This is a genomic window from Streptomyces sp. NPDC001858 (genome assembly GCF_053594615.1).
Map to the genome: position 1 here is coordinate 1 of NZ_JBSFEV010000041.1, position 83,725 is coordinate 83,725.

An 83,725-nucleotide genomic window follows, 5' to 3' on the forward strand; every position below is an offset into this window, starting at 1 on the left:
TGGGGCCTTTGTCCCGCGGGGGCTGCGTGGGGGGTGGTCGCGCTCCCCCCCCCCCCCCGCCGGGGGGGGGGGGGGGGGGGGGGCCGCCCCCCCCGGCCCCCGCGCTCGCTCATGCCTCGCGTCGCACCGACAGCAGGTCCTCCAACTGCTCCTCCCGTGCCTGGGCGGCCACGAAGAGGAGTTCGTCGCCCGGCTCCAGTGAGTCCTCGGCGGACGGGGTCAGGACCCGGTTGCCTCGGATGATGGTGACCAGCGAGGTGTCCTCCGGCCACTCCACGTCCCCGACCTGGGTGCCGGCCAGCGCCGACTCCTCGGGCAGGGTCAGTTCGACGAGGTTGGCGTCGCCGTGGCTGAAGCGGAGCAGCCGGACCAGGTCGCCCACGCTCACCGCCTCCTCGACCAGGGCCGACATCAGACGCGGGGTGGAGACGGCCACGTCCACGCCCCAGGACTCGTTGAAGAGCCACTCGTTCTTCGGGTTGTTCACGCGGGCGACGACGCGCGGGACGCCGTACTCCGTCTTGGCCAGCAGCGAGACGACCAGGTTGACCTTGTCGTCGCCGGTAGCGGCGATCACGACGTTGCAGCGCTGCAGGGCCGCCTCGTCCAGCGACGTGATCTCGCAGGCGTCGGCCAGCAGCCACTCCGCCTGCGGGACGCGCTCGACCGAGATGGCGGTCGGCGCCTTGTCGACGAGAAGGACCTCGTGGCCGTTCTCCAGCAGTTCGCCCGCGATCGAGCGGCCGACGGCGCCGGCTCCGGCAATGGCGACCCTCATCGGTGACCGTCCTCCTTCGGGCCCTCGGAGAACGAGGCCTCGACCTTCTCGACCTCGTCGCTGCGCAGCATCACATGGACCAGGTCGCCCTCCTGGAGGACCGTCTGCGAGGTGGGCAGCATGGCCTCGCCGAGGCGGGTCAGGAACGCCACGCGGACGCCCGTCTCCTCCTGCAGCTTGCTGATCTTGTGGCCGACCCAGGACGAGGCGGCGTGCACCTCGGCGAGCTGGACGCCCCCGGTGGGGTCGCGCCACAGCGGCTCCGCGCCCGAGGGCAGCAGCCGGCGCAGCATCTGGTCGGCCGTCCAGCGGACGGTGGCGACGGTGGGGATGCCCAGGCGCTGGTAGACCTCGGCGCGGCGGGGGTCGTAGATGCGGGCGGCGACGTTCTCGATGCCGAACATCTCACGGGCGACGCGGGCGGCGATGATGTTGGAGTTGTCGCCGCTGGAGACGGCCGCGAAGGCGCCGGCCTCCTCGATGCCCGCCTCGCGCAGGGTGTCCTGGTCGAAGCCGACTCCGGTCACACGACGGCCGCCGAATCCGGAGCCCAGTCGTCGGAAGGCGGTGGGGTCCTGGTCGATCACGGCGACCGTGTGCCCCTGTTGCTCCAGGGTCTGGGCGAGAGCGGAACCCACTCTGCCGCAGCCCATGATGACGATGTGCACGACCGTCCTTCCGAGGTCAAGAAAGTCAAGAGGCCAATGAAAATCTGGCTTGGCTTTGAACAGGGTCTCAGACAGTCGACCAAGCTACACACGCGCGGTCGGCGCAGGGCACCCCCGTGCTGCACCGTCTTGGAGATCAGCGCCGGCTGATGCTCCAGAGACTGAGGAAGGTAAGGATGCCGAGGCCGACGAGGGTGCCGATGGCGCCGATGAGTTCCGCGGTCGTGTGCAAGGGGACCCTCCGGGGGCGGCTGCGGGCGGGGATTGTCATATAGACATGGCGATCGGTGCGGTCGCGGAATCAGCGGCACGGGCCTGTCCGATTTCACTCGGGAGGCAGATGCGGAAATCGTCACCCGGCTGAGTCCGGGGGAGGGTGGGCGCTCCCGTGTTCGAAGGCTTACGATCCTCTGTTGTGTCCAAACTGACCGACGTGCCCAAACGCATTCTGATCGGGCGCGCACTGCGCAGTGATCGGCTCGGAGAAACGCTCCTGCCGAAGCGCATCGCCCTACCCGTGTTCGCTTCCGACCCGCTGTCCTCCGTGGCCTACGCGCCCGGGGAGGTGCTGCTGGTCCTGTCCATCGCGGGCGTGTCGGCCTACCACTTCAGCCCCTGGATCGCCCTCGCGGTCGTCGTGCTGATGTTCACGGTGGTCGCCTCCTACCGGCAGAACGTCCACGCCTACCCCAGCGGCGGCGGCGACTACGAGGTGGCCACCACCAACCTCGGCCCCAAGGCCGGTCTGACGGTCGCGAGCGCGCTGCTCGTCGACTACGTCCTCACCGTCGCCGTCTCCATCTCCTCCGGCATCGAGAACCTCGGCTCCGCGATCCCGTTCGTCGTCGAGCACAAGGTGGCCTGCGCGGTCGCCGTGATCGTGCTGCTGACGCTGATGAACCTGCGCGGCGTCAAGGAGTCCGGCAAGCTCTTCGCGATCCCGACGTACGTGTTCGTCGCGGGCGTCTTCATCATGATCGCGTGGGGCGCCTTCCGGGGTCTCGTGCTGGACGACCAGATGCGGGCGCCGACCGCCGAGTACACGATCAAGGCCGAGCACGAGGGCCTGGCCGGTTTCGCCCTGGTCTTCCTGCTGCTGCGCGCCTTCTCGTCCGGCTGCGCCGCGCTCACCGGCGTCGAGGCGATCTCCAACGGCGTCCCGGCGTTCCGCAAGCCCAAGTCGAAGAACGCGGCGTCCACGCTCGCGGCGATGGGGCTGCTGGCCGTCACCATGTTCTGCGGGATCATCGTCCTGGCCCTGGTGACCAAGGTCCGGATGGCCGAGAACCCGGCCGTCGATCTGCTGAAGGACGGTGCCGCCGTCGGCTCCGGATACGTCCAGAACCCGGTGATCACCCAGGTCGCCGAGGCCGTCTTCGGCAAGGGCAGCTTCTTCTTCCTGGTGCTCGCCGCCGCCACTGCGCTGGTGCTGTTCCTGGCGGCCAACACCGCCTACAACGGCTTCCCGGTGCTCGGCTCGATCCTCGCCCAGGACCGCTACCTCCCCCGCCAGCTGCACACCCGCGGCGACCGCCTCGCGTTCTCCAACGGCATCGTGCTGCTCGCGGGCGCGGCCATGCTGCTGGTGGTGATCTACGGCGCCGACTCCACCCGGCTGATCCAGCTGTACATCGTCGGCGTGTTCGTGTCCTTCACGCTCAGCCAGATCGGCATGGTCCGGCACTGGAACCGCCTCCTGGCCACCGAGACCGACCCGGCCAAGCGTCGGCACATGGTCCGCTCGCGCGCCATCAACACCTTCGGCGCCTTCTTCACCGGCCTGGTCCTGGTCGTCGTCCTCGTCACCAAGTTCACGCACGGCGCATGGGTCGCCCTGCTCGGCATGGTGATCTTCTACGGGACGATGACCGCGATCCGCCGCCACTACGACGGCGTCGCCGCGGAACTCGTCGCCCCCGAGGGCCCCAGCGACGACAGCGTGCGGCCCTCGCGCGTCCACTCGGTGCTGCTGATCTCCAAGATCCACCGCCCGACGCTGCGCGCCCTCGCCTACGCCAAGCTGATGCGCTCCGACACGCTGGAGGCGCTCACCGTCAACGTCGACCCGGCCGAGACGAAGGCGCTGCGCGAGGAGTGGGAACGGCGCGGGATCGACGTACCGCTGAAGGTGCTGGACTCGCCGTATCGCGAGGTCACGCGGCCGGTCATCGAATACGTCAAGAACCTGCGCCGGGAGTCGCCGCGCGACGCGGTGTCGGTGATCATCCCGGAGTACGTGGTCGGCCACTGGTACGAGCACCTGCTGCACAACCAGAGCGCGCTGCGCCTGAAGGGCCGGCTGCTGTTCACCCCCGGCGTCATGGTCACGTCCATCCCTTACCAGCTGCAGTCCTCCGAGGCGGCCAAGAAGCGGGCCGGCAAGCGCCAGGACTGGAACGCGCCGGGTGCGGTGCGGCGCGGGCCCGCGCAGGAGGGGCAGCCGAAGGAGCGGTCGGGCACGAACGCGAAGAGCTGACCTCGGGCTCCGGCTCGGCCTCGGGCTCGGGCTCCGGCTCGGCCGCTGTCTCCGGCTCCGGCTCGGGTTTGTGGTGAACGGCCGGACGACAGCCACGTAGACTGGTGGGCTGTTGTCCGGCCGTTCCTCGTTCGACGTTGTGGAGTCACCCCGCCATGCAGGCAGAACCGAAGAAATCGCAGGCGGAAGCGCAGGCGGTGTCACTGGTGGGCGAGGAGTACGAGGTCGAGATCGGACCCGTCGCCCACGGCGGCCACTGCATCGCCCGTACCGAGTCCGGCCAGGTGCTGTTCGTCCGGCACGCGCTGCCCGGCGAGCGCGTCGTGGCCCGGGTGACCGACGGCGCGGAGGGCGCCCGCTTCCTGCGCGCGGACGCGGTGCGCGTGCTGGACGCCTCCAAGGACCGGGTCGAGGCGCCCTGTCCGTACGCCGGCCCCGGCCGCTGCGGCGGCTGCGACTGGCAGCACGCGAAGCCCGGCGCCCAGCGTCGGCTCAAGGGCGAGGTGATCGCCGAGCAGCTGCTGCGGCTCGCGGGCCTCACGCCCGAGCAGGCCGGCTGGGACGGCACCGTGATGCCGGCCGAGGGCGACAAGCTGCCGCCGGGGCAGGTGCCGCAGTGGCGGACCCGTGTGCAGTACGCCGTCGACGCCGAGACCGGGCGGGCGGGCCTGCGCAGGCACCGCTCGCACGAGGTCGAGCCGATCGACCACTGCATGATCGCCGCGGGGGGCGTCAGCGAGCTCGGCATCGAGAAGCGGGACTGGAGCGGCATGGCCTCCGTCGACGCCATCGCGGCGACGGGCTCGCAGGACCGCCAGGTGATCCTGGAGCCGCTGCCGGGCGCGCGACTGCCGCTGGTGGAACTGGACCGGCCGGTCTCCGTGATGCGGGTCGAGGAGAAGGACGGCGGGATCCACCGCGTCCACGGCCGCGCCTTCGTGCGCGAGCGGGCCGACGGCCGCACCCACCGGGTCGGCAGCGGCGGCTTCTGGCAGGTCCACCCGAAGGCCGCGGATACGCTGGTGACGGCGGTCATGCAGGGCCTGCTGCCGCGCAAGGGCGACATGGCGCTGGACCTGTACTGCGGTGTGGGCCTGTTCGCGGGCGCCCTCGCCGACCGCCTCGGCGAGAAGGGCGCGGTCCTCGGCATCGAGTCCGGCAAGCGCGCGGTCGAGGACGCCCGGCACAACCTCGCGGCCTTCGACCGGGTCCGGATCGAACAGGGCAAGGTGGAGACGGTCCTCCCGCGCACCGGGATCACCGAGGTCGACCTGATCGTCCTGGATCCCCCGCGCGCGGGCGCCGGCAAGAAGACGGTCGAGCACATGGCATCGCTCGGAGCACGAAAGATCGCATACGTGGCCTGCGATCCGGCGGCACTGGCACGGGATCTGGGCTACTTCCGGGACGGCGGATATCGGGTGCGGTCGTTGCGGGCGTTCGATCTGTTCCCGATGACGCATCACGTGGAGTGCGTGGCGATTCTGGAACCGGCGGCGAAGGGCTCCTGACCTGCTGTTACTCCAACGACGATCCTTCGTTCGACCTCTTTCCGGACCTCCATGGGGTACAGGGCGCTGTGGTCCTGTACCTGCTGTACAACGCTGCTGACCTGCGGCTTTTCAAGCAACGCGGAGTACGGGTCTGTCGCCTCGGCGTTGCGCGAGCTGTCAGTTGCCGTTGCAGAGGACATTGGCCCGTTCAAGTCCTGCGATGTGATCTCGGGCTGATCTCGGCGCGCGGGTGTGTTCCATGTGAGTCACTGCCAACCATCGCAAAGTGACGAAAGTGCTTCCGGAATGTTCCGGGTCGGCATACTCTGCGGGAATTACCGCACCTCAGACCGCAGTGGCCTGAGGCGCGGCGGAGGTGTCATGGGTGGGGACCCGTACGTAGCAGCAACGGTTGACGAACGTGGGGGGCCGGAGGCGTCATCGAAGCCTTGCGACAGGGCCCAGGTGCCTGATCCGTACGGTGATCGGGCCCTGCTGACCTCTGCCATGACGAAAGGCTTTGACGCCGCACCCGACGAGGAACGGGATCGGTTGCGGCGCTATCTCGAAGCGGTTGTCGCCGCCCGCTTGGCGCCCGTGCACACCACCGTCGCTTTCAACGCCGTGTACTTCGGGTACGACCTGGGCGGCGACGGCTACGGCGGCAGCCCGCTCTGCCTCGACGACTTCCCTGTGATCACCTTCGGCGAGCGCGCCCCCGTGCTCCCGGTCGGTGCCATGGTGTGTGTCACGACCGGGTCAGACCCGTTGTACGCCGAGATCGTCTATCGGGAGGGTGCCCATCCAGAAGTGGGCGCCCTCGGTGACGTACCGGCCTGGGTATCGGGGGCGCCTGCAGGTGCCGAGGGCCCGGGGAGGCCGGGAGACGGCACCGCGCCACGGCGAAGGGAGTTGCTGGTCCCGGATCTCGATGCCTTCGGTCCGGCGCTGAGCCTGTCATCGGCCCAGCTCCACCGCTTACGTACGCGCCGGCGCCGGATCAACGAGGACGGGCATGTCGTCGTCGACGTAGGTTACCCGTCCCCTGAGGCTGCCAGGCGCGACGACCTGACGGCCTATGCGGACCATCTCCTGACGACGGCACGGGAGCAGCTGCTCAGCCCCTTCGTCCCCGTGTCCCTCGCCGCACTCGTGGGCGGCACGCACGACGACGACCTGCGGGCGGGCCTGCTCGGTCTTCTCGATACGGTGCGGGGTGTGCTCAACTCCAGTGCTGCCTTGCGCACATGGGGTGACTACACCATGACCCGGACCTCTCTCGCGGATTGCTGGCGGGACACCGGGCCGCTGGGCGGCGATGACCTCAAGTCCCTTGCCGCGGCGGTTGAACGCGCGGCCACCCCGGGGAAGCGGCGCTACGGCCTCACCACGCCGATCACTGTGTACACAGCGGTCGGACCGCGGCTTCGCGGGTTACCGGGGGCGACGGAACTGCTCAGGGGAGTGGGGTATGCCGCAGCGGTGTGCCGGGCGAACCTGGCGCTCGCCGACGTCGTCCAAGGGGAGAGCGACCAGGGCCTGTTCGAGAATGGCTCTTTGATCACGCTCGACGACGCCTTCGAGGGCGGAGGTGTGTGGCGGTCGTGTCATCCCGGTGATGCAGAAGCGCCCGGAGATCCCCTGGCCCCGGCCGGACGCGGCTGGACGTCCACACTGCCCACGCCGGCGGAGCCGGAGCCGGAAGCAGAGTTGGACCCCGTCGATCTGCCCCTGGCCGACGACGCCTCTCTCGGGACCGGCGAACTCCTGCGGAGTGATGCGCAGGAGATCGTCTGGAGGGCGCCCCTGAGGCTGGCTCAGCTCATCGACGGCTGGTTTCCCCTGCATCCGTACCTCGTCGAGGAACTCCGCCGTTCTTACGGGGCGGGCACCACAGTTCGGCTCGAACTCGACCACGCCGGCGAGCTATTGGGCGAGAAGGAGGCGGTGCAGGACGTCACCGCCGAACTCCGCGACGACTCGGGCCGGTTGACCGGGATCGCCTGGCCCCGAGACTTCTTCCCCGGCCTGATGCTTGAATTGCGCCGCCTCCGCGGCGGCTCGGTGATCCGCCTGGCAACGACTCGGTTCAAGGAACGCGTGCAGGTCGGCGACCGTGAGACCGGGCACTGCTACGACCCTCGTGTGCTCACCAGGGAGGACGCCCCGGGAAGCGACCGCCACGGTGACAGCGCGGTGGGGCTCGGCCCCCGGCAGCTGGTGATACGCACCGTGCGCCGTTGCGGGCTGCTCACCCTGGACGGCCATGCCCTGATGGACCGGTCAGTCCTGCCGAGCGCGGTCTATGGGTGTCGGCCGGCCCGGTCACAGGCTGCCGCCCTGGAATCGGCTGTCGCGGAACTGCTCGCGGAACGGCTCCTGGAACCGGCCCTCGGCAGCCGAGATGTCTGGGGCCAGCCGCATTTCCCGCCGCGCGACGAACAACGGACCATCCCCCTCATCGGTCACCGCCCTGCCCGGCCGCGGGTGATACGTCCCTGGGGAGGTGCCCAACCGAGTGGTGAGGGGTCGCGGGACATCCAGTTCGTACCCGGTCACCTTCGCCGGCTGCGACCGGGTTGCTCGCCCAGTGACGCTCAGCGCGTGGCGTTTCGGGAGCACTGCCGCAGGCTCGGCAAAGCGGACGGCTGGGAACTGCCGTACGGGTACACGTTCGTCACCGAGCACACACGCGGCCGCTGATCCGACACGGGTTTTGAGTGTTCATGTGTCCGGCCCGCCCTCTCGCTTCTTCTTGGTGCCCACAGAAACGGAGTACGCGTACATGCAGGACCGCTACCGCGTCGTCACAGGGCCGCCGTGGTCCCCGTCGAGCGTCTCGGCCCAGGATCTCGAAAGCCTGGCCGCCGCGCTCAACGCCTTGGAGCACCCGGCCGTCGCCGCCCTGAACGACCTCACGGTCGACATGGTGGAACTGGCCTTCAACTCCCTGCGGCCAAGGGACCGGCAGGAGTTGCTCGGCAGCCTGGGCATCCGCATGGCGGCCCCTCGACGGGTGAGCAGTGCGCTGTGCAGGGATGTTCTCGCGAGGCTGCAACGTGAGGCGCGGCAGCACACCTGCACATGCGGGATGAAGAGACTCACGGTCAGCGTGATGAACCAGGTCGAGAGGTTTGTCTTTGCGCAGGACGGCGAGACGGTTTCCGACCCCGTTGCTCGGTGGGGCGCGACGCTCGTCCGGGCCACGGTGTTCGCGTGGTCCAACGCCTCCGTCACCGACGCCCACGTCCTTTCCTGGGCGGCGGACCAGGACTGGTTCGTAGTGACGGCCGACGACAAGGAGACGACTCAGCTCGCCGCTGTCGGTGCCGCGGCGCGGTCCATCGTGGAGGCGAACCCGGACTTCGCTCCAGGAGCGGTGGAAGACGACAAGTCTGCGCTCGCGGGCGGCGGAAAGCCGGTGCCTGCTGCCGTCGCTGACCGGCCGGGCACGAATGCCTTTGCCCCCGAGATCGTGGTACCCGACCCCGACACCTCTCAAGAGATGACTGCTACGGCTTCCGACAGTGCCCGAACCGACGAGGGGACGGGTCCGGAGGTGGCCTGCCGGGAGCTGGAGTCGGCCCTTGCGCAAGCCCGGCAAGCCGCGGAGAAGGTGACCAGCGCGGTCGCGGAGGGCTGCCCTCCACAGGACGAGGACCTGGCTCCGCTGGGTGCGCTGGGTGCCGTCTTCGACAGCGTCGATGCGGTGTTCCGCGCGGCGGGGATCGAGGGGGTACCCAGCCGCCTGGAGGACTTGACGCGCGCCGCACGTGCGCACCGTGCGGCGCAAGAACGTGAGCACCAGGCACGGGAGCCGCTGCGGGAACTGATGGATGTCGCCTCCCGTCCGGACAGCTCCGCCCCTGCCACCGTTGCCGTCGAGGCCGTGCGCGGGGCGGCCCGCCGCCTGCTGGACACACCTGTATGGGAGGAGCGGCAACGAGAGGAAAGCGCCGCGCTGGCCGCCTTGGCCCGGCTCATCAGGCTAGGGCGGCAGGCGGATGCCGCGACGGAGATCCTGGCTCTGCAGGCGCAGGTCGTGCGGGTACTGCCCACGTGTGCCATGGCCGTGGTCATGGCCCCTGAACTGACGTTGGCTCAACCGGAGGATGCCAGCCGAGAACCCGCTGGGGCCGGGGCGGACGGCATCGCCGAGCCTGCCGTTGCCGAGGCGACCGCGGAGTCCGGGGCGTTACGACCAGCCGACGGGACGGAGGAGACCGCCGGTCATTCCACCGAGGAGGCAGAGCTCCACCCCGCCTCCGAACCGGCAGCCGTCGCGTCCGTCCAGACGACGGCCCTCGAGCCGGTCCGCGCCACCCCCGCACAGCCTGCGCCCTCTGCCGATGGCGACCCGGCACCCCGCACGGGCGCGGACACGACTGCCCCGGTGCATGCCGCACCCACGATCCGTGCCACCGAGGACGCACCCGTCCGAGAAGCAGCCACGTCCGAGGGTGACGACACCGACGAGGCCGCAACCGAGCGGGCCTTGGCGCAGCTGGTCGCAGACCGGCGCTTCGGACTCGCCCACCACCTGGCTAGAGCCGCCGGCCACCCCGAGCCCCAGGTGGCGGCGCTCCGCCTGGCAGGCGCTGCCGCGCTGCTCACCTCCGGTGACAGCCAAGTCACCCGGCTGACGGCGGACCTGCTCCAGGAGTACGGCGGATACGCGGGCCGGGACACCGAGGGCAGCGAACTCCTCCTGTTGCCCGCCCTGCTGCGCACCGCACTGATCACCGGCGACCACTCGGCAGGCGCTCAGCTCAAGGCTCTGGTGCCCCGGCTCCCGGACCGGCTCGGGGAGGCGGCGACCGCCGTCGCCGACCGGGCCCTCAGCGGTGCCCTGATGATCGCTTCCCCACTGGTTGCAGACGCCTCCGAAAGCGAGGTCCGGCTGCGGGAGTTGCGCGAGCAGAGCAGTGCCTTGCTCGCGCCGCAGAGGCTGCGGTTCGCGCGGGCGACGGCGATCGCCAAGCGCTGGCTGGCCCCCGACGAAGGGATGCTCGGATCGCTGCTCATGACCGTCGTCGGCGACAACCGGGACGCCATGGAACAGGTGCGCGAGCAGGTCGAGCGGCTGTCGAAACTGGCTGAGGTCAACAGCGAGATCGACCGCATGGACCGCACGCATCGCTCGTCCAGCGGCAAGCCGCTGCAAGGCTCCGGACGGCAGGATCTGGTGCATCTCGTGGAGCGATCCGTCGGCCTCGTCAAGGAGTGGTGCCTGGCGGTCGACGGCGCTCGCCGCGGGGACCGCTCCGACGGCAACCGAGCGGCCCAGGAGATTTCCTCCCTGCGCCAGTCTCTACTGGACGGCAGGGAGGCGGCGCTGGGCGATCTGGAGCAACTGGCGCGGAGTTCGGATGCCGTCTCGGCCGCGACGGCCTGGGCGGCACACGCCTCGATGGAGGACCTGTTCGCTCTGCTGGCCGGTGACGCCGTGACCACGCGTCCCGGCGGTCCGGTCGACCCGGAACTCGCGCTGGACGCGGAACTGCTGAAGGTGTGCGACACCCCTGACGAGCGGGCGTCGCTCGACGAGCTTCTCACCGCGGTCGACCGGAGTTGGCAGGACGCCCTCGACGAGCGGCTCTCCCGCGACGCCTTCACCGCGGCCCGTACCCTCGTCCAGCTCGCCGCAGGCGGGCTGCTTCCCGCTGCCCGGGCAGGGGAGTTCGTCCCGCTCACGGACACCGAGATCGACGACCGCGAGGCCGCCCGGCGCACGCAGCTACGCAAGGTACACGACGAACTCGTCGCCGAGGTGCACCGCGCGCAGGCGGACGGCGCCGTGACCGAGGACCAGGACTTGGGCCTTCAGGAGCTGCTGGCCGACGCCCATAACCGCCTCGAAGGCGTCGCCGGGTACCACCTGCTGGACGTGCGTCGGGCACTCGACACGGTACGGAGCGATCTACCCGCCTTCCGGCAGCAGGCGGCCGACAGGATCCGCGCCCGGCTCGATGCCCTGGACCCTACCGCGGAGGAGCGGGCTCAGGTCTTGCGGCGCCTGGAGACGAACGACCTGGCGACCGCCGCCGACCTCGTCTATTTCCTGGAGATCGGCGAACCCGTCCCGGAGATCGAGGGAGGCGAGTCCCACCTGCCAGACTTCTTTCCCGCCGTGCCCCACGGACTGCCGGGAGGCATCGACCGCGACCTCGTCGACCTCGTCCGGTCCGGCGGCAAGCATCCGGCGCTTCCTGTCCTGGACTACGGAGGCCTCTCCACCGACGAGGCTGCACTTGCGGCCGACGCCCTCGACGAGTGGCGCGCGCTGGCCGCTGCCGAGCCGAAGGACCGGCTCCAAGTGGCTCCGACGAAACAGGTGCCGCCGCTCCTCAAGCTCCTCGGCTACGACGCCAAGAGTGCCAGGCTGCTCGACGACCGGTCCCAGCACCGGCGGGAATACCGTCTCTTCGAAGCAACCGGGGTGGAGATCAATGGCAGGGCGAAGGCGCCCGCGTTCGGCTCGCAGATCAGGGAGCAGGGAGGCAACCTTCGGGTGATGATGGTCTGGGGCAGACCGCCTGCCAAGGTCGTCATGAGCTGGGCAGCGCGCGACACCAGCGATGCGAGCCTCCTCGTCGTCTACTTCGGCACGCTGAGCCGTGAGGCCCGCGTCGAACTCGCTGTCGGCTCCGGCCGGTTGCAGCCGCTGCTGGTCGTGGACGATGCTGCCCTCGCTTACCTCGCCGCCCGCGGCAACCGCCAGGTCAGCACCGCCACGCAGACATTGCTGCCCTTCTCCGGCGTCAACCCGTACATCAGGGAGAAGCGTGGCCGGATCGGCGGCGAGATGTTCTACGGGCGGGACGCCGAACGCAAGAGCATCCTCGACCCGCGCGGCACCCAGGTCATCTACGGCGGCCGTGGACTCGGCAAGTCGGCACTGCTTGCCGATGCCGGAGAACGGTTCACGGAGCAACGCCCCGGTTACCACCAGGCGGTGTACCTCAACCTCGACCAAGAGAACATCGGCAAGGGCAGCTCGTTTGGACCGGAGACGTTGTGGAGCGTCCTGGAGCGGGAGCTGACCGAGGCGCAAGTACTCGACGACCGGCCGCAGGGGCGCAGGAAACGGCAGGAGGTCTCCGAGCGGGTGGAGATCTCCGAGCGCGTGCGCGCCGGCATCCGGACCTGGCTGGACGGGGACTCGCGCCGCCGTCTGCTGATCCTGCTCGACGAGTGCGACCAGTTCTTCGAGGCGGACGCCCCGCGCTTCGACCAGACCAAGAAGCTCAAGGGCCTGGGGTCCGACACCAAGGACCGCGCCAAGGTCGTCTTTGCCGGACTGCACTCCGTGCAGCGCTTCTCCAAGCTCGCGAGCAACGGGCCGTTCGGCCACCTTGCGCAGACCCCGAAGGTGATCGGCCCATTGGCTCCCCAGTCCGCTGCCGAACTGCTGGTCGAGCCGATGCGGGCGCTCGGGTTCGAGTTCAAGGATCTGGATCTCGTCAACCGGGTGCTCGGTTATTGCTCCTACCAGCCCTTCCTGCTCCAGATGTTCGGGCACCGGCTGGTCGAGCTGATGCACCGCAAGCGGGCCCGGCGCGGTGCCGAGGGACCTCCTTACGAGGTGGAGGTGACCGACATCGAGGTCGTGAAGTCGGACGCCGCGCTCAGAGACGGCATCTCGGCGGCCTTCAAGGACACGCTGAGCCTCGACCACCGCTACGACGTGATCGCCAACGTGCTGGCCTACCACGCTCGCCATCACGGCCTGGAGGTGCGGCTGAGCGACACCGAGCTGCGCGAGGAGTGCGAGACGTACTGGCGCAAGGGGTTCGAACAACTCGACACCGAGGGGTTTCGCGCCTACCTCTCCGAGATGGTCGGCCTGGGTATCCTCGCGCCCAACCACGACGGCCTGGGCTGGCATCTGCGCGGCCCCAATGCGCTGCGCATGATCGGTACTTCCCACGAGGTGGAGGCCCGTCTCCTCAGGGCCGAACGGGACTGCGAACTCCAGGAGAGCATCGTGCAGGAGGGCCGCCCCGAGATGCCCGACGGCCAGCCGGCGCCGCTGACCAACACCCAGCTCGACGACCTTCTGGGTGAGCGGTCCAGCCGGACCAGGGTCGTCCTCGGTACATCCGCCACCGGAGTCACCGACGTCGCCCGGACCTTGCGTACGATCGCCGGACCGATTGATGGCTGGACGCTGCCGCCCGTCGGCAGGCCCAGCGTCTACAAGCAAGAGCTCACCGGCGGGCGCCCTCGCGAACGACGTGTGGTCATCAGTGACTTCGTCAACTACCGGGACCCGGTCCGGCCTGAGACCTGCCGGGAGGCCGTCGACCTGGCGGAGACCCTGCTGCCCGCCACCCCTGGGGTCACCCGCGCGGTCGTCCTCGTCACTGATACCACCCAGCTGGCCCTGTGGCGCACCCTGCTGACGGGAACCGAACCCACCTCGGCCGCCCCGGTGGTGCTGCGCCGCCACGACCGCCGTAGCCTGCACGGCTGGGCTCAGCGTGTCAACGTGTTCCACACGGAGGACCGTTTGGACCGTCTCCACGAGCTGACCGGCGGCTGGCCGCTCCTGGTCGGCCGAGCACATCGCCTGCACCGCGAACTGGGCGATCCCGACGAGGTGTTGCGCCGCCTGGCAGGCCTCCGCACGGACGGGGCCGAAGCCCGCGCCTTCGCCGAGGCGACCGGCGTGTACGCGGACCCGCTGTTTGCCGCTGGGTACCGGGCCCTCGACGACGAGTTCAAGGACGGCCTGTTCGATCTGGAGGGTGCTGTGACCGCTGTGGCGCTCAAGATCGAGGACGAGGACGAGGCGCGGTGGATCGTCAACTGCCTCGAAGCTCTTCAGGTATTCGAGCGGGAGGGCATCCAATTGCGCTTGGAACCGCTGTTGCGCCAGTGCGTGGCGCTTCGCGTATGACAGCGGATGCACCGGCCCGGCCGCCCGCACGCCCGGCGGCCGGTCGCCCTTCACGGTCACCTTGCCCGTAGTCGACCAGGCGCGGCGTACGTTTCCGACGGCGCGCCGCCATGTTCACGTCGACTTCCCTACGGCCGAGGCGCTGAAGGCAAGCTCATAGGGACGCACGAGGGATGACCCCAGCTGATCATATTCTTGGCTCTTGCTCTTCCCATACGGTGCGCACAGTGCGGCCGACGAGGGTGCGCAGCACCGGCCACAGCTGGAGAAAGAGAACCTGGTTGAGGTAGCCGAGCAGGTTGCCGAGATCCCTGGGGCCGGGCGGTGCAGCTTGTCCGCGATTCTGGAGCCTGCCGCGAAGGGGGGCCTAGATTCGACAAGTGGCCCGTACGGCAACGGAAGTTCACGCTCCTGCTCGATGCCGGCGTTACCTGATCAGGCCGGCCGATCCGCGGATTGGACGGGGCTCGCGTGCCGGAATGAAGGCGCGCTCCTGGTCCGGTCTTCAACGAGGTTCTTCCGTGTCCCAGCCCGTCGGTCGCGGGCCGCAGCGACGCGGCGCGCGGTCCGACCGGGGGATCAACCTCGACATCACCCCGGACGCGGTCGCCGGGGACGCCGTCGAGGTGCTCAAGTCGGCGAGGTGTCGTAGCGGCCGCCCGGGTGTCGCTTAGGCGCGATCCGTTCTTGGGTGGAGGGGCCGGAACGGCGTTCCGGCCCCTTCTTCCTTCCCCGGGCTGGGAGTTCAGGCTGCGGGTACCTTCTCGGTCTGTTGTGACGGTTCTGCCGTCTTCTTGGTGTCGGGCTTGGCTGTGGTCTTGTGGTTGGGGAGGACCGCGATGACGATCAGGGTTCCGGTGGCCATGATGATCGCGCCGATCAGGCTGGTGTGGGCGATGGCGTGGGCGAAGGACTCCTGGACGGCGTCGACCAGGGACTGGGCCTGCTGGGGGCCGCCGTTCGGGTTCTTCGCGACCTGTTCGGCGACCGCCATGCCGCCGCCCACCGAGTCCTTCGCGGTGTTCAGCGCGGCGGCCGGGAGGTGGCCGCCGACCAGGTCGGTCAGCTTGTCCTTGTAGGACGTGGCGAGCAGCGAGCCGAGGATCGCGATGCCGAGGGAGGCGCCGAGTTCCAGCGCCGTGTCGTTGGCGCCGCCGCCCACGCCCAGCTCGGACTCGGGGAAGGAGCCCATGATGGTGTCGGTGGCCGGGGCCAGGCTCAGGCCGATCGCGAAGCCCAGCATCAGCAACGGCGCCAGGAAGTCGGTGTACGTCGAGCCGGACTCGATCTGCGTGAGCAGGAAGACGCCCGCCGTGCCGATGGCCATGCCGGTGCCGACGACCGCCTTCACGCCCAGCTTCGGGGCCAGCCTGCCGGTGACCGCGGCGCCGGCGAAGACGGCTCCGGCCAGCGGCAGCAGGCGGATGCCGGTCTCCAGAGCGTCGTAGCCGAGGACGAACTGCAGGAACTGCGTGGAGTAGTAGATCGAGCCGAACGTGCCGAAGAAGAAGAACAGCACCGCGAGCATCGAGCCGCTGAAGGGGCGCTCGGCGAACTTGCGCACGTTCAGCATCGGGTTCGGGTGGCGCAGCTCCCAGGCCACGAACCCCAGCAGGCCGACGCCGGCGACCACGGCCGCGGCGATCGGGCCGACGCCCCAGCCGAAGTGCGGGCCCTCGATGGTCGCGTAGACCAGGGAGCCGACCGAGACGATCGACAGCAGACCGCCGACGTAGTCGATGCGGCCCATGCCCTCGGCCTTGGACGGCGGTACCAGCAGCAGCGCGCCGAGCACGCCGAGGACCGCTACCGGGACGTTCATCAGGAAGGTCGAGCCCCAGGCGTGTTCCGCCAGCAGCCACCCGGCGGCCAGCGGGCCGACGGCTATCGCGAGGCCGGAGGTGGCGCTCCAGGCGGTGATGGCCTTGGCCCGCTCGCCCTTCGGGAACATCGCCACCAGCAGCGACAAGGTGGCCGGCATGACCACCGCCGCGCCCACGCCCATGAGCGCGCGGGCCGTGATCACCAGGGAAGTCTCGTCGACCAGGCCGCCCATCACCGAGCCGCCCGCGAAGATCAGCAGCCCCACGACGAGTGCGCCGCGGCGGCTGTACTTGTCGCCGATCGAGCCCAGCACCAGCATCAGCGCGGCATACGGGACGGTGTAGCCGTCGATGACCCACTGCAGGTCGCTGCTGGACAGGTCCAGATCCCGGGTCATGTCCGGGGCCGCCACGATCAGCGACGTGTTCGCCATCACGACGATCAGCAGGCTCAGGCAGAGCACCAGCAGCGCCCACCACCGCCGTGGGTACGGCTCCGTCATCTTCTCGGCGGGTGTGTTCACAACGAGCGGCATCGCAGGACTCCTCGGGCCACGGCACTGCGGGCAGTTATTTGCCCACTGATGTGCAGGCTAGTTTATTGCCCGTACGTGTGCAACTATCCAGTGGTCCTCTCGCCCCGTCGCTCGGAGGCCCCGCACATGACCAGCGCATACGTCGAACAGACCCCCGGACGCAGCCGGACCCTCCGCACGCGCGCCCGCATCCTCGAGGCGGCCAGGCGGCAACTCGGCCGCGACCCCGACAGCAGCCTCACCGACATCGCCGCAGCCGCCGGTGTGGTGCGCCGTACCGTCTACGGCCACTTCAACGGCAGGGCCGCCCTCGTGGACGGGCTGGTGGAGGACGCCGCGCGAGCACTGCGGCAGGCGCTCGCAACCCGAGTCGATCCCGTCCCCGATCTCGGGCCCGACCCCGTGTCGGACGCCGTCGTGGAGCTGGCGCGTTTCGTTCTCGCCGTGTGGCCCGTCGGTGATCGCTACCGCATGCTGCTCCGGCTCGCCCCTCAGGATCTGGGGCCCGAGCGGGCCGCCGAGATCCTCGCCCCCGCGCGCGACACGGCGGCGGCGATCATCGCTGACGGGCAGCGGCAGGGCGTCTTCCAGACCGGCGTTCCCCCCGGCCCGCTCAGCCGCGCACTGGAGGGGCACCTGCTGGGGCTCCTGGAGTGCGTGAACGCCGGCACCTGGGCCGACGACGGCACGCGCAGCGCGACCGCCGCCCTGATCGCGATGGGTGTGGACGGCGACCTCGCCGTCACCTGTGTCCAAAAAGTGCGAAGAGTGCGAAGAGTTTGAAGGCCTGAAGAGTCGGCCTGCCTGAACCCTTTCCGAGCACCAGTCGGAGAGAGCCCCCATGTCCCGGTTCCAGTCCCGGTCCCAGTGCCCGTTCCGTGCCGTGTGGCTGAGTCCCTCAGGCCCCGGGCGGCGGTGTCGTCGTCGACCGGGTCGCCGCGGCCCGTGCGGAGAGTCGTACGGCTGAGGCGTTTCAGGAGGGCATGGGGACCGCTGAGCGGCCTTCGGTGCACGTCAGCGGCTTTCCCGTGCTGACCCAGCTGGCCGGCGGCACGCTGCGGCACATCGACCTCACCGCCCATGACATACCCGCCGACGACGCACCCGCCCGCCGCGTCGAGGCGACCGCGTTCCTTTCCTACGAGGGCGTGTCTGCCGCGCTCGGCGTGGCCGTGTCGCAGGGCGACGAGCCGGGGCGGATCAACGCGACGGCCACGCTGCCGCTCGTCGGCGATGTGACCGTGAGCGCGGCCGTCTCGGCGGCGAGCGGCAACCGCATCGCCTTCGCGGACCTCCGTGCCGTCCACGGAGAGCTCATCCCTCCGCTGAAGGCGTTGCTCGACAGGGCTCTGGACGAGCCGATCCCGCTGCGGAACCTGCCCGAGGGGCTGCGTCTGAAGTCCGTCGCGACATCGGGGACGGGGATCGACGCCGTCTTCGCCGGCCGCTCGGTCGCCTTCCGCCCGAGCTCGTCGGCCGCCGGGTAGGGCGTGCGTCGCCGCAGGGGCGGGCGGGATCGGACGAGGTCAGGCGAGGTCAGGCGAGGTCGGGCGGGGGCGGGCGGGGTCGGGCAGGCCGCGGTGGGACGCCCGTCTGGGGGTCGAACGCCGGGCCGGGGGATGGCGACCGCGCAGGTCACCCCCGTCGGACCGGCTCGGTTCGAGCGTGGGGAACTCACATGTGGACCACGGGCGCCGCGTCCGGGTCGGTGACCGGGACCCCGCGCCGGTACAGCAGCACGCTGACCACCAGGCCCGCGGTGAAGAAGACGGCCGACCACCAGTACGCGGTGGAGTAGGCCTCCAGCCCGGCCTGGGCGACCACGGCCGGGTCCTTGGGGTCGCGGCCGACGAGATAGTCGGCGGCGGCGCTGGTGGACAGGGTGTTGAGCAGGGCGGTGCCGAGGGAGCCGCCGACCTGCTGCATGGTGTTGACGGCGGCGGAGGCGACGCCGGCGTCCTCGGCGCCCACGCCCGCGGTGGCCAGGCTCATGGCCGGGGCCATCACCAGGCCGAGGCCGAGCCCGGTCACGATCAGCGGCAGCAGGATGTCCGTGGCGTACGAGCTGTTCAGGTCGAGGCCGGTCAGCCAGACCATGCCCGCGGCGGACAGGCCCATGCCCAGCGGCACCACCGGCTTCGGGCCGAGGCGGGGGATCAGCACGGTGGAGGCGAGGGTGGACGCCACCATCAGCCCGGCGACCATGGGCAGGAAGGCCAGCCCCGTCTTGACGGGCGTGTAGCCCAGGCCCTGCTGCAGGTAGTAGGTGAGGAAGAGGAAGACGCCGAACATGCCGGCGCCGATGATCAGGACGGAGACGAAGGACGCGCCGCGGTTGCGGTCGAGCAGGACCCGCAGGGGCAGCAGCGGGTGCGCGGAGCGGGTCTGCCACCAGGTGAACGCGGCGAGCAGGACGACTCCCGCGACCAGGAAGCCCCAGGTGGCGGGCGAACTCCAGGCGTGGCTCTCGGCGTTGGAGAAACCGTAGACCACGCTGAACAGACCGCCGCCGACGAGGAGGGCGCCGGGGACGTCGATCGTGGCGGACTTGTCGCGGGTGGTGTGCTGCAGCAGGAGGACGCCTCCGACGAAGGCGACCGCGGCGAAGACGAGGTTGACGTAGAGGGTCCACCGCCAGTCGAGATGCTCGGTCAGCAGTCCGCCGAGCAGCAGACCGATCGCGCCGCCGGCCCCGGCGATGGCGCCGTAGACGCCGAAGGCCTTGGCGCGTTCCTTGGCGTCGGTGAAGGTCGTGGTCAGCAGCGACATCGCCGCCGGGGCGAGCAGCGCGCCGAACACGCCCTGCGCGGCCCGCGCCACGATGAGCATCTCGAAGCTGCCCGCGGCGCCGCCGAGGGCGGAGGCGCCGGCGAAGCCCACCAGGCCGACGAGGAAGGTCGCCTTGCGGCCGAAGAGGTCGGCTATGCGGCCGCCGAGCAGCAGCAGGCTGCCGAAGGCGAGGGCGTACGCGGTGACCACCCATTGTCGGTCCCCGTCGGAGAAGCCCAGGTCCTGCTGGGCGGAGGGCAGGGCGATGTTCACGATCGTCCCGTCCAGGACCACCATCAGCTGGGCCACGCCGATGACGGCGAGGATCCACCAACGGTGGCGGGGTGGTGCGCCGGTGGACGGAAGGCTCGACACGGCGGGCGTGCCGGCCGTGCCGGGTGTGCCGGCCGTGCCGGGTGTGTCCGGTGTGTCCGTGGAGGTCTGGGGCATGACGGGAACTCCTCAAGGGATCGGGATCGACAACGGGATCGACAAGGGGGGTTCGGCGGAGGCGCGGCACTGCTGCCTCAACTGCCTGACGCCTGTCAGATTAGCGGTAATCTGACAGGCGTCAAGTAAGGTGTTCGCGAGTGCCGCACAGCAATGGCGACACAGATGGCGGCGGCAGCCGCGGCGATAGCGGTGGCGATAGCGGGTGGCGACGGCGACCGCGGTGGCGGCCGCGACAGCGATGGCGAGGGAGGCAGGGAACAGTGGTGGAGACAGACGCGGGAGCGGCCGAATCCGTCCGGCGGCCGGGACGGCCCGGCGTGGACACCCCGGCGGTGCCCGAGGAGGGGAACATCCTCCTGCGCGGGCTGGAGGCCTTCGCGGAGCTCGGGTACGAGCGGGCGTCGGCGCGCGAACTGGCCCGCCGCCTGGGCGTCAGCCACAACTTCATCAACGACCGGTACGGGTCGAAGGCCGCGTTCTGGCGCGCGGTGGTGGACACCGCGCTCGGCGCACAGCTCGCGCGACTGCCGCAGGTGGACCCCTCGCTGGACGACGCCGAGCGGCTGCGTCAGCTCATCGCCGGCTTCTACCGGACCGCGGCGGACGAGCCGCGGATCGGACGGATCTTCGTCGACGAACTCAGCCGGGACACCGAGCGGTTGGACTACCTGTACGAGAACTACATCGCCCCGGTCATGCGGACCATGACGGACGTCATCGACCGGCTCGTGGCCCGCGGCCGCATGGGGCCGGTCCCGATGGACGTCCTGTTCTTCGCCGTCGTCCCGCCCGTCTCCGGGGTGGTGGACCTGCCGCTGGCGCGCCGCCTGGGCCGGCCCGAGCCCCGCTCACCGCGGCAACTCACCGCCGTCGCCGAGTCGTTGGCGGCGCTCGTGGTCGACGGACTGCTGGCGACGGGTGCACGGCCCGCCTGACATCGGCCGGGGGACGGCTACTGCTTGGCCCTCACCAGCCCTGCGTCGTACGCCATGATCACGGCCTGGACGCGGTCGCGCGCCCCGATCTTGGCGAGGACCCGTCCGACGTGCTTCTTCACCGTGGACTCGGTCAGGACGAGCCGTTCGGCGATCTCGGTGTTCGTCCAGCCCTGGCCGACGGCCACCAGGACCTCGCGCTCGCGGTCGCTGAGGGCCCGCAGCCGGGGGTCCTCGGCGGCGGGGGCGTCGGCCGGCGCCAGTACCTGGTGGGCGTAGGCGTCCAGCAGGCGGCGGGTCAGCCGGGGGGCCACGACGGCGTCGCCGGTCGCGACCGCGTGGATGCCGGCCACGAGCTCCTCCGGGCGGGCGTCCTTGAGCAGGAAGCCGCTGGCTCCGGCGCGCAGTCCGTCATACGCGTACTCGTCGAGATCGAACGTGGTGACGATGAGCACGCGGGTGCGGCCGCCCGCGGCGATGATGCGGCGGGTGGCCTCGATGCCGTCCATGCCGGGCATCCGGATGTCCATCAGGACGACGTCGGGACGCAGCTGCGCGGCCAGCCGGACGGCCTCGGCGCCGTGCTCGGCCTCGCCCACCGCGTCCAGCCCCGGGGTGCCCTCGATGAGCATGCGGACGCCCATGCGCTGCAGGGGCTGGTCGTCGGCGATCAGCACGGTGGTCATGGCAGCTGTTCTCGCTGTTCTCCCGGCGGCGACGGGGAGGACGCCGTCGGGGCGGTGGGGGCGGAAGGTGCGGTGGGCGCGGAAGGTGCGGAAGGTGCGGAAGGAGTGGAGGGGGCGGAGGGTGCTGAGGGTGGGGACGGGGGTGCGTCGAGGGCGACGTCCACGAGCCAGCCGTGGCCGGTGTCGCGCGGCCCGACGACGACGGTGCCGCCGTACATCGCGGCCCGCTGGCGGATGCCGACCAGGCCGTGGCCGGGGTCGTCGTCGCGGTCGTCCGGCGTTCCCGGCCTCGCCCGCGCGGGCGCGCCCGGCGGTGCGCCGCTGTCGGCGACCCGGATCCGCACCTCCCCGGCCTCGACCGCGACGACGACCTCGGCGGTCGCGCCGGTCCCCGCGTGCTTGAGCGTGTTGGTCAGCGACTCCTGGACGATGCGGTACACGGTGAGCTGCACGCCGTCGCTCAACGCGTCCAGGTCGCCCACGGTCCGGTAGGTCACCGGCAGCCCCGCCGTCCGCACCCGCGCCACCAGGGGGTCCAGATCGCGGATGCCCGGCTGCGGGCTGAGCATCCGTTCGCCCTCCGGTTCCTCGCGCAGGACGCCCAGCACCCGGCGCAGTTCGCTCATGGCCTGGCGGCCGGTGTCGCCCAGGATGCGCAAGGCGTCGACGGACCGCTCGCCCCGGTGGGCGGCGAGGGTCGCGGCGCCGTCGGCGACGCTCACCATGACGGACAGGTTGTGGCCGACGATGTCGTGCATCTCGCGCGCGACCCGGGCCCGCTCGGCGGCGGCCGTGAGCCGGACCCGCTGCTCCTGCTCGACCTCCAGCCGCCTGGCCCGGTCCTCCAGCGCCCCCAGGTACATCCCGCGGATCCGCAGGGTCAGCCCGAGGGTGACGGCCGCCGTCGCCGTGCCCAGCATGAAGAAGCTGCCGAGCAGCGGACGCTCGATCGGGACCAGGACGAACACGGCGAGCAGCAGTTCGACGGCGGTCAGCGCGGCGGCCCAGCCCAGCACCCGCAGCGAACCCTTCCGGGCCAGCGTGTACAGGGCGATGAGCGCCGAGACGCCGGTCGGCAGCCAGATGCCCAGCGACCACTGGACGAGGGAGACGGACGCGATCACGAAGTACGTGACGGCCGGCGCCCTGCGCCGCCACCACAGCGGCACGACGAGTGCGACGACGAACGCGATCAGGACGCCGGCCGGCGCCTGGTCCCGGAGGTCCGCGTCCCCGAAGGGGGAGTCGCCGTCGCCCCAGATCATGTTGGGCACCGTGATGGCGACGACGAACAGCACCACGGCCGTGTCGAGCAGCCACGGATGCCGCCGGTCCAGCCGCTGCCGACGGCTCTGGTCGCGCAGCAGCCGCCCCAGCAGCGGGTGCGCCCACGCGGCGTCGAACCCGGGGGACGGGCGGTCGGCCGTCCCCCGGGCGGTGTCCGCCGGGGCTCCCGCACGGTGCGCAGTCATGGACGCCATTGTCCTCGCGCCCAGGTCAGGCGTCGGTCCGGACGAGCCGCAGGGCGGCCCCCGCGAGGGTCAGCGCCACCCAGCCGGCGAAGACCGCGAGTCCGGCCCCGGGGGAGAGGGCGTCCGAGGACTCGTGGAGGGCGTAGACGGCCGACCCCGCGTTGCTGGGGAAGTAGGGGCTGAGCGTGTCGTACCAAGAGTCGGGCAGCAGGGAGGCCAGGCCGGGAAGGATGAGCAGGATGCCTACGAGGGCCGCGATGGCTCCCGCGGAGGAGCGGATCAGCACGCCCAGGGCCACCCCGAACACCGCCACCAGACCGAGGTAGACGCCGGCGCCGGCCAGGCTGCGCAGCACGCCGTCGTCCCCCAGGGCGAGCGAGATCTTCTCGCCGTCCAGGCCCGGGGCGCCCAGCAGGAAGGCGGCCAGCGCGCCGACGGTGGTCAGGACCAGGGCGATCGGCCCGATCACCGCGGCCTTCGACCACAGGACCGGCAGCCGGCGCGGCACCGCGGCGAGCGTGGAGCGGATCATGCCGGTGGTGTACTCGCCCGCGGACAGCAGCACCCCGAGGACGCCGACGGCCAGCGACGCGAAGGTCACGCCGGTCAGCGCCAGACTGACGGCGTCGCTGTCGCCGCCGTTGCCCGGGCCGGGCGGGCCGTTCGTCCCGACGGCGTCGGGGCTGTAGGTGTAGCCGGCGACCGTCCCGAAGAGGATCAGCAGGACGACGGCGACGCCCAGCGTGATCCAACTGGAGCGCAGCGACCAGAACTTGGCCCACTCCGAGCGCAGCACCCGGACGCCGGTCACCTTGTAGCCGGTCGTGCGGGCGGGAGCGGAGCCGGGGGCAGGCTTGTGGGCGGGGTCAGGGGCAGGGGCAAGGCCGGTGACGGTCATCAGGCTGCCTTTCGCTCGGGGCTGTCGGCCGGAGCACTCTGGTACTCGACGGCGTCGCGGGTCAGTTCCATGAACGCCTCCTCCAGGGAGACGGACTGCGGGGTGAGCTCGTACAACGCCACCCCGTGCGCGGCGGCGATCAGGCCGATCTCACGGGCGTCCCGTCCGCTGACCAGCAGCTCCTCGGCGGAGGAGGAACTGATCGTGACGTCCGGGCCGGCCAGCAGCGCACGCAGCTTCACCGCCTCGGCGGTCGCGACCTTCACACCTCCGCCGCCGGCCTCCCGGGTGAAGTCGTCGACGGTGGTGTCCGCGAGCAGCCGACCGCGTCCGATGATCACCAGATGGTCGGCGATCAGCGCGGTCTCGCTCATCAGGTGCGAGGAGAGCATCACGGCCCGGCCCTCGTCGGCCAGCCCGCGCAGCAGGTTGCGCACCCACAACACGCCTTCCGGGTCGAGGCCGTTGACCGGTTCGTCGAGCATGACGATCGCCGGATCGGCGAGCAGCGCCGAGGCGATGCCGAGCCGCTGCCCCATGCCGAGCGAGAACGCGCCGACGCGCTTGCCGGCCACGCTGGTCAGCCCGGCCAGCTCGATGACCTCGTCCACCCGGCGCCGCGGAATGCCGTGCGTGTACGCGAGCCCCATCAGATGGCTGAACGCGCTGCGCCCGGGGTGCACGGACTTGGCCTCCAGCAGGGTGCCGATCTCGTGCAGCGGAGCGGAGTGCCTGGCGTAGGCGCGCCCGTTGACGGTGACCGAGCCCTTGGTGGGCGAGTCCAGCCCGACGATCATCCGCATGGTCGTGGACTTGCCCGCGCCGTTGGGCCCGAGGAAGCCGGTCACCTCACCGGGCTTGACGGTGAAGCTCAGCTTGTCGACGACCGTCTTGTCGCCGTACCGCTTCGTCAGCTCACGCGCTTCGATCATGGGAGGGCCTGGCCTTTCCTGCCGTGGACTCGGCCGCGGAGTGCGCCGCGGTGCCTGTCCTCGAACCTACGAGCGCGGCGGGCCGGGCCCCTGGGACCGGAGGGGAATCTTCCGCGCCCGAGTGGTACCGCGGTACCACTCGGGAGGGTCGCCGCGTAGTCCTCGGGTCGCACAGAGAGTGCTCGGGGAGCGCACAGAGATGGGGCGGAGGCGGGGCAGAGACGGGCAGAGATCGCACGTGGGGGTGTCCCCGGGTCGCCCTCGGGGCGAAGATCCGCCAGAATGGTCGCCCGTTCGTCCGTACCGAACCACCGAGGTTTTCCGTGACCCACTCCGTGGCCCGCGAGCCGCAGCGGCGCAATTCGCGGTCCAACCGGGCTCGCATCCTGGCCACGGCACGTCAGGAGCTCGGCCGGAACCCGGACGTCACCCTGGAGGAGATCGCGCGCGCCTCCGGCGTCGTACGGCGTACCCTCTTCGGTCACTTTCCCGGACGGGCGGCGCTGTTGGAGGCGCTCGCGGAGGAGGCGTCCGAGGCGCTGCGCGCCGCGCTGACGGTCGCGGCGCGTCCCGAGGACCCGGCCGAGCGGGCGCTCGCGCACTTCGTGCTCTCCATCTGGCCGGTGGGGGACCGCTACCGGCTGCTGCTCGCCCTCGCCCAGCGCGACCTGGGCATCGAGCGGGTGGCCGACATTCTCGCCCCCGCCCGCGACGAGGTCACGGCCATCCTGACGCGCGGCCAGCGCACCGGCGTCTTCCACACGCAGCTGCCGCCCGCCGTGCTGAGCGCCGGGCTGGAGGGCATGCACATCGCGCTGCTGGAGGAGGTCAACACCGGCGCGCTGGAGGACGACGGAACGCGGACGGCCGTCGCCACGCTGGTGGCGGCGGGTGTGCCGGAGGGACGGGCCCGGGCCGTGGTCGACGACGTCGCGTCGTCGTCGGCGGCGGGCACGGGGCGGGACTCCGGGGCCGGCACCGGTGCGGGCTCAGGCGCGGATGCGGACGCGGATGCGGATGCGGACGCCTGAGGCGACCTAGCCGACCGAGCCGACCGAGTGCGTCAGGGCGTCCGCGCCGCGCCTGTGATCAGCTGCGGTCGCCTGCCGCGTCGACGATCTTTGTGGAGACGCGGGTCGCCGTTTTGATCACCGTGCCCTTCGCGACGAACGGTCCGCCGGAGGCCTTGCCGCCCACGTAGTAGTCCAGGCCGGCCACCCACCGCACGCCCCGGTAGGCGTAGGTCTCCGGATCCAGCAGGACCTGGACGCCGTTGCGCTCGAAGGAGTAGTCGAGGAAGTTGCCGTCGATGCCGACGGCGATGACGGTCCGGCCCAGGCCGTCCTTCACCTCGACCGGCTTGGTCACCCCGTCCATGCCCATGATGATCCGGTAGATCGTGTGTGCCTTGTCGGGCGGCAGGACGGTGCTTCCGGAGAGGACCTCCAGGACCTCGGTGAAGTCACGCTGTGCCTGCGTCACGCGCCAGGCGTGGGCCCACCGGTCGGGGATGGACTTCTTCAGGATCATCCGCAGGGCGGCGTCGGGGTCGTCGGGGAGCGCGGCCACGAGCGCGTTCATGTCCTGGGGCGCGAGCATCTCATTGGAGGAGCCATCGGCCGTGATATTCACTTGGACGTCGTCGGGGTCGACCGGGTGCGTGCCGGAACGCGGCAACACGAACTCGCGGCCGTCGTAGCGGATCCACCGGTTGCTGTCGTCCAGACGCTTCGTCGGCGTGGGGGTGCAGGGCTGCCCGGGGCGCTGCGACAGCATCGCCACGCCGACTTCGCTGAACATCCCGGTGCTCCCGTCGACACCACACGACCAACCGTCCTCCTGGACGTGCTGATACACCCACTGGTCCGACCGGGTGGAGGGCGCGGGCGCGGGCTTCGCCGGCGTGGCGTGGTCCGGTGGCAGGACCAGCGTGGACAGGGTCGCCGCGGCCACCACCGCGGTGACCGCGCCCAGGATCTTGAGCCGCCGGCCGGTGCGGGGTCCGGTGCGCGGGCCGCTGAGGAAGCCGATGCGGGAGTGCCGCGGCTGGGCGATCTCGTCCAGCAGCCGCTGCCGGGCGGGGGTGAGCCGCGCGTGGTCGGGTACAGGGGCGTCGGCCCGCAGGGACCGGACCGCCGTCATCTCATCCATGGCCGATCATCTCCGCGACGTCGTGTACGAGGGTGGGGTCGACTCCGCCGAGGGCGTGGCGGACCTTCTTGCGGGCCCGGTTCAGGCGCGAGCGCACCGTGCCCACCGGGATGGACAGCGCCTCGGCGACCTCCTGGTAGCCGAGGTCCGCCCAGGCGATCAGCAGCAGGACGTCCCGGTCGCCCCGGGACAGTCCGGCGAGCGCCCCGGCCAGCGGGCCCTGGACCGCGTGCGCGGCGACCCGGCTGTCGCTTCGGTCGGTCCAGGAGGCCGCCACCGGGTCGATGCCGGTGCGGGCGAGCGCCCTGAGGGCCCGTACCTCGGCACGGCGCTGCTTGCCGATGAGGTTCGCGGCGATGCCGTACAGCCAGGGACGGGCGTCGGGCCGATCGAGGTCGTAGTGCTTGCGCATGCGGAACGCGCTCAGGAACGTGTCGGCGGTGATGTCCTGGGCCGCCTCATCGCCCAGTCGGCGGGCCGCGTACCGGTGGATCACCGCCGCGTGGCGCCGGTAGAGCTCGCCGAAGAGCTCGGGTCGGTCCAGGGAATCGGCGATGAGGCGGGCGTCGTCATCGGGTCTGGCGGGTGGGCTGGTCACACGGTCTCCGTGTCTGCCGTCGATGGGGTGTCACCCTGCAGACGGGGTGACACCCCTCATTACCCGCAGCCATCGAAAGGGTTCACGGGAGGGACGGGCGGGACGGGCGGGACGGGACGGGACACGGAGTCGGCCGGTCACGGGAGTTGGCCGGTCAAGGGAGTCGGTCGGTCAGTCGAAGGCGGCGGGCTGCGGCTGGTGCAGTGGCTGGGACCCCGGCTGCGGTTCGGGCTCCGCACCCGCATGGGGCTCCGTACCCGCATGGGGCTCCGCACCCGCATGGGGCTCCGCACCCGCATGGGGCTCCGCACCCGCATGGGGCTTCGGGCCCGGATCGGGCTCCGCACCCGCATCGGGTTCCGGGACCGCATCGGGTTCCGTCTTCGTGGTCGCGCCCGGCAGCAGACCGCTCAGGGCGGCGCACTGCTCGGGGCCCATGACGTGGGCCAGCGCCTCGGTGACCGTCTCGGCGAGCACGCCGGAGGCCTCCCGCAGCAGACGGCGGGCCTTGTCCGTGAGGGCGACCTCGACACCGCGCTTGTCGCCGCAGACCGACTTGCGGGTGACGAGACCAGCGTGCTGAAGGCAGGCGATCTGGTAGGTCAGACGGGTCTTGGGGCGGCCCAGCAACTCCGCGACGCGGGTCATGCGCAGGCCCTCCCGGGGCTGCTCCGCCAGCAGGCACAGGATGAGGAACTCGTCGTGCGAGACGTCGAGCCGCTCCTTGACCACCGCACGCAGCCGCTGCTCCACCGCCCCCGTGGCGGCCAGCAGCAGCATCCAGCCGCGCAGCTCCGGTGGCAGCAGGCCGGCGCCCGCACCCTGCGCGGACGGGCAAGGGGGCAGCTCGACGGGGGTGTCAGTGGGGTCTGCCATAGCTCCGAGTGTATGCGTAGTCCAAATTTGTATGACCTTGCGAGATCTGGTTGTCCAGATTTGGATTACCGGTTAGCGTGGCCCTTCAGCAGTGTCGTCCAAATTTGGACCATTGATCACGCCATCACCAAGGAGAACCGCCATGACCGTCGCCGTCGAAACCGGACTGTGGAAGCTCGACGCGGGCGCCTCGACCGTCGCCCTGAAGCACAAGACGATGTGGGGCCTGGTCACCGTCAAGGGCGTCTTCACCGGCGTCGGCGGCGCGGGCGAGGTGGGGGCCGACGGGGCCGCCACCGGCACCCTGACCCTGGACGCGGCCTCCCTCGACACGAAGAACGCCAAGCGGGACACGCATCTGCGCGGCGCGGAATTCTTCGACGTCGACAACCACCCCGAGATCACGTTTGCCGTGCGCGCCGCCGAACTCGGCGCCGACAAGGCCGTGAAGGTGTCCGGTCAGCTGACCGTGCGCGGCATCAGCCGACCGCAGTCCTTCACCGCGCGACTGAGCCAGGCGGACTCCGACGCGGTCACCCTGGACGCCGAATTCACCGTGGACCGCGACGAGTTCGGCCTCGGCTGGAACCAACTGGGCATGATCCGCGGCCTGACCACGGTCACGACCACACTCCGCTTCACACGCACCGCCCCGACCGCCTGACGTGCGGTCACGGCGAGCGCGTTGACCGCCCGTCGTTCACTTCGAACGGACGTCATGGTCCGTCGCCGACCGACACCCCCGGGGCCGGCTTTCGGTCGGTTGTGGCGGGGGTAGGAGGAGACTGCGCGATATCCGAAGCGGTGGCGGTCCGTGTCGCTGTTGGGCCGAACGGGTGACTTGGCGTAAGAATTGGCCGGTGCAGGCATTGAAGGCGAGTCAGTTCGGGGGGTGCCGGTGAACCGTTACGACGTCACCGATGAACAGTGGGAAGGGCTCGCTCAGGTAGTTCCGTTGCGCGGCCGGGACGCGTGGCCGTCGGCGGTGGACCACCGTTCGCTGCCCGACCACGAGACCGAGACCCGGCGCCGCTTCGTCGTGCTGCGGGTCAACGTCTTCGCGGACGCCCGCGAGGTCGCCGAGACGCTGATGGCGGGCATCCCGGTGCTGCTCGACCTGACAGGCGCGGAGACCGACACCGCCAAGCGGGTCCTGGACTTCTCCACCGGGGTCGTCTTCGGCCTGGCCAGCGGCATGCACCGGGTCGACCGCAACGTCTTCCTGCTGACCCCACCGGGCACCGAGGTGAGCGGGATCATGGAGGGGGCGGGGGCTCCGCGGGTCTGAGACGGCGGTGCGGCGAGCGAAGCGCCCCCCCCGGGGGCGGTGCGGCGGGTTGCAGGTTGATTGCGGTTGGCTGTGACGGGGTGACCGGTTTGCCGGGGCCGGGGGGATAGCGGGTCGGCTCGTGGTGGGCTGGCCCATCGTGGGTCGCCCCATTGCCGTCTGCTCGCCGTCGTCCGCTCGCTGTCGTCCCTGCGTCGTGGTCCGTACGCCGTCGTCCGTGCGTCGCGGACGGCTCTCGGTGATCCGTTGGCCAAGGGGCCGGCTCGTCCTGGTCGCCCGATCGTAGGAAGCTTGCCCGGGCGGAACGGTTCGGCTGGCGGCGGAGTCCTACGGTCCGGATATGCCCTCGCCGTTCGCCTCTTCCGCGCCCTTACCCCAACCCCCCGCCACGCCCGACGGCGCTCCGCCCGGGGACGCCTCGCCCACCGTGCCCGCGCAGGCGGCCTCCGTGGAGGAACAACGGACCTCACCCGCGGCCGACGGGCCCCGCGCGACGCCCGCGCAGGTGCGATACCTCCGCCCCTGCGTCACCGAACTACGCCTCTCCGCCTTCGCCGCGCACCTGCGGGCCCGGTTCCCCCTGGGCGCCGTCACACTGTTCGTCGGGGCCAGCGGGAGCGGCAAGAGCAGCGCGCTGCGGGCGTACGAGGCGTTGGCGCGGCTCGGGGGCGGGGCCACGCTCGGTGAGGTCTTCGCCGATCCGGTCGCATGCGTGCCCCAGAGCGCGCGGCCCGACGCCCAGCGCCGCCGCGGGTTCCGCATCGGGTGCACCGCGGACGGACCCGGCGGCCCGGTCCGGCTCGACGTCGCCGTACAGGCCGAACCCGAGCTGCGCATCGTCGGAGAGCGGCTCAGCGCCGGAGGCGTCGTGCTGCTGGAGACGGCCCTGCGCGATCCCGGGCGGCGCTCGGTGCAGGCCGCCTGGCACACGGGCGGCACCTCCCCGGTGACCCGCGCTCCGCTCCCCGACGACCGGCTCGGCACCGCGCTGCTGCCGCTGCGCGTGGCCGGCAAGACCGACGGACAGCGGCAGGTGCTCGCCGCCGCCGAGCAGATGGTCGTCGCCCTGCGGTCCGTGTTCAGCTGCGATCCGCAGCCCGACTGGATGGGCGCCCCCGTCCCCACCGGCTCCGGCCGACTGCTCGCCGGCTGCGACAACCTCGCCGACGTGCTCTGGCGCACCCGCGAGGAGTGCGGACGGCGGCACGCGCAACTGGTCGCCGCGCTGTCCGCCGGCTCCGGCGGATCCGCCCGGCCCGCCGGCCCGGTCGTGGACCTGCGTGCCGAGCCGCTGACCGACGGCACGGTCCGCGCGCTGCTCCACCGGGCCGACGGCTCCCGCACGGAACTCGCCCGGCTGGGATACGGCGAACTGCGCTACGTAGCCCTCGCGTTGGTGCTGCTCACCGGCCCGGGCGTCCTCGACGTGGACCCGGCCGGCGAGGTGCCCGCCGCGATGCAGACCCTCACCCTGCTCGCGGACGGCCTCGACCGGGGCCTGGACGCGACGCAGCACGCCGAACTGCTGCGCCTGGCGGTCCGGATGGCCGAGCGCGGCCACATCCGCTGCGTCGGCGCGGTCAGCGACGGCTCCTTCGCAGCCCGGACGGACGGAGTGACGGTGGTACACCTGGGGTCGTGACAGAACAACACCTCGATGTGGCGAAGCTGCAGCGCAGACTGGCCGAGTTCGCCGCCGCGCGGAACTGGCAGCCCTTCCACACGCCCAAGAACCTCGTCGCCGCGTTGAGCGTGGAGGCGTCCGAACTGGTCGAGATCTTCCAGTGGTTGACGCCGGAGGAGTCGGCCCGGGTCATGGACGACCCCGACACCGCGCACCGGGTGACGGACGAGGTCGCCGACGTGCTCGCGTATCTGCTGCAACTGTGCGAGGTGCTAGGGATCGATCCGCTGGCGGCGCTCGACGCGAAGATCGACCGCAACGAGCGCAGATTCCCGGCGCCATAGCGGCACGTCGTTCAGGGGCCGTCGTTCAGGGGTCGTCGTTCAGGAGCAATCGTTCAGGAGTAATCGTTCAGGAGTCGGACGATCCGTTTTCACTCTCCGGAGTCAATAGGCGGACCGAAATCGATTTGTTGTCCACAGATTTCGGTCTTCCTCTGGCTTTTCGCCCCACAGACCCTCACTCTGGGTAGTGAACAAGGGTGTTCGGGCGGACGTGCGAGCAGCACGTCGGGACAGACGGGGGCGGCGCATGGACGCGGTGCGGCTCATCCTGACGAGCAGGCGCGCGCTCGCGGGCAGCAGCCAGGCGACGGAGATACTCACGGAGGTGTGGCAGGCGCAGGCCCTGGCGCAGGCGATCGGCAGTCGCCTCGCCGTCTCGGGCCCGCCCGAACTGCGGGGCGAGGCACTGGGACTGACCGAACTGGCGGGCCGAGGCTGCGGTGTGCTGGGCGCGCCGGACCTCGACCCCACGGACCTCCTCGCCGCCCAGCTCACCGAGTTGGACGACGCCCGCCGCGCCCTCATCGACCTGGGCGGTCTGCTGGGCGAGGTGGGCATCGCCCTGGTCGGCCTGGCCAGCTCGGCGGACGACCAGAGCCGGTACTGGCAGTGCATGGAGGCCATCGACGCGGCCGACGAATCCAGAGACCGCGTCCTGGAAATGCTCCGCAAACTGACCGCAAGAGAGGAACGAGAACAGAGAGAGGCCGCTTTACCGGAGAGATAAGCCGAACTGACGCTCGGAGCGCGGCTGAAGCCCGGAGTGAGGCTGAAGCCCGGAGCGAGGCTGACGCTCGGAGCGAGGCTTAGGCACGGGCCGTGTGCCGCGTGCTGCGGGTCGGCGGGACTGAGGCGCGGGTCGGGAGGCAGGCGGCGGGGTCTCGGTGGCTGACGGGCTGAGCTCGCGGGGCCAGGGGGTGCGGGGCCCGGAGGCCGGGCGCCTCGGCCACCGGCGGCCTGAGGTCCGGGGGCGGCAGGCGGGCCTCGGGTCCGGGGCCGCACCCCGGGGCCCGGGCCGCTGTCCGAAGGGCGGGGCCGGTGGCCGACGGCGGGGAGCCGGTAGCCGGTAGCCGGTAGCCGGTAGCCGGTAGCCGGGAGCCGGGAGCCGGGAGCCGGGAGCCCGGCGCGGGGCCCAGGGGCCGGGAAGGGACCCGGGGCCGGGAAAGGGATCCGGGGGCTGAGCGCGGGGGGCGTCAGATGGCGTTGCCCTCTTTTCTTGGCGTTCGCTGAAGAACTCCGCTTCCGTTCGACTGGAAATCCGCATCCAGCGCCGACAGATCCGCGTTCAACGCCGCCATCAGCTCCTCCATCTGCTGCAACAACCCCTTCGGCTGGGCTGCGGTGGCCCCGCCCTGCTGCGGCACGGTCTCTTCGGACATGACGGCCTCCTCGGCCCTGGCCCCCCGTGCGGAGGGCCGATGCGGGTGACGTCCCGGCGCTGACCAGCCGGGCACGGGCGCCGGGCGGTCCGGCTCCGCCCCGGCCAACGATCACCGCGAGGGCGGGTCACTGGCCCGGGCAACCCCCCACGCACGGCCTACGCCTTTTTCACCCGACCGGGGAGGCGCGGGGGCCAGGGGACCGATGGGGTTGACGGGGCGCACGGCATGCAGGATGGAGACATGGATCTGCGTATCTTCACCGAGCCCCAGCAGGGGGCGACCTATGACACCCTCCTCACCGTGGCCAGGGCCACCGAGGACCTCGGGTTCGACGCCTTCTTCCGGTCTGACCACTATCTGAAGATGGGCGACGTCAGCGGCCTCCCGGGCCCCACCGACGCCTGGATCACGCTCGCCGGCCTCGCCCGCGAGACCAAGCGCATACGCCTCGGCACGCTGATGACGGCCGGCACCTTCCGGCTGCCCGGCGTCCTCGCCATCCAGGTCGCGCAGGTGGACCAGATGTCCGGCGGACGCGTCGAACTCGGCCTGGGCGCAGGCTGGTTCGAGGAGGAACACACGGCATACGGCATCCCCTTCCCGAAGGAGAAGATGGGCCGCCTGGAGGAGCAGCTGGAGATCGTCACGGGCCTGTGGGCCACGGAGCTCGGCAAGACCTTCGACTTCCACGGGTCGTACTACGACCTCACCGACTCGCCCGCGCTGCCCAAGCCCGCGCAGGCGAAGATCCCGGTGCTGATCGGCGGCAACGGCGCGACCCGCACACCGCGACTGGCCGCCCGGTTCGCCGACGAGTTCAACATGCCGTTCGGCTCGGTCGAGGACAGCGAACGCCAGTTCGGCCGGGTGCGGGCCGCAGCAGCGGAGATCGGCCGCGAAGCCGACGCGATCACCCTCTCCAACGCCCTCGTCGTCTGCGTCGGCAAGGACGACCAGGAGATCGCCCGGCGCGCCGCCACGATCGGCCGCGAGGTCGACGAGCTCAGGACCAACGGGCTGGCCGGTTCCCCCGCCGAGGTCGTCGACAAGATCGGCCGCTACGCCGAAATCGGCTCCGAGCGGATCTACCTCCAGCTCCTCGACCTGCACGACCTGGACCACCTGGAACTGATCTCGACCCAGGTACAGGCACAACTGTCCTGAGGCGAGTCCGGTGTCCCGGAGGCGAGGCCGTGCCGACGGAGCACCCCGGTTCTGTGACACGGCTGTGACCGGAGGTATGGCTTCCGTCACAGCCGGCCCGTCCGAGCCCTGATGAGCTGGCCGGATGCGCAGCTCCCATGGCCATGGTTTCGGCCCTGTCCGCACTGTCCGCCCTGCCCGCCCCGTCCTCCCAGCCGTCACTGCCGTCGCCGCCGTGCTGCTCCTCGCCTCGGTGGCGACGGCCTGCGGAACGGAACGCGCGGACACGACCGGTGGAGTCGGCGCGGCGTCCACCGAGTCAACGGCGTCCGCGGCGCGCCGAACCCTGGTCACCGACCCACCGGTGGACGGCGTACGGATCACCTCGATCACCATCCCCACCGCCTCCCCGACCCCCGCTTCCACCCCGTCCCGTTCCCCGGGCCTCGTCCACGCGGACCGCCTGCCCACGGGCTCGGGCGACTCCGGCATCTCCGCCGTCTACGAGATCACCAACGACGGCTCGGAGTCGCTGACCTACACCGTGCTCTTCACCTTCACGACCGGCAGCGGCGAGGTCATGAGCAGCGAGCGTGAGACCGTGCGAGCGGTCGGACCGGGCAGGACCGTGCGGGGAACCGTCGAGCTGGGCGGGCTCGCGCCGGGCGCCTCCCCGGTGACGACGGCCAAGGTCGCCGAGGTGACCAAGGTCCCCGCGGCCGAGGCGCCGGCCGACGCGGACGTCTGCCCGTCGTCCGGGATCCGCCTCACGGCCGACGACGGCGACGCGGCGATGGGCCTGCGGGTCGTCGGACTGCACCTGGAGAACTGCGGCAAGACGAACTACTCCCTCGACGGCTACCCACAACTGAGCCTCCTCGACGAGGACCAACGCCCGGTCGATGGCGTGCAGATCCTCCACGGCGGCGACAGCATTTCCACCGGAACCGGTTACGACGACCCGCCCAGCCCGCTCACCCTGAAACCCGGTGAAACCGCTGTCTCCGGCCTGATCTGGCGTAACACCACCGAAGCCGGTCTCGACACCGTTACCGTCCCGTACGTCCGCGTCCGCGCGAAGTCCGGCGCCGCACCCGTCATCGTCACTCCCCACCTCGACCTCGGCACCACCGGGAAGCTGGGCGTAGGCGCGTGGAAACGGGCGGATCAGTAGGTAACCGCCGTAGTGTTACGGCGGCCGCACGGGCAGTGGCACAACAGAGGCACGGGAGTCGGCACGGCAGTCGGCACGGCAGCCAGGAAAAAAATCCCGCGTCCCCGCGCACTGTTTCTCGGTACGTTGGAGAGGCGCGCGAGCGCACTACCAGCGCTTTCGCTCCTTCCGAACCTTTCGAGGCAACCACCGTGTTCCTGACGATCAGCACCACAGGCACCCCCGAACGCCCCGCGACCGACCTGGGCTTCCTGCTGCACAAGCATCCCGACAAATCGCAGGCGTTCTCCACCTCGTACGGCCGGGCGCACGTCGTCTACCCCGAGGCCGATGCCGAGCGCTGCACGGCGGCGCTGTTGCTGGAGGTGGATGCCGTGGCGCTGGTCCGGCGCGGCAAGGGCAAGGGCCGCGGCGGCGCTCCCGACGCCGCCCTCGCCCAGTACGTCAACGACCGCCCGTACGCGGCTTCCTCGCTGCTCGCGGTCGCGCTCAGCGGCGTCTTCTCCAGCGCGATGCGCGGAGTGTGCGCGGCGAAGCCCGAACTCCCCGCACAGGCAAGGCCGTTGCGCGTGGAAGTGCCCGCACTGCCCGCCCGCGGCGGACCCGACCTCGTACGCGCCCTCTTCGAGCCGCTCGGCTGGACGGTGAGCGCCGAACCGGTCGCCCTGGACACGGAGTTCCCCGAGTGGGGCGACTCGCGGTACGTGAGCCTGGTCCTGGAGTCGCAGACGCTCACTCTCGCCGAGGCCCTGCGCCACCTGTACGTCCTGCTGCCCGTCCTCGACGACGCCAAGCACTACTGGGTCTCCTCCGACGAGGTCGACAAGCTGCTGCGCGCCGGCGAGGGCTGGCTGCCCGACCACCCCCAGCAGAAACTGATCACAAGCCGTTACCTGTCCCGCCGCTGGTCGCTGACCCGGCAGGCCATGGAGCGGCTGGAGCTCGTCCGGCTCGCCGAGGCCGACGACAGCGAGGTCGAGGAGATCGACAACGCGGTCGCGGCGGAGGCCGAGACGGAGGAGCGCCCGACCCCGCTGGCCGTGCTGCGCCGTGAGGCGATCGTCACCGCGCTGACCGAGTCCGGAGCCGCCCGCGTCCTCGACCTCGGCTGCGGCCAGGGCCAGTTGGTGCAGGCGCTGCTGAAGGACCCGCGCTTCACCGAGATCGTCGGCGTCGACGTCTCGATGCGCGCGCTCACCATCGCCTCCCGCCGCCTGAAGCTGGACCGCATGGGGGAGCGGCAGGCCTCCCGCGTCCAGCTCTTCCAGGGCTCGCTGGCCTACACCGACACCCGTCTCAAGGGCTACGACGCCGCCGTCCTCAGCGAGGTCGTCGAACACGTCGACCTGCCGCGGCTGCCCGCCCTGGAGTACGCGGTGTTCGGCTCGGCCCGCCCGAGGACCGTCCTCGTGACGACCCCGAACGTCGAGTACAACGTGCGCTGGGAGACCCTCCCGGCGGGCCACGTCCGGCACGGCGACCACCGCTTCGAGTGGACCCGCGAGGAGTTCCGCGCCTGGGCGTCCAAGGTGGCCGAACGGCACGGCTACGACGTCGAGTTCGTCCCCGTGGGCCTCGACGACCCGGAGGTCGGCCCGCCCACCCAGATGGCCGTCTTCCGGATGCAGGCCACGGATTCCGCGAAGCCCACGAAGTCCGCGAACGAGAAGGAGGCGAAGGCAGCATGACCGAGAATCAGGTTTCCATGAAGCAGGGCCGAGTGCTGCCCGTCACCGACCTCTCCCTCGTCGTGCTCATCGGCGCGTCCGGGTCCGGCAAGTCCACCTTCGCTCGCCGGCACTTCAAGCCCACCGAGGTCATCTCCTCCGACTTCTGCCGAGGTCTGGTCTCCGACGACGAGAACGACCAGAGCGCGACCCGCGACGCCTTCGACGTCCTGCACTACATCGCGGGCAAGCGGCTCGCGGCCGGTCGGCGCACGGTGGTCGACGCCACCAGCGTGCAGCAGGACGCCCGCCGTCAACTCGTCGACCTGGCGAAGAGTCACGACGTGCTGCCCATCGCCATCGTGCTCGACGTGCCGGAGGAGGTGTGCGCCGAACGCAACGCCGGCCGCAGCGATCGCGCCGACATGCCCCGCCGGGTCATCCAGCGCCACACCCGCGAACTCCGCCGCTCCCTTCGCCACTTGGAGCGCGAGGGCTTCCGCAAGGTGCACGTCCTGCGGGGCGTCGAGGACGTCGAGAACGCCTCGATCGTCACCGAGAAGCGCTTCAACGACCTGACCCACCTCACCGGCCCCTTCGACATCATCGGCGACATCCACGGCTGCGCCATCGAACTGGAGTCCCTGCTCGGCAAGTTGGGCTATGCCGACGGCGTGCACCCGGAGGGCCGTCAGGCCGTCTTCGTCGGCGACCTGGTCGACCGGGGTCCGGACAGCCCGGGCGTCCTGCGCCGCGTGATGTCGATGGTCAGGTCCGGCAGCGCCCTCTGCGTCCCCGGCAACCACGAGAACAAATACGGCCGTCACCTCAAGGGCCGCAAGGTCCAGCACACGCACGGCCTTGCCGAGACCATCGAGCAGATGGAGACGGAGAGCGATGAGTTCCGCGCCGAGGTGCGGGAGTTCATCGACTCTCTGGTCAGCCACTACGTCCTCGACGGCGGCAAGCTGGTGGTCTGCCACGCCGGTCTGCCGGAGAAGTACCACGGCCGCACCTCCGGCCGGGTCCGCTCGCACGCGCTCTACGGCGACACCACGGGCGAGACCGACGAGTTCGGCCTGCCGGTGCGCTACCCGTGGGCGGAGGACTACCGGGGCCGGGCGGCCGTCGTCTACGGCCACACTCCGGTCCCCGAGGCCACCTGGCTGAACAACACCATCTGCCTCGACACCGGCGCCGTCTTCGGCGGCAAGCTGACCGCGCTGCGCTGGCCGGAGCGCGAGCTCGTCGACGTACCGGCGGAGCAGGTCTGGTACGAGCCGGCGCGGCCGCTGAAGGCGGAGGCGCCGGGCGGACACGACGGCCGTCCGCTGGACCTGGCGGACGTCAACGGCCGACGCATCGTCGAAACCCGTTACGAGGGACAGAACCGCGTCTCGATCCGCGAGGAGAACGCGGCCGCGGCCCTGGAGGTGATGAGCCGCTTCGCGGTGGACCCGCGCCTGCTGCCGTACCTCCCGCCGACGATGGCCCCCACGGCCACTTCGCACGTCGAGGGCTACCTGGAGCACCCGGCGGAGGCGTTCGCACAGTACGCCGCGGACGGTGTCGCACGGGTCGTGTGCGAGGAGAAGCACATGGGCTCGCGCGCGGTGGCCCTGGTCTGCCGCGACGCGGAAACAGCGCGTAAGCGGTTCGGCGTGGACGGTCCGACCGGCTCCCTCTACACCCGCACCGGCCGCCCGTTCTTCGACGACGAGTCGGTGACGGAGGAGATCCTCGGCCGAGTGCGCGCAGCGGTCGGCGAGGCCGGTCTCTGGGACGAACTCGACACGGACTGGCTGCTGTTGGACGCCGAGCTGATGCCGTGGTCGCTCAAGGCCGCCGGTCTGCTGCGCACGCAGTACGCGGCCGTCGGCGCCGCGTCCGGGGCGGTGTTCCCGGGCGCACTGGCCGCACTTCAGGGCGCGGCCGACCGTGGCGTCGACGTGACCGACCTGCTCGCGCGCCAGCGCGAACGGGCCGACGCGGCAACGGCGTTCACCGAGGCCTACCGGCGCTACTGCTGGACCACGGACGGCCTGGACGGCGTTCGCCTGGCCCCGTTCCAGATCCTCGCGGTCCAGGGCCGCAGCCTCGCGGACCTGCCCCACGACGGCCAACTGGCCCTGCTCGACAGGCTGGTGGAGCACGACCCGACCGGCCTGCTGCAGACCACCCGTCGGCTGTACGTCGACACGGCCGACCCCGAGTCGATCCAGGCCGGTGTCGACTGGTGGCTGGAGATGACCGGCCGGGGCGGCGAGGGCATGGTCGTCAAGCCGCTGGGCGCGCTGGTCCGCAGCGAGGAGGGCCGTCTGGTCCAGCCGGGCATCAAGTGCCGGGGCCGCGAGTACCTCCGGATCATCTACGGCCCGGAGTACACCCGCCCCGACAACCTCACCCGTCTGCGCGGCCGCTTCCTCAACCACAAGCGCTCGCTCGCGATCCGCGAGTACACGCTCGGTCTGGAGGCGCTGGCCCGGCTGGCGGAGGGCGAGCCGCTGTGGCGGGTCCACGAGGCGGTGTTCGGCGTGCTGGCCCTGGAGTCGGAACCGGTCGACCCCAGGTTGTAACCGGTACCAGTCCCGTTACCCGTTGTCCGTACCGGTCCCGTCAGGCGGGGACGGCGCTGCGGCTCAGCCGGCCAGCCGCAGTGCCGTCCCCGCCCTCCCCACCCGCACCGTCTGCCCCCAGGTCAGCTCCACCGCGTCGCTCTCGATTCCGTCCCCGAAGGCGATGAGCCGCTCCGACTCGACGGTGAGGGTCAGCCGCCCGCCGGCCGCCAGCTCGCCCGCGACCAGCGAGGTGCCGGTCGCGGGCGACGGCCACGCCTCCCGCACGAACCACACCAGCCGTTCCTCCGTCGGGCCCGGCAGCCGCAGCCCGCCGTCGCCCCCGGCGGCGCCGCCCCGCTCCTGCCACACCGACCGGATCCAGCCGGTCGCCCCCGTCCCCGTGCCCACCAGCACCCCGGAGGATGCCTGGGCCTCGACGGCACCCCTGTCGTCGTCGAGGCCCAGACGGTAGCGGGCGGTCTGGTGGCCGGGGGCGCCCAGATAGATCTCGTTGAGGGCCAGCAGCCGCTGCGTGTCGTCGGCGACCGCCTCGACCATGGTCAGCTCGGTCATGCCGGTGCCGGCCGCGAGCACGGAGGGCAGAAGCACCCGGGCGTCCCCCGGCCGATGACGGACCAGCACGCCCGGATTGCGGCCGGGGTCCGTGTCGATGCCCACCACCGGCTGTCCGGCAAGGTACTTGGCGACGTTCGCCACGAGTCCGTCCTGGCCGACCACGACGACCACGTCCTCGGGCGCGAAGAGGAAACGGTCCAAGTCTGCCCGCTCCAGCCTGGTCTGACGCCAGGTCAGCGGAATGGCCGCCGTCACCTCGGCCAGCGCCCGCCTCGTGCGCCGGTGGCGCCCTGCGATCTCCTCGATGTCCCGGCCCCGCGAGGAGAGGAAGAAGGCGGCCTGGCCGTGCGTGCCGTGCCGGGCCACCAACTCCTCGTACTCCGTGGTGCGATGGACCAGCACGGCCCGCGGGGCGAGACTCATTCCCGTTCCCCGCCGCCGAGCCTCGACAGCAGCCCGGTCAGGACGTCCGGCGAGATCGTCACGCTGTCGATGTGCGGCAGGTTCTCCGCGAGGCGCGTCCCGGTGAGCGCGTGCAGGGTCGCCACGTCGACGTCCCCGTGCACCCGCAGCCAGGCCGCCTGCGCCTGGGCCCGCGCCTCGCCGACCTCGCGCGCCGCCTCGGCCTCGGCACGGGCGAGCCGGACCGTACGCGCCGCCTCGGCCTCCGCGAGCCGGACCGTACGGGCCGCCTCGGCCTGGGCCAGCCGCTCCGTGCGCTGGGCCTCGGCGTCCCCCAGCCGCACCTGCTTCGAGGCCTCCGCCTCCGCCAGCTTCACCGCCCGCGCGGCCTCGGCCTCCGCGAGCCGCACGCTGCGACTCGCCTCCGCCTCGGCCCGCACCTTGTCCGCGGCGGCGCTCTCCTCCGCCTCACGACGGGTGTTCGTACCGCGCTGCTCGACCAACTGCTCCTCTCGGCGGGCCAGTTCGATCTTGCTGGCCAGTTCGTTCTCGGCGATCGTCCGCTCCCGCTCGACCGCCACCGCCCGCCGCTCGTACGTCGCCCGGTCGGCCTCCTGCTGGATCTGCTCGCGGGCCGGCGTGCGCAGCGCCCGCTCCACCTCCGGCTCCGGACGCAGTGCGACGACCCGGACGGCGACGATCTCGATGCCGGTGGACGGCAGCCGCGGCTCCGCCGCCAACCCCGCCGCCACCCTTTCCCGGACCGCCGTCACACCGTCCACCAGCGCGGACGACAGCGACGTACGCGCGAGGACGTCCAGCGCGTGCTGCTGTGCCGTCTCGGTGAGCAGGGTGGCGAGCTGCTCCAGGGGAGCGCTGCGCCACACCCCGGTGTCCGGGTCGACGGAGAAGTCGAGGCGGGCGGCGGCCACGGCCGGATCGCTGATCCGGTAGGTCACGGTCGCCTGCACCGTCACATCCTGGAAGTCGACCGTGCGGGCGTGGAAGGTCATGGCCAACTCGCGGTCGTCCACCGGCACTTCGGAGAGCGCGGCGCTCAGCGAGCGGAACCAGAAGCTCAGCCCCGGGCCGTCGTGCACCAGCTTGCCCGAGCGGTGGTGGCGCACGTGCGCCGTCGGTGCACCGCGCAGATGGCGCCAGCCCAGGCGCCGGGTGATGTCGGCCATGAAAGGGCCCCCTCGCTACCATTTTTCGTCACTACGACGATAAGAAGACGATAGTCAGAAGCCCCCTTGTCGTCAAGAGGACGAGAAGGGGGAGTGGGTCGGCCCGGAGACGGGCTCGGAAACAGGTTCGGGAACAGGCTCGGGAACAGAGCTCGGAAACGCGCTCGGAAACAAGGCTGTGCGGAAACGGTCCGACAGCGGGTGAATGCGGTCTTCGATGGTCAGGATGGAGACATGGGATTCCATGTCGACTCCGAGGCCGGGCGGCTGCGCCGCGTCATCCTGCACCGGCCGGATCTCGAGCTCAAAAGGCTCACCCCCAGTAACAAGGACGCCCTTCTCTTCGACGACGTGCTGTGGGTGCGCCGGGCGCGCGCCGAGCACGACGGATTCGCCGACGTGCTGCGCGACCGCGGCGTCGCGGTCCACCTGTTCGGCGATCTGCTCACCGAGGCCCTGGAGATCCCGGTGGCCCGAGCGCTCGTCCTGGACCGGGTCTTCGACGAGAAGGAGTACGGCGTACTGGCCACCGACCACCTGCGCGCCGCCTTCGAGACCCTCCCCGCCCCGGAGTTGGTGGAGGCCCTCGTCGGCGGCATGACCAAGCGGGAGTTTCTGGAAGCGCATCCCGAGCCGACCTCCGTGCGCTTCCATGTCATGGACCTCGACGACTTCCTCCTCGACCCCCTCCCCAACCACCTCTTCACCCGCGACACCTCCGCCTGGATCTACGACGGCGTCGCCATCAACGCCATGCGCTGGCCGGCCCGGCAGCGCGAGACCGTCCACTTCGAGGCGATCTACCGGCACCATCCCCTCTTCCGCGGTGAAACGTTCCGCGTGTGGTCGGAGGGGCAGTCCGACTATCCGTCCACCATCGAGGGCGGCGACGTCCTCGTCATCGGCAACGGCGCCGTGCTGATCGGCATGAGCGAGCGCACCACCCCGCAGGCCGTCGAGATGCTCGCCCACAAGCTGTTCGACGCGGGCTCCGCCCAGAGCATCGTGGCCCTCGACATGCCCAAGCGGCGCGCCTTCATGCACCTCGACACCGTGATGACGATGGTCGACGCCGACGTCTTCACCCAGTACGCGGGCCTCGGCATGCTCCGCTCGTACACCATCGAGCCGGGTGTCGGCGAGAAGGAGCTGAAGGTCACCGATCATCCGCCGGAGCACATGCACCGGGCGATCGCCGCCGCGCTCGGCCTCAGCGAGATCCGGGTGCTCACGGCCACCCAGGACGTCCATGCGGCCGAGCGGGAACAGTGGGACGACGGATGCAACGTCCTCGCCGTGGAGCCGGGTGTCGTCATCGCTTACGAGCGCAATGTCACCACCAACACCCACCTGCGCAAACAGGGCGTCGAGGTGATCGAGATCCCGGGCAGCGAGCTCGGCCGGGGGCGTGGCGGGCCGCGCTGTATGAGCTGTCCGGTCGAGCGGAGCGCCGTCTAGGCGAGGAGGTGCGAAGGGGTGTCAGTACGTACGGGCGGCTTGCGCACATGCGTCTGTATAAAAATGCCGAGTCTCGTATAGACTTCCGAGGGTCCCTGTCACTGCAGTCACGGTCACCTCGCACTGCATTTCGTCACCGCACTTCTGGAGCGCCCCCATGGCGACAGTCCCGACCGCCCTCGCCGGCCGCCACTTCCTCAAGGAGCTGGACTTCACCGGAGAGGAGTTCCGCGGCCTGATCGAACTGGCCGCCGAGCTGAAGGCCGCCAAGAAGGCCGGGACCGAGGTCCAGCACCTGAGCCGGAAGAACATCGCGCTGATCTTCGAGAAGACCTCGACGCGCACCCGCTGCGCCTTCGAGGTCGCCGCCGCCGACCAGGGCGCCTCCACCACGTACCTCGACCCCTCCGGCTCGCAGATCGGCCACAAGGAGTCCGTGAAGGACACCGCGCGCGTGCTGGGGCGGATGTACGACGGCATCGAGTACCGCGGGGACAGCCAGCGCAAGGTCGAGGAGCTCGCCGCGCACGCGGGCGTCCCCGTCTTCAACGGTCTCACCGACGACTGGCACCCCACCCAGATGCTCGCCGACGTGCTGACCATGGTCGAGCATTGCGAGAAACCGCTTACGGACATCGCTTTCGCCTATCTCGGCGACGCCCGCTTCAACATGGGCAACTCCTACCTGGTCACCGGCGCCCTGCTCGGTATGGACGTCCGGATCGTCGCCCCGAAGTCCTACTGGCCCGCTCAGGAGGTCGTCGACCGGGCCCGCGAGCTCGCCGCGACCAGCGGGGCCCGGGTCACGCTCACCGAGTCGCTGGCGGAGGGCGTGCTGGGCGTCGACTTCGTCGCCACCGACGTGTGGGTCTCCATGGGCGAGCCCAAGGAGGTCTGGGACGAGCGGATCGCCGCCCTCGGCCCCTACGCCGTGACCATGGACGTCCTGCGCGCCACCGGAAACCCTGAGGTCAAGTTCATGCACTGCCTCCCGGCCTTCCACGACCTCGACACCAAGGTCGGCCGGGAGATCCACGAGCGCCACGGTCTGGACTCGCTGGAAGTGACGGACGAGGTCTTCGAGTCGGCCCACTCGGTCGTCTTCGACGAGGCGGAGAACCGTCTGCACACGATCAAGGCTGTACTGGTCGCCACCCTCGCCTGACCGCGCTCCGGCCGGAAACCGTTCTCACAACGAACGCGGACGCCACTGCGGTGGAACCGCGGTCAGCCTGAACCACACCGCCTTGCCCTGTTCCGTGGGCCGGTGCCCGCAGGACGAGCTGAGAGCGCGGATCAGCAGCAGCCCGCGCCCGTGCTCCTGCCAGGGGTCGGGCTCCTCGCCGGACGGCCGGGTGAGGTCGCCGGGGGGCACCGGGTCGGGGTCGTGCACCTCGACCTGGCAGCCGCTCGGCTGCAGCTCCACCACCAGCTCTATCGGCGCGTCCCCGGTGGTGTGCTCCACGGCGTTCGCCACCAGCTCGGCGGTGAGCAGCTCCGCGGTGTCGCTGTCCGCCCCGTGCTTCAGCTCGGCCAGCGCCGTACGGACCAGAGCGCGCGCCACCGGCACGGCCGCGGCGGAGTGCGGCAGTGCGATACGCCAGGAGGCGGCCGAATCGGAGGGGCGTTCGTGCAAGGCGAGTCCGTTCATGGCGCAGGTTCCTGTGATCGACATCAGGCGGTCCTGCTTTCAGCTTTAGGAATGGTACGGCGGCCTCCGGCAAGGCGCTCAGTGGGTGCCGCACAGGACCTTCGGTCCCGCTACCGGATGGCTTACCCGGCTGAACGGTTCCACTCGCGCACCTGATCCCGTTGTTACCGCGTTATTGACGACCGGTGACGTGTGTGACGAGCACGTGGCCTGCGGTGACATGACATGCGAGGGCAAGCGGTTACACGGCGATTTTGCCCGGCCGGACTATCGCGCACTCATGACGACAGTCACAGGAGGGTGATAACTTCGAAGGTGACTGTCGAGGAGGCCGCCCTGATGAGTCCCTTCACCGGCTCCGCCGCCCGCACCTCCGACTGGCGCCACCTGCGCGTCGAGCAGGCCGACGGCATCGCCACCGTCACGCTGGCCCGTCCCGAGAAACTCAACGCCCTCACCTTCGGCGCCTACGCCGACCTCCGCGACCTGCTCGCCGAGCTGTCCCGGGAGCGGTCGGTCCGCGCCCTGGTGCTGTCCGGCGAAGGCCGCGGCTTCTGCTCCGGCGGAGACGTCGACGAGATCATCGGCGCCACCCTCGGCATGGACACCGCCCAGCTTCTCGACTTCAACCGGATGACCGGCCAGGTCGTGCGGGCCGTACGGGAGTGCCCGTTCCCGGTGATCGCGGCCGTGCACGGAGTCGCGGCGGGCGCCGGCGCGGTCCTCGCCCTGGCCGCGGACTTCCGGGTCGCCGACCCCAGCGCCCGCTTCGCCTTCCTCTTCACCCGCGTCGGCCTCTCCGGCGGCGACATGGGCGCCGCCTACCTCCTGCCGCGGGTCGTCGGCCTCGGCCACGCCACCCGGCTGCTCATGCTCGGCGAACCCGTCCGCGCCCCCGAGGCCGAGCGGATCGGCCTGATCAGCGAGCTGACGGAGGAGGGCCGGGCCGACGAGCGCGCACAGGAACTGGCCCGCCGCCTGGCCGACGGCCCCGCACTGGCGTACGCCCAGACGAAGGCGTTGCTGACCGCCGAACTCGACATGCCGCTGGCGGCAGCGATCGAAATGGACGCCTCCACCCAGGCGCTGCTCATGAACGGCGAGGACTACGCCGAGTTCCACGCGGCTTTCACGGAAAAACGACCTCCCAAGTGGCGGGGGCGGTGAACATGCCGACCCGAGGGACGCCGGACGCTGCCGATCCGCGGCCCGGCAGCGCGGCGCGACCGGCCACAACGCAGCCGCAGCCGCAGCCGCAGCCGCAGCCGCCTCCAGCGGCCAGCCGCCCCCTACGAGTCGCGATCATCGGCGGCGGCCCCGGCGGCCTGTACGCGGCGGCGCTGCTCAAACGACTCGACCCGTCCCGAGAAGTAACGCTGTGGGAACGCAACGCTCCCGACGACACCTTCGGCTTCGGCGTGGTCCTCTCCGACGAGACCCTGGGCGGCATCGAACACGCCGACCCGGTCGTCTACGCCGCTCTCCGACAGGACTTCGTCCGCTGGGACGACATCGACATCGTCCACCGAGGCACCCGCCACACCTCCGGCGGACACGGCTTCGCCGCCCTGGGCCGGCGCAGGCTCCTGGAGATCCTGCACGAACGCTGCCGCTCCCTCGGCGTCGACCTGCGCTTCCACATGGAGGCGCCGTACCCCGCCTGGCTGGCGGAGGAGTACGACCTCGTCATCGCCGCGGACGGCGTGCACAGCACCACCCGTGAGGCGTACGCGCACGTTTTCCGGCCCCATGTGGTCAGCCACCGCTGCCGTTACATCTGGCTCGCCGCCGACTTCGCCTTCGACGCCTTCCGTTTCGAGATCGCCGAGACCCAGCACGGCGTGATGCAGCTGCACGGTTACCCCTATTCCGCCGACGCCTCCACGGTGATCGTCGAGATGCGCGAAGACGTCTGGCGGGCAACCGGTTTCGATGAACTCGACGAGCGGGAGTCGGTCGAGCGCTGCGCCAAGATCTTCGCGGACGCGCTCGGCGGACGTTCCCTCAAGACCAACAACTCCACCTGGACCACGTTCCGCACGGTCGTCAACGAGCGTTGGTCCCACGACAACATCGTCCTGCTCGGCGACGCCGCGCACACCGCTCACTTCTCCATCGGCTCCGGCACCAAGCTCGCCGTCGAGGACGCGCTCGCGCTGGCCGCCTGCCTGGAGGAACACCCCGATCTCCCAGCGGCGTTGACCGCCTACGAGGAGGAGCGCAGGCCCGTCGTCGCCTCCACCCAGCGGGCCGCCCGCGCCAGCCTGGAGTGGTTCGAGAACCTCGGCCTCTACCTCGATCAACCGCCCCGACGGTTCGCCTTCAACCTGCTCACCCGCAGCCGCCGCGTCACGCACGACAACCTCCGGCTGCGCGACCCGCACTTCACCGAGGCCGTGGAGCGGGAGTTCGGCTGCCCGCCCGGGACGCCCCCGATGTTCACGCCGTTCCGGCTGCGCGGGCTGACCCTGCGCAATCGCGTCGTCGTCTCGCCCATGGACATGTACTCCGCGGTGGACGGCTTCCCCGGCGACTTCCACCTCGTCCACCTCGGCGCCCGCGCCCTCGGCGGGGCCGGACTCGTGATGACCGAGATGGTGTGCGTGTCCCCCGAGGGACGCATCACCCCCGGCTGCACCGGCCTCTACACCGCCCGGCAGGCCGACGGCTGGCGGCGGATCACCGACTTCGTGCACGAGAAGGCACCGGGCGCCGCGATCGGTGTCCAGCTCGGCCACTCCGGGCGCAAGGGCTCCACGAAGCTGATGTGGGAGGGCATGGACGAACCCCTGCCCGACGGCAACTGGCCGCTCGTGGCAGCCTCCCCACTCCGTTACAAGCCGGACAGCCAGCTGCCCCGCGAACTCGGCCGAGCCCAACTCACCGACCTGCGTGAACAGTTCACGACCGCAGCCGCCCGCGCCGCCCGCTGCGGATTCGACCTGCTCGAACTGCACTGCGCACACGGCTACTTGCTGTCCGGATTCCTCTCCCCGCTGACCAACCGGCGCACGGACGCGTACGGAGGCTCACTCGACAGACGACTGCGCTTCCCGCTCGAGGTCTTCGACGCCGTCCGCGAGGTCTGGCCGGCGGAACGGCCGATGACCGTCCGTATCTCGGCCACCGACTGGGCACAGGGCGGGACTTCGGCCGACGACGCCGTCGAGACGGCCCGTGCCTTCGCCGAGCACGGCGCCGACGCGATCGACGTGTCGACCGGGCAGGTGGTGGCCGAGGAACGGCCCGACTTCGGACGCTCGTACCAGACGCCGTTCGCGGACCGCATCCGGCACGAAGCGGGCGTCCCCGTGATCGCGGTCGGCGCGATCTCCTCCTGGGACGACGTCAACTCGCTGATCCTCGCGGGCCGCACCGACCTCTGCGCACTCGCCCGGCCCCACCTCTACGACCCCAACTGGACCCTGCACGCGGCCGCCGAGCAGGGCTATGCCGGCCCGGGCGTGGACTGGCCGGCCCCCTACCGGGCGGGCAGCCGACCCCCGCGCGCCGGACGCACGGACGCACCCAAACCCCGGCTGAAGCTCACGAGTTGAGCTCACGGTGCAGTCGGGAGACCTCACACCCCCGCGAACTCCGCCCCCGCATTCCGCAGTCGCTCGTGCAGCCCCTGGAACACGGCCGCCGACCGGGTGCCCGGCCAGTCCGCCGGCAGCAGACGGGCCGGCAGACCCGGGTCCGTGTAGGGCAGGTGGCGCCAGGAGTCCAGGGCGAGGAGATAGTCGCGGTAGGCCTCCTGCGCCGGGGTGTCCGACCGCTGCTGCCAGGCGTGCAGCACGCGCGCATGGCGGTCGAGGAACGCCTCGTGCTCCTTGGCGATGGCCGCCAGGTCCCACCAGCGGGCGACGGCCTCGACGGTCGGCGCGAAACCGAGGTGCTCGCCGCGGAAGAGGTCGACATACGGGTCGAGGCGCAGTCGACGCAGAGTGTGCCGGGTCTCGTCGTGCAGCCGCGCCGGTGCGATCCACACCCCGGGCGCCGCCGTACCGAAGCCCAGCCCGGCCAGCCGGGACCGCAGCACGTGCCGCTTCTGCCGCTCCGACTCCGGGACGGAGAACACCGCCAGCACCCAGCCGTCGTCCGCGGGCGGCGCCGTGGCGTAGATGCGCCGGTCGCCGTCGTCCAGCAACTGCCGTGCCTCGTCGGAGAGTTCGTAGCCGGCCGCGCCCTGTGCCGTGCGGGCCGGCAGGAGCAGTCCGCGGCGCTTGAGTCTGGACACCGAGGAGCGTACGGAGGGCGCGTCGACGCCCACGGCGGCGAGCAGCCGGATCAGCTCGGCGACGGGCACCGGGCCCGGGGCGAAGCGGCCGTACGCGCCGTAGAGCGTGACGATGAGAGACCGAGGTGCGGGCTGATCGGACACGTTGATCATCTTAGGTCTTCGGTATCAGTGCTGGTCACCATTGGTGTAACCGCTTGCCCGCAACCTGAATCTCTGCAGCTTCCCGGTCGCGGTGCGCGGCAGCGCGTCCAGGAGGGCCAACTCGCGCGGACACTTGTACGGTGCCAGTTCCTCCTTCAGGAAGGCGCGCAGCGCCTCCGTGTCGCGCCGGGCGCCCTCCCGCAGGACGGCGAACGCGACGACCGTCTGTCCCCGGTGCTCGTCGGGCCGGCCCACGACCGCCGCCTCGACCACGTCCGGGTGGCGCAACAACGCCTCCTCGACCTCGGGGCCGGCGATGTTGTACCCGGCCGAGATGATCATGTCGTCGGCCCGGGCGACGTAACGGAAATAGCCGTCGGCCTCGCGCACGTAGGTGTCGCCGGTGATGTTCCATCCGTCGCGCACGTACTGCTGCTGTCGCGGGTCGGCGAGGTAGCGGCAGCCGATCGGGCCGCGCACGGCGAGCAGTCCGGGCTCGCCGTCGGGCACGGGCGCGCCGGCCGCGTCCTGCACGCGCGCCTGCCAGCCCGGGACGGGGGCGCCGGTGGTGCCGGGGCGGATCTGCTCGTCGGCGGCGGAGATGAAGATGTGCAGCAGTTCGGTGGCGCCGATGCCGTTGATCAGCCGCAGCCCGGTCCGCTCGTGCCAGGCGTGCCAGGTGGCGGCGGGCAGGTTCTCACCGGCGGAGACGCAGCGCCGCAGCGACGACAGGTCGTGGGCGTCGACACCGCCGGGGTCATCGAGGTTGCCGAGCTCGCCGAGCATCGCGCGGTACGCGGTGGGCGCTGTGAACAGCACGCTCACCCGGTGCTCGGCGATCGCGCGCAACAGTTGCCGGGGGCCCGCCTGTTCCAGCAGCAGCGCGCTGGCGCCGGCCCGCATCGGGAAGACGACGAGTCCGCCGAGGCCGAAGGTGAAGCCGAGCGGGGGACTACCGGCGAAGACATCGCTGGAAAGCGGTTTCACCACATGCCGCGAGAAGGTGTCGGCGATCGCCAGCACATCCCGGTGGAAATGCATGCATCCCTTCGGACGGCCGGTCGTGCCGGAGGTGAACGCGATCAGCGCAACATCGTCGGAAGCGGTTTCGACAGCTTCGTACGGCTCGGTCGGCGCAGGGCGGTTCAGCAGATCGTCGGCGGCGTCACCCCCGTATGTCGTGATCCGCAGCCCGGGGATGTCCGCCTTGACGAGGTCGTCGACCGCCCTGATGTCGCACAGCGCGTGCTGCACGTGCGCGATCTCGCACATCGTGCGCAGCTCGTTCGGCCGCTGCTGAGCCAGGACGGTGACCGCGATCGCGCCCGCTTTCAGCACCGCCAGCCAGCAGGCCGCGAGCCAGGGCGTGGTCGGCCCGCGCAGCAGCACCCGGTTGCCGGGGACGACCCCGAGCCCGTCGGTGAGCACATGCGCGATCCGGTCGACGCGGGCGCGCAGCTCCCCGTACGCCCAAGGCGGTCCGGCGAGGGTGTGGAACACGGGTCGGTCGGGGGCGGCGCGGTCGAGCAGCTCGGCGGCGCAGTTCACGCGTTCGGGGTAGTCCAGTTCGGGCAGCTCGAAGCGTAGATCGGGCCACTCGCCGGGCGGCGGGAGGTGATCGCGCGCGAAGGTGTCGACGTGGGCCGAGACGTTCATAGGGCGTTCAACCCCTTGCCTGGAGGGACGGTCCGGCTGGGCGTCGTAGCAGGCTCGCGCAACGAGCGTATCGCGTCGGTGACGACAGTCAACGGTACGCGATACCGTCTGGGGTGTGCGGTAGACAGGCACGGCAGAGGGGACAGGCGATGCCCGCATTCTCGCTCGAACCGGCACAGACCGCCTGGTGTGCGGAGCTGCGCACGCTGGCCGCCGACCGGCTGCGCCCGCTCGCCGAGAAGGGGGAACCGGGCCGCGTCAACCGTCCGCTCGTGGCCGAACTCGGCCGGCTCGGCCTGCTGTCCCGGCTGTTCACCTCCGGCGCCGTCGACCTCTGTCTGATGCGCGAGTCCCTCGCGTACGCCTGCACGGAGGCGGAGACCGCCCTCGCGCTGCAAGGGCTGGGCGCGCATCCGGTCCACGCGCACGGCACCCCCGCTCAGCGGGAGCGTTGGCTGCCGGGTGTCGCCGACGGCAGCGTGGTGGCCGCCTTCGCGCTGAGCGAGCCGGGCGCGGGCTCGGACGCGGCGGCGTTGTCGCTGGCCGCCGAGCGGGACGGCCCGGGCGGCACCGGCTCCGGCACCGGCCTCGGCTCCGGCTACAGCTGGCGGCTCACCGGTGAGAAGTGCTGGATCTCGAACGCGCCCGAGGCCGATCTCTATACCGTTTTCGCCCGGACGACTCCCGGGGCGGGATCACGTGGCGTAACCGCTTTCCTCGTCCCCGCCGACCGCCCCGGTCTCACCGGCTCCGCCCTCGACATGCTCTCCCCGCATCCCATCGGAGCCCTCCGCTTTGACGCCGTACCGGTCACGGCGGACGATGTGCTCGGCGAAGTCGACCGCGGCTTCCGGGTCGCCATGGGCACGCTCAATCTGTTCCGCCCCAGCGTCGGCGCCTTCGCCGTCGGCATGGCCCAGGCCGCCCTCGACGCCACCCTCGCCCACACGGCCGAACGGGACGCGTTCGACGGCAAGTTGAGGGACCTTCAGGTGGTGGCCCACCAGGTCGCCGAGATGGCTCTGCGGACGGAAGCGGCCCGTCTGATGGTCCACGCGGCGGCGACGGCGTACGACAGCCGCGCGCCGGACGTCCCGAAGCGCGTCGCGATGGCCAAGCTGCTCGCCACCGAGACCGCGCAGTACGTCGTCGACACGGCCGTCCAACTCCATGGCGCACGAGCGCTGCGCCGCGGTCATCTCCTCGAACACCTCTACCGCGAGGTGCGCGCGCCGCGCATCTACGAGGGGGCCAGCGAGGTCCAACGCGGCATCATCGCCAGGGAGTTGTACACGGAGTACGCAGAGCGCGTCGATCTGGAGGCCCGGTGACCACCCAGCGCGTCAACCCGCCCGAACTCTCCCCGCCCACCGGTTTCTCCCACGCCGTCGTCGCCACCGGCGGCCGCATCGTCTTCCTGGCCGGCCAGACCGCGTTGGACGTCGACGGAAAGGTCGTCGGGGAGACGCTGCCGCGGCAGTTCGCGCAGGCGCTCGCCAACCTGCTGGCCGCGCTGACGGCGGCGGGCGGCACGGCGTCGGACCTGGCGCGCGTCACGGTCTATGTCACGGACGTCGCCGCGTATCGGGAGCATGCCGCCGAACTGGGCCGAATCTGGCGGGAGTCGGCGGGCCGGGAGTACCCGGCGATGGCAGTCGTCGGAATCGTACGGCTCTGGGACGAGCAGGCCCTCGTCGAACTGGACGGGTTCGCCGTGCTGGACCGGTGAGCCGGCCGTCAGGCCCGGCCGGACGGCCGGGATGCGCGGCTGGAGTCGGTGAGCGGAGCGAATCAGCGGAGTGGTTGATCGGGATCAGGCCGCGACGGCCAGTCGCTGCGTGGTCACCCGGTGCGGGTCCACGACGCGGCCGTCGGGGAGGAGCTCGCCGGAGTCGTCGAAGACGATCGTGCCGTCGCACATCAGGTTCCAGCCCTGCTCGGGGTGGGCGGCGACGACGTGCACGGGGTGAGCGTCGGAGAGCTGGTGGGAACACATGGCGCACCTCCACGTCGGTGGGGTCGGCCGTCCGGTCGGCCCGTATGGGTAGACCATGCGCCCGCCCCGGAGCCGTCGCCAGGGGGTGCCCGAAAGCGTGACAGCACCAGGACAACTCCATGACCGTTCGTCGACGACGGGTGCGGACTCGCCACCGAAGGAGTGACGGTCACCGTCCGGCGTGCGCCCGCCCGGTACCAGTGGAGGCCCCCACAACAGGAGGTTCTTCCATGTCGTTGCGTTCTGTCCTGTTCGCGGCCCTCGGCGCCGCCCTGCTCCTGCCCGCCGCGACGGCGATCACCGCCGTCGCGGCCCCGGCGGAGTCCGTCACCGTCGACCCGGTCGGCCGTATCGCCTCCGACGGCACCGTCACGCTGTCCGGGACGTACCGCTGCGTCGGCGGCACGGGTCCGGTCTTCGTCAGCTCCTCCGTCCGTCAGAACTCCGAGAACTCCCGGCACGGCGTCGGCGGCACCCGCGCCGTGTGCGACGGAGCCGAGCACGCCTGGAAGAACTCCGGCAAGGTCACCCCGGCCGACCTCGCACCCGGCGTGGCCCACGTCGAGGCGACGCTGATGGAACTCAGCGCCGAGGGCGGCCTGCCCCTGCCCCGCTTCCACGCGGTGAAGGAGCAGTACATCACGCTCGTCGAGGGCTGAGCGGCCGGACCGGGACGCGGTGTCGTACGGCACCGCGTCCCGGTCGGCGGACCGTTCGTTTCGCGGCCGGCGAGGAGTCCGCGTCACGTCTCGGCGAGTCCGTAGCGGGCGTGCAGACGTGCCAGTGGGGCGGGCGCCCACCAGTTGGTCCGGCCCGCCAGGTGCATGAGCGCGGGAGCCAGCAGGATGCGGATCACGGTCACGTCCAGCAGGATCGTGACGACCATGCCGACGCCGACGATCTTCAGCGGGACGACGGGCGAGGAAGCCTGCCCCAGGAAGACCACGATGATGAGCGCGGCGGCGGAGGTGATCAGGGGAGCCGTGCGCCGCACCGCGGCCTCGATGGCGGCGGAGTTGTCCCCCAGGGTCAGATAGCTCTCGCGGAACGCGGAGAGCAGGAACACCTCGTAGTCCATGGAGAGCCCGAAGGCGATGGCGATCACCAGGATGGGCATCATGATGTCGGTGGTGCCGACCGGGGTGAACGAGCCGACAAGACCCTGCAGATGGCCCTCCTGGAAGATGAAGACCATCGCGCCGAGGGCCGCGGTCATGCTCAGTCCGGTCAGCAGGAGCGCCTTCAGCGGTACCAGCACGCTGCCGGTGAAGGCGAACAGCAGTACGAACATGGACAGGGCCACCCACACGACCGCGAGCGGCACACGATCGGCGAGCGCGTTCCTGGTGTCCTGGAGCAGGGCGACGCTGCCGCCCAACAGCGGTGGTACGGGCGCGGACACGTGACGCACGGCTTCCAGCGAGCGCAGAGCCCGGTCGCCGTCGGACCGGTCGCCGGCCAGCGTGACCCTGAGCCAGGTGTCGACGCCATGCGTGTAGGAGCGCGCGGCGGCCGGAGCCGACGGCTGCCGCGCGCCTTGCGCGTAGGCGCCGGCCGCGCCTTCGACGTGACGCACGCCCGGGACGCGCGAGAGGGCGCGTGCGTAGTCCCCGGTGCCGGCCGGAGCCTGTCGGCCGTCCGCCGCGCCGGGGAGCACCACCGCGATCTGGGGCGCGGACAGCTGCGGGAAATCCTCGCGTACGCGGTCGGAGGCCGTCCTGACGGCGGTCCCGGCGGGGAGCGCTCGGTCGTCCGGGAAGCCGAAGGACACTCCCGGGAACGGCGCGGCCAGCGTCACCAGAAGGACCGTCACCGCCGCAGCCACCAGCGCCGGGGCGCGCCGTACCAGCCGGGCACTGGCGGACCACACCCAGCTCGTGGCCCTCTTCGCGGGCCCTTCGCCTTCGCCTTCGCCTTCGCCGTCGCGGGTACGGCGTGCGGTCCCGGTCTGCAGCCGACGGCCCAACAACGCGAGCGCGGCCGGCAGGACCACCCCGGTGGCCAGCGCGGACAGCAGCGTCACGAGGATTCCGCCGTAGGCCACGGTCCGCAGGAACATCGTCGGGAAGACGAGCAACGCGGCCAGGGACAACGAGACCGCCACCGCCGAATACGCCACGGTCCGGCCCGCTGTGGCCATCGTCGTCCGCAGCGCCGCCCCCGTGTCCGCGCCGGAGTCGAGTTCACTGCGGAACCGCGTCACCATGAACAGGCTGTAGTCGACGGCCAGGCCGAAACCGAGGGCGCTGGCGATGTTGAGGGCGAAGACGCTGACCGGCGTGAGCGTCGCCAGTGTGCCGAGCAGCGCCGCCGTCGCCGTCACGGACAGCACGCCGACGAGGACGGGAAGCAGCGCGGCCAGCAGGCTGCGGAAGACCAGGATCAGCAGGAGCAGCACCAGTGGCGCGGTCAACAGCTCGGCGCGGATCAGGTCGCGATGGCTCTGCTCCTGCAGTGCGTCCAGGACCGCGGAGGATCCGGCGGCCGCCACGGTGACCGGCCCGTGCCGACCGAGGACGGACGGCAGCAGGCGCGTCACAGCCTCGCTGACCTCTTTCTCGTCCCCCCGGTATTTCACGGCGATCACGGCGCTTCGGCCGTCTCGGGCGCGCAGGGCCGGATCGCCGCCCCAGAATGACGAGACATAGTGGATCGGGGCCGCCCGCCGCACGGTCCGGGTCAGGTCCTGGCCCGCCTTCGCAACGGCCGGGGCGTCGACCGGGCGCTTTTTGTCACGCGCTTCCACGAGCAGAAGTACGTCGGGGCTGCCGGCGCCGAACTTCGCGCCCAGGATGCGCTCCGCCCGGACCGAAGCGGCTGACGGCGGATACATTCCACCGGCCATGAGCCGGTCCGACGTGAGCGCCGCGACGAGACCCGAGAGCAGGACGCACAGGGCGGCGACGGCCAGAACCGCGCGGGCACGGAAATGAGAAAATCCGACCATATTATTCATGCCGATCGCGTTATTCCGGGAAATTGGGAGGATCGGCACAGTACCACCGAAGACGGCGGACCCGGCGCGAGGAAATCGCATGGATTTTCTGCCCGCTGACCAGGGAAACGTCTCTTCTTTTCGCCGGTCTTTTCGCCAGGATTTTCCCTTTGCGGGGAGGCGTTTTCTTTATCCGGCCAACAGTCCGCGTACGCCGTGTCCTCCGCCCGAGCGGGGCGTTGGTGGATCAGACCCATGATCGTGAATCGACTGCGACAAGGAGAGTCCGGACTGTGTCGGTCTCGCCCCCTGAGCCTTCCGGTGTCGCCGACAGGGATTCGGCCTGGCCGGCCCTGCCGCCGCACCATCCTGTGGCGCGACTGCGCCGCCTCGCCCACGACCGGCCCCACGACATCGCCTACCGCTTCGTCGGCAGCCGCGGCGGAACCGTGGACGAACCGCTCACCTGGACCTACGCGGAGCTGGACCGCCGGGTCCGCTCCGTCGCCGCCGAACTCCAGTCACGGTGTGCGCCGGGGAGCCGGGCCGCTCTGGTCTGCCCGCAGGGTCCGCACTACGTCACGGCCTTCCTCGCCTGCCTGTACGCGGGAGTCGTCGCCGTCCCGCTCTGCGAGGCCGACTCGGCCGGGGGCGCCGACCGGCTGTCGTCGGTCCTGCCCAGTTCCGGCGTCCAGGTGGTGCTCACCGACGACGCGGGCGGCGAGGACGTCCGCCGCCTGCTGGCCGGCGATCCGCGGCTCACCGGATACGAGGTGATCCGGACCGACGAGGTGGCCGGTGACGGGTGCGATGACAGGTCCGGTCACGGGTCCGGGGACGGGTCCGGGGACTGGCTGCCCGTCGATCTGGCTCCGGAAGCGGTCGCCTACCTCCAGTACACCTCCGGGTCGACGTCCGCCCCGCGCGGCGTGCAGATCACGCACGGAAACATCGCCCGCGCCGTGGCTCAGGTACGTACGGCGTTCCGGGTCGGCCCGTCGAGCGTCGCCGTCAGCTGGCTGCCGCTCTACCACGATCTGGGCCTGATGCTGGGTGTCCTGGGCCCGCTGGGGCTGGGCCTGACCTGCGTCCTGATGGGGCCGGCCGACTTCATCCGCAGACCGCTCACCTACCTCCGCGCGATCAGCCGGTGGCGCGGCACCATCACCTCCGGGCCGTGTTTCAACCTCGACCTGTGCGTGGACCGGGTGCGCGGAACCGCCCTCGACGACCTGGACCTGTCCAGCCTGCGCGTGCTGGGCAACGGCGGTGAGCAGGTCAGGGCGGCGACCCTGCGCCGATTCTCCGAGCACTTCGCGCCGTGCGGATTCCGCCCCGAGGCGCACACTCCGTCCTACGGGCTCGCCGAGGCCACCCTGGTGGTCACCTGCGTCCCCCTGGACGAGGCGCCCCGGGTACTCGTCTGCGACCGGGAGGCGCTGGCCCGTGCGGACGTGGTCGCGGCAGACGCCGGCACGGCGCCCGAGCAGGTCGTGGAACTGGTCAGCTGCGGGGTGCCCGTGGAGCAGCGGGTCTGCGTCACCGACCCGGCCGGCCGGGTGCTGCCCGAGCGCCGGGTCGGAGAGATCTGGACCCGCGGCGGGAACGTGAGCCCCGGCTACGCGGGAGATCCCGGCATCGGGACCTTCCACGACCGGCCCAGGGAGGCGGACGGCGACGATGCGGACGGCGATGTGGACGGTGCCTGGCTGCGCAGCGGCGACCTCGGGTTCCTGGCGGACGGTCAGCTGTATGTGACCGGACGGGTCAAGGATGTCGTCATCATCAACGGCCGCAACCACTGGCCCACCGATCTGGAGGCCACCGTCGAAGACGCCGTGCCCGCCTTCCGGCCGAACCGGATCGCCGCTTTCCGCTTCGACGTCACCGGCCGCGAACGCCTGGTCATGGTCGCCGAAGTGGATCCCAGGGCGGTACGCGAGCAGCAGATGACGGACACCGTCGTGGAGCAGGCGGTGCGCACGGCGCTGCTGGCGAGGCACGGCGTCGAACTGCACGAACTGGTTCCCGTACAGCCGGGGAGTCTGCCCATGACCAGCAGCGGCAAGCTCCGGCGCGGGGCGTGCCGGGAAGCGTACGCGTCGGGTCGGCTGGTCCGGTCGGCCGTCCTCGGATAGCTGCCGTCCTCGGATAGCTCCCGTCCCGTCTCGCGGGGGCCGACCGGCGCACCGTCCATCTCTCCACCTGCATCCCCTCATTCGGAGCAATCAGCAGTGATCGCGCTTGTGTTCCCCGGGCAGGGCTCCCAACACCGCGGGATGGGAGGGGAACTCTTCGCACGGTTCCCGGACCTCACCGCCCAGGCCGACGACGTCCTCGGGTACTCCATCGCGCAGTTGTGCCTGCACGACCCCGACGGGCGACTCGGCGACACCCGGTACACCCAGCCCGCGATGTATGTCGTGAACGCCCTCGCCCACCGGGACTGGTCGCAGCGGCACGACGGCCCGCCCGACTTCCTGGCGGGCCACAGCCTGGGGGAGTACAACGCCCTCGAAGCCGCCGGTGTCTTCGACTTCGCCACCGGCCTGCGCCTGGTGCGGCGGCGGGCCGAGCTCATGGCCCGGGCCGTCGGCGGCGGCATGACCGTGGTGATCGGACTCGGCGCCGACGAACTCGCCGATGTCCTGGCGCGTCACGGAGCCGACGACATCGACGTGGCCAACCACAACACCGGCGACCAGCTGGTGATCTCGGGCCCTGCCGAGAGCATCGCGCGGATCGGCCCGCAGCTGTCGGCGGCCGGCGCCGACTGCCGCACGCTCGCGGTGAGCGGCGCTTTCCACTCCCGTTACATGCGTGACGCGGCCGACGCCTTCGCCGACTTCGTCGCCGGAGTCGAACTGGCGCCGCCGCGGATCCCGGTGATCGCCAACACCACCGCCGCACCGCACGACCACGACATCGGCGCCGAACTGGCCCGACAGATCGCCGCCCCCGTGCGCTGGGCCGATTCGGTCTGCCACCTGCTCGACGCGGGAGTGCACGAGTTCCAGCAGGTCGGACCGGGTACGGCGGTCATCGGGATGGTGCGGGCCGTCCGAGCGGCACGGCCGAGTCCTGTCCCCGCCCCCGCCCCCGCCTCCGCCCCCGGGCGAGCGCAGCCGGCCGACGAGTCGTACGTCCGGCTCCTCGAACGCGACCTCGTGCACGGTGTGCGGGAGATGCTGGCGAGCGCCGGTCCGCAGAACGCGGCGGTCACCTCGGCATCGGTGCTCGCCGCGCTCGGCTTCGGCTCCGTACAGCTCATCGAGTTCTCCGGCCGGCTCAGCGATCACCTGGGGGCCGATGTGACGCCGTCGGTCTTCTTCGAGCACCCCACGGTGGGCGCGCTCGCCCGCCATCTGGCGTCCGCACACCGCGACCGGATGCCGCACCTGTACCCGGCCGACCCGGCGGCGGCACTTGTTTCCGTTCCTGTTTCCGTCCCTGATTCTGTCCCTCTTCCTGTTTCTGTGCCTGTTTCTGCTTCTGTTTCTGTTCGGCCGCCGCGTTCCGCCGAGAGGCCGGCCGAGGCTGTAGCCGCCGTGGGTGAGCCGATCGCGGTGATCGGCGTGAGCGGTGTGTTTCCGGGCGCCGACGACCTCCCCGCGTTCTGGGAGAACCTGCTCGCCGGACACGACGCCGTCGGCGAGGTCCCGGCCGACCGCTGGGACTGGCGGGCACTCGACGGCGGAAGCGACGATCCGTCCGAGCAGACGGCGTCCCGGCGTTGGGGCGCCTTCCTCCGCGACGCGGCGGCCTTCGACTGCTCCTTCTTCGGCATCTCTCCCGCGGAAGCGCTGCTGATGGACCCGCAGCAACGGCTGTTTCTGCAGACCGTCTGGCACACCGTGGAGAACGCGGGCTATCGCCCCTCCGACCTGAACGGCAGTCGCACCGGCGTCTTCGCGGCGGTCAGCGGCATGGACTACATCGAGGCGCTGACCGCCGCCGGTATCCCGGTCGAGGCCCGGACGGCCACCGGGCTGGCGCACTCGGTACTCGCAGGCCGCGTCTCCTATCTGCTGGGACTGCGTGGTCCCAGCGAGCCGGTGGACACCGCCTGCTCGTCCTCCCTGGTGGCCCTGCACCGCGCCGTCCGCAGCATCCGGCTCGGTGAATGCGACCAGGCCATCGCCGGAGGAGTCAACGTCCTCGCCGCACGCGGTGGCTTCGTCGCCTTCAGCCAGGCCGGAATGCTCGCCCCGGACGGCCACTGCAAGGCCTTCGACGCGACGGCCGACGGATACGTCCGCGGCGAAGGCGTCGCCGCCGTCCTCCTCAAGCCACTCGTCCGGGCCGAGGCCGACGGTGACCACGTCCATGCGATCATCCGGGGGAGCGCGGTCGGTCACGGCGGCCGGACCGCCTCGCTCACCGCCCCCGGCCCGGACCGCCAGGCCGACGTGATCGTCGCAGCCTGGCGGGAGTCCGGCCTGGATCCGTCCACCGCCGGGCTGATCGAGGCCCACGGCACCGGCACCGAACTCGGCGACCCGGTCGAGATCGAAGGACTGCGCCAGGCGTTCCGGACGCTGTACGACGACTGGGGCCTGGCCGATCCCGACGAACCGCACTGCGGCATCGGCTCGGTGAAGACCGCCATCGGTCACCTGGAGGCCGCCGCCGGCATGGCCGGGCTGGTCAAGGCCATGCTCGCGATCCGTGGCGGCCGACAGCCCGCCCTGCGTGGCTTCACCACCCCCAACCCGCACCTCCGGCTGGCCGGTTCCCCCTTCCGGCTGCTGGACCGGACCCGCGCCTGGCCCCGTCCCGTCGGGCCCGACGGCCGCGCACTGCCCCGCCGCGCCGGAATCAGCTCGTTCGGCTTCGGCGGCGTCAACGCCCACGTGGTGCTGGAGGAATACCTTCCGACGACTCCGCAGCCGCAACCGCAGCCGCAGCCGCAGCCCCAGCCGGATGCGCAAGCGGGCGGCCGGGCGCACGCGGACGGCCGGGCGCACGTCGTGCCGTTGTCCGCGCGTACCGCCGTCTCGCTGCGCGCCCAAGCCGACCGGCTCGCGGCGCGGCTGCGCGCCGCTCCGGCATCCGACGACACCCCGGCGCACGCTCCGGCATACGCCCCGGCGTACGGCCTGGTGGATCCCGCGGACCTCCCGGACCTCGCGGCCACCTTGCAGACCGGGCGGGAGGCCATGCCGCACCGGCTGGCGGTCGTCGTGCGGAACCTCGCGGAACTGCGGGCCGGTCTCGAAAGCTTCTGCCGTGACGACACCGAGGCCCCGGGCGTCCATACCGGCCTCGCCACGGACGCCCTCGCCGACCTCGGAGCGGATCCGCCGGGCGCCGCCTACCTCGCCGGGCTCACCGCGGGCGGCAGGCTCGACCGGCTCGCCCAGTTGTGGACGTCCGGCGTCAAGCTGGACTGGGCCGCGCTGCGCCCGGCGGGTCCGCACCGCCGACTGCCCCTGCCCGGCTACGCCTTCGAGCGCCGTCGGTTCTGGCCCCGGCCACCGCAGAGCCACCCGGCCGCCCGGGCGCGCGCCGGCCAGGGAGACGGCCAGGGGGACGGCCGGGGCGACGGCCGGGGCGATGGCACGCCCACGGCGGCAGACTCCTCCTCGGCGCACGCCGGGGACGAGGTCGCCGAGGCGCTGCTGGACGAGTTCGCCGCGGTGCTGAACTGGGACCGGACCGAGATCGACGTGGACACCCCGTTCGAGCGGCTCGGCCTGGACTCGGTCACGGTGCTCCAACTGCGCCGACGCCTGGAGCACCGGTACGGCCCGCTGTCCACCACGGTCTTCTACACCTACAAGACCCTCCGCGAGCTGGCCTCCCACCTCGCCCGACAGCCCGGCACCGGCACCCCTGCGACCGCAGGCATCACCGCCACTGTCACCCCCACCGCCACCGTCCCACGCGCCGACCGCCTGCCGCCGACCGATCGGACGCGGTCGGAACCTCCCCACCCCGCGCCGGGCCTGGACATCGCCATCGTCGGCATGAGCGGCCGCTACCCGGGTGCCCGCACCGTGGCCGGGTTCTGGCGCAACCTGCTGGACGGCGTGGACTCGGTCCGTGAAATCCCCCTGGACCGACCGGGTTTCCGCCGGTACGCCGAACTGGCGAGGGAGCGGCACGGGGAAGCCTGGCCGCGCTGGGGCGGCTTCCTGGACGACGTCGACGCCTTCGACGCCTCGTTCTTCCACATCGCCCCCGTGGAGGCCCGCTTCCTCGATCCCCAGCAGCGGCTCTTCATCGAGACGGCCTGGGAATGCGTCGAGGACGCCGGCTATCCGCCCGCCGCCCTCGCCGATCCCGCGGCGGGCGACCGCCGGGCGCCGGTCGGCGTGTTCTGCGGCGTCACCTACAACAACTACCAGCTGTTCGGCGCCGAGGCGGTGGCCCGCGGCGAGTGGGTGGCGGTCGAGTCGCAGACGTTCTCCGTGGCGAACAGGGTGTCGTACCTGATGAACTTCGGCGGTCCCAGCCTCACCGTCGACACCGCCTGCTCCTCGTCCCTGTACGCGGTGCACCTCGCCTGCGAGAGCATCCGGCGCGGCGAGTGCGACGCGGCGCTCGCCGGGGGCGTCAACCTCTCCCTCCACCCGACGAAGTACATGATGCTGCAGGAGGCGGGGTTCCTCGCGAGCGACGGCCGGTGCCGGGCCTTCGGCGCGGGCGGCGACGGCTACGTTCCGGCCGAGGCCGTCGGCGCCGTACTGCTCAAGCCGCTCGCGCGGGCACTGCGCGACGGCGACCACGTCTACGCGGTCGTCAAGGGGTCGGCGGTCAACAGCGACGGCCGCACGCTCGGCTACAGCGTCCCCAACCCGGTCGCGCAGACCGAACTGGTGCGGGCGGCCCTGAAGTCGGCGGGCGTCACCGCGGACACGATCGGCTATGTCGAGGCCCATGGCACCGGCACCAGCCTCGGCGACCCCATCGAACTGCGCGCGCTCACCGACGCCTACGCCCCGGCGGGCCGGGCCGGTCAGTACTGCGCCGTCGGCTCGGTGAAGTCGAACATCGGCCATGCGGAAGCGGCGGCCGGCATCGCCCAGCTGACGAAGACCGCGTTGCAGCTGCGGCACCGCACGCTCGTCCCGACCCTGTTGCACTCGGACCGCACCAACCCCGAGATCCCCTTCGAGGAGACCCCTTTCCGGGTCCGGCGGGAACGCGGCACGTGGGAGCCCCTGCGGGACCCCGACGGCACGCCGCTGCCACGCCGCGCGGGCATCAGCTCCTTCGGCGCGGGCGGCGTAAACGTCCATCTCGTGCTGGAGGAGGCGCCCAAGCTGGCCCCTCGACGCCGGCCCGACCGCCGTCCCCGGATCCTCGTGCTGTCCGCCGACGACGAAACCGCACTGCGGCGATACGCGGTACGGCTGCGGGCGTTTCTGACCGACGGCACGCCCGCCTCGGAAGACGGTGCCGAGGACACCGTCACCCTGCTCGACCTGGCCTACACCCTGCAGTGCGGACGCAGTGCCCTGTCCCATCGGCTGGCCTTCGTCGCCACCGACCGGACCGAGGCGGTCCGCGCCCTGGACGCCTACCTGGACGCCCACCTCGACAGCGGCCCGAGGCCCGACGGCACGGGCGGCCACCCGGCGGTGCACACCGCGGTCGCACCGCGCCGGTCCCGGCCGACGGCGGCCGGTGAACTGACGGCTCTCGCGCAACGCGCCAAGTGGGACGACATCGCCCGCATGTGGGCGCAGGGCGCTTCCTGGGCCTGGCAGGAGATGTACACGGCGGACGAGAGCCCGCGCCGGACGCCGGCCCCGGTGTACCCCTTCAGCGGCGAACGGTACTGGCTCGACGACGCGAGGCCGGACATCCCGACGGCCCGGCGGCCTGGCGGCGCACCCGACTCCGGCATGCTCGCCGCGCTGGCCGCCCTTCCGCAGAGCGAGCGGCACTCCTTCCTCGTAGAGCAACTCCAGGCGGAGTTGGGGCGGTTGCTCCGGTACGCCCCGGGCGCCCTGCCCGATCCCGACCGCGGTTTCGTCGAACTCGGCCTGGAATCGGTCTTCGCCGTCCGGCTCGGCACCCGGATCGAGGAGGAACTCGGCGTACCGATGTACGCGACGGTCACGTTCGACCACCCCACGGTCACGGAACTGGCCCGATACCTGCTGGAGAAGATCGACGCGGGCACCTCACGCACATCAGCTACATCAGCTACATCGGGCGCATCGGGCTCCGCGGCGGCCACGGGACCGGGCGTGGAGCCCTCGCCCGTCGCCGAGATCCCGGAGTCGCGGTTCGAGAAGACGTTCTACGAGGGGACCTGGGAAGCGGCCCCCCTGTCCGGCCCGGCGGGCGGCCCCGCCGTCTGGTCGACCGGGGCGGTGCTCCTCGACACGGACGACGTACTCGCCCGCGCCCTGGCCCGGCAGCTGCGCGACCAGGGCTCGGACGCCCCGGTGATCCTGGTCCGGCCCGGAGAGACGTACACCCGCACGGGCGACGACGAGTACGTCGTACGGCCGGGACAGGACACCGACCTGACCCGGCTGGTGGGGGACCTCGCCGCCCGGCCGGGCGGGGTGCCCGGAGTGTTCGTCCACCGCTGGGCGTGCGGCGCCGAGACGGCCGTCACGACGCTCGACGAACACCTCGACACGGGTATCCGTTCGGTGTTCCCCCTGGTCCGCTGCCTCACCTCCCTGCCCGACCCGGTGCGCCTGCTGGTGCTCGACGAGTACGCCGAAGACGAGGCACCGCGACCGCTGGTGGAGGCGTTCGGAGGCTTCGCGCGCTGCCTCCGGCACGAGAGCCCACGCCTGACCTGCCAAGCCCTGGCCGTGGCAGGGGACACGGCCGATGCCCTGCCCGGACCGGCGCGGGTCATCGAGGCGTGCGGCGCCGAGCTCGGCGTCCCGGATCCTCCCACCGAGGTCCGATACGGTCCCGGCGGCCGCCGCGTGCGGCGGATGCGGGCCCATCGCCCGGCCGCCGCCGGGGAGCAGCGGGCGGTCCGGCTCACCCCGGACGGCACCTACCTGATCACCGGCGGCCTCGGGGCGCTGGGCCTGCTGTTCGCCGCGCACCTGGCCCGGCGCGCCCCCGGCTGCACGGTGGTCCTCGCCGGCCGGTCGGCGCCGGATCCCGGGCAGCGGGAGGCGATCGACCGGATCGCGGCGATCGGCGGCACGGTCGAACACGTCGTCGCGGACGTGGGCCGCGAGGACGACGTACGCCGTCTGCTGGCGCATGTACGCAGTCGGCACGGCGGACTCGACGGCGTCATCCACGCGGCAGGCCGCATCCAGGACGCTCTGGTGACCAACAAGACCGCGCAGGACGTGGACGAGGTCCTCGCCGGCAAACTCGCCGGCGCCGTCCACCTCGACGCCCTCACCCAGGGCGACGACCTGGACTTCTTCATGATGTTCTCGTCGCTCACCGCACTGACCGGCAACGCCGGGCAGACCGACTACGGCTACGCCAGCGCGTTTCTCACCGCCTTCGCCCGGCACCGGGAGCTGCTGCGTACGCGGGGCGACCGCCGCGGCCGTGCCATCGCGCTCATCTGGCCGTACATGCGGGACGGCGGGATGCGGATCGATGCGGCGACCGAGGGCTATCTGCTGCGCCGCCACGGCCTGGCCCCCGTGGACACGGACCTCGCCACCGAGGCGTTCGACTCCGCCCTGGCCACCGGCGGACCGGAGTTCGGCGTGCTCTGCGCGGACCTCGGAAGGCTCGCCCGGACGCTGCCGATCCTGAACCCCGAGATCGCCGAGATCGCCGAGAACGCCAAGACCGCCGAGAGCACCGAGGACGCCGAGGAGTCCGCCGGACCGGACGCCGCGCGGGGGGACTTGGCGGACGAGTTGAGGAACGCGCTGACCGACGAGCTGAAGGAGCTGGGACTGTGACGCTGCGTCAGGAGGAGCTGCTGCAGCGGTCCTTGACGGCCATCCGCGCTCTGCGCGCCCAGCTCGCGCAGGAGCGCTCGGCCGGGCGACAACCGATCGCCGTGGTGGGCATGGCCTGCCGTCTGCCCGGCGGCGCCGACTCGCCGGAGCGCTTCTGGGAACTGCTGGACCAGGGCCGTGACGCGGTCACCGAGGCCCCGGCCGACCGATGGCCGACGGAGCTCTACTACTCCGCCGACCCACAGGCCCCGGGCCGGATGTACACCACCAGCGGCGGATTCCTGACCGGGGACGTCGACGCCTTCGACGCGGGCCTGTTCGGTGTCTCGGCACAGGAAGCGGCCCAGATGGACCCGCAGCACCGGCTGCTCCTGGAGACCGGTTGGGAGGCGCTGGAGAGCGGCGGACTCCTTGCCGAACGGCCGGACTCGACGCGAGTCGGCGTCTTCGTCGGCATGTCGGGCTCCGACCACTCCCGGGTGCCCGTCCCGGCCCAGGCGGTCGGACCGTTCACCGCCACCGGCATCGCCCCGAGCATCGCCGCCGGGCGGATCGCCCACACCCTGGGGCTGCGCGGGCCGGCCCTCGTCGTCGACACCGCGTGCTCCTCGTCGCTGGTGGCCGTCCATCTGGCGGTGCGGAGCCTGCGTCTGGGCGAATGCGATGCCGCACTGGCCGGCGGGGTCAACCTGCTCCTCGCACCCGAGCCGTACGTCGCTCTGTGCAAGATGGGCGCGCTGTCGCCCACCGGAAGGTGCCGGACCTTCGACGCCGCCGCCGACGGCTACGTCCGCGCCGAGGGCTGCGGCCTGGTCGCGCTCATGCGGCTGTCCGACGCCCGTGCGGTCCGGGCCCCCGTGCTCGCGGTGGTCCGCGGCTCCGCCGTCAACCACGACGGCAAGGCCGGCGGGGTGACCGTACCCAGCGAACGCGCTCAGCGGGAGCTGCTGCGCGAGGCGCTGCGCGACGCCGGAGCCGACCCGCACGAGATGGGATACCTGGAGACGCACGGCACCGGGACGCCGCTCGGCGATCCGATCGAGCTCCGCGCCGTCGCCGACGTCCTGTGCCGGGACCGTCCCGCGTCCCGTCCGCTGGTCCTCGGCGCACTGAAGTCCGCCATCGGGCACCTGGAACCGGCCGCCGGGATCGCGGGGCTGATCAAAGCGGTGCAGGTGCTGCGGCACGGCCGGATCCCGGGCAACCTCCACCTGAAGGAGCCCAACCCGCGGCTGGGCGCGGACAGTCTTCCGGTGATCCTTCCCGACCGGTCACTGCCCTGGCCGGCAGGCGGGCGCGGACGGATCGCGGGAGTGAGCTCCTTCGGCTTCAACGGCACCAACGCCCACGTGGTGCTGGAGGACGCGCAGACCGTCGCCCCGGAACACGACGGTGCCGTCGGCTTCCATGGCGCCCATGCCCATGCCCATGCCCGTGAGGCGCTGGGGAACGCGGGCCCCGCTGCCCCGGAACACCCCGGCGCCGCCCGGCGGTCGCGGCACAGGGCGCAGGTGCTGCCGCTGTCGGCGGCCGGACCCGACGCCGTGCGCGACCTCGTGCGCCGCCTCGCCGACTGGGCCGCCACCCACCCCGACGCGGATCCCGCGGACATCGCCCACACCCTCGGATCGCGCCGCCGCCACTTCCCCTACCGTGCCGCGCTGGTCACCACCGCCTCCGGCGCGGCGCTCGCCGCCGAGCTGCGCGCCATGGCAGCCCGCCCGGTACCGGACCGGCCCTGCCGATCCGGTCGGCACACGGCCCTGTTCCTCGACGCGGACCTCGTCCAGGCGGCGGAACACACCACGGAGCTGTACGCCGTCAGCCCGGGTTTCCGCGCCGCGCACGAGGAATGCGTCGCCGGGCTGCGGGCCACCGCGGCGGGGGCGGGACCGGCAGCCGCGGTACTGGCGGCCTCGGTGCCGGCAGCCGCCGTTCTGGATCCGCACCCGGCAGTGGACCCCGACCGGAAGTCCCGGCTCGAACCGCTCCCGGCCGACGTGCTCCGCTTCACCTATCAGCTCGCACTGGCCCGACTGCTGGCCGACCGCTGGGGCATCGCCCCCGCAGCGGTGGGCGGCCGCGGCCCGGGCGCACTGGCCGCCGCCTGCGTCGCCGGGATCATGGATGTACCGGCCGCCGGGGCGTATCTCGCGGCCCGCCACGGAGCGGGCCCGCCGCCCACCGCCCCGCTGGCCCCGCCCCGGCTGCGCTTCCTCACCGGCCCTGGGCCGACGGCGAACGGCGGACGACCGACCGATCCCGGTTTTTGGCTCGCGGGTTCCGGTTCCGGTTCCGAGGACGGACCGGACGCCGTCCGCGCGTTGCTCGCGTCGCTCACGGAGAGCGGTTACGCAACCTTCGTCACCGTGGGCCCGGCCCTGGCTCCGGCCCCGGCCCCGGCCACCGACGTGCCCGGCGAGCTGTCGGACGTCCTGTGGTGGACGATCACCCGGACGACCGCGACCGCGGCCGAGGACGCGGCCCGCGATCGCGGAAGCGAACGGGAGCTGTGGCCGCGGCTGTTGGAGGGCCTCGCAGCGGCCTATCGAGCCGGAGCCGCCGTCACCTGGGACGGCGTGCACGAGGGCGAGCGTTCCGTCCGGCTGCCGCTGCCCACCTACCCCTTCCAGCGCAGCCGCCACGCTCCGCCGGTGCCGCGCGCCGACGGTTTCCGGGCCGCCGCCGCGTATCGACCGGGCGGGGCAGTCCTCCTGCCCACCGGTCCGACGGCGCTCAGGCAGGTACGGTCTCCGCTGCCCAGTCGACAGTTCGAAACCGTTTTCAGCCGACGACTCCTGCCCGCGCTGGCCGACACCGGCGGAGTGCTGCATCTGGGTTACTACCACGACCTGTTGACGCAGGTCGCCCGCGAGCTCGGCGGGACCTCGTCGTATGAGCTGCGCGAGGTGGTGTTTCCACACGCCCTGCGGTTCGCCGACGAGCGCCGTACGGTGCAGATCGTTGTCGAGGACAGGGATGACCGGGCCGACCGCGACGACCATGGCGGCTGGCGGCCCTTCACCGTGCACAGCGTCGTCGACGGGGAGACGCGCTGGCACAGGCATGTGCACGGCGAGTTCCGCAGCCGTCCCTCTGCGACAGGGCCCGAACTTCGTGAGTGTGAACGCCAGGCGCTGCGCGAACGACTGCCGGTTCACACCCGGGGTGACGACTTCTACCGGAACCTGCGCAGGCGCGGTGTGGCACTGGGCAGCTCCGTCATGTGCGTCGAGGAGGCCTGGGCGAGTGACGGCGAGGTCCTCGCCCGACTGCGCGCCACCCGGCCGGACGGGCCCCACCCGAACAGCGCCCCGGGTGAGTCGGCGCGCCTGCATCCCGGCGTACTGGACGCCTGCGCCCAGCTGTACGTCCTCGCCGCGGGCGAACGCCTCCCCGCCGATGCCGCGTTCATCACTTCTTCCCTGGGCCGGTTCGGTCTCGACAACACGCCCGGTCCCGGCGGCGAGCCGCTGTGGGCGCACTTCAGCCTGACCGAACCGGCGGACGTGCGGAGCCTGGTGGGCGGCTATCGGCTCTTCGACGACGCGGGGCGCCTGCTCGCCGAGTGCCATGCAGCGGAGGCCCGTCTCCTGCCCCCCGATGTCGTCGCGGTCACCGAGGCGGCGTCGGGCCGGGCCGAGGCCGAGGGGGCGCGGCGCCCCGACATCGTGCGGCGGCTGCGGCATGCCGCGCCGGACCGGAAGCCGGAGATCCTCGTCGCGTACCTGACCGAGGTGCTGGCGGACCTGGTCACCGTGGACGCGGAGGACATGCGCGAGCAGGCCGTCGCCGACCTCGGACTCGACTCGCTCGCCGCCCTGGAACTGCGTCGGCGGCTGTCCGCGGAGCTCGGCGCCGACGTACCGCTCGACGTACTCGTGGACGGCCCCACGGTCGGCGAACTGGCCGCCCTGCTCGCCGCCCTGCCCGCCTTCCAGCCGACTCCCGCAGCCGGCGCCCCGGCAGACGCGCCGACACACGCGACGGTAGATGCGCCCACAGACACAAGGGACCCGGAGCTCGGCGGGAAACGGCACTCCGCCCCGGTGTCCGGCGACCCGGCCCGCTGGCTGCGACACCACCGGCTCAGCCAGAACCCCCGGGTCCGGCTGTTCTGCCTTCCCTACGGGGGACGCGGCGCGTCCGTCTTCCGCACCTGGGCAGCCGGGCTGCCGGACGACATCGACGTCTGTCCGGTGCAGTTGCCGGGCCGGGAGGATCGCTGGCAGGAGCAACTGCTGGAGGACTGCGAGGACACCGTGCGCCTCCTCGCCGAGGCGCTGACCCCGTACACCGACCGCCCCTTCGCGTTCTACGGGCACAGCATGGGAGCTCTGCTCGCCTATCGGCTGGCCCACGAGTTCGGCACGATCCGGGGCGGGCCGCTGCGGCATCTCTTCGTCGCGGCCTTCACCTCGCCCTCGCTCGGTCCCAACCCGTTGGCCACGCGGATCGCGGAAGCCCACCGGTCCCTCGGACACACCGTGCCGGATGCGTTCGCGGGCGATTTCGCGGGGGATTTCGAGGGGGATGACGAGAGCCTCGGGCGCGTGTTGCGGGAGTGCCTCGGTGAGGAAGCCGGGCAGCAGTTGACGGGCTTGCTGGATCCCGTCGGCCGCGCCGATCTGCGCATCGTCCACGGGTACCAGCCGTCGACGGCCGGAGCGGACCTACGGGCGCCCGTCACCGCGCTGCACGGACGTCGGGACCCTCTGGTCGGCGTGGAGGACATGAGCGCGTGGAAGGCGGTGACCACGGGCGCCTTCCGGCTGGAGACCTTCCCCGGTGACCACTACTTCTGCCATCCGGACCAGGAACGGACCGCTGTGCTCTCCTTGCTCCGCGATTCGCTCCTCGATTCGCTCCGCGATCGGCTGTGCTGAGTCGCCCGTGAGGACGGTCCTCAGCCGGTGCGGGGATCCGGTCAGGCCCTGCTCCCCGTCTTCCGGCTCCTCGCCGCCATGCGGGCCGCCGCGTCGTGGACGAGTTGCGCGTGCAACCGGAGCAGCTCCACCAGATCGGCGGAGTCGCCGCTCAGCTCCCGCTGCAGGAACAGTCCGTCGGCGCCGGCCATGGCATAGGTGGCGAGGTCGCGTGCGGCCTTGTCGTCCAGGTCCGGGAAGAGCGTCCTGATGAATTCGGTCGTCTTCCGGCATGCGATGTCGCGCACCTGAAGAAACACGGTGCGCCCGCGGCGCTCGGCAGGGCAGCGCACCAGGGCGAGCATGAGGCCCAGGCGCAGGAAGTCGGGCGCGGCGACCAGCGTTCTGGCCACGTTCTCCGCCATGGATCTGACCTGTTCGAGCGGTGTTTCTGGCGGTGTTCCCGGTGCCGTGCCCGGTGCCGTGCCCGGAGACTCCAGTGCCGCGAGCCAGGTCGTGAAGCCGCGTTCGACGACCACGGCGATGAGGTCGTCCTTGTTTTTGAAGTGCCAGTAGATCGAACTGGCGGGCAGTCCGCACTTGGCGCTGACCGCCGCGATCGACGTGCCCTCGTACCCGCGCTCGCCCGCGATCTCCACGGCGGCGTCGAGGATGCGCTGCCGCGACTGGGCTCCGTTCGCCCGCTGCGTGCGCGTCGCCTGCGGCTCGGTCATCCCACATCCCTCTCCTGTCCTGCACGGGTGCACGTGCTTCGGCGCTTGCTCGGCTCCGGCGTCGAACCTACTGTCAGCGTCGCACCGGAAGTCACAAAAGCCTCGTAAGGGGGAAATCGTCATGGTGAGGTTTATCGGTGAGGTGGCCGGGTGCGGGAGACGAGAGCCGAGAACGGCGCCAACGGCGGCGACGGCGCCTACGACGTGGCCGTGGTCGGCTACGGGTCCACGGGCGTCACGGCCGCGAACCTGCTGGGCGCGATGGGCCTCGGCGTCGGCGGATCCAGCCCGACCCGCGCCCAGCTGAACGTGGGATACGAGGGACGGACGTACGAGGACCGCTGGGTGGTCGTGGACACCAAGATGTTGAAGCCGTGGCCGGACCACGACCGGCTGCGCTTCCGCTGCGACCCGGCCCGCCCGGCTGTCGGCTGTCCGACCCCGCTCGGCCATCACCGCTGGGAGTTCCCGATCCTGCCCGGCGACGACGAGACGTACCTGACCATCGATGAGGCCATCCACGCGATGGTCGGGCGGTACGGGATCGGCAGGGACGGCATCGAGATCCTGCGGGCCACGAGGAGGTCACCGAACGGACGGTGTTCGTCGGCCGGATCATCACCGAACGGCGGCGTCCGGTCACCCGGCTGCGCGACACCGTGCTTCCGGTCCTGGGCCGCCTGCCGGGCCTGGCCCAGTGGTTGCAGGACTCCCACTGGATCCCCGTCGCCTGCTACGGCGCCGGACTCCAGGCCGGTCCCCGCACCCGCGCCTCCGGCCGCCATATCCCGCAGCCCTGGGTCACCGCACCCGACGGGACACGCCTACGTCTACGCCACCGCCTCCACGGGCGCCCTCCTCCCGCCACCCCCGCCCGGATTCGTCCCGGCACCGCACCCGGCCGCCGGGACCATGCGATGACGGGTCCGGAAGGGGACGGCCCGGGTGGGCCACGGCCGAGGCGAGGGCGTCCGCCATGCGCCTGGGGAGGCTGCGAGACGGAAGATTAGGCTCCAGGGATGCGCGGGGGCCGTTCCCTGTGGCCGGTAGTGCCCCGCGGAACCCTGAAACGCGAGAGGCACACGGCGATGAGCGAGCACGGCAACCGGGCCAAGCACCACCCAGCAGTGGTCGCGCACCACAACAGCCGTGCCGGAGACGTCCAACTGCGTGTCGCCGACGCCATCACCAAATTCGCCGGTTCGATGCCGTTCGTCTACCTCCACGCCATCGCCTTCGCCCTCTGGATGGTGTTCATCGAGGCCAACCCCTGGCCCACGTTGACGCTCGTCGTGTCCCTGGAGGCGATTTTCCTCTCGACGTTCGTCATGATCGGCCAGAACCGGCAGGCGGCCTTCCAGCAGTTGAAGGCCGACCACGACTTCGTCGAGCAGGAGTTGGAGCTGAAGACCAACACCGAGCTGACGCGGGCGATCCACGTCATGACCACGGAACTGCACCGCCGTCTGATCGAGGACGGCGCGCAGCGGTAGCGGCCCGCCGTGGTGGATTCAGGTGGGGTGCAGGCACCGCGAGACGGAGTACCGGCGGGGGGGCGACCCGGGCGGTGCGACGGCGGACGGGCGCCTCTCGTAGCAGCCGTAGGCCGACCGAGGCAGCTCGCGTCCGGCCCAGCATCGCGGCGAACTCCCACAGCCGCCGCCGCACCCCTCCGCCCTGACCTCGTGGTTCCGCGGGCCCCGACCCTGGCACCCGCACCGGCCACCAGATCCGTATTTCTCAAGGCGCTCACCACGAACGGGTGAACGGCCATCGACACACCTGCGACCACAGTGGGTTCGTCGACTGGCCCCGGGACGCCCTCCGCCTTGCCCTGCGGGACTGTCGCGGGCCGGCGGAGCGGCTGCTGCACATCTGACGGCCCGGTCGGCCTCCGCCGCCGCCCGGCGCTCCCGCCACCCGCGTACGCGGGAGCCGTAGGCCGGTGCGGTGTCAGCCAGCGGTGGCCGGCCGGGGGAGGTCCTGGGTTTCGAGGGCCATGAGCTGGTCCGCGTTGGGGTCGGCCAGTTCCGCGACGCGCTGCGCCTGGCGTTCGGTCGTCTCCTGGAAGATCTGCCGCGCCGAGCGGCCGTTGCCGAAACCCTTGTCGCGCGGCATGCGCGCGAAGAGGACCGACAGGTCGTCGCGGGCGGCGGGGGTGAGCACGTACTGGTGCTCCTCGGCCTGGTGCTCGACGATCGACACCAGCTCGGCGGCGCCGTAGTCCTCGAAGAGCAGGGTGCGGCCGAAGCGGGAGGCGAGGCCCGGGTTGGAGCTGATGAAGCGGTCCATGTCGCCGGGGTAGCCGGCGGCGATGACGACCACGTCGTCCCGGTGGTCCTCCATCAGCTTGACCAGGGTCGCCACGGCCTCCGTGCCGAAGTCGTTGCCGACGCCGAGCGGTGCCAGGCTGTACGCCTCGTCGATGAAGAGCAGGCCCCCCAGCGCCCGGTTGAAGGCGGCTGTGGTCTTCGGGCCGGTGTGGCCCACGTACTCGCCGACGAGGGCTGTCCGGTCGACCTCGACCAGGTGACCGCTTCGCAGCAGGCCCAGCGCCTTGAGGATCCTGCCGTACAGCCGGGCCACGGTGGTCTTGCCGGTTCCGGGGTTCCCCGCGAAGACCAGGTGGCGGCTGAGGGGCGGCGCGGGCAGGCCGGCCTCCTCGCGGCGCCGGACCGTCCGCATCAGCTTCACCAGCGAACCGACGTCGTGCTTGACCCGGTCGAGACCGACGAGGGCGTTCAGCTCGCCGAGCAGGTCGTCCAAGTGTTCCTCGGGCGCCTCCCGGTCGTCGGCGGCCCCCTTCGGGTGCGGTGCCGGGGTGTGGGCGCCCGGAGCCCCGGAGGCGGCGGCCGGGACCGACGCGGGCGCGCCGAGCGTCAGGGGAATGCCGTCGACCGTGCAGTCCTCGACTTCCGGGACCGCGCCCTCGTCCATGCCGAGCGCGTCCGCGCAGTCCCTGATCCGGCAGTGCCGCAGCGCTGGGTCGGCGGATGCGCCGATGTGCAGCGCGGGAAAGGCGGCACCGGTCACCTCCAGCGAGGTGAAGGTGCCGCCCGCGCCCTCGGCGAGGAAGACCCCGTTCTTCGCCGGCCGGTGGATGCGCAGGCCCGTGACGGTGGGCCGGGCCTTGGTCCACACGACGACGCCGGACCCCGCGCAGTCCTCCACCGAGCCGCCTTCGACCGTGGCGTCCGCGCCCTGGTCGACGACCACGCCGGCCGCTCCCGCCTTGCTGATCCGCACGTCGGCGAGGACCGCGGTGCCGCCGGTGGCGACCTGGATCCCGATCTCCTTGGTCGCGGTCACGATGGTGTGCTCGATGCGGCTGCCCGTTCCCGAGCCGACGCCGATCCCGGTCGTGACGCCGTCGATCCGGCAGCCGGTGACCGTGGCCGCGGCCTGTTCGAGGACGGCGATCCCGGTCATGGCGGCGTTCCGCACCCCGCAGTCGGTGAGTTCGAGGCGGGCCCGGTCGACCGCGTGGACCCCGTGCTCGGCGCCGTCGCGCACCAGGCAGTCCGTGAGCCGGGCGGTGGCGGTGCCGGACAGGTGCACGGCGCTGAAGCCGCTGCGGTCGATCCGGCAGTCCGCCAGCGTGGCCTGCCCGGCGCCGGTGACCAGGAGCCCGTTCGCCCCGGAAGCGGTCACCGCGCAGCCGTCGGCGGTCAGCACGGCGTCGTCCTGGACGACGAGCCCGCTGGCGGCGGCGGCGCGGATCCGGCAGTCACTGAACTCCGCCTGCGCCGTGCCGGTCAGGTGCACGCCCGCCGCACCGGACGACCGGATGGTCGACTCGGCGGCGGTGGCCTCGGCGGAGTCCTCCAGCAGGAGCCCGGCCCGGCCCGTGCCGGTCAGTATGGACTCGGTGAGCCGCAGCCGCGCGCTGCCGCGCAACCGCAGACCCGAGCCCGTCGTACCGTCCAGCCGCAGCCGTACGGCGTCCAGGCGGGCCGTTCCCGACAGCACGATGCCCGTTCCGTCGACGCCCTGGACGCTCGTGTCGTCGAGCCGGGCGCGGACCGCTCCGGCGAGGTGCAGACCGGCCAGCCGGGCGCGCTCCATGCGGCAGCGCCGCAGCAGGAGGGCGGTGGTCCCGCTCTCCTCGTCCTCCGGGCCGCGGGCCTGGATCCGGCCGCCCTCGACCGTGCAGTCCTCCATCATCAGTCCGGCACCGGGCGAGAGCGCGACCACCGGGGCGCCGTCGTCGGCGCCGCGCAGGGTGACGCCGTGCACGGCGCAGTCCGGGCCGTCCACGGTGAGCGCCGGGCGGTCGCCGGACGGCGCGGCCAGGACGACGCCACCCGAGCCGTGCTCGGCCGCCAGCACGACCGGCCGGTCGAGCACCACGGCCTCGGTCCAGGTACCGGGGGCGATCACCACCAGGTCGCCGGGCGCGGCGGCACGCACCGCGTCGGCGATCCGGTGGAAGGCGCCCCGGCCGCCCTGTCCTTTGGGGGCCACGGTGTGACGGGTCATGTCCGGATCCTTCGCTGCTTGTGGCGCCGCTGGGGCGCCGGCACGCTGCTGGGGTGATGATTGTCTGACGATGTGCCTGATTATGGTGGGCCTGCGGTCCGGCCTGTGCGGAGGCCGTGTTGCCCAGGCCGGCAGGGCCGTCGCTCTCTCCCCCCACCGTGGACAAGCGCACCGTGACCGCGTACGACGCACACGAGTCAGCAGGTCACGCCTGTTCGGCGATCGGCGTGACCTGCAGAGCCACGACCGGCGTCGGCCCCACCGCGGCAGCGTGCAGTGAAGCGAGAGTGCCCCGTCCGGAGGGACACCGGACGGGGGCCGGGCGCCCGCCCGAGCGGAGTCGGTGGGCGCCATGTCGCTCATACGCCGAAGAAGCTCTGCTGGAGCTGCTTCGCCCTGTTGAAGCGGTCCGCGGTGTTCTGGGCGTGCGCCTGGGCCACGGACAGTTCACAGCCGGCCGTCCCCGCGCCGCCCGCGAGTGCGGCCGCCGCCTCTTTCTCCCGCAGGGTCATCGCGGCCTTCGCCATCGCGGTCTTCGCCTCCTCGAACTCCCGCCGGACGAGCTCCAGCGGATCCGGCTGGCCCACGGCCACGGTGCCATGGCTCGCACCGATCCCCGATCCACCCGAAGTGGCGATCTCCTCGGCTGCCGACGCCAGGCTGTCCGACCGGGCCTGTCCGTCGACGAGTACGCCCGAACTTCCCACCACCGCGCTTCGATTGTGGTCGCCCTGCCCTGCGAGGTCCGCTTCACCAAGCCCGTTCCCTGGTTCAGTCAGCGGACCTCGCGCCTGGCCGGGCACGTCGCCGACGACGGCCGGGCCGCCCCCCGGTCGCTCCGTACGGTCAGTCCACTCCTGCGTGGGCCGCGCAGTCTCCAGGTCCTCCGGTTCCGGGCGCGTGAGCGGAGGAGACGTCTGCCGGGACGACTCCAGTTCCTCGGCCCTGCCTCCGTGCTCCCCGGCCGCGGACACTTCCGTGGGCATGGGGGGCCGGGGCTCGTCGAAGAACGCCGCCGGGATCGCGGGGCTCGGTGGCCGCATGGGCTCGGTGGCCTGCGCCGGTGTGGGCACTGACTGACGGGACATGGACGCGGGGGTGGTCCGGCCGTCCGCGCGGCCCTTGCCCTTGTCCCACGAGGTGCCGGACGGGCCGGCGACGGGCCCCTGCTCCGCGGTGACCGTCCCGGTCTCCACGACGGGCTCCTGCGTCAGCGTCGGACTGCCGCCGAGCACCCGGGGCACTTCACCGCTCTGCAGGATGTTGGTGATTTCAGTCGTTATCTGGGGCAGGGGGGCACGGCGACGGACGACGTCGTGCAACTTCTCGAAGGCCCGGACAAGCTGATCGATGTCGGCCACCCGGGCATCCCCCTTCTGGCGAAGGAGCGCGTTGACCCTGTCGAGGAGCTCGTGGAAAGTGTCCTGCGGCCGGCCGGGCAGGTGTGCAGGGACAGACCCGGCCGACACCGACGTTCCGGGAACCTCGGCTGCCTCCTGCGGGGTGACCGGCACGGAGGAGACGTCCCCGCCCGACGTCGACGAAGCGGGCGATGCCGGCGGGGCCTCACTCACGTGGGTCCCGGTGGCCGTGGCCGACGTGGGTGAGGCCGTCACGGTGGACGCTCCCGACTCGGAGGGAGCGGTCACCGTGGCAGGCTCAGGCGGCGCGGCAGACACAGACGCAGAGGCAGACGCAGGCTCAGGCGGCGCGGTAGACGCAGAGGCAGTCGCAGGCTCAGACGTGGGTGGTGCCGTAGACGCAGGTGCTGTGACGGGCGCAGGCGGGTGTGCGGTGACAGGTGCGGTGACACCGCTGCGGGGTTGTACGAGGCCTTCCCCGGGCGTGGGCCAGCGGGCCGGAATGTCGGCGAACGAACCCACGGCCGCCTCGACGAGAGCCGGGCTGTGGGTCCTGGCCAACTCCTGCCAGTCGTCCACCGTCATGTTCGCGTCGCCTTGCACACCGGGGTTCAGCAGCTGTCCGTCGGGGCCGAAGTTCCACAAGCGCAGGCCGTCTTCGCCACGCAGGACGAGTTCGACCGGCCGCTCGGCAGTGCGCGCGGTGTGGGACGCGATGAACAGGGCCCGGCCCAGGTGCAGTTGGCCATCGGCGCCGAGTGCGAGCCACAGCTGTGCCGCGTGGTCATCCGGGTGGAGCTGCGACACGATCGCGGACGGCAGATCCTCCAAGGGGTGGGTGGTCCAGTCGCGGAGCGTGCGATCCACGCTGGCCTGCGCTCCTGCACCGGCAGGCTTCCCGGCCGTGGCCTTCGCGCGCTCCGCCGCGCGGCTCTGCCCCTCGCCCCGAGCCGCGGCCTCGGCGGCGGCACCGACCATCGACGGCAGGTCGTAGACGCGCGGTTGGGCGCGGGCAGGGGTGATGCCGTGCCCCAGGACGTCGTGTTCGGACAGTCGCGCGTTCAGCGTTCCGGTGATGTGACGAGTGCCGTTCGGGCCCGCCACGGTGATGTGGGCATCGACCTCGACCTCGAATGTCCGGACCCCGCTGCCGTCGGTCGGGGCGTTGGTGTTGCCGGTCTTGAGCCAGTTGCGGCGTACTCCGGCGAAGTTCTCCGCGGCGCCCCGTACCACCGGCTGGTTGCTGATGACGGGGATGGTGAAGCCGAAGAGCCGCCGGTTCGCGTCCTCCGTACTGAAGGCGCCATGGGCCTCGACGCCGGCGGTGTCGCCGCTGTTGGACCAGGAACCGCCTGCGACCGAGTTGATCTGCAGCCGGTCGATGGTGACGTCTTTGGCGCTGGTGATCCGGCGCGGGTTGTACAGCGCGATGGTGAGGGAGGGCGGGGTGGCCGGGGCGCTTTCGAAGGGGTGACTGCCCGGCATGCGCTCGGTGAGTCCGCCGACGATGCGCGGTCGGTCGAGGGATATCTGCCCGGCCTGGACCAGTTCCCCGAGACGCGCGGCCCGACCTTCGGCGGACGTGGACACCGCCAGGGACCGCCAGTTGGCCGCACCGCCGGGGGCGACGGCGTCGAGGGCCTCGGTCAGCTTTTCCGACGCGTTGAAACCGAACACGGGTGTCGGGCCGGTCGGTACGAACCTGGCGCCCTTCATTTCGGGCGCCGCGTCGTCGCTGGACGGGGTGAGTTCCGCGCTCTTGTTGTCCGGTTCCGCGGCCTCGCTGCCGGTGAAGCGCAGGCCCACGGTGGCCGGGACGGTCGCCGAACGGTACGGGCTTCCTGCCAGTACCCGCTCGAACCAGCTGTGAGTGCCGGTGCCGTCGGTGTCCTGCCAGGTGACGATGCCGTTCTGAACCATTCCGCCGACAAGGTTCGGCGGCCAGTCGGCGACCGGTCGGGAACGCGCCGAGAGAACGAACTCGTACTCCAGATCGAAGTCGGCGGCGCTGTCGGTACGCAGCCAGTACCGGTCCTCGGCCGCTGACGCCGCCTTCGACCCATGAGCCCGGGTGGACACGATGTTCACAGCCGGTCCGCTGCGGTCGGTCCGGGTGTCGTCCGCGGGGCGCACGTAGCGCGCTGTGGGGTTGATGGCAAGGGAGTGCTGGGTGGTCGTTGCGGAGCTCCTCGCCACTCCTGACGGGGAGTGCACGGAATACTGTTCCAGTCCCCCAGCGGCCCGCCGGCCTCGGACCCCGCTCAGGTCGATGCCGTCACGCGGCCGGGCGGTCAGCGAGACCTCGACCAACCGCGCGCCCGTGTCGGCGGTGTGGAGGAAGTGGAAGCGCAGGTCGCCGCTCGGGCCGCGACCCGGTAGCGCGCGCAGCCCGGTCGGGGAGGTGTAGTCGGCGATCCGTGAGGCCACTCCGGGGAGGTACGAGGAATGCCCCGGCACGGTGGCGCCCCGCGCCACGTCCTCGACCAGCCTCGTCAGCTCTTCTCGGATGCGATCGCGCACTTCGCGCCCGGGCCCGCCGTCCGTCCACGTCCCGGAATGCTGGGTCACGGACGTGACGGTTGCGAAGCCCGGCTCCAGACTGCGAACGAAGCGCGGGGGCAACGGCACGTTCTGTTCGTTCCGCGGCGGCGTGTGGAGGTCGCTGAGAGCGCTGAACCATCGTGCGTCACGCTGTAGCTGGTCGTTCGTGATGAGGAACTGCGCGGCCCGCGGCAGCTCGACTGCGACGGTCACCTCGCGCCCGCTGCCTACTCCCACACTGTTCGCGACCACGTTGCGGGTGCCCGTGCGGACGGTGAGCAGGAGGAGCGCGTCGGCGCCGATGCGGTGATGTGTCCCGGACCCGGTCGCCGTCCTGCTGGCACCGGCGACGGAGGTGAGGGTGGCGGAGTCCTCCAGCTCGTTGCGGTACGTGTACTTCCCCGACATTCCCATGGTCGTGGTGCCGGCCGACGCGGCATCGAGGGCGAATCCTCCGATGACGGCGACGCCGAACTGGTCCGTCGTGGACGTCGCCCTCGCCTGCGCCGCGGAGTCGGTCGCGGACACACCGGTCTCCATGTACTGCTTGGTGGTGTGCAGATACCGCGGGTTGTGCAGCACGCCACGGATCTCCAGCGTGTGCTCCCGGTCGGCCAGCTGTCCGGGGAGGGTGATCCCGTCGACGACGTAGCGGCCCTTGAGGATCTGGTGACCGCGGGCCAGCAGGACGCTCGGGTCGAGCGCGGCATCCACCACGGCGGCGGCGAAGGCAGTGGGGTCGGCAAGGCCTTGCGGGGATACCACCGGTTCGACCAGCTCGGGCGCCTCTCGGCCCGGATAGGACTCGGTGACGATCTGCCGGAACGCCTCGCGCAGCGCCGCCGACGCCCGGAACACCTCCAGCAACGTGTCGTCCGGCAGCCGGGTGACGCCGGGGAGCGGTGCGCCCCGGTCGTCGGTCATCGCGAGCAGGTCCCGGTCCGCCTGGGTCACCGCGCGGACGATCGGCTCCGGAACCGGCTGTTCGGGCACGTGGAACGCGGGCAGAGTGCGCTCCCGCGGGACGGCGAGGTGGATGAACGACGTGCTCGACGAGTAGGCACGCTCGGGATCCGCCTCCGCACGCCCGGGATCCTCCTGCTCCGCGAAGCGGATGACACGCCCGCCACCGGGACCGTGGTACAGGTCGAGAGCGAACCGCGTCGGCACGACGAACATCTCGGAGCTCGGCTTGTCCCCGGTCGCGATGAAGAACTGGTCGTGGTTCAGCGCGGAACCCACGGTGTCCGTCCGGGTGTGCTCCCAGGTACGGGAGCCGTCCACGCTGCCGCCGACGGTATGGCCGCCGCCGAGTGGAGCGGTGAGGCCGCCGCCGGCGCCCAGGGTGCTGCTGAACAGGGATCCTCGCTGCTGGGTACCCCCCATGGCGAAGGTCGCCACGCCCTTGACCTGGACGTCGGGAAGGGTGGCCCGGTGGATGCCGTGCCGTGCCGCGTCGTGGTCCTTCGTCGCGGTGAGGCGGAGCCGGACCCGTTGAGTAGCGGTCGGCGTGGGGCGCTCGAACCACAAGGAGTGACCGCCGTCGACCATGGCCTCGACCGCGGCGCGCAGCCCGAGCTGCGAACGGGCTGTGTCCAGTTGCCTCAGGTTCGTCAGCTGGGCCTGAACCAGCGCCTCGTCGGGCAGCACGCGATTGCGTGCGCCCTGGGGCAGGTAGCCGTTGTCCCGCAGCCACGTCTCGGCCCTCGTGAAGAGCACCTCCGTTCCCTCGACCCGGACCGGTGTCGTGGTCAGGCCGATGCTCTGCAGGTTCGCCAGCTCGGGCGGCAGGGAACGCAGTGCCTCGCCGGTGGGGCGCTGGCCTCTGGCGTCTTCGGCTGCCAGCACGCGCAGCGACAGCCCGGCCGGCCAAGGATCGAGTCCGTGTACGCGATCCCCGATGCCGGGTCGGACCAGGGTCACGGTGTACTGGACCTCCGAAGGGGCCAGCAGGTGGCTTCTGTTGCTGCGCACGGCGTGGAGCATCGTCCCCGTGCCCCCGAGCGCGAGGCTGTCGCTGGACTGCCAGCGCACCTGGCCCTTGACCAGCGCGCTGCCGCCGATCACCGCGGAGGCCCCCGGGTGCCCCGGAGCGCGGTCGGCGGTGAGGGAGGGGCCGGTACTGACATCGAGCGCGATGCCGTTGCTGACAGTGGTCCGGCCGTCCAGCTTCACGCCGGTGAGGACGTGCGACTCCAGCTGGATCTTCCCCGCGATGCTCCTGTGCGTGGGAGTTCCCGGCCTCACGACGGTCTTGACGCGCAGCACCCCCAGAGTGCGGCCTCGGGAGTCGAGCAGTTGCGGCGAAAGGATGCCGGCGTCGCGCTGCATCGGCAGCGACCCGCGCAGATTCTCCTCGGACAGGAACTGCGTGAGCGCCAGCGCCGAGGCGGGGCCGAGCCCGGTCAGCTCGTCCCTGAACACCTGGCGCACCTCCTCCAGCAGCCGTTGCGGATCGCGGACCGAGTCCGTACCCCAAAGAGGCAGATCATCCAGTTGCGCCGGATCTGCCAGGCCCGGCAGCGGTGTACCCGCGGCGTCCACCTCGGCGAGGTGCTGCGGGAACCACACGGTGACCGCCCCGTGCGACTGCGGCCCCGACCAAAGCTCCGCGATCGGACCGTGCGGCGGGTGCACCACGACCTGCCACTCGGTGTCGTAGTCGTACGCCGTCGACTGCTCGGTGCTCATCACCACGAGCGTCGTGTGCAGCGCTCGCCCGACCGACATCGACCGGGCCAGCTGATTGTGCGTCAGCGTGGTCGAGACCCCGACGTCCCACGACCGCAGCACTCCGTCGAGGAACCGTGGGAAGGACGCGGTCAACGGCAGTCGCACCGTCCGGACGTTCCCGGAACTCTCCGTGCTCTGAGTCTCCGAGGTGCCCTGACTGCGCCGTTCCACACGTACGTCGTGCGGGTTGCCGTCAAGGCTGCCGAACCTCGCAGCGGGGCGCGGGTGGGTCAGGAGAAGCCGGATGCCGACGGTCCGTTCCCGGCCGTCGACGGTCACCGTGAACCGGTGGCCTCTGAGGTCCCGCAGGTTGGGCAGGTTCCGCAGCAGCTCCGACGCGCCGGCCCGATCCCGCAACTGCGCCCGCACGGATTCGGCGGCGGCGCTGCCGGGCGAGAGCCGGAGGGCGTGAACGACCTGCTCGTGGACGCCCCGTACCACCGACTCGGGCAGCGGCTCCACATGCACCTGGCCGACATGGCCGTCGTACCGGGACCCGAACTCTTCGACGAAGGAGGTCGGCGTCGGTGCGGTGGCGGGATCGGCGGGCGTACGGGACCCGGCGAGAGGCTCGGGTGCCGACTCGGTGACGGACGGCCGAATCGGCGACGGTTCGACGATGTCCGTGACGGACGGACTCCGCGGCGGCAGCGCGGTGTCCTGGCCGTCCGCGCGGCCCTTGCCCTTGTCCCGCGAGGTGCCGGACGGGCCGGCCTCCGAGGTGTGCTCCGCGGCCTGGGCCGCGTCACTCGGCAACGCGGGGTACAACTGCCTTTCGATCTCCTGCAGATGGTGCCGGGCATCCGCCGAACTCGCACGCGCGGCGGCGACCGCGCTGCCGTCGGACAGAGCGGTCGACCCCACTCCGGTGGCATGCGCCGCCCGGGCCGCCTTCTGGGTGGCCTCCAGCGCGTTGTCTGCTGCGATCACGGCTCGCTGTGCGTACTCGTAGGCCTGCTGGAGCTCGGTCTCGCGCCCCCACTCGGTCACCGAAGGCGACCCTGACTGCGGCGTGATACCCGCCTCGGTATCGGCGGCCGGGGTCGATGGTTCCCGCTCCAGGCTGGATGGCGTGATGCGGTCAGATTTCGGTGGTGCGGATTCCGTGGTTTTGGCGGCGTCGTCCGGGGGCGTGGTCCGGGGGTTTTCGAGTGCGTCTTCCAGCGGGCCGGCGGGGTGTGTTCGGGGTGTCCATTCTGCTCTGGCGTTTTCGAGACGGCGGATGAGTTCCGGGTTGGGTTGTTCGGAGTTCCGGGCGTCTTCGAGGGCCTGGTTGAGCCC

At 71.5% G+C, this 83,725-nt stretch carries 50 protein-coding genes and 2 pseudogenes; 30 read left to right on the forward strand and 22 right to left on the reverse strand.

The genetic code is table 11. The annotated features are described in order from the left end of the window. Positions 1 to 109 precede the first annotated feature (109 nt). The gene (locus tag ACWCPF_RS37620) at positions 110 to 778 is read right to left on the reverse strand and encodes a potassium channel family protein (RefSeq protein ID WP_451049628.1); all 669 of its coding nucleotides are present in this window, start codon (positions 776 to 778) and stop codon (positions 110 to 112) included. Continuing rightward, entirely contained in the window at positions 775 to 1,446 is a 672-nt protein-coding gene (locus tag ACWCPF_RS37625; RefSeq protein WP_451049629.1) for a potassium channel family protein, read from the reverse strand. Before ACWCPF_RS37625 ends, ACWCPF_RS37620 begins: the two co-directional genes overlap by 4 nt. Before the next feature lie 415 nt (positions 1,447 to 1,861). On the opposite strand from ACWCPF_RS37625, the gene ACWCPF_RS37630 reads away from it, so the two are divergent. From ACWCPF_RS37630 to ACWCPF_RS37650, 5 genes are all read left to right on the forward strand, one after another. Beyond that, complete coding sequence (locus ACWCPF_RS37630) at positions 1,862 to 3,922, forward strand: APC family permease (RefSeq protein ID WP_451049630.1); 2,061 nt, start codon at positions 1,862 to 1,864, stop codon at positions 3,920 to 3,922. Between the two features lie 155 nt (positions 3,923 to 4,077). Beyond that, positions 4,078 to 5,433 carry a class I SAM-dependent RNA methyltransferase gene (locus ACWCPF_RS37635; protein ID WP_451049631.1) on the forward strand — a complete coding sequence of 452 codons (1,356 nt, stop codon included), beginning with the start codon at positions 4,078 to 4,080 and terminating at the stop codon, positions 5,431 to 5,433. 363 nt (positions 5,434 to 5,796) lie between these two features. Then, positions 5,797 to 8,118: a hypothetical protein gene (locus ACWCPF_RS37640; protein ID WP_451049632.1), complete on the forward strand. Its 2,322-nt coding sequence runs from the start codon at positions 5,797 to 5,799 to the stop codon at positions 8,116 to 8,118. A gap of 82 nt (positions 8,119 to 8,200) precedes the next feature. Next, positions 8,201 to 14,317: a hypothetical protein gene (locus tag ACWCPF_RS37645; RefSeq protein WP_451049673.1), complete on the forward strand. Its 6,117-nt coding sequence runs from the start codon at positions 8,201 to 8,203 to the stop codon at positions 14,315 to 14,317. 521 nt (positions 14,318 to 14,838) lie between these two features. Further along, positions 14,839 to 14,991, forward strand: coding sequence for a hypothetical protein (locus ACWCPF_RS37650; protein ID WP_451049633.1), 153 nt, complete (start codon positions 14,839 to 14,841; stop codon positions 14,989 to 14,991). A gap of 71 nt (positions 14,992 to 15,062) precedes the next feature. Here the strand turns inward: ACWCPF_RS37650 and ACWCPF_RS37655 are convergent, their stop codons facing one another. Beyond that, positions 15,063 to 16,676, reverse strand: coding sequence for an MFS transporter (locus tag ACWCPF_RS37655; protein ID WP_451049634.1), 1,614 nt, complete (start codon positions 16,674 to 16,676; stop codon positions 15,063 to 15,065). Positions 16,677 to 16,802: 126 nt separating this feature from the next. Between ACWCPF_RS37655 and ACWCPF_RS37660 the strand changes: the two genes are divergently transcribed. Then, complete coding sequence (locus ACWCPF_RS37660) at positions 16,803 to 17,459, forward strand: TetR/AcrR family transcriptional regulator (protein WP_451049635.1); 657 nt, start codon at positions 16,803 to 16,805, stop codon at positions 17,457 to 17,459. Positions 17,460 to 17,587: 128 nt separating this feature from the next. Beyond that, positions 17,588 to 18,163, forward strand: a pseudogene (locus ACWCPF_RS37665) (LmeA family phospholipid-binding protein); the annotation flags it as partial. A 187-nt stretch (positions 18,164 to 18,350) separates the two neighbouring features. Here the strand turns inward: ACWCPF_RS37665 and ACWCPF_RS37670 are convergent. Next, positions 18,351 to 19,895 carry an MFS transporter gene (locus ACWCPF_RS37670; RefSeq protein WP_451049636.1) on the reverse strand — a complete coding sequence of 515 codons (1,545 nt, stop codon included), beginning with the start codon at positions 19,893 to 19,895 and terminating at the stop codon, positions 18,351 to 18,353. Positions 19,896 to 20,230: 335 nt separating this feature from the next. On the opposite strand from ACWCPF_RS37670, the gene ACWCPF_RS37675 reads away from it, so the two are divergent. Then, entirely contained in the window at positions 20,231 to 20,833 is a 603-nt protein-coding gene (locus ACWCPF_RS37675) for a TetR/AcrR family transcriptional regulator (protein WP_451049674.1), read from the forward strand. Positions 20,834 to 20,850: 17 nt separating this feature from the next. Here the strand turns inward: ACWCPF_RS37675 and ACWCPF_RS37680 are convergent, their stop codons facing one another. The 4 genes from ACWCPF_RS37680 to ACWCPF_RS37695 are packed head-to-tail and all read right to left on the reverse strand — an operon-like array spanning position 20,851 to position 24,821. After that, positions 20,851 to 21,519, reverse strand: a complete 669-nt coding sequence (locus ACWCPF_RS37680; protein ID WP_451049637.1) for a response regulator — start codon at positions 21,517 to 21,519, stop codon at positions 20,851 to 20,853. After that, positions 21,516 to 22,991, reverse strand: a complete 1,476-nt coding sequence (locus ACWCPF_RS37685) for a sensor histidine kinase (protein WP_451049638.1) — start codon at positions 22,989 to 22,991, stop codon at positions 21,516 to 21,518. The genes ACWCPF_RS37680 and ACWCPF_RS37685 overlap by 4 nt, the downstream gene beginning before the upstream one ends. A gap of 25 nt (positions 22,992 to 23,016) precedes the next feature. After that, positions 23,017 to 23,889 carry an ABC transporter permease gene (locus ACWCPF_RS37690; RefSeq protein ID WP_451049639.1) on the reverse strand — a complete coding sequence of 291 codons (873 nt, stop codon included), beginning with the start codon at positions 23,887 to 23,889 and terminating at the stop codon, positions 23,017 to 23,019. Further along, positions 23,889 to 24,821: an ABC transporter ATP-binding protein gene (locus ACWCPF_RS37695; protein ID WP_451049640.1), complete on the reverse strand. Its 933-nt coding sequence runs from the start codon at positions 24,819 to 24,821 to the stop codon at positions 23,889 to 23,891. Before ACWCPF_RS37695 ends, ACWCPF_RS37690 begins: the two co-directional genes overlap by 1 nt. Positions 24,822 to 25,144: 323 nt before the next feature. On the opposite strand from ACWCPF_RS37695, the gene ACWCPF_RS37700 reads away from it, so the two are divergent. Beyond that, positions 25,145 to 25,852, forward strand: a complete 708-nt coding sequence (locus ACWCPF_RS37700) for a TetR/AcrR family transcriptional regulator (protein WP_451049641.1) — start codon at positions 25,145 to 25,147, stop codon at positions 25,850 to 25,852. Between the two features lie 58 nt (positions 25,853 to 25,910). Here ACWCPF_RS37700 and ACWCPF_RS37705 read toward each other — a convergent pair whose 3' ends face one another. The 3 genes and pseudogenes from ACWCPF_RS37705 to ACWCPF_RS37715 form a co-directional block, all read right to left on the reverse strand. Next, a complete protein-coding gene (locus ACWCPF_RS37705; protein ID WP_451049642.1) occupies positions 25,911 to 26,972 on the reverse strand; it encodes a hypothetical protein in 1,062 nt (353 codons plus the stop codon). Then, the gene (locus ACWCPF_RS37710) at positions 26,965 to 27,570 is read right to left on the reverse strand and encodes an RNA polymerase sigma factor (protein ID WP_451049643.1); all 606 of its coding nucleotides are present in this window, start codon (positions 27,568 to 27,570) and stop codon (positions 26,965 to 26,967) included. The genes ACWCPF_RS37705 and ACWCPF_RS37710 overlap by 8 nt, the downstream gene beginning before the upstream one ends. A 378-nt stretch (positions 27,571 to 27,948) precedes the next feature. Continuing rightward, positions 27,949 to 28,446: pseudogene (locus ACWCPF_RS37715) on the reverse strand (MarR family winged helix-turn-helix transcriptional regulator); the annotation flags it as partial. Positions 28,447 to 28,588: 142 nt separating this feature from the next. On the opposite strand from ACWCPF_RS37715, the gene ACWCPF_RS37720 reads away from it, so the two are divergent. From ACWCPF_RS37720 to ACWCPF_RS37740, 5 genes are all read left to right on the forward strand, one after another. Continuing rightward, positions 28,589 to 29,110, forward strand: a complete 522-nt coding sequence (locus ACWCPF_RS37720; RefSeq protein WP_451049644.1) for a YceI family protein — start codon at positions 28,589 to 28,591, stop codon at positions 29,108 to 29,110. Positions 29,111 to 29,338: 228 nt separating this feature from the next. After that, entirely contained in the window at positions 29,339 to 29,734 is a 396-nt protein-coding gene (locus ACWCPF_RS37725) for a cell division protein SepF (RefSeq protein ID WP_451049645.1), read from the forward strand. A gap of 340 nt (positions 29,735 to 30,074) precedes the next feature. Next, positions 30,075 to 31,376: an ATP-binding protein gene (locus ACWCPF_RS37730; RefSeq protein ID WP_451049646.1), complete on the forward strand. Its 1,302-nt coding sequence runs from the start codon at positions 30,075 to 30,077 to the stop codon at positions 31,374 to 31,376. Beyond that, positions 31,373 to 31,702: a nucleotide pyrophosphohydrolase gene (locus tag ACWCPF_RS37735; protein ID WP_319343301.1), complete on the forward strand. Its 330-nt coding sequence runs from the start codon at positions 31,373 to 31,375 to the stop codon at positions 31,700 to 31,702. Before ACWCPF_RS37730 ends, ACWCPF_RS37735 begins: the two co-directional genes overlap by 4 nt. 247 nt (positions 31,703 to 31,949) lie before the next feature. Continuing rightward, positions 31,950 to 32,429: a DUF6099 family protein gene (locus tag ACWCPF_RS37740; protein ID WP_451049647.1), complete on the forward strand. Its 480-nt coding sequence runs from the start codon at positions 31,950 to 31,952 to the stop codon at positions 32,427 to 32,429. A gap of 466 nt (positions 32,430 to 32,895) precedes the next feature. On the opposite strand, the gene ACWCPF_RS37745 is transcribed toward ACWCPF_RS37740, so the two are convergent. Beyond that, positions 32,896 to 33,081, reverse strand: a complete 186-nt coding sequence (locus tag ACWCPF_RS37745) for a hypothetical protein (RefSeq protein WP_451049648.1) — start codon at positions 33,079 to 33,081, stop codon at positions 32,896 to 32,898. A gap of 243 nt (positions 33,082 to 33,324) precedes the next feature. On the opposite strand from ACWCPF_RS37745, the gene ACWCPF_RS37750 reads away from it, so the two are divergent. From ACWCPF_RS37750 to ACWCPF_RS37765, 4 genes are all read left to right on the forward strand, one after another. Next, positions 33,325 to 34,248, forward strand: coding sequence for an LLM class F420-dependent oxidoreductase (locus ACWCPF_RS37750; protein ID WP_451049649.1), 924 nt, complete (start codon positions 33,325 to 33,327; stop codon positions 34,246 to 34,248). Between the two features lie 214 nt (positions 34,249 to 34,462). Beyond that, positions 34,463 to 35,401, forward strand: coding sequence for a DUF4232 domain-containing protein (locus ACWCPF_RS37755; protein WP_451049650.1), 939 nt, complete (start codon positions 34,463 to 34,465; stop codon positions 35,399 to 35,401). 191 nt (positions 35,402 to 35,592) lie between these two features. After that, the gene (locus ACWCPF_RS37760; protein ID WP_451049651.1) at positions 35,593 to 37,089 is read left to right on the forward strand and encodes a 3' terminal RNA ribose 2'-O-methyltransferase Hen1; all 1,497 of its coding nucleotides are present in this window, start codon (positions 35,593 to 35,595) and stop codon (positions 37,087 to 37,089) included. Then, on the forward strand, positions 37,086 to 39,644 hold the full coding sequence (locus ACWCPF_RS37765; protein WP_451049652.1) for a polynucleotide kinase-phosphatase: 2,559 nt from the start codon (positions 37,086 to 37,088) through the stop codon (positions 39,642 to 39,644). The genes ACWCPF_RS37760 and ACWCPF_RS37765 overlap by 4 nt, the downstream gene beginning before the upstream one ends. Before the next feature lie 63 nt (positions 39,645 to 39,707). Here the strand turns inward: ACWCPF_RS37765 and ACWCPF_RS37770 are convergent, their stop codons facing one another. Together ACWCPF_RS37770 and ACWCPF_RS37775 are read right to left on the reverse strand one after the other, a co-directional pair. Further along, complete coding sequence (locus ACWCPF_RS37770) at positions 39,708 to 40,625, reverse strand: hypothetical protein (protein ID WP_451049653.1); 918 nt, start codon at positions 40,623 to 40,625, stop codon at positions 39,708 to 39,710. Further along, positions 40,622 to 41,791, reverse strand: a complete 1,170-nt coding sequence (locus tag ACWCPF_RS37775; protein ID WP_451049654.1) for an SPFH domain-containing protein — start codon at positions 41,789 to 41,791, stop codon at positions 40,622 to 40,624. The genes ACWCPF_RS37770 and ACWCPF_RS37775 overlap by 4 nt, the downstream gene beginning before the upstream one ends. Before the next feature lie 234 nt (positions 41,792 to 42,025). Here ACWCPF_RS37775 and ACWCPF_RS37780 point away from each other — a divergent pair, with 234 nt between their 5' ends. Beyond that, positions 42,026 to 43,249 carry an arginine deiminase gene (locus ACWCPF_RS37780; protein ID WP_451049655.1) on the forward strand — a complete coding sequence of 408 codons (1,224 nt, stop codon included), beginning with the start codon at positions 42,026 to 42,028 and terminating at the stop codon, positions 43,247 to 43,249. 157 nt (positions 43,250 to 43,406) lie between these two features. Next, positions 43,407 to 44,414 (forward strand): ornithine carbamoyltransferase, encoded by a 1,008-nt coding sequence (gene argF, locus ACWCPF_RS37785; RefSeq protein ID WP_451049656.1) that lies wholly within the window; start codon positions 43,407 to 43,409, stop codon positions 44,412 to 44,414. A 24-nt stretch (positions 44,415 to 44,438) separates the two neighbouring features. Here argF and ACWCPF_RS37790 read toward each other — a convergent pair whose 3' ends face one another. Further along, positions 44,439 to 44,900, reverse strand: a complete 462-nt coding sequence (locus ACWCPF_RS37790) for an ATP-binding protein (protein WP_451049675.1) — start codon at positions 44,898 to 44,900, stop codon at positions 44,439 to 44,441. A 339-nt stretch (positions 44,901 to 45,239) separates the two neighbouring features. On the opposite strand from ACWCPF_RS37790, the gene ACWCPF_RS37795 reads away from it, so the two are divergent. Beyond that, the gene (locus tag ACWCPF_RS37795) at positions 45,240 to 46,067 is read left to right on the forward strand and encodes an enoyl-CoA hydratase family protein (RefSeq protein WP_451049657.1); all 828 of its coding nucleotides are present in this window, start codon (positions 45,240 to 45,242) and stop codon (positions 46,065 to 46,067) included. Positions 46,068 to 46,069: 2 nt separating this feature from the next. Beyond that, positions 46,070 to 48,457, forward strand: a complete 2,388-nt coding sequence (locus tag ACWCPF_RS37800; protein WP_451049658.1) for a bifunctional salicylyl-CoA 5-hydroxylase/oxidoreductase — start codon at positions 46,070 to 46,072, stop codon at positions 48,455 to 48,457. Between the two features lie 23 nt (positions 48,458 to 48,480). Here the strand turns inward: ACWCPF_RS37800 and ACWCPF_RS37805 are convergent, their stop codons facing one another. Further along, positions 48,481 to 49,293 carry a PaaX family transcriptional regulator gene (locus tag ACWCPF_RS37805; RefSeq protein ID WP_451049659.1) on the reverse strand — a complete coding sequence of 271 codons (813 nt, stop codon included), beginning with the start codon at positions 49,291 to 49,293 and terminating at the stop codon, positions 48,481 to 48,483. 15 nt (positions 49,294 to 49,308) lie between these two features. Continuing rightward, positions 49,309 to 50,940 (reverse strand): AMP-binding protein, encoded by a 1,632-nt coding sequence (locus tag ACWCPF_RS37810; RefSeq protein WP_451049660.1) that lies wholly within the window; start codon positions 50,938 to 50,940, stop codon positions 49,309 to 49,311. Positions 50,941 to 51,089: 149 nt separating this feature from the next. Between ACWCPF_RS37810 and ACWCPF_RS37815 the strand changes: the two genes are divergently transcribed. Beyond that, positions 51,090 to 52,271, forward strand: coding sequence for an acyl-CoA dehydrogenase family protein (locus ACWCPF_RS37815; protein WP_451049661.1), 1,182 nt, complete (start codon positions 51,090 to 51,092; stop codon positions 52,269 to 52,271). Beyond that, positions 52,268 to 52,669, forward strand: a complete 402-nt coding sequence (locus ACWCPF_RS37820) for a RidA family protein (RefSeq protein ID WP_451049662.1) — start codon at positions 52,268 to 52,270, stop codon at positions 52,667 to 52,669. Before ACWCPF_RS37815 ends, ACWCPF_RS37820 begins: the two co-directional genes overlap by 4 nt. Before the next feature lie 84 nt (positions 52,670 to 52,753). Here ACWCPF_RS37820 and ACWCPF_RS37825 read toward each other — a convergent pair whose 3' ends face one another. Then, positions 52,754 to 52,936: a DUF5999 family protein gene (locus ACWCPF_RS37825; RefSeq protein ID WP_451049663.1), complete on the reverse strand. Its 183-nt coding sequence runs from the start codon at positions 52,934 to 52,936 to the stop codon at positions 52,754 to 52,756. 230 nt (positions 52,937 to 53,166) lie between these two features. Between ACWCPF_RS37825 and ACWCPF_RS37830 the strand changes: the two genes are divergently transcribed. After that, positions 53,167 to 53,595: a DUF6299 family protein gene (locus tag ACWCPF_RS37830; RefSeq protein ID WP_451049664.1), complete on the forward strand. Its 429-nt coding sequence runs from the start codon at positions 53,167 to 53,169 to the stop codon at positions 53,593 to 53,595. A gap of 83 nt (positions 53,596 to 53,678) precedes the next feature. On the opposite strand, the gene ACWCPF_RS37835 is transcribed toward ACWCPF_RS37830, so the two are convergent. Then, positions 53,679 to 55,883, reverse strand: coding sequence for an MMPL family transporter (locus ACWCPF_RS37835; protein ID WP_451049665.1), 2,205 nt, complete (start codon positions 55,881 to 55,883; stop codon positions 53,679 to 53,681). 281 nt (positions 55,884 to 56,164) lie between these two features. Between ACWCPF_RS37835 and ACWCPF_RS37840 the strand changes: the two genes are divergently transcribed. From ACWCPF_RS37840 to ACWCPF_RS37850, 3 genes are all read left to right on the forward strand, one after another. Further along, a complete protein-coding gene (locus ACWCPF_RS37840; protein WP_451049666.1) occupies positions 56,165 to 58,009 on the forward strand; it encodes a fatty acyl-AMP ligase in 1,845 nt (614 codons plus the stop codon). 108 nt (positions 58,010 to 58,117) lie between these two features. Beyond that, entirely contained in the window at positions 58,118 to 65,731 is a 7,614-nt protein-coding gene (gene fabD / locus ACWCPF_RS37845; protein WP_451049676.1) for an ACP S-malonyltransferase, read from the forward strand. After that, positions 65,728 to 70,617 (forward strand): beta-ketoacyl synthase N-terminal-like domain-containing protein, encoded by a 4,890-nt coding sequence (locus tag ACWCPF_RS37850; RefSeq protein ID WP_451049667.1) that lies wholly within the window; start codon positions 65,728 to 65,730, stop codon positions 70,615 to 70,617. The genes fabD and ACWCPF_RS37850 overlap by 4 nt, the downstream gene beginning before the upstream one ends. 41 nt (positions 70,618 to 70,658) lie before the next feature. On the opposite strand, the gene ACWCPF_RS37855 is transcribed toward ACWCPF_RS37850, so the two are convergent. Continuing rightward, the gene (locus tag ACWCPF_RS37855) at positions 70,659 to 71,330 is read right to left on the reverse strand and encodes a TetR/AcrR family transcriptional regulator (protein WP_451049668.1); all 672 of its coding nucleotides are present in this window, start codon (positions 71,328 to 71,330) and stop codon (positions 70,659 to 70,661) included. Between the two features lie 150 nt (positions 71,331 to 71,480). Between ACWCPF_RS37855 and ACWCPF_RS37860 the strand changes: the two genes are divergently transcribed. Next, entirely contained in the window at positions 71,481 to 72,251 is a 771-nt protein-coding gene (locus ACWCPF_RS37860) for a hypothetical protein (protein WP_451049669.1), read from the forward strand. Between the two features lie 167 nt (positions 72,252 to 72,418). Beyond that, positions 72,419 to 72,823 carry a DUF1003 domain-containing protein gene (locus ACWCPF_RS37865; protein WP_451049670.1) on the forward strand — a complete coding sequence of 135 codons (405 nt, stop codon included), beginning with the start codon at positions 72,419 to 72,421 and terminating at the stop codon, positions 72,821 to 72,823. A 460-nt stretch (positions 72,824 to 73,283) separates the two neighbouring features. Here the strand turns inward: ACWCPF_RS37865 and ACWCPF_RS37870 are convergent, their stop codons facing one another. Both ACWCPF_RS37870 and ACWCPF_RS37875 read right to left on the reverse strand, forming a co-directional pair. Next, positions 73,284 to 75,809, reverse strand: coding sequence for a right-handed parallel beta-helix repeat-containing protein (locus tag ACWCPF_RS37870; protein WP_451049671.1), 2,526 nt, complete (start codon positions 75,807 to 75,809; stop codon positions 73,284 to 73,286). A 359-nt stretch (positions 75,810 to 76,168) separates the two neighbouring features. Further along, positions 76,169 to 83,434: a hypothetical protein gene (locus ACWCPF_RS37875; protein WP_451049672.1), complete on the reverse strand. Its 7,266-nt coding sequence runs from the start codon at positions 83,432 to 83,434 to the stop codon at positions 76,169 to 76,171. Between the last annotated feature and the right edge of the window lie 291 nt (positions 83,435 to 83,725).

What these genes read in the sequence shown, in the direction of transcription:
- ACWCPF_RS37765 (WP_451049652.1), top strand. Translation starts at nt 37,086, where the DNA reads ATGACCGAGAATCAGGTTTCCATGAAGCAGGGCCGAGTGCTGCCCGTC.
- ACWCPF_RS37770 (WP_451049653.1), bottom strand. Translation starts at nt 40,625, where the DNA reads ATGAGTCTCGCCCCGCGGGCCGTGCTGGTCCATCGCACCACGGAGTAC.
- ACWCPF_RS37810 (WP_451049660.1), bottom strand. Translation starts at nt 50,940, where the DNA reads ATGAACGTCTCGGCCCACGTCGACACCTTCGCGCGCGATCACCTCCCG.
- ACWCPF_RS37835 (WP_451049665.1), bottom strand. Translation starts at nt 55,883, where the DNA reads ATGGTCGGATTTTCTCATTTCCGTGCCCGCGCGGTTCTGGCCGTCGCC.
- ACWCPF_RS37865 (WP_451049670.1), top strand. Translation starts at nt 72,419, where the DNA reads ATGAGCGAGCACGGCAACCGGGCCAAGCACCACCCAGCAGTGGTCGCG.
- ACWCPF_RS37635 (WP_451049631.1), top strand. Translation starts at nt 4,078, where the DNA reads ATGCAGGCAGAACCGAAGAAATCGCAGGCGGAAGCGCAGGCGGTGTCA.
- ACWCPF_RS37690 (WP_451049639.1), bottom strand. Translation starts at nt 23,889, where the DNA reads ATGACCGTCACCGGCCTTGCCCCTGCCCCTGACCCCGCCCACAAGCCT.
- ACWCPF_RS37640 (WP_451049632.1), top strand. Translation starts at nt 5,797, where the DNA reads ATGGGTGGGGACCCGTACGTAGCAGCAACGGTTGACGAACGTGGGGGG.
- ACWCPF_RS37795 (WP_451049657.1), top strand. Translation starts at nt 45,240, where the DNA reads ATGAGTCCCTTCACCGGCTCCGCCGCCCGCACCTCCGACTGGCGCCAC.
- ACWCPF_RS37620 (WP_451049628.1), bottom strand. Translation starts at nt 778, where the DNA reads ATGAGGGTCGCCATTGCCGGAGCCGGCGCCGTCGGCCGCTCGATCGCG.
- ACWCPF_RS37685 (WP_451049638.1), bottom strand. Translation starts at nt 22,991, where the DNA reads ATGACTGCGCACCGTGCGGGAGCCCCGGCGGACACCGCCCGGGGGACG.
- argF (WP_451049656.1), top strand. Translation starts at nt 43,407, where the DNA reads ATGGCGACAGTCCCGACCGCCCTCGCCGGCCGCCACTTCCTCAAGGAG.
- ACWCPF_RS37805 (WP_451049659.1), bottom strand. Translation starts at nt 49,293, where the DNA reads ATGATCAACGTGTCCGATCAGCCCGCACCTCGGTCTCTCATCGTCACG.
- ACWCPF_RS37680 (WP_451049637.1), bottom strand. Translation starts at nt 21,519, where the DNA reads ATGACCACCGTGCTGATCGCCGACGACCAGCCCCTGCAGCGCATGGGC.
- ACWCPF_RS37720 (WP_451049644.1), top strand. Translation starts at nt 28,589, where the DNA reads ATGACCGTCGCCGTCGAAACCGGACTGTGGAAGCTCGACGCGGGCGCC.
- ACWCPF_RS37645 (WP_451049673.1), top strand. Translation starts at nt 8,201, where the DNA reads ATGCAGGACCGCTACCGCGTCGTCACAGGGCCGCCGTGGTCCCCGTCG.
- ACWCPF_RS37815 (WP_451049661.1), top strand. Translation starts at nt 51,090, where the DNA reads ATGCCCGCATTCTCGCTCGAACCGGCACAGACCGCCTGGTGTGCGGAG.
- ACWCPF_RS37660 (WP_451049635.1), top strand. Translation starts at nt 16,803, where the DNA reads ATGACCAGCGCATACGTCGAACAGACCCCCGGACGCAGCCGGACCCTC.
- ACWCPF_RS37780 (WP_451049655.1), top strand. Translation starts at nt 42,026, where the DNA reads ATGGGATTCCATGTCGACTCCGAGGCCGGGCGGCTGCGCCGCGTCATC.
- ACWCPF_RS37695 (WP_451049640.1), bottom strand. Translation starts at nt 24,821, where the DNA reads ATGATCGAAGCGCGTGAGCTGACGAAGCGGTACGGCGACAAGACGGTC.
- ACWCPF_RS37790 (WP_451049675.1), bottom strand. Translation starts at nt 44,900, where the DNA reads ATGAACGGACTCGCCTTGCACGAACGCCCCTCCGATTCGGCCGCCTCC.
- ACWCPF_RS37655 (WP_451049634.1), bottom strand. Translation starts at nt 16,676, where the DNA reads ATGCCGCTCGTTGTGAACACACCCGCCGAGAAGATGACGGAGCCGTAC.
- ACWCPF_RS37750 (WP_451049649.1), top strand. Translation starts at nt 33,325, where the DNA reads ATGGATCTGCGTATCTTCACCGAGCCCCAGCAGGGGGCGACCTATGAC.
- ACWCPF_RS37670 (WP_451049636.1), bottom strand. Translation starts at nt 19,895, where the DNA reads ATGCCCCAGACCTCCACGGACACACCGGACACACCCGGCACGGCCGGC.
- ACWCPF_RS37870 (WP_451049671.1), bottom strand. Translation starts at nt 75,809, where the DNA reads ATGACCCGTCACACCGTGGCCCCCAAAGGACAGGGCGGCCGGGGCGCC.
- ACWCPF_RS37855 (WP_451049668.1), bottom strand. Translation starts at nt 71,330, where the DNA reads ATGACCGAGCCGCAGGCGACGCGCACGCAGCGGGCGAACGGAGCCCAG.
- ACWCPF_RS37740 (WP_451049647.1), top strand. Translation starts at nt 31,950, where the DNA reads ATGGACGCGGTGCGGCTCATCCTGACGAGCAGGCGCGCGCTCGCGGGC.
- ACWCPF_RS37705 (WP_451049642.1), bottom strand. Translation starts at nt 26,972, where the DNA reads ATGGATGAGATGACGGCGGTCCGGTCCCTGCGGGCCGACGCCCCTGTA.
- ACWCPF_RS37745 (WP_451049648.1), bottom strand. Translation starts at nt 33,081, where the DNA reads ATGTCCGAAGAGACCGTGCCGCAGCAGGGCGGGGCCACCGCAGCCCAG.
- ACWCPF_RS37730 (WP_451049646.1), top strand. Translation starts at nt 30,075, where the DNA reads ATGCCCTCGCCGTTCGCCTCTTCCGCGCCCTTACCCCAACCCCCCGCC.
- ACWCPF_RS37800 (WP_451049658.1), top strand. Translation starts at nt 46,070, where the DNA reads ATGCCGACCCGAGGGACGCCGGACGCTGCCGATCCGCGGCCCGGCAGC.
- ACWCPF_RS37775 (WP_451049654.1), bottom strand. Translation starts at nt 41,791, where the DNA reads ATGGCCGACATCACCCGGCGCCTGGGCTGGCGCCATCTGCGCGGTGCA.
- ACWCPF_RS37830 (WP_451049664.1), top strand. Translation starts at nt 53,167, where the DNA reads ATGTCGTTGCGTTCTGTCCTGTTCGCGGCCCTCGGCGCCGCCCTGCTC.
- ACWCPF_RS37825 (WP_451049663.1), bottom strand. Translation starts at nt 52,936, where the DNA reads ATGTGTTCCCACCAGCTCTCCGACGCTCACCCCGTGCACGTCGTCGCC.